Raw genomic sequence first — 115,343 nt, forward strand, 5'->3', positions numbered from 1 at the left:
AGGAACCAGGGTACCGGTTCGACCAGGACCAAAGTTTTGGGCATGGAGTTCGATGCCCCGTTCGGGATAGCCCCCGTAGGGCTCCAGGGACTGATGTGGCCCAATTCGCCCGAGATATTGGCCAGATCGGCGTTCAAGAACAACATACCCTTTATCCTGAGCACCGTTACCACGATGGATATCGAACGGGCCAGCGAACTGACAGAGGGCAATGCCTGGTTCCAGCTATACAATCCCGCAGAAGATGCCCTTCGCGACGATATCATAAACAGGGCCGAGGCCGCCGGCTGCCCCGTACTGGTACTGCTCTGCGACGTGCCCACCTTTGGCTACAGGCCGCGGGACATCCGCAACGGGCTGGCACTGCCCCCGAAAATGTCGTTGGCCAATATCCTGCAGATTCTGGGCAGGCCCACTTGGGCCATGAACACCCTGAAATACGGGCAGCCCACTTTTGAGACCTTGAAGCCCTATACGCCCGAAGGCCTCAACCTGAAACAGTTGGGGCAGTTCATGGACAGAACCTTTTCGGGACGGTTGAACGAGGAAAGGATAAGGCCCATCCGCGACAGATGGAAGGGGAAACTCGTGCTCAAGGGCGTAGCATCGGAACGGGACACCCAGGACGCCATTCGTATGGGGTTCGACGGCATCATCGTTTCCAACCATGGCGGAAGGCAGCTGGACGCCGCACAGTCCACCATAAGTTCCCTTGCCGAGATAGCAGGGAAATACGGTGACCGGATAGAGATCATGATGGACAGCGGGCTGCGTTCGGGTCCCGATATTGCAAGGACCATGGCCAGCGGGGCAAAATTCACCTTTATGGGAAGGTCCTTCCTCTATGGGTGCGGGGCACTGGGAAATAAAGGCGGCGACCACACCATTGCCATGTTAAAGACGCAGTTCAAACAGGTCATGGACCAGCTATGCTGCGAACACGTAGAGGACTTACCTAAACATCTTATTCAACTAAACAACCAATAGTATGAGCCAAAACCATCACGAGGAAGAAATAATTGAGGAAATAGCAGGGGGAGAATTTGAAAGAGAGCCTGTACCCACCTCCAAACTAAAGGGGTGGAAAAGCTTTTTGGGAATGTATGCGGGAGAACATGCCGCAGGAACCGAATTTATGATTGGCCCACTGTTCTTAACTGCAGGTGTCAGTGCCTTTGACCTGATTGTAGGGCTTCTTATAGGTAACCTGCTAGCCGTACTGAGCTGGAGGTTTCTTACTGCAAAAATTGCCGTGGCAAACAGGCTAACCCTCTACTATCAATTCGAAAAAATATGCGGCAAAAAACTGGTCATAGGTTATAACCTGGCCAACGGTATCTTATTTTGTTTTCTTGCCGGCGCCATGATAACCGTTTCGGCCACCGCCGTGGGAATCCCCTTTGATATGGAAATGCCAAAATTGACCGATACCACACCTAACGGCGCTACATGGGTCATTATCGTAATCCTTATTGGTGCCGTAATCTCGCTCATTGCCTCAAAAGGATACGATACCGTATCCAAGGCCGCCAATTATATGTCGCCCATAATTGTACTGGCCTTCTTGGCTTCAGGTATTGTAGCCTTAAATCAATTGGGCGTAAAGAGTTTTGCCGATTTCTGGAATATATGGGGAGAAGGTTCAGAGCCATTCCCCGGACAGCTTAAGTACACCTTCTGGCACGTGGTTATCTGGTCTTGGTTTGCCAATGCCGCCATGCATGTGGGCATGTCCGATCTATCTGTATTCAGGTTTGCAAAGAATGCTAATGCGGGATGGACCACTGCCGCAGGTATGTATGTGGGCCATTACATGGCATGGATTGCGGCCGCACTACTCTATGCAGTCTACCTAAAATCTCCAGAAGCACAAGCATTTCTCTCCAATGGTGAGGCTCCACCAGTGGCACCAGGTCCTTTAGCCAACAACGCTATAGGCATATTCGGTATCATAGCGGTGGTACTCGCCGGATGGACCACTGCCAACCCTACAATATATAGAGCAGGCTTAGCTTTCCAGGCCATCCTACCTAAACTGTCTACCTTCTGGGTAACCATCATTGCCGGGACCATTGCAACCATAGCCGGGCTATTCCCCGCTTTTGCTATGAAACTCCTAGGATTTGTAGCTCTGTACGGCTTTATACTCGCACCCTTTGGCGCCGTTATTGTTTTTGAGCACTTCTTCCACAAGCAGGCCGGAATAGTTAAAAACTATGCTGAGATTGCCAATATCAAGTTCAACAGATCCGTATTTCTAGCATGGGCCATCAGCTTTGGATTATTTTATTTTATTTCAATTCAATTTGATGTGTTCCTTTCATTCGTGACCCTTCCTGCATGGCTACTCTGTGGGCTACTCTTCTTACTATTTAGCAAGAAGTTTCAGAAGACAAATCTTTAGGCATACCCGGATAGAATTCTTCAATACAATTTTAAAAAATAGCAGCTACATTAGAATCATGTAGCTGCTATTTTTTTGCTTTGTCACTCGTTTTACATCTCCTATTCTAATACATAAAATAGCCCTCAATATACTTTAGCATAGCCCTATATTCCCACATTAATTTCCTCTCTATTCTGGCATACGTAAAATCAAAAATAACTCAATTAAATCCATAGAACAGTTTTTCCAATACATACTACCATTCAACTTTTCAGGCTTTCCATGTACTTGTACACAACTACGTATTTCTTAAATTCTACACCATTATTCCTCATCCTTTAATACGGCAAACGAAGGAGGTATACATCCGTTCAGAAAAGGAGTAAAAAAGTACAAAACACCTTATTTACAGCATAGTACAGGTAAGTTAACTCATCCCATTAACATAATATTGTCATGTTGTTAACAAAAGATTAAGAGTCATATTTTACCTCCAAATCAGCTCTAATATACGAGCCTTCTATTGCTTAAAAAACTTAACACCAATCGATTTAAACTCAAAAGGGAAAAGAAATGAAAGAACCTAATTTAAAGAAAATGAAATGGTTGTTGACACTGTTTCTATTGAACATTGCTAGCTTTTACGCTACTGCACAACAAACCAATGTAACCGGAACGGTAACCGATGTACAAGGCGTGCCTATTCCCGGAGTAAATATTGTGCAAAAAGGGACAACAAACGGTGTTGTATCCGATTTTGATGGTAACTATACGATTAACCTTAATGATGGGTCCGATATTTTAATATTCACCTACATAGGATACCGGAGCACGGAAGAAGAAGTTGGTAGCAAAACTATAGTAAACGTAACCTTGAGCGAAGATACCCAAGCCTTGGACGAAGTTGTGGTTATTGGATACGGTACACAGCGAAAATCGGATTTGACCGGTTCCGTTGCATCCGTAAGTTCCGAAGACATTACCCAAGTACCATCTTCACGTGTAGATCAAGTACTCCAAGGTAGAGCCGCCGGTGTACAAGTTACCCAAACTAGTGGTGCGCCAGGGGCAGGTACCGTAATTAGGGTTCGTGGAGGAAATTCAATCACAGGAAGCAACGAGCCTCTTTGGGTAATAGATGGTATTGTAGTAGGAACCAATTTTAACCTCAACAATATTAATGCAAATGACATTAAATCCATAGAAATTCTAAAAGATGCATCTTCTATTGCCATTTATGGCTCAAGAGGAGCAAATGGTGTGGTGTTGGTAACTACTAAAAATGGTGCTGGAGCCGGATCAGGAAAACCGCAGGTTAGTGTAGGCTTATATACCAGTATGCAAATGGTACCTGAACAACCTGATATGCTTACCCAAGCAGAACAAATAGCGTTTACAAATGAAAGTGCCCGATTCAGATCGGCCGCAGAGCCATTTCCTAACGCCCCATCTAGCTATCCGGATAATGACTGGTACGATTTGCTAATGGACCCATCTCCTATCTACAATGCGGATATTTCTATTGCCGGATCATCTGAAAATGGGAACGTAAACTATTACAACTCATTAAATTTTTTCGATCAAGATGGTATTATAAAGAGTTCTGGAATACAGAAATATATTTTCCGCTCAAATTTAGACATTAAGCTAAATGAAAAACTAAAAACAGGGTTTCGCATTAACTATTCTAGGATAAGTCAAGATAACGGAGTGGTAAGTTTTGGAAACGCCTTTGCCATATTACCCACTCAACCTATTTATAATGATGACGGAACTTTTAACGGTTTTGATGAAGTTATTGGTACCCCTTTCTCCAACCCAATAGCAAATATTGCTTTGAATACAAATGAAACCTTTACCAATAATCTATTGGCCACGGCCTATTTGGAATACAAACCATGGGAAAATTGGATGATCAGATCTACATTTAGTCCAGAATTCAATAACACCAAGCAAAATAGGTTTATCTCTAGCCAAAGTCCGGATTTACTTATAGTAGATGATTTGGGTAGAGCAAGTGTACGCACTGTTGCCAGTAACGGTTGGAACAATGAGAACACAATTCAATACCAATCAGATTTTAGTGAAAACCACAACTTAACCTTACTTGGTGGCGCTTCGTTTCAAAAAGTATCGACCGAAGTTACCGAAGCAGAAGCATTTGGTATTACTAGCGATGCCGTTGGATTCAACAATTTAGGTTTCTCCGATCCTACAAGATCTGTAATTAACAGTGACTATACTGGATTTCAGATTGCATCATTTTTTGGAAGAATCAACTATTCTTATAAGGATAAATACCTTTTCACCTTAGTGGGAAGAACAGATGGTAGCTCTGTATTTGCTTCAGGAAACAAGTATGAATTTTACCCTTCTGTGGCAGGAGCCTGGAAAATAAGCGAAGAAGGCTTCATGCAAAACCAAAGCTTTTTTAAAGATTTAAAGCTGAGAACAAGTTATGGCAAGTCTGGTAATCAAGCTATTGGTCCATATAGAACACTAGGGTTATTGACCGAAGCGAATACGACCCTGAACGGTTCCGAAATTCCTGGATTGACCCTAGGAAGACCTTCCAACCCCAGTTTAAAATGGGAAACTACCACTTCTTTTGATATTGCCTTGGAAGCGTCAATGTTCGGGGGTGCTCTATTTACGGAGTTTAACTATTATCAGAAAGAAACAAACGACTTACTGTTAGACGTTACCATTCCTAGACAGACCGGTTTTACCAGCCAATTGCAAAATGTTGGATCATTGGAAAATAAAGGATGGGAACTTCTTGTAAACTCCAAAAATATACAAAATGATAACTTCAGCTGGAACTCTACCTTAACATTGTCATCCAACAAAAACAAAATATTGGATCTTGGCGGCGTTGATTTTATAGATGTTACAGTCGATGAAATTTTGGGGTCAGGAAATACACGCCTTATAGTAGGCCAACCGGTTCCAGTCTTTACGGGAGTAAGGTATTTGGGAACATGGAAAAGTCAGGAAGAAATTGATGCTTCGGGCTTGACTTCTCCACAAGTGGTTGGTGGATCCAGATTTGAAGATTTAAATGGAGATGGTATAATTTCAACCGAAGATAATGTTGTCTTGGGAGACCCTACCCCAGACCTGATTTTTGGACTACAAAATACATTTACCTATAAGAATTTGGACTTTTCCTTTCATTTTCAAGGAACTAAAGGCAATGAAGTATTCAACTTAAGAACACGTAACCACTACTTTAACCGTGGAGAAACCACAAAATTTGGAGACTTACGTAATCGTTGGACAGAAAGCAATACTACCTCAGATATTCCAAGAGCTGGTGCGGACTCTGTAACCAATACCCCTAGTAACTCGGAATATGTAGAAGACGGATCGCATGTACGACTTAAAACGGCAAGATTGGCATATAATTTTCCAATGGATAAAATGGGATGGGGAGACACAGTCAAAAACATGAGTCTTTATGTTTCCGGAAGTAACCTATTACTGTTTTCCGATTTTAGATTAATAGACCCTGAGACCAGTAGTTTTGGGAGAAACGGTCTGGGTAATATAGCCCAAGGATACTCTAATGGAGAATATCCTAATCCGCGAGTTGTAACACTTGGTCTAAACGTAACTTTTTAACAACAACACAGATGAAAACAAAAACTATAATTTTATATGTCTTAGTAATCTTCTCAGGATTTAGCTGTGAGAAGTTTTTAGAAGAGGAGCCAAGAGCCCTTATTGCCCCCGAAACATTCTTTGCTTCGGAAAACGACGCAAGACAGGCTGTGAACGGTATATACGCAATTCTAAAGAACAACTCTATCTACGGGCAAGTAGGTCTAGATCATTTTTATGACAATGGTGCAGATATAATTGAGCCTAACCGTGCCGCTGATTTTGTAGAGCCTATTGGCAATTACTCCATGAATGAGGCATTGGCAGATGTTTCCGTTCAAAAAATGAGTGTTTCGGATACTTGGAAAGATTTGTACAGAGTTATTTTCAATACGAATATCATAATTGAAAGAGTAACGGGTAACGATGCAATATCCCAAGAAGCACAGACCAATATAATTGCCGAAACTACATTAATACGCGCTTTATGTTATTGGCATATTACCAATCTTTGGGGAGACGCACCATATTATACCGAAGCATTACCGTTGGACGAGGTTAGAGTTTTAGGAAGAACAGATGAGGCTACGATTATTAGTGGAGTCATGGCTGATTTAGAGTTTGCACAAGCAAACTTACCCAGTTCCTATAGCGGTGACGATAGCGGGAGAGCCTCTAAGTGGGTAGCAGCCATTATAGCTGCAAAAATCTACATGAAACAAAAAGACTGGAGACCTGCGTTGGATAAGTGTTTAGAGATCATTAACCAGTCCGGCCATTCATTATTGCCTACTTATGAAGAAGTTTTTGACCCCTCAAATGAGTACAATGCAGAGATTATTTGGTCCTTGGATTTTGCCAAAGATATTAGAGGCCAATTTGAAGAAGGTACGGTAAGGGCCGATGGTAGTTTACCTAGTGTTTTTGGTAACGGAAACTGGAGGCCAAGTATGTTTAGTCCACGTCTTAGAGACGAACCAAAGAACTCTAGTGAACGTGCTGCATTGGCGAGTGCTCTTTCTGCCAATGGCGAAGCTTTTAACGGAACTGGTTTACAAGTTGCATCAAAAGATTTTGCCGAAAAATTTCCTCTTAACGATTTAAGACGGCCTTTAAATGTGATGGACAATTATTTAGGGTTTGAACTTAACTTTCCTTACATGCCAAAAATCTGGAATTTAAACACATCTGATTCTCCTAGGTTTAATCACAAAGACAATAGGTTAATATTTAGGTTGGCCGATGTCTACCTTATGGCGGCCGAATGTGAAAATGAACTAAACGGCCCTGCAAATGCATATCAATACATTCATGCAGTTAGAGAGCGGGCTTATGCTACACAAGCTGAATGGGAGCTTGTAGGACTCAGCCAACAAGAATTTAGGGAGGCCATTTATGATGAGCGTAAGTGGGAGTTAGCGGGTGAGGCCCATAGACGGTACGATTTGATAAGATGGGGAATTTTAATGGATGTAGTCCAAAATTTGGAATACCGTTTCTGGCAACCTAATCTGAATATTAAACCTTACCATGTATTATTACCTATTCCATTACAAGAATTACAAATAAATCCTGCGTTATTGGAGTCAGATCCAACCAACAATGGGTACCGATAAAACATGAGCACTGTTTTACATTGTTGACAATTTTTTTTTGAGTTGTTTTGAGTTAGTTGGTAAGAGGGGCAAATTCATTTTGTCCCTCTTTTTTATGCGCCATTTTTACTGTATTTACACACTTTAAAACTCGAAAAGAACATTTTATATCTATTGGCAAGCGGAAATATAATCCGCAACATTTTGAGATTAATGTGTAGAAGAAATGCAACGGCTCCATACCCATTCCAAAAAGGAACTGCACAACTCTATTCATACGCTTTGGAGAACATTTTCATCAATCTTGGGATACCCAGCAATCAAACGTTATCACTCAGACCACAATCGGGAAAAGCACCAATTCCTCCTACAATACACTTAGCCTAAATTTGTATTAGACTGTATCCACCCCCAAATCAATAACTTAAATTTTACCTTAAACATAAATATTATTTTCTCGCTGTTATAGATGGTACACAATAATACTTCAAAGGGGTAAAAACGTACAGAACTGCTGAATTTCAGCATGGTACAGGTAAGTACTTTTAATCCAAATAAGTATCATTGGTCAAGCGAATTTAATGGGAAAAGGGATATAGTTCTCTCTTAATAGGCGCCTAAGACCTGGTTGTAAAACTAAGACTGCTTCCTCCCCTGTTCGATTCAAACAAATACTCAACAAAACTAAATTTAACGAGATGAAAAGAAACTTTCACGAACATTTTAAACGCTTTTTGGCTCTGTCCATAATGTTCTTGGCCAGTTACTATGCCAGTGCCCAGCAAAAGACGGTCACTGGAACGGTAATTGCTGCGGACGGCCTGCCCATACCAGGTGTGAACATTGTACAAAAAGGCACTAACAACGGATCGGTATCCGACTTTGATGGTAATTACAGTATTAAACTTTCCGACGGCAGTAAAACTCTAGTATTTTCCTACATAGGTTATAAAACCGTAGAACGATCTTCTAGTAAAAAAACGGTAATAGATGTTACTCTTGAAGAAGATTCACAAGCTTTAGATGAAGTAGTTGTAATTGGTTACGCTGCAGTTTCTCGCGAAAAAGTACTAGGTGCATTGTCTTCTGTAAAGTCTGAAGATATTGCCCAAGTCACCCCTACCAACGCTTTTGAAGGGGTACAAGGTCGTTTAGCGGGAGTTCAAATCGCATCAAACAGTGGCCCTGGTGGTTCTTTTGATATTAGAGTAAGGGGAACTTCTACCTTTAGCGCTGGCGGTACGGGTCCTCTTTATGTGGTAGATGGGCAGCAACTAGATAACATAGATAACATTGACCCAAATGATATTGCCTCCTTAGAAGTGCTAAAAGATGGAGCTACTACAGCTATTTACGGAACAAGAGGAGCAAATGGTGTAGTACTTATAACAACCAAGTCGGGAAAATCGGGGGAAGTAAACGTAGACGTAAATGTTGTAACAGGAATTAATACCTTAAACGGTGCAATTCCGGTATCCAATACAAGACAGCGCTTATTTTATGAAGATGTACGAAGAACACCCCAACAAAGGGAAACCCCTGCCGGTCGTGATAGGGATTCGCTAAGCCTATTGGTGAGAAATTCTGCTGATTTGCAAGATTTAATTACAAAAGCCGGCATCCGTAATCAAATAAATGTTTCACTAAGTTCTGGCAGCGATAAATTAAAAGCCTATTGGAATACAGGATATTTAGAAGAGGACGGTATTGTCCTTAACAGTGATTTTAAAAGAATCAACACTAGATTTAAATTAGACTTTACACCAAGTAAAAAACTGACGGTGAGTACTTCATTTAATGGGTCTTTTGAAGAGCTTAACGGTTTAAGCGAATTTCAGGTTTTTACACAACTGGTGCAGCGTATTCCATATTACCCACTCTTTCAGCCTGATGGCACTTACACACCTGATTTGTTCAGTAGACAAAACCCACTGGCAGAAGCTGAACTACGTACCCAGAAACTAAGAACTTGGCGAGGTCAAAGTTTTAATTCCATACAATATAAAATTACCCCTTCATTTTCCCTAAAATCTACACTGGGTCTAAACTTTAGGCTAAGAAGAGATAATATATTTTCTCCATTATTGGTATTGAGTAGAAGAGCAGTAAATGCAGAGGGAAGTTTTCGAGATCGAATAGATTACGACATCCAGCAAGAAAATTTCATGAACTACAACAACACTTTTGGAAAACATAGTGTATCAGGGTTCGCAGGTATGCAGATTCAGCGTCGTTTTGGAGAGAATTTTGGTCTTAACAGTACTGAATTTGTCTCTGAAGACATTAGGACATTTAATAATGCCATACCGGAAGACCTTGCAATCAATGCTGGGCAAACCTTCAACTCCCGAAGTAATCTGTTCTCTTTGTTCGGAGGGTTTAATTACGATTTTGACAACCGCTATCTCATAAGTGGTACTATAAGACGTGATGGTTCATCCCGTTTTGGTGACAATAAAGAATTTGGTTATTTCCCATCGGGTTCAGTAGGCTGGCGTGTTAGTAACGAGCCTTTCCTTAAGAATAGCGGTGTTGTTAATAATTTACTTATAAGAGCTAGTTATGGTGAGACCGGTAACGACAGGATTGGAGATTACGATTTTGTTTCGGCATTTTTACCAGGAGCCATTTATAACGACGTAAGTGGAGTTTCTCCTACTAGGCTCGGTAACCCGGAGTTAAGCTGGGAAAGCACCAACCAAACCAACCTTGGTTTTGATCTTGGTATGTTCAAGAACAGGTTAACGTTTACATTTGAAGCTTGGAGAAAAGATACCGAAGATTTGTTGGCAACCGTTCAATTACCGGAAGAATCTGGCTTTAACGGTATTCGCCAAAATGTTGGAGCCGTAAGGAACCAAGGGCTTGAGTTTAATCTTAGCGGTACCATATTAAGAACAAAAGACTTTAGTTGGAACAGTAACTTTAATATCACTATCCAAGAAAATGAAGTTACCAAATTAGCAGGAGGCACTCCTTTTAGAAGCGGTGATTACTTAATTGAGGAGGGACAGCCAATTGGTAACATTTCAGGATACAAAAACCTTGGTGTTTATCAATATGACGAGTCTAATGCGTATACCGATGCCGGCGTACAGCTTACACCTAATTTTAATGCATCCGGAGATTTTGAGAATTATACCCTAAACGGCCAGAACTATACGGGTAATGTTAACCAAATGAAAAATGGAGGAGCTACCCCACAAGGTGGAGACATCATATGGGAAGACCTAGACGGAGATTTTAATATTACTACCGAAGATCGCCAGACCATTGGAAATGGACTACCTACAACCTTTGGTGGTTTCTCCAATGATTTTAAGTACAAAGAACTGAGTTTAAGCTTCCTTTTGGATTACACCTTTGGTAATGACGTTTGGAAAAGATGGGACGAAGAACGTGATGATTTAAACAATAGTGTAGAAACTCCTGGTCCTTTTCGTATTGACGGTGCTTGGCAGAACCCAGGAGATGTTACCGTTTATCCTAGATTGACCCGAGTGGCACAGAACCGGGAAAGACCCAATAGCTTTTTTGTTGAAGATGGAAGTTTCATAAAACTAAGATTTGTTCGTCTTGGGTACGAGTTACCAAAATCAGTTTTGGACAAAATGAACATCTTTAAAAAGTGCGCATTCTACATATCTGCCAATAATCTGGTTACTTGGACAAATTACACAGGATTTAATCCAGAATTGGGAACACGCGGTAATCCACTTCAACCAGGTAATGATGGTTTAAGATTTCCAAACGACCGTGAAGTAATATTAGGCCTAAATCTTAAATTTTAAAATTAAGAAACAATGAAATCTATATACACACATAAACATATACTAAAAATAGCCTTGGCTACTTTGGTTGTTTCATTTGCACTATCGTGCGACGATTTGGTAGACGAATCACCAATAAGTGAAATTAACCCAAATGGTTTTTTCAGGACCAACAAAGACGCTTTAGGCTCGGTAATAGGTACATATGACGCCATGCAAGGTGCCGTGAGGCTCCAACATTTTTATTGGGGCGAGTTCAGGGCTGACAATTATGACCTTAATGAAGCTGCCAATCCAAATAACGCGGAACTTGCCAATAACAATGTAACCCAAGGAAATAATCAAGCTTTGGACTGGGGCAACTGGTACGATATGATCAATAGAGCAAATTTTGCCATTTCACAAATTCCAACTATACCAAATTTTGACGCCAACTTATTAGCGGAGGCACAAGCCCTTAGAGCTTTTGCCTATTTTCAAGCCATACGTGTTTGGGGCGATGTTCCTTTGTTTATGGAGCCCACAGCAAGTGCCGAAGACATAGAGGCATTGGCCAAACCTAGAACGGATGCCAACACTATACTAAATGAGGTTATTATACCGGACATGTTGGCCGCTGAAGAAAATTTCACAATAAACAGATTAACCGACCCCTATAGGTTTTCCTTAACGAGCCTGTGGTCTCTACAAGCTGAAGTTTATGGTTATCTGGGCAACGATGAAGCCGCTCGTGAAGCACTTTTAAAAGTAGTGAACAGCAATAGGTTCAGTTTGACCAACACCCCGGAAGATTGGCAAAACCTTTTCCTGAACGACAATGGTCTAGAAGGCGATCAAGCAGGGCCGTTAAAATTCCAAACCGGTCCGGAATTGATTATGTCAGTTAATTATAACATTACAGAACCTGCCGGTGGAGGCAATGTAAACAGATCAGGAATTTTCAGCCTCTTTTTTGCAGGTGTACCCTCTTATTTAATGTCCACAAATTTAGAGAACAAATGGCGTGAAAAATTCCCTGTAGATTCTTTAGAGTGGGTTACAAAATATCCGAACACAGAACCCGCATTAGCAGAAACTATCATTATTACAGATGAAAACGGTACAGAAAGAGATTCTCTTGTTCCAATATATGGAGACTATCGCTTCTATTTTTCTAGAGAGGGAGGAACAGATTTAAGTGTGAGAGAAATTGGAGAGGCCAGAATGGCCAAATACAATAAGTCCAATTATAATGTTCAGTTTGATGATACGGATATTGTTCTATATAGATATTCCGGAACACTTCTGTATTTAGCTGAGCTGGAAAACAGGTTGGGCAATGATGCCAGGGCCTTAGAGTTGGTAAACGAAATCAGGACCGCCCGACAGCTTCCTCTTGTAGATGCAATGGAATTTGGAGTTTCCGTTGAAGAAAGGGAGCTTTTCATTCTAGATGAGCGTCAATTGGAGTTGTTTGGAGAGGCCCACAGATGGTGGGACCTTATACGAACAGGAAGAGCTATCGAAATTATGAACCCTATTTTAAGTAGTTCCGAAGAAGGAGTGCCATTAACAGAGGAGCGTTTGTTTCTACCGGTTTTTGAAGAACACTTGCTAGAAAATGAAAATCTGGAGCAAACTACTGGTTATTAAACTGAAAACATAAAATTAAAAAAATGAAAAGTATACATATTCTTAAAACTTGGAGCATTCTAAGCATAGTTTGCCTGTTCATAGGTTGCGACCTTCCTGTTCAAGAACGCTTCGTTTTTGAACCCGAAGTGGATATAGTAGATCCGTTTGCAGAAATTACAGCTTGGGAATTCATAAATTCTGGCCGAGCATTGGAATTGGATGATGAAGGTGAGTTAATAGGTGATAACTTCAACTATCTAAAGGCGGCAATTGAAGCTGCCGATATGGTTGATGAATACAATTCAGCGGATAATGAACGAACCTACCTTCTTCTCAATAACAACTCCTTCTTAGGAAATGGAGACGTTATAGATCTTATAACCGGTTCCGAAGAAATTGAGGAAGGAGAGACTCCTGAAGAAATAATGGCAAGGGCAGACTTAGATGTCTTACGATCAATTCTAAAGTATCATATCGTTACTACCTACATTACCCAGACCAATGTCTTATTAGAAACGGATGTTAGCGTTAAATTCCAAACCCTTATACCCGGTGAAGACGGTGTGATCTATATGAGACGTAACGCCCTGTGGAGCATACAAATAAACCAAAACCCCGTTCCTTTACCCAACTCGGCATTTGGAGGAGGTAACAACGAAACGGTAAGGAACCATAATTACGTATTCAATAATGGAATAGGTCACAGCCTTAACGACCCAGTTAGGAATAGGCCCTACCCTACTCCAAACAACTAAACACTATCCATTAAGCACCCCACTATTCAAAAAATATCCTCTGGTCTATTTGTATGTATTCCGGAGGGTATTTATCCTAATAAAGTTCTTTAAGGAGTTTTATTGACAGACGGGTACAAACCATATTTACCCTTAAATCAACAGGACTTCTCTCTTTTACAAAAGGAAGCCAATAAAAAATTAAACAATTCTTTTCCTAGACTGGGGCTGATTTCTTAAAACCAAAAAATCCAAATGAAAATAGAAAAAAACAAAATAGGCCTGATTATTTTAGTTCTATCCATGGTGCATTCCATAAACTTTTGGGGACAAAAATCAGCAGACCAAAATCATGACAAACCTAATATTATTTTCATATTAACGGACGATCAGCGGTTTGATGCTTTGGGTTACGCAGGTAATGAACTCATTTCCACCCCGGAAATGGACAAATTGGCCAAAGAAGGCACCTATTTTAAGAACGCTATGGTCACCACGCCTATTTGTGCGGCAAGCCGGGCCAGTATCCTTACTGGGCTTTACGAACGTTCACACAACTACAATTTTAGTACAAAGAAAATTCGTGATGTATATATGCAAAATTCCTATCCTAAAATTTTAAAGGATAACGGATACTATACTGCCTTTTACGGAAAATATGGTGTACGCTATGATGGACTCAAAAAACAATTTAACGAGTTTGAATCTTATGACCGTAAAGATAAATACCCGGACAAACGTGGGTATTACTACAAAACAATAGGTAAGGACACAGTACACCTTACCAGATATACGGGTCAAAAAGCAATTGATTTTATAGATTCAAAAAATAGCTCTCAACCCTTTTGCCTGTCACTTAGTTTTAGTGCGCCCCATGCGCACGACTCAGCCAAAGACCAATATTTTTGGCAAGACGAATCGGATAAACTTCTTAAAAACACAATCATACCACCAGCAAAACTCTCTGATGACCTATACTTTAAATCACAGCCAGATTTTGTTAAATCCGGTTTTAACAGATTAAGATGGAGATGGCGTTATGACACACCTGAGAAATACCAGTATAGTGTTAAAGGATATTACCGCATGATTTCCGGCATTGACCGAGAAATAAAAAAAATTAGAAAAGAACTAAAAAAGAAAGGGCTTTATAAGAACACAGTCATCATTCTAATGGGTGATAACGGATACTTTTTAGGAGAGCGCCAAATGGCCGGTAAATGGTTGTTATATGATAATTCACTAAGAGTTCCACTGATTGTTTTTGACCCACGTGTAAAAAACCAGGAGGACAGTAAAGAAATGGCCCTTAACATAGACATTGCACCTACAATTTTGGATTTGGCAGGAATTCAAATTCCACAAAATTGGCACGGTAAAAGTCTTATGCCCGTTGCCACAAAAGAACAAACCAGTTTGAAAAGAGATACCGTTCTGTTTGAACATCTCTGGGAATTTGAACATATACCACCCAGTGAAGGGGTACGCACCAAAGAATGGAAATATTTCAGGTATGTAAATAATATGTCGCTCGAAGAACTGTATCATATAAAAAACGACCCACAAGAAACAAAGAACCTAGCTAAAGACCCAGAATTTAAATCCGTTTTAGAGAAGCTAAGGACCAAGTGCAATGCACTTATAAATGAAAAAAGTGATACTTATTTCAATGGTCCTACAGCATTAAAGGTCAACATTACAGAAGCACCACAATCTATACCCGAATTTCAATGGCAGGTACCCACTAAAAACTTTGAACAAACCTCCTATCAAATTTTATTGGCTACCTCAAAGAAAAAATTAGACCAAAATATAGGTGATTTATGGAACAGTGGCCAAGTAATCCAAAAGGTTGCCAAAGCTTATAAAGATGGAAGAATATATCTAAAAGATGGCCAAACGTACTTTTGGAAAGTGAGGGTTTGGGATCAAGAAAATAGGTTCTCCAAATATTCAGAATGTCAAACCATTCAGCTTAATGGCTCCAAATAAACACGTGGCTATTGGCATAAGAACATTTATTAAACAGGATAGTACAAGATAGATATCACTATCCAAGAACGTATTTTACCTCCGAAAATGAAAAATAAATTCCAAGCTATATCAAATAAAAAAAATGTTGGGTTACTAGCATTGCTCTTAACCTCTATGACCGCAATATCTCAAATTAAACACGGACTTAGAGATGATTCCGGCAGGCACGTTATTACACGGGGTTTTGTAATTAACACTAACGACCATAAAGGAGAAGTTTTTTTTGATTCTGACGATTATAAAAGAATGGTGCGTATGGGCGCCAACGCTCAGGTCATCCGTTTAGAGTTGGGCAAGTTAAGTTCCTTTCCTGGTGGAAGCCTAGACCAAACGTACTTAAAAAAACTAGACTCACTTGTTTCCCTAGGAAGAAACTCTGGCATGAAAACTGTCTTTAAGCTAACGGTCTACGGGGTTACCAGATTTTCATGGGAAGAGTTTTGGACAAACAAGAAAAATGAACACCAAACCTATATTAACGCTTGGAAAGTAATTTGGAAAAGATATGCGAACGATACCTCTGTTCTTGGCTATGACATTGTAAACGAGCCACGAAAATTGACCATGAATATTTCCTATGAGGATTTGACCAATACGTACTTAATACCATTATATCAAAAAATTATAGACGAAAGCCATAATATAAATCCTGATAAAAAGATATTGCTCCAATCCATTTTCATGAACAAAGGAGAAGGAATTGACAATAATCAATATGCAGAGATAACGGCACCCGTAAATCGGAAAAATATCATTTTCGCACCGCACATTTACCAAAACAAAATAGATTTCATCAAGCCTGTTATGGATAGGTTTGATAGGGAATCTGACATGCTTGAAGCGCCAATTTTAGTAGGCGAATGGGGCTTTCCCACCTTTGCTACTACAGACACTCTTACATCTGGTCACCTTGGCCAATTAGAGTACAGGGAGCTTTACATAAAAACAGCGGAGATTTTTGACCGCATGGGAATAGGTTCTATAAAAGCTTGGTTTTTAGGAAACCGAAGCATGCAAAACTTCCTTCCTGGCGGCCCATCTACATGGGCGATTTTTAGTGATGAAATGGATGCGGGAACAGTAGAACGAAAATATATTACTGACATTATTTCAAGACCTTTCCCTCAAATAATTGCCGGAGATATACAATCTTTCTTATACAATTTTGCGACGCGTACACTCAATTTAAAGATAAAATCCAATAATAGTAAAGGAGCCTCTAAAATTTTCATTGGAGCAGACCGGCATTACCCTGATGGTTTCTCAATTATTATCAACGATGATTTTATACTGTATCACAACCCATTAAAAAACATAGGTCTTGAAGTCTACAAATCTCCTGAAAACGGAAATCCATCCGATTTTATTTGGGACGACTATAGCCAACAATTGGTAGTGCTAAAATGGCCTGTGGATAATTCCATGCTGAACATTAAAATTGTACCGGGTCTTCGGAATTTTGGGACAGAGAAAAACTAAAATACTAATTAACTCAACAAGAACAACTCAAACTCGCTGAAAATGAAACACAAGACAAAGATCACCTCTTTACTCCTTATTATCCTAACCATGGTACTAACGGCCTTCAGCATAAAAAAGGCCCAGGTGTACCAGCTAGTTACAGAATACAAAACCAACCCTATTGGTATTGACGTCCTCAAACCCAGATTAAGTTGGCAATTGAACTCAGACGAGAGAAATGTGATCCAGACAGCTTATGAAATTCGCGTAGCGGACTCAAAGGTTAATCTGCAAGAAGGTAAAAATCTTATTTGGACTTCAGGAAAAGTTGAAAGTGACCAATCCGTAAACGTAATCTACGAAGGCCCTAAACTGCAATCTATGCAGCGAGTATATTGGCAAGTCCGGGTTTGGGACAACAAAAACAGAGCTTCGGCGTGGAGTACTCCCGCCTATTGGGAAATGGGTATTTTAGACAAAGCCCTATGGACTGCATCGTACATTGCTATGAACGACATTACTGCAGAAAAAAAATCACATCCGTCGCAGTACTTTAGAACGGAGTTCCAAACGAATAAAACCATTGTTTCGGCCAAGGTACAAGCCACTTCTTTGGGAGTCTATGAACTTTACCTGAACGGGAAAAAAGTAGGTAATGACCTTTTTACGCCTGGCTACACTACCTATAACAAAAGGTTGCAGTACCAGACCTACGATGTAACGAATATGCTGAGAGACAATAATGCCATAGGTGCTATTGTAGGCGATGGTTGGTATAGAGGAAACATAGGCTGGAAAGGCGATTATGCCTTTTACGGAAACCAACTTGCCCTTTTAGTACAATTACATATAAACTATGCCGATGGAAGTAGTGAAACTATAGTAAGTAATGGTGATTGGAAAGCATCTTACGGCCCTATACTTGAATCTGATATGTACAATGGTGAAAAATACGATGCCCGATTAGAAATGGACGGTTGGAATCAAAACGGATTTGATGATAGTAATTGGAAAAAAGTGGAAATCTTAGACCATTCCAAAGATATTCTGGTAGCGCCACAAGGACCTCCGGTAAGAGCAACTGAAGAAATAAAACCCAAAAAGCTCATTACCACCCCCAAAGGAGAGTTGGTATTGGATTTAGGACAAAACATAGTGGGCTGGGCCAGAATGAAGGTTAAAGGTCCTAAAGGCCATAAGGTGACCCTTAAATTTGCGGAAGTCCTTGATAAAGATGGTAATTTTTACACCAAAAACCTACGAGCAGCTGAGGCAACAGACAACTATATTTTAAAAGGTGAAGGAGAAGAAATTTTTGAACCACATTTTACCTCCCATGGTTTTAGATACATACAGGTTATAGATTACCCAGGTAACCTAAATCCTGACGCTATTACAGGAATTGTGATTCATTCGGATATCACGCCTACCGGAAGTTTTACAACTTCAGACCCAATGATCAATCAATTACAGAGTAATATTCAATGGGGACAACGAGACAACTTTTTAGATATTCCTACAGACTGTCCACAGCGCGATGAACGAGCGGGTTGGACAGGTGATGCTCAAGTTTTTAGCATGACTGCTGCTTTTAATTTTGACGTAGCTACATTTTATACAAAATGGTTAAAAGATTTAGCCTTGGACCAGCACGATAACGGATCCGTGACCAACGTAGTGCCTGACATTTTAACGGGAGGCAAGGGTGTTAGCGCTAAAGGTGGTGCCACTGGCTGGGCAGATGCCGCTGTAATAATACCTTGGACCGTATATCAATCATACGGCGATAAACGCATTTTGGAAGAGCAATACGACAGTATGAAAGGTTGGGTTGACTACATGGCCAAAAAATCTGGTGACGATTATTTATGGAACGACCCTAAACATTGGCATTGGGGAGACTGGTTAGCCTATAATGCGGACAAACCCGACTACAATGGTTCCGTAACCGAAAAAGATTTAATTGCTACCGCCTATGCTTATTATTCCACATCACTCTTTAGCAAAATAGCCGAAGTATTAGGAAAAACCGAAGACATTGAGAAATATGCTCAGCAAGCCAAAAACATAAAAAAAGCTTTTGTACAGGAGTATGTTACCCCAAACGGGCGTTTGGTCTCTCACACGCAAACAGCTTATGCAATGGCCCTTTCCTTTGATCTGATTCCTGAAAATTTAAAGAAAAAATCCGCTGAATACTTCGCTCAGGACGTGAAAAAATTCGGGCATTTGACTACAGGGTTTTTAGGGACTCCCCTACTCTGCACAACCCTTTCCAAAATAGGACGCGATGATTTGGCCTTTATGTTACTCAACAGAAAGGAATTTCCATCCTGGCTTTATCCAATAACCATGGGAGCCACTACTATTTGGGAACGATGGGACACGCAAAAACCTGACGGGACTATTATTGAAGGTATGAACAGTTTTAATCACTATTCGTACGGTGCCATTGGAGAATGGCTTTATACCCATGTAGGAGGATTGAGAATAGACCCTAAAAAACCAGGTTATAAACACATCATATTTGACCCTCACCCAGGTGGAGGGTTGACAGCTGCAAAGGCTGAATTCATATCCCTTTATGGAAAAATAAAATCTGACTGGGAGATAAAAGATGGCGAATTTCATTATGAAGTAACCATACCCGCTAATACTACCGCATCTGTAACGTTATCGGGAGCTACACTAGAAAACATTAAGCTAAACAGCGCTAAGTTAAAAGCCGAAATGCAAAAAAACTTAAAGCAAACACAGCAAGGTGTACAGCTTGAACTGGGTTCAGGAACTTACCGCTTTTCGTATCCTCAACCGGCTAAATAAAATTACCCATTACTATTTGGGAAGAACAACAAAGCCCAGCTTTTAAAGCTGGGCTTTGTTGTTCTCGGATAAATGTGGCAATAAGTTGGTACTAAAAATGTAATTGACCAAGATATGGAGCATAAAGAAAGTTACAAAGACCAAGCTCTGCCTCCCGATACTTCCTGTAAATCTACACATCCTTTTTGCGCGCCCGGAATAGGGTCATAGGCCAAGACCTCTTCCCCAATAATTTTACTGACTTTAAAAGCTTCTATTCCCCTGTTTCGTAATGAATTCAAAACAAAAAAATTAACCGCATCATCGGATAGTAGTTGAGCTCCCTCCTTTTCGGAGGCAGCTACCTCCATATTCCATTTCTTTTTATTCTCGGCATCAGCCTTAAAATAATGGGCCACCCTTTTTTCTATATCACCTTCCGTTAAATCAGTTGAAACGTTCTTTCCAGATTTTTCAAGGGTTGTAGACAAATACTGCTCTACACCTGCTTTAAATGCAGTTTTTTCTTTTTCCGTAGATATAACATCTAGATAGCCATCTATAAATTGGGCCAAGTTCAAATCTGTTGCTCCAGGCACATCTGGAGTCTTAGGTATCATTACCTCTAAGGTCTTTGAAACAATATCAGCTACATCGGGTGAAAAAAATACAGGGTTCCATGAAACCTTTTTTTCTTGGGTACAACTTTGAATAAGTGTGACTACGGCAGATGACATGGTTAAGGAACCTAGCGATAACCCAATGTTCTTTAGTGCTTTTCTTCTTTCCAAAACAGTTGTTTAAATATTCATTTTCTTTAATTCCTCTACAGCATGATTGGCTGCTCTTGCCGTTAGAGCCATGTATGTTAGTGAAGGATTTTGACATCCTGCAGAGGTCATACAAGCCCCATCGGTAACATATACATTAGGCACTTCATGCAGCTGGTTGTATTTATTCAAAACCGAAGTTTTTGGGTCCTTACCCATTCTAGCCGTACCCATTTCGTGAATACCGCCTCCCATGTACGATTCCCTTTTGTTGGCCCTGACATCTTTAAAGCCTGAATTTTCCAACATTTCTTGGGCCTGCTCTATCCAATCTTTTTTCATCCGTTTCTCGTTATCTTTGAACTCGGCATCAAAAACAATTGTAGGTAAACCGTAGTCATCAAGCTTATCATAATTTAATGACATATGGTTTTCATGATACGGCAATACTTCTCCAAAACCGCCTAAGTTAATTCGCCAACCTCCAGGTTCCAGCATGGCTGCTTTCAATTCTTCTCCGTAGGCATACTCAGGAATCAAAGTACTAAAGTCATTACGCCCGGCACTACCTTGGTATCCGTAACCCCGTATAAAATCTACTTTTTTAGAGGTGGAATCTACATTTCTAAACCTTGGTATATAAAACCCGTTAGGTCTTCGTCCTTTATAGTACTTATCATCATAGCCATCTATTTTTCCGCTTGCACCACCACCTAATTGGTGATCCATGATATTGTGTCCCAATTCACCACTGGCATTGCCCATACCGTTTGGAAAAACATCTGACTTTGATTGCATCAAAATTGCCGTAGAAGCCATGGACGAAGCACACAAGAAGACTATTTTAGATTTAAACTCTATTACTTCCTTAGTATTGGCGTCTACAATCTTGACTCCTGTAGCTTTTTTTGTTTCCTTGTCGTACAATACCTCGCAAACAATAGAATCTGGTCTTAGCGTCATATTTCCTGTAGCCTCTGCCATGGGAAGTGTTGATGAATTTGAGCTAAAATAACCACCGTACGGACACCCGCGTTTGCAACGGTTCCTGTATTGGCAGGTTCCTCTTCCTGCCCCCGGTTTTGACCCTTCCGTAATATGAGCAACCCTACCTATGGTTAGTACACGATCATCATATTTTTCAGAAATACCATTCTTTAAATGCTCTTCCACGCAATTGAGTTCCATAGGTTTTAAAAACACGCTGTCCGGTAAATGGGGCAACCCTAGGGCCTCTCCACTAATACCTACATGTTTTTCCACATGCTCATACCATGGCTTTAAATCTTTATATCGAATAGGCCAGTCTACACCAATACCATCTTTGACATTGGCTTCGAAATCCAAATCTGACCAACGATAGGTTTGCTTGCCCCATATGAGGGAACGGCCACCAACCTGTGTACCTCGAATCCAATCAAATCTTTTTGTTTCATCATAATCATATTTTGAATCGTCATTAAAAAAATGACGTGTGGTTTCATCAAAACCCCAACGCGATTGCTTTGGATATTTTTCCTTTATTTTAGCTGGGGTCTCACCTCCATTTGGTAAGTCCCACGGATCAAGGTTCATAGTTGGATAATCAACTACATGTTGTACCATTCTTCCACGTTCCAGAACTAAAGTTTTAAGCCCGTTCTCGCAAAGCTCTTTTGCTGCCCATCCTCCACTGACTCCGGTACCCACTACAATAGCATCAAAAGTTGTTGTTTCTGGTTTAATTGACATTTATCTTTTTATTAGATTATTTTAATTCTAACCACAAATAGTTTTGCTTGACTATTTTTATCGGTAATCAATCCAAAGCATTTTTTTTAAGTCATCAAAAAAATTGCTTAGAAAAGAATTTAAAATTAGGCTTTTGCATAAAAAAAGGTGTCCTGCACTGTACTGTAAAGCTCGTTTGAGATATGTTATACACGCCCTTTATAAAAACTCCTTATTAAAAAACCACGGCTGTGTAGAACAAAAATTATTGCCGTTAAAAAAGAAAATCCTACTATAAAAACAGACATCATATTTACATTACTCTTTCCCATAGCAAAGAGCCGTTACTAGGTATTGAACGTGATACATTAAACTATTTCCTTAATTACTCTATCACTTATAAAACGAATAATCAGTTCTAGGGAAACGTTCTCTCAGCAAGGTTTTCATTTTTGTCTCAACCCTTTTATGCGCTGTCTTGCCCGCAAGATTTTCCACAGCTATTGGATTGCCATCACTATGATTGTAAAGTTCTACTGATTTAACCTGTTGCGTTTGGCTATCTCGCCACTCCGTGTACCGCCATAAACCATCCGTAACGGTACAACCCATAATTTTCTCTCCTCTTGGATATAAACTATATGCACCATCATTCCACGTTACATCTGGATTTTTAAGTAACGGTAATAAACTCTTTCCGTCCAAATAAGGCATTTTTAGATTGCAGGCTTCCACAAGAGTGGGAAACAAATCAACATTTTCAACCAAGGCTTTTGACACCTGCATTTCTTGAGGGGCGCTACCATCGTAATTGTTGCTAATTATCAAAGGTACCCGTACATCCAATTCAAAATTGGTATGCTTACACCATGCTCCATACTCACCGATTTTATAGCCATGGTCACTCATAAAAACAACAAGGGTATTTTTTCTCAAATCTAAATCATTCAGCGTTGTCATTATCTTACCAACTTGAGCATCCATATAACTAATTGATGCATAATAGCCATGTATTAAATCTCTTGTAAGATTATCGTCTAAAGTACCTTCCTGGGGAATACCATAATAGGCACGTAGTTCGTTCCAATTCGTAAGGGCATTAGTGTACATATTTATAGGCTCATTCCGAGATGGTACTACGAACAAATCTTTATCATATAAATCCCAGTACTTTTTAGGTGCATTAAATGGTAAGTGAGGCTTTGTAAGTCCTACGAACATTACAAAATCATCATTCTTCAGTTCTTTTAAAGTTTGTATGGCATGTTGGGTTGCCCTGCCATCCTTATAACCTTCATCAGGTACATCTGCATTTTCAAAAGCAGGGCCTCTTGTGTTTTCTCGACCTTCCTTTTGAAATTTTTCGAAAAGCTCTAGATTGGATTGGCTTGCCCATGAGTTGGGTTCTTTTTGAGTAAAATTGGTCCAGCTTTCTATATCGTCCCTCCCATGATGGTAGACTTTACCAATACTTACGGTTTTATAACCATGCTCTTTAAAATATTTAGGCACCGTTAACATCTCCTTATGTACTGACCTAAGCGGGGTAAACAAATCATAAATACCAACGGTTTCGGGACGTAACCCAGTTAATATACTTATTCGTGATGGAGCGCAGATTCCTTGCTGGCTATAGGCACGGGTAAATAGTGTACCCTCACTGGCCAACTTATCAATATTAGGGCTTTTAACCATATCGTTTCCATAACAGCCCAATTCTGTTCTTAAATCGTCTATTAAAAATACTAGCACATTTTGCTTCTCCTGAGCCTTTATACTATGTAGGGTCATTATTAACAATAGAACACTCCAAATCGTGTTATTTTTCATTTTTGTAAACTTCAGTTAATTTGTCATTCGCTTAAAAAATCTTTGCCCCATTTTTCCCTTAAGTCTTTTGAAAGCGCCTTCACCTTTTCCCTATATTCGGGTTTCTCTGCCAAATTATCAAGTTCTAAAGAATCTGTTGAATGGTCAAATAACATTCTTGCGTAGGCAGTACCATCATCTTTGATCCATTCAGTATAAAATAAATCGCCTTTGATATATGTAACGGCATCTTTGAATTTACTTACTGCCCAATCTTTACTAGATTTTTCACCTTTTAAAAGAGGGACAAAACTTTTGCCTTGTACGGTTTTTGGAACATTTTCAATATCAACAAGTTCTGCAATACTTGGGTAAATATCTATATATTCTGTTATAGCATCTGTTGTTTGACCACTGGTTTTTCCTGGAACTTTTAGTAGTAAGGGTGTTCTTAAAGCCGTTTCAAATGTGACATGTTTACACCATAATTTATGATCTCCTAAATTCCAACCATGATCTCCCCAAAGAACAACTATTGTATCATCTTCTAAATCTAAGCGTTTTAACTCGTCTAATACCAAACCAATTTGCGCATCAACATAACTTACGCAAGCATAATAACCATGTATGAGTTCTTTTGCTAAATCATCAGGGATTTCCCCACTTTTAGGAATGTTGCCATAGTTACGCAATTCTCCAAAATTATGAAAGGCTTCTTTAGGGGTTGTTTCTGGTTGCTCATAATTTTGAGGTAATTCTATGTTGTTTCTATCATAAAGGTCCCAATATTTCTTTGGTGCAGTAAACGGTAGGTGTGGCTTCATAAAACCTAGAGCCAAGAAAAAAGGTTTTTTCTCGTTTTTCAGCAATTTTAGGTCGGCAATACCTTTTTGGGCAATTTTACCATCAAAATAAGCGGTGTCATTAACTTCTGCCATTTCAAATGCGGTAGCTCCTGCAACAGCTAGATTGGCATTTCCGTTTTCTTCAATATTTTTTTTAAGTTGATAATTACGAATATTACCGTCAGGAAACCAAATGGCATCCCAAGCTAAACTATCATCATCTATTTGATGATAAATTTTACCGTTTGATCGTGTTGTATAACCATTTTGTTTAAGAAACTTAGGTAATGAAGTAGCAAAGGGTACGTCTACATCTGCTCTAGTGCTATAATCAATGAAACGATTTCTTGTAGGTCTCATACCAGTAAGTATGCTTGCTCTTGATGCACCGCATACCGGTATATTACAATATGCTCGGTTAAAGACTAAACTTTCACTGGCCAATTTGTTCAAGTTTGGTGAAATTATGTGTTTGGCACCATAAAAATTTAATTCTGGGCGCAGATCATCAACTGCAATGAACAATATGTTTTTCGGTTTTTTATCTTGGGTTACAATAGGTTTATTATTTTCATTTTTACATGAAAATAATAAGGTTGCCAAAAATAATATGATATATAAAAATCTATTCATGTTAAATCTTTTATGTTTACCAATGTTCAATTATGGTATAGTCTTCTTTTTGCAATGTGTTTTTTAGTGAATCGGCAATTTGTCGTGTTGGCGTATCTTGATCCAACTTAAATCCTTTATTTCCACTAGGAGTTATAATGGGCATATTACCGGCGATTTTATTAAGAATATCGCCTTGAGAATTCATCCAAATGAACATTTTTTTTGAAAGGGTGTCTTTTACTGATTTTAATTCTTCAACATTTGCCAAGTTGTGCTGTTCAAATGGGTCGTTCTCAATATCATATAACTCTTCAAATGGTTCATTTTTAAATTTATTTGCCCCTCTTTTTATAAAGTAATCTACATATGTTTTTCCCGTGAGATTATTCTCTACTACCTCTAGAGAATTAAAGTTTCTAATGTATTTGTATTTCTTATTACGAATCATTCTTGAGGGGAAAATTTCTGAATTCAGTATATTTTGGTTGGTTCTAACACCGTATACATATTCATTTATTTCAACATCCTTACCCTGAAGTATTGGTAGAAAACTTTTGCCATCCATATCTGGCATAGCTTTTCCGCCTGCAATATCCAAAAAGGTGGGGAGTACATCTGTGTAATGAACAAGTTGGTCAGAGACTGTGCCGGCCTTTATTACCGTTGGCCAACGCATTACTAAGGGTACTTTAAGACCAATATCCTTAACAGTGAATTTGCCAGAAACACCATGATCTGCACTATAAATAAAAAGTGTATTGTTACTTAAATACGTGTCAACTAAATTTAAAACACGTTCTAGTTGCGTATTATCTTCTTTTATACTTCTATAGTAACCCGCTTTAGACTTTACATATTCGGGGTCTGTCTTTTTATCCTCATTAAATGGATAGAATTTAATATCCTCTGCTTTAGGGTTATCAACTTCAAAATATTTTCCGTGCGGATATTTTGAGGTTATGAACATACAAAATGGTTTAGTCTTATTTTTTAAATAATTTTCTATGCTATCTAACGGAATGTAATCTCTTGGTACGTTTTCCTTAGGTACTGGTTCCCATTCTCTATCCCATTGATAAACATTAGAGGGTTTTACATGACTTTTTCCGGCCAATACTACTTCATACCCCAATTTTTTCATGTGGTCGGTAACACTTTCAATGGTTGGTCTCGTAGCAGTATGATTGGCAAAACAACCATTCTTTAATGGATATTTTCCTGTAAAGAGTTGAGATCTACTTGGTGCACAAATTGCTTGACCGGTAAACGCATTTGTGAACAATAAACCTTCTTGGGCTAAACGGTCTACGGCAGTTGTATGTACTTTTTCATTACCATAGCAACCATAATCATATACATCTTGGTCATCTGCCAAATAGAAAATGATATTGGGTGCTTGTTCATTATTTGTTTCAGTTTTTTTTAAACGATTAGTCATATTCTTAGCGTTACTGCCACAAGAAACCAAACAGATAAATGCTAGGGACATAACAACTATTCGTTTTAGATTTTTCATTTTTTTATTCTATTGATATTTTAAAAGCTTTACTGTCTTTCTCAACATTGTTCCAATTGATGAATAAAGAAACCGAGCCTTTTTGGCTATGAATAATTTCTTGCGGTTGTGCATCTGGCCCAAACTCTGTTGGCTTTTTCCATTTCGAACCTATTGCAGGTATGGAATTAAAAAAGTAAAAGCCTTCTTTTTGTGGATACTTCCATGAAGCCATTTTTGAATTAAATCCGTTTACCGGATTCAATACACCAAGAATTAAGTCACTATTATTTTTAAAGCCTACGGAAACACTATCACTCATATAAAAAATGGCCCATTTCCAAGGAGCAAAACAACCTTCAAATTCAGGTTGATTATATACTTCACCAGGAATGTTAATTACTTTATCTCTTGCGTGAACATCATAAATACCACCTTCAATACGATTTTTCCAAATTCTAGCCGGCCCTTCTCCCAACCAGCGTTTACTTTTTACGGTCTTGGCGTTTACTTCCATACCTATGCCGGCATATTCGTAAAGACCATATTCTGGAGAGTATTCAAAATCTAGCTTTATTTCCCCTGAAGGCATTATGGTCCATTTTAATTCATCAAATCCATTCGTATTTTTGGTTTCGATAATGAAATGATTTCCTTCCTTTTTAACTGAAGCCTTTTTTTGCACTATTATTGTGTCTTTTTTGCTTATTGAATCTGTTCTTTTTGTGGCAACAAACGGAAAATTTTTGATGCTGGTTGATTTACCTTTTACCGCTATAGTTTTAAGCACACCATTATTATGGTCGAATAATAAAGTAGTACTACCTACATAAAACTGAAATGGATTATTTTGATCCTGAATAACTTTATTATTCTTAGAAGCTTGAAAATAAATGGTTTGTTGCTCTAGTATTAGTCGTTTTTCATAGACCATTACATTTTTGTTATCAAAAACTTGTATGGCCAAAGCATCAAATTTTGGTAGGTTCTTTGGTAGGTTTAATTTTAATGAACCTGTAGTATTCGGTAAAACATTGGGTGAGTTTGCCTTAGCTGTTGCAACAGTTCTATATCCTGAACTTGATGTATTGGGAGTTTCAAAAGCTATAAGTTGCCAATGAATCTGACATTCATTTAAATTGACAAAATCAAATTTATTTTGAACTGTTAGCTCTCCATTAAAATTCGATTTTATTTTTTCTTCTTTAATAATAACCGGTGACCATATTTCCCTGACGGCATAGTAACTACCTTCTTTTTCAGAATTAGGACCTACTATACCATCTGGTGCATTATTACCTTGATTAAACGGTTGGTTGTTCATATCTGTTCTTCTCAATCCTTCATCAAAAAGTGCCCATATCATTAATCCTCCACCAACCTTAGACTTTTCAATAGCGTTCCAATAGGTTTTTAAATTTGCGCCGCCGCCGCCATCATATAGGGCATGTAATGCTTCATTTGGTAGAACTATATGATTTTCATCAAACAAGCGTTTCTTTAATGTTTCGTAAGAGGGGTAGAAATTGGTTTTTACAATATCAAAACTGGGCGAATAGTTTTTAGAAATATCCCCTGTTTTGGTTTCGTTCTTTAAAGGTCTGCGTTTTTGAATATCCCATTTAGAAAAGTCCTCATCAAATTTTGGGTCATGCGCTAAGTGGTTTCCATTGCTCCAAAGAACAACAGATGGGTGGTTCACATCTCTTATTACTAATTCCTTTACAATTTTACTTCCTACTTCGTATGGGTACGGGTGTCTCCATCCAGGCAGTTCGTCCATTGCCATTAACCCTAAAGAATCGCATAAACTTAAAAATTCAGAATCTGGTGGGTAGTGACAAATGCGTACGGTATTAAAGTTCATTTCTTGCATAAGCCTAATGTTTTCCAACATATCTTGCTTTGATAACGATCGTCCTGTTTCTGGTCTAAAGCTATGCATGTTGGCACCTTTTAATAGAATCCTTTTTCCATTGAGGTAAAAGCCGTCATGGTCCCTAACTTCAAATGTTCTAAAACCAAATTTTTGCTTGTAAGTATGTATTATTTGATTTTTAGATTTAATTGAAACTTCAACACTATAAAGATTTGGGTATTCATGAGACCACAATTCAATATTTTTAAAATTGGCTCTTAATCGTGTTTTGTTTTTGAGTAATTCTTTAGAAAAAGGTCTCCCAATTTTTTGATGACTAGCATCAAACAGTTGAGCTTCGACCATTAATTTACTCATAGACTCGTCTGTAAAAACATCCATTTGAAAATCGCCGTTCATTTGTGCGTCTATGGCAACTCTTTCAATATAATTTTGGGGTACTTCTTCTATAAAAACTGGTCTAAAAATGCCACCAAAAAGCCAATAGTCCGCAATACGTTCAGCTTTTACAACTTGTGGGTGTTTTGCTGGTTTAAGTACTTCAACCTCTAACAGATTATCACCATTTTTGAGAACCTCGGTTATTTCATATTTAAACTCTGTAAAGCCGCCAACATGCGTGGCGCCTACTTTTTTACGGTTCAAGCTTACCGTAGTTTCTGTCATTGAGCCTTGAAAAACTATAAAATATCGTTTGTTAGCTTCAGTTGAAAACTTGAAATTATGACGGTAAAATCCCACTTCGGGATTTGTTTTAAAATCTTCAGGATCCTTTCCGTAAGTATAATAGCCAAAACCTTTTGTTTCCCAATTAGATGGCACAGGTATTGTGGTCCAATACCCACTATTTCTACCTACGGATATTTTAAAACCCCAGTCTATTGCTGTGTCGGCATATGTTCCGGACAAATAGGTTTTGGTTTGAGCATGAATATTATATAAAAAAAAAGCCTGAAACAGAATTATATTTATTATAGTTTTTTTCATGTTATTTATCTTAACTATTTAATCTCAAAATTGTAATCTTAAATCCTCGTAATCACTCCATCATATATATCCTTCCCAAATATTTTATAAAAAAAACGGAATTATATTCCCGAGGCAGTTTATGCTATTTATTAACAAATCGAGAAACTTATTTGTAATAATTTCTTGCATACTTAAACCTTTAGGCTAATGCTCTTTTCAATTAAACCATTGTTCACTCTATGTATGGTTCCTTACAGTATTCTTGGGTTTTCATACCAAATAACCCCTAATCCTTGGCTATTTTCTCCATAATTCTCTTCGCAAGTCAGTACATCTAAATCCCCATCGCCATCTAAATCTATCAATTCGACTCTATCATATTTGATGCCTTCTAACCCGCTTATGTTATGCCATTCCCATATAGATTCGATAGGCTTGTCCTTATAGGATAACCAATAAATTCCGGATTGACCGTCTTTTTCAAAAGTGTTCGATGTGTATACGACATCTAATTTTCCATCTTTATTAATATCTCCAACCTTTACAGCCTTTGCTCTACCGGTTGTTTCAGGAATATCAATATTAAAAGTATCCCAGTTTAAACCTGTATTGTCCAATCGTCTCATAAAAACAATTTTTTGGTTGGTATATTCTGCAGCAATAGCATCCTCTAATTGATCACCATCTATATCTGCTAAATCCATAAACATCACTCTTACGTTTTTAGCCCCAATAAAATGGCTTTTCCAGAACTTTTTTTGCTTCCTTCTTTTTCCTGGGTTTTCTAACCAACGTACTCCATTTGTTGCCCCTATATTTCTATCGGAAACTACAATATCTAAATCTCCGTCACCATCCATATCTCTTGATATAATAGACATCACCCAAGTAGCATTACTAATGGGATAATATTTCCAATCATCCATATTTCTTGGATTCTTGGGTGCTTGAAACCAACCTATTTGTGCATTATTGTTTTTAGATCCGACTACAATATCTAGCCCATTCTTAGCATCTATTTGCATGGGAACTGCAAACATCCACTGTGTAATGTTCTCTGAAACAGGAATAACTTCTGATTTCCATTTGGAAGCGTCTAAATAATTATCCTTATTAGCAGGTGCCCAATTGATGTATACTTTTTGATGCTTCCACTCTGTACTACTAATAACATCTATAGCGCCGTCATTATCAACATCTGCAAAAACCGCGTCTTCTATCGAGACTGTTTTGCCTACAACTACAAAAGGCCACTGTTGTTTTGCTTTTTTATACCCTGGGTGTAGATATACTTTCGTATATCCGCCTTCTTCCCAACCAGTAGTAATATCTTGTAGCCCATCATTATTTACATCTTTAAGCCTTACACCATCTGCTCCACTTAGAGAATTGTCTATTATATGTCGTTGCCAATTCTTATTTTTAGTTTTATCCGTATTAAATTTAGAGTTGCTCACTAGAGGCAATGGCATTTGTCCGATGACGCCATTTTCCAATACTGCAAGAAATAAAATAAAAAAGGCTTGAATTTTTATTTTCATTCTTTTTATCGAACTGATATCCAAAAGGTTGATTTAACTGGTTTTAATGTGAGTTTACTTTTTGTAAACTCTTGATTGTTGATTTTTAAGTGAATAAGGTTTTCTATTTGTTGAATGTCTCCATTATGAGGGTCTGCCATAAATAGGTTGTGTTTACCCTTTAGTGTAACCTCTGTAGTAATGGTTTCGTCACTAGAATTAGAAAAGAAATAAAAATCTTTTCCGTCTTTTATTTTATGTATATAATTAAATTTGCCCATATCTGTAGACAGTTTTGGATTTGGGTTGAATGCAACATCTGTGAATACACTTGTTTTTATAGCTTCATATAACCTATGTTCATTTGCTTTGGAAATATGAATAGCTTTCCCCCCTGCCAGATTATCGTTAATTTGAATTTCAGCCATATCTGTAGCATCACTATTCACATTGAATATTTCAAGTATCAACTGCTTAATTTTTTCATCTTGACCCATTTCTGAAGATTTAAAAGGCAACTGTCCGGCAGAGATTACCAAACCACCTTTGTCGTAAAATTTCTTTATTTTCTCCAATGTTTTCAATGAGATAATTTTGCAACCGGTAAGTATGAGTGCATCGTACTTTTGCTTATTTTCATGATTGTTCAAGAGCACAGAACCATTAGCTATTTCATATTTACTATCCAAAAAGTACTCAGGATGTATAAAGGTGAAATCTTGTCGCAGGTCGTTGGTCAACAAACCACTGATTTCTTGGTAATTTGTTTCTGGGGAAATGAAAAAACCCTGTCGTGGATTTTTAGGATCTTCAAAACGGTACCAACCGGCCAATTCTTCAAAGGGATACAATACACCAATATTCGCTACCCGTTTCCCGCCTTGTAATAACATGCAAGACCTGCCTACGAAATTGGAATAATCAGATAGGGCAGGAGCCAACTTTTCACTGTATGGGGAAACTAAAGGTGAAATGTAAACTTGATCGGGGTTATACCACATACCGTGAGGAATCACAAAATTCACGCCACGGGAGAAAAGGTCCATAGCAGATCTGTAAAGCATTAACGAATCAAATGTTTTTTCTTTATAAGCCCCGTATATTTCCGTGGCTACTACCGGTTTGTCATAATAATCTGCTGCCGAACTAATAAGTTTATGTCCGTTTTGTCCGAATTGATATCCAATGATGGCATCGGTCAAGGGAATAGCGGTATGCCTATAAAATTTAAAAATATCCGCATTCATATCAATTGGTGTTGGGTCATAATTTCCTGGTGGGTGCCCTGTATCTTTCAGTCCGTTTTTTTTTGTCCATTCCCCAACTAATTTGGGGAAACCTTCGGCCAGTAATTCTGCACGTGTATTGAAAAAGGCATGGCGTACAGCTTCTGTTTCCGGACCTATATTGTACCATAATGCGGGATACCATGGTTTTGGGTCATACCCGTTCAATTCCTCAAATTTATCATTGAAAAGACCTGTCCAGGTTCTTGGGTGTTTCCAAAAGCCTACATCATCGAAGAAGGTCATTTTAATGGTGTTGCCAAAATAGGATCCAAAGTTCTCTTTATATACATCGTAGGTCATACTTATCATTTCCCTGACCGCTGTAGTGTCCATATAATCTACTACAGGAAATGCTTTATGATAACTATCCTTGACCAAGGTAAAGTACATGATTTTCCATGATCCCTTGGGTACTTTCCATGCTAATATCCCATTCTTGATGTAATCGTTCAGTACAATTCGCTCCAAGGTCTTTGGGTTCATTGCAACTGTGGAAAGTAATTTGCCATTTGGTATCTTATCCTTGAAATTTGAAGGTCCATTTGCCAATTTTTCCACTTTATCTAAACGTTTCATGGTATGTTGGGGAAACAGTTCGCCCATTTTACCTCCTGCCATTCCACTAGGAAAATCGTTGTCATCGTATAAAATAACTTGCATATCCAATTCTTCAGCAGTATTTATAACATCCTGAAAACGGTTTATATATTGGGGAGTAAGAAACTTAGGCATGGTACCGGGTTTCCCGTTTTTTTTTGGGGCTAAAGGCAGAACACTTATTCCTGAAAAACCAGCCAGTTCCTTGGCATCTTTCATTTGCTTTTGAATACCTTGGGTGGTGAGCTCGCCATTCATATGCCAAAAAGGCATGGGTTTATAGGCCGATGGTGGATTCTCAAAATCTTGTACAAAATTTGCAGATAGGACAGTGTTGTCTGATTGGCAAGAATTAAATAATAGGCCAAGTGATATAACAAGGATTGATTTCCAAATACGATGTTCATATGACATAGCCATACAATAGTTTTATAGGTTTCTTAATATTCCTTTTTGTTCTTGGTTGGATTTCAGCTCCTGTGTATTGAACTTAAGTAGTTCACCTTGCCCTATGTAAAGGGTGACTTTGGAAGTGTTTTTAACGACGGTCTTACGTACAATCCCGAATCGCCCTTTGAAATACAGGTTCAATTCATCATTTTTATAAATGGCATTGTCCCTGTCCTGTACAATGATAATGTCGGTTATAAGCGAATCTTCAACTTTGGATGTTACTACAGCACCGATTACCTTATCCTGATCCCATAAAGGATCCACTTTTTGAACACTGGCATTGTTTTGGGTAGAAGGTTCAAATATTCCAATATAGGGTCTATCCCAAGCTTCACCCTGTTGCCTAACGGCCAATACTTGCGTCTTTTTATCTATATACCCGTTTTTTGCTTCGCGAGTTGGAGGTGCCAATGCTTTGGTGTATTCCCTAGAAACTCCTTCTGGAACAAATAGGTGCATGTAAGTATTGTCAAATTCAATATCAAACCTAACCTTTATTCCTTTTTTAGTAGCCTTAGTTGATTGTGTGTCCTCATAATAACGCCATCCGGGAGACTTCACTACGTCACCAATGTCATTTTGATAGCGGTCTGTTTTTTTTAGTGCCAATTCCTGATTTTCCAAAGTAAAAATTTGAGTTCTATCGCCTATATTATGATAGACATAATCATGGAATTTATTCTCATCATTGGATTTAGAGCGAAACATATCAAAATAATATCCCGTAGTTGCGCTAGTTCTTATAATACTTAAGGTACGTTCCTGTTTTGTATTGTTTACGGTATCATCCAAGAATTGAGTAGCAAAATTGAACTCTTTGGATATTCTTTCTTCCAAATGCTTGGGTTCCGCTGCGATATTTACCGTTTTATTCTGCCAAACATTAGCCTTGCCCTTCCATGAACCCTCGTCCCGCCCATGGGAAGAACCGTTCACAATTACTGTATTATTTCCCGCGTATAATCTGAAATAGTGTTCGTGCAAAGGAATTTTTCGCTCAGGAACAGAAGCCGGCAGACCTGCATTGGGCGCCATTATATAGCCCGCTCCATACAATTCCATACTTATTCCAGTAAGGTGACTATGTACGTAGTGAGCTCCGCCTATAATACCGCATAATCCATACGTTTCATTATTTTCTTCTACATAATTTCGTTGAAGAGCTATACCCGCATGGTCTACAATAACGGTGGCTTTATCCAAGTTAACCGAGTCTTTTATTTTTTTGGGTACGGACTGCCCCCAAAATAGCTCCAACAAATTAAAATTATCAAAGATACTACCTGTGGATAGGTTTGGTCTATGACCTCCATTGGCCTCATAAGAATTTTTAAGAGCTAATTCTGCTTTGTTTTGCAATGTCTTATATCCTTTTCTTGATGCAAGGTTCAATGTGTATCTATACAAATCCCCTGTAAAGTCATTATACCGTTTTGAATCTCCGTATCTAACAAAGGTCCTGTTGGGGTGCCGTAAATAATCGAATAGAAAGTTTCCTTCAAGAACATGTTTATAATCTGCCGTTACGTTCATTTCCGGTTTTACACGATCTACAATATTCAACACCATCGTAATAATGGGCATAAAACTGTAGCTAAGTGATTCCGGCCAAATTCCTTGCCCCGAGAACATAGGCAAAATGGTATTCTTGAACGAGTTTTGATGAGCTGTACCCTTCTCCCAAAAAGTTTTGAACAGACGCTCACGTTCCATGTCATCTTCAATACATAAAATTCCAAATAGTGCTCCAGGTGCGGTAAGTATAGGATGGTTGGAAACTCTCTTACCATGTACATCTGGCTTTCCATATTCTTGCAGAACATTGCCTACCATATTGGCAATTGCCTTTTGTGCTTTAGTATTATCAAAAGCAACTAAGTGACCCTTGTCTTTATCAAAGACCTTTACATTTTTTTGCTTTAAATAATTGTAGATAAAATCGTAGGCTACGGCAAATGGGGCATATGTAGTTCTTGGATCAAAAAAAGCATACCCGCATATAGTAGTGGTTTCGGGCGTTTTAATAGACAAAACATCTGTGTACACGGCTAAAATATCAGCTGCAAACTGTGCATATTTTTCATCTTGTGTTATGAAATATAGCGCTCCTGCATTAGCCGCTAGAGACAATACCTCGTTATGCGCAGCTGCTATTGGGCCGGCTTCTCTTTCTTTGTTCTCATGGTCATGAACCGCAAACGCGGGTATTCTATTTAAAATAATCAACGGATGGGTCTGATGAACTTCCAAAGCTCCATCTACATGTTCATGCAATTGAGAGACGACACTTTCTGCCCAATCATATTTTTTAATTTTCTCTAAAACAAAATCTCTTTCCTGTTGTGTTGTATAAATTATGGGATGTTGCAATGACTGCCCCTTAACCGTAATTGCCGTTAAAAAGAGAACTATAGAAATCCCTTTAAGAAATAGTTGATTTATCAAATAACATCCTGTAAGAGATTCTATACTAGATTTTCCCATGCTCCATATTAAGTTTAGTTCAAAAATTTTTGATTTTAATTCTTATCTATGAAATCCAACAAAAGTGCTTTTACGTCTTTTACAGTTCCCAACTCCAGTCCTCCGTTCGTTGCTCCTGTTATCCAGTACAAAATCATACCTGCATCCGAACAATCCCATTTTCCCTTTTGAAACTTAACAACATCATCAACTTCGGCAATTTTCCCCTGAAGCCAGATTTGTTGCAGTCTAGAATCCGGATGGTTTTTGGCCCAATCCCATTCTTGCAATGCTACTTTTAAATGGGTGTTTTGATCCGGAATACGAACTTCTTCCACTCCAAAATCCAATATTTGCTGCCATGTGTAAAAGTCTCCCGCATTATCATTAGCTGGATGATGCGTTACTACTTTTACATATTTATGTTTTGATTTTTCCGATGCATCTAGGGCCATTCCAATAATATCGGGCTCCCCTGCCTCGATAATCCAAAGCGGATCCTTTTCGGATGAAGCGTTAATTGCAGTTTTTAAATCGTTCACCGTTTTTTCTTTTTGCCAACTAGCATCTAAAAAAGTTAAGCCCGAAAAACCACCCCACCTTCTTGCCGTAACATCGCACGAACTCTGCATTAATGCATGTCTTTCATTTTCCGCTCGTTCAGAAATTCGGTCACCCCTAACCAAATCACAACTATGGGAATAATGCACAAGTCTATTATCTAGATTTGCAGCTCTTAATAGTGCCAAAGAAACAGCAGTACCCCCTAAATCATCAGGATCAGGGGAATTCCCATCTGCAACAATAGCAATGCGCCCCGCTGGTGGTTGAATCTCCGGAAACGTTTTTGTCTCCTTTATATTAGTTTGCCCCATTAAGGTTCCACACAAAACCATGCAAAAAAGGAACAGGTAAACAGCAATGCATTTTTTCATTTCCATTCTAGTTCAATAGATATCTCTCAAAATTAACTTTCAAATAAAATGATAGCATCCTGTACTGTCCCGATGTAGCCATTTCTAAAACAGAATTAGCACTTCACCAAAAAAATAATTTTGGTAATTCCTTCTTTTCATTAATTTTGAAAACCGACATTGCTCCATTGTTAAAATTGCCCACTCCGTTTTTTGCATCATTTTAGGTTCAAAGGGTTTCCATAAAACCATATGGTTATCAACAAAGATTAAATCATTTTTTTATAATACTTGCTTCATATCAAAACTGTGTCAAGAAACTAAAAATCACGAATGTCAACACTGAATCGTAACCGGTTTATGATTTTTTTTCTCCTCCTAGGAGAATGCCTTCTTGCGCAAGAAAATGATTTCCATTTTCGCCATTTATCAGTAGAGAATGGGCTTTCAAACAATTCGGTAATTGCTATTGAACAAGACCGTTTGGGGCAAATGTGGTTTGGCACCCGAAATGGCTTAAACAGATATAATGGCACCAACATTGACATTTTTAAATATGTTCCTGGAGATTCGACCAGTTTAAGCAATAGCGACATTCTATCTATAAATGAAGATAGTGATGGATACATTTGGGTAGGAACCTATAATGGGCTTAACCGGTACGATCCCGTTAAAAATACTTTTAAGAGCTTTTATAAAAGAAACGGTCCTGATGGTTTATGCAACGCTGTAGTTATTTGCAGTAAAGAAATAGGGAATGGAGAAATTTGGTTCGGTACGGCAAATGGAATATCAATCTTTAACAAATCTAAAAACAACTTTACCCATATACTGTACAAAGAAGGTGATGCCAATGGCCTGCCAGGCGAGAACATACAACGTATTTTTATTGATGAAAACAAACGGATCTGGATAGCGACTACCAAGGGCTTGGCCAGATTGGAGAGTAAAAACAATGATAGATTTACCTTTAAACAGTTTAAATACAATGACGGGACTGAAAACCTTTTCATTCAAGATATAAACCAAATAGATTCTACCACCTTAGGTATAGCAACCAAATACAACGGCTATATGCTGTTCAACACTGAGAATGAAAAATTTCTTTTACACAACGAACAGATTATTCCCCTCTCTGCAGATGTGCGCGTTGTTCAATCTTCCAATGATGGATCCGTTTGGCTAGGAACTTCACATGGGGTACGGGTCATAGGGCCCGAAAAAAAGATATGGGATTTAAAAAGTAACAATAGGGCAAAAAACTCATTAAGTCAAAATTTTATTAAATCTGCTTTTAAGGATAAAAATGGAACCATCTGGTTGGGCACATATAGTGGTGGTGTTAATATATGGACAGAGTCTAATGAAAACTTCGTGAATTTTGTCAATCATGATATTGATAATAATATAGTTAACTCAATTGTTTCAGATGATTCCTCTAATATATACTTTGGCACGGAAGGAGGAGATATTACCATCCTGAATCCAAAAAACAAAAAACTTGAGACCCTTAATTTATCGGATGCTGAAGAACTTAGGCCTAACAACATTCAAACCTTATACCTTTCTAAGAAAAACGTACTGTGGGCGGGGGTTTTAAATTATGGTATTCTGGTGTATGATGTCCATTCAAAAAAAATGTTGGAAGATGTTATATCCAATGAGCTTAAAGACTACCTCAAGAATACGGGTGTATACGTAATAAAAGAAGCAAAAGACCAAGTATACTGGATAGGTACGTTTGGCAAAGGACTGGTCAGGTATGATTTAAAAACCAAGACTTTTAGAATCTATGGAAAAAAGTCGAAAACAGGCCCGGTACTCTCGTCAAACGTTATAAAAACCTTATGTATAGATAGTATGGGTAGGATTTGGGCTGGCGGTTTGGGAGGCTTAAACCTAATAACATTTAAAGATGAGGAAGAAAACCAATATGAAGTATCTCAATTCTTTAGAAGTACACTTTACGGTAATGATATTAAGACGGTGATTGAAGACAGTAAGCAACAAATTTATGTTGGCACAAAAACCGAAGGTTTATTTAAGTTTAACGGTTTAGATTTTGAACAAATACCATTAAATAAAGAAAACTCCGTTTCTTCAGTATTCACTATTATTGAAAATGCCAAAGATGAATTTTGGCTGAGTACCGATAAAGGAATAGTTAAATACAATGCTAGCTCCAAAGAGTCTGTGGTTTACGACCAACGCTATTCATTAAATAGTAATGAGTTTAGCCCAAACGCAGGTTTGCGATTAAATGATGAAAAAATCTATTTTGGAGGTAACGAAGGGGTCACATTTTTTAATCCTAAAAAACTAATTACCAATACCTATGCTCCAAAAATTATCCTCTCGGATTTGCAAATAAAGAACAAATCCATACCCATAAATGATGAACGGAAAATATTAACGAGCACCATAACCTATTCCGATGAAATTACCCTGAATCATCAGAACTCTCATTTTTCCATTAATTATTCCATGCCAAGTTATATAAGCCCCAATAACAATAGTTATGCCTACAGGCTGGTTGGTTTAGATGACACATGGACATTCACAAAAAATACTGAAGCTTTTTATACACTTCAAAAACCAGGAGATTACCTATTTGAGGTAAAAGGTGCAAATAATGATGGTATTTGGAATGAAAGCGCAACACAGCTAAAAATCACCATTAAACCTGCCCAATGGAAAAGCAATTGGGCTTTTGCCCTATATGGTCTATTAATTGCTACTGGCTCTTTCTGTTTATACCTCATTGTAAAATCTCGGGCGCGGTTAAAACAGGATTTACGATGGGAGCAGTTGGAGAATAAGAGACAGGAAGAAAATCATTTAGCCAAACTGCAGTTTTTCACCAATATATCACATGACTTTAGAACGCCCCTAACCCTAATTTTAGGTCCCTTACAACAAATACTTGCAGATTATAAAGGTAGCAGCCTAATGTATAAAAAATTGTTGGTCATAGAAAGTAGTGCCAATCACCTACTTCAATTAATCAATAGATTAATGGATTTTAGAAAATTAGAAGACCACCAATCCAAACTGCAAGCCGCCGAAGGAAATATTATAAAATTTCTACGGGAAATATATTTATCCTTTACAGAATATGCCAAGGATAACGAATATACCTATACTTTTGAGAGTTCCCACGAAGAAATCTTAGTTTTCTACGATAGATCTAAACTAGAGCAAGTTTTTTACAACCTGATCTCCAATGCATTTAAGTATACGCCTAACGGTGGCAAAATTGGCATCTATGTTTACAATAACCATGAAAACATTTTTATAGATGTAAAAGATACAGGAATTGGTATCCCCCCCCCCTATCTTCAGCAGGTTTTTGATAGGTTTTTTGAAGTGCCCGAAGAAAAAAATATAGGCCCCAATTATACAAAAGGAACAGGTATAGGACTTGCCATCGCCAAGAACACCGTTGAGTTGCACCATGGATCTATAGAGGCTCTCAATAACGAAGGAAAGGGAGCGATTTTTAAAGTAAGTTTACCGCTAGGAAAAGAACATCTTTCAGAAGAGGAAATCATTCCTGACTTTAAGTTTAGTGATGATATTGCACAATACACCTCTCAATTAACACATGGGGATAAAGAGTTAATTTTTGATGACCCAATTGAAAACCTTCGCCCAAACAACGAATTGCCGTTAATTTTAATCGTTGAGGACAATGACCAATTACGTTCATTTTTTAAAAATTTCCTAGGCAAAGAATATGCAATTAAAGAGGCTAAAAATGGAAAAGAAGGCTTGAAAAAAGCACTTAAATTTAATCCTGATTTGGTTATAAGCGATGTAATGATGCCTAAAATGTTCGGAACAGAATTATGTGTGCACCTTAAGCAAAATATTAAAACAAGCCATATACCCGTAATTTTACTTACAGCTCGTACCTCCTTAATATACAAATTTGAAGGTCTGGAAAGTGGTGCAGATGACTACATTAGCAAGCCCTTTAATATTAAAGAATTTAAATTAAGAATACGAAACCTGTTGGAATCTTCAAGACGTTTGAGAGAAAAATTCTCAAGCGAAACCCATCTCTTGGCCAGTGAGCTAACCGTAACTTCCTTAGATGAAAAATTACTGGAAAAAGCCATGACAATTGTAGAAACCAACATTTCCAACGCCGAGTTTAATGTTGCGACATTTTGTAAAGAGTTAGGAGTAAGCCGTACAATGTTATTCTCTAAAATAAAAGCATGGACAAATTTTACTCCAAAAGAATTTATTAGTGAAATAAGGTTAAAACGGGCGGCTCTTTACTTTGAACAAAGTAAAATGAATATTTCCGAAGTAAGTTATGAAGTAGGCTTTCGAAACCCTAAGTATTTTAGCAAATGTTTTCGTAAAAAATATAGAAAAACCCCTTCTGAATATATTAAGAAGTTTTCTTGACATAAAAATAATGTGACCTCGTATTATTATATATGCTAAAAACTTGCCTTCTTGATTATTCGTTAATTCGTAGAATCAAAACAGAAAGAAACTGTAATTTTTATTATATATCCTAGTTACGCAATAACACATTATATTTCCTGTAACAAAAAATACTCTTTGTACCAGTACAAGATAGAATTACAATGTTCATTCTCTCTACTTCTTGCCCCAAGGATCTTTATATTCTGGTTCTTCATTACTCATCAGCGATTTATGAATATGCCTAGTTATAGGCATCCAGATTGGCCCTTCGTCCCAAAGAGGTTTCATTAATTCTGTTTCCCATTTTATATATTCCTGCTCAATTTGGCTTTTTTCGGTTGGTAAAACTCTTGTTAAATCAAAGGTTTCCCCTAAATCATTCTTTAAGTCATACATAACATTACCAAAACCTTTTAAAGCTATCAACTTTTTATTTCCCATTCTAACAGCACTCTCATCGAGCTTTCTCCAAAATAATTTCTCATGAGGAGATCCAGACTTAGCTTTTTTCAAATAAGGTAAAAGATTCACTCCATCCAAAATAAGCTCATCATCAACCTCTATATTAGCAGCCTTGACTGCTGTACTAAATATATCCAAAGAAGATGTTAAGCCGTCTAAAGAATTACCTGAAGGTAATTGACCCGGCCAACTTACTACAAACGGCACACGATGACCTCCTTCAAACTTATTTCCCTTCCAACCTTTTAAAGGACCGGTACTGCTTTGATTGTTATGCGCACCAATAAAATAAACTTTAAGTTAATTTTCATAGATATCCGTTGACTTAAAATTTTATTATTTTACCGACGTTTTAGTTTCTTTTATATCTTACTCCTATAAATTTCAATAGGCCGTTACTTATTTACTTGTTAAATTGACCGATTCTATATTTCACTAATTGATAAAGTGAGTCTTTAATTATCGAATTTTAATTAAAACACTGTTTATTCTATTGTGAAGACTTACCCGTTTTGTAGGTTACACCAAAGTTAAAGTCACCCTTAACCTATATGGTTTTTCGTTAACTTGTCCAACAGGCACAATGTCCATAATTAATGTAGGGTTTAGGTTTTACTCCAAGGTCTGTGTATAATTATAAGGTCGCAAGATCTTTAAGATTTTGCTTTAAATAATAAAAAATTAAACAAAAAGATTTGGCTACTAGTTATGGCGGAATGGTAACCATAAACACTAAATTAGTTTCTAACCTTGTAGATTCTTGTTTGTTTCTTAGTAAGCTAATCCTCTGTAATTAATTGAGCATAAAGTAAAGTAAATCGTTGGCATAAATAGTGCGAAAAAATTTGGAGTTGGTTCGTTTTTGGTGTAAATTAGCATCAAAATACATTTATTATGGCAAGACAGAGCATATCGTTTACACCTCCGAATGATGAATGGTTAAAGGCACAAGTTGATAACCAGGAGTACTCCAGTAAAAGCGAACTTGTTAATGACTTAATACGTCAGGCAAGAAACCAACAAATCGAAATTGACTGGATTAGAGCTAAACTAGATAAGTCTGAAAAGAGTGGGTTTACCACTGGTAGTAAAGAACAAATTTTAGCGCAATCCAAGTCTAAGCTTAATGGCTAAATATAGATTAAGCAACGAAGCCAAGAATGACCTAATACGAATTCATCGTTACGGAGTTGAAAAATTCGGAATGGAACAAGCGGACAAATATTTTGAAACCTTTTTCGAATATTTTGATATTATTGCTAAAAGTCCGTATTCATTTGAGTCTGTCGAACACATAAGAACAGGGTATCGAAGATGCGTATACGGTTCGGACAGTATTTACTACAAGATAAATAATGATATTGTTGATATTATGGCGATTGTTGGAAAACAGGATTTGAAAAATATTTTATAAATGGCATGTGAATAGTACTATTGCCAATTGAGTGGCTGGCTCTGCCACCAAATGACGGAAAGCCCCCTCACACCAACGCACATGCAGAATGCGTATACGGCGGTTGGCAATCTCTTTCTTCAATCGATATTTACACCAATCGAAACTACTGTGAACTTTTACAAAAAAATACAGATTTTCTTGGAAATCGATTATCCAAAGAGCGAAAATCTAAGCCTCAATCATAAATTCCGGAGGGAGTGCGTTTGGTCCTACCCTACATGTAAGACCTACTCAATTTCTGCATCACGTGTTCATCTCCTCCAGATAGTCGGGGCAATCCAAAAATAAAGAAAATGTAGCCTTCCCTAAAAATATAGCCTTACTCGTTTTAGGACATCGCTAAATTCATAAAACATAAAGTCTATAATTTAATAGGAGCTGCCTTAGGGGTAGCCCCTATTTTTTTAAGTATTGGGTACTATCTCTCTATAGCTCTTTTGATATTATACGAATTAGTGTAAGAGATACTCCATCTAATCGTTTGAGAACCGCCAACGGAAATGCCACGGCTTCATCAGTAGTTATAGATTTAATATAGAGTACTCTTTCATCATTCGTTAGAAATGATTTAACCGTTTCAATTTCTTTTAATCTACTGCCTCCCAACAATATTTCAGAAACAATTTCTATAGATTCATTTTCACTTCAGCGTTTTCAATATTCTTCAACCGTGTATATTCCAAAGGTTGGTTTTCTTAACTTTTCAGCGAGCCATAATTCCACCGTCGGAGCTAACTCCAACCATTGCTCAATATCTATTGCATTTATATATTTAACATCTTTCAAAAATCCCTCGTTTTTCTTTTCTTCTCCCATTTACTTTTATCCCGATACTTTTTAGCATTAATATTTATATAGGTGGTGTCAGCAGGATTTTTCCCCAAAGTGTCCTGTTTCCGTTTTTGGTAGTCATCATCCGCCTTTCCCTTTTTATTGTTTGTTGTACCAAACTCCCATACACTTTCTCCTAATGGCACAAACATATTTCCAGATTCCGTGGTAAGTTCTCCGTCAAAACCGCCAGTTTGAACGTCTTCTCCATAGGAAAATGAATATTTTGAATGCTGACATTATCAATAGAAGTTAATATCAATTTTCTGATTAAAATGGGGAAGATTGTATCTACAATCAATGGTATTTGCCCAATTATCAATGTCAATCGTACTATTGAATCTCAAAACAACATATATTTAAAAGATTAATCGAGCCTCATCGTGTTCTTTAAAAGCGTTACTTCTTTCCAGTTGGTTCTCCATAACATCTATAGAATTCGCTGATAGGGTACTACAAAAGAGCTGTGCTTTTTGCAGCATCCTAATATACGCTTCTGGGTCTGATTGTCTGGTCAATCGCCTCAAAGCCCCTAAGTAATCATCCCTGTAAACGGTGGGAATCATAATTCTGGTCTGTCCTGCCTTTGCAAGTTCGGCATTCATCATCACCCTTGCGATCCTACCATTGCCATCCAAAAACGGATGGATTTCACTGACCATAAACATAATATAGGCTGCTTTTGCAAAAGGATCATTTAAAACATTGTAATATTCAAACCCCTTTAATAAAGTCCCCCTAACCATTGTATAATCTACGAAATGTGTATTTCCTGCTCTATTATTCTTGTCCTTGAACTTTCCTGGTTTTTTGTCCAATCTAGCTCCTAAAAGGACTTGATGCCGGTATTCCAAAATCTTTAAAAGCTCTTCCGCTGATGTAGGGACGGTTTTCATTTCCTTCATATTGCTTACCAATTTATAGGTGCCCAATATATCGTGGGAATCCTCGTTTCTATTGGGTAATGGCTTTTCTGTACTTATAATACCTTTTGCCTCTTCAAGTTCAAATACCGTCCCTTCGATGTAATTAGAAAAATAGGCCTCAAAAAAAGCAAAGTTTTTAAATGCAGATGGTTCTAGGTTTGCATCGGGATAGCTTTTAAACTCACTTTTATGCAATGCTAAAAATAAGGTTTCGAACAACTTGATTCTTGCTGGATCAAATGGAGTTCCGAATGCTCTGGCGATTGCTACGGGAGAGGTCAATATTTTTGAAGTATGGGTGGTCAATAAAGCACTTATCAACCTATCCAGTTTTTCAAATTCCTTTTGCATCATCAATTTTTCGGCTATGACCTTAGCTTTATCCCTGACCGCATTTAAAGCATCTTCCCCGTTTACCCTAACAATCTGTTCCAGTTTTTCTTCTATTTCAGGTAGCGTCAGTGTTTTGGATTCTGGCCCTGGTCTTCTGGAAACTTGCAAATTTTCAAGAAAAACTCTTTCTCTTTGGGAAACATATAATTCCCCCGAAAAAATGGTATCTCCTTCAATGGGGCCTTCTCCTTGAAGAAATCGTATCGTTATTCCAGGTAAACTTACTTTTTTAGTATAGGTGTAGGTTATGAATATATGTCCTTTTGAAGTAGGTTTGAATTCAATAGCAGATCTATGGCTTAATAATGATCCGGGGTATAATTTCCCGAGAATGGTAAAAAGATTCCTTTTAACAATAGCTTCACTAGTATCCGTAAAGTTTGAAGTATATACGCGGGATGCAATTTTCCTGATTTTTCCTTCCTTTTCCAATGAGGAAATTTGCCTGCTTATATTAGAATCGCTCGAAGAGAAAATAATTTCTTGAAGGTGTATGGGTAAACTATTTTCCATTATAATTAAATTAAGGAGGTTAAAATACAAATATTTTCCATTATAACATAGAGTTTAACAAAATATTTCCAATATAAAACAAAATAGAGAATAAAATATTTTCCATTAAGAGGCTGCTTTATATTATTACAAGCAAATATTTTCCATTATCTACACAATAGAACTCAATATTTTCCAATATAAAGTATAATGAGCCCAAAAGGTGGTATTCATTTATGGAGTTCACTCAGCACATTCCCCTTCATTCCGCAAAAAGCTACACTCCAGGCAAAGAGCCTCCCTGAAAAAAGTCTTGGACACCATCCCCAATTTTAGCTTTTCTTTCCGCTTACCCTTCCCGCTACGTTTGCAAGGAACACTCTATTTCTGAGCCAAAATTGTGAATCAAGTCCGCTTGAAACAGGAAAGTCAAAACTTCGCTTTTCTTTACCGGATTCCCGGCAAGTTCTTCTTGAGCCCTTACTCGGTAATCCTCGAAAACCGAATTTTCACCTTGAACATTTTAAGGGGGTTATAATGGAGGGAGCCTTTGTTGTTTTTCGGGACGGCGAAAAACAGGCACGCCATAACCCATTCTAATAAGGCCCCATCCGCTCACTTCGCTTAACTATCGGTACGCTCAAGTCGCAAATGGCCCCAAAAGAATGGCTAATGCCCTTGTGGAACTTGTCAAGACTGTACAAGTTTCAAGCAAAAATAGGGTTTCTACTTCCTTGAAAACCGAACGGTTTTACTATGTCGCAGACACTCCCGATTTCTTCCCTGAAAGTCTGGACAAAACCCACTCCCTCCATTGTGCGGTGCACAGAAGAAAGCAAACAAGCACCCCTTAAAATTGAATTCAGTTCAAATGGAAAGGGAAATATGAACCATTTAAATCTTGTATTATGAGTACTATTAGAAATTACGTACAGTAGATCGGAAACGTTGGGCAGGAACCAACTATTACCAACCTTGAAAGCGGTAAAAAAGTGGCCCGCTTCTCCCTGGCCACCAATGTCCATTACAAAAACTCCAAGGGAGAAAAACAAACGGATACCGACTGGCACACCATCGTCGCTTGGGGCAAGACCGCCGAAATCATCGAGAAATATCTCGAGAAAGGCAAGGAAGTCGGTGTTGCGGGCAAACTAAAGACCCGTACCTACACTATGGACGACGGCAACCAACGCTATGTAACCGAAGTAGTGGCCGATGAAATCCTATTGCTAGGAAACAAATAAAGTAAGGATAGAGGGAGCCCCTTAATGGCATTCCCTCTTTCTTCCACCCTAAAACACTTTATAAATGAAAACACAGGTTAACGAAATACAGGTCAGCTATCATGAAAACACAGCTGTTTTTCAGGCATTGCCGATGAAAAGCTCGCAAGATGTAGCAAAATTGATCTATTCCAATTGGGATAGGGACACCATAGGACTCAGGGAGACATTTAAAGTGCTCCTGATGAACCATTCCAATAAGGTCAAAGGAATCTATCCGCTATCGGTCGGTGGTATTACGGGCACCATGGTCGATTTACGGATATTGTTCGCTTTGGTACTTAAAACTCTGAGTACGGCCATCATATTGACCCATAACCACCCCTCTGGAAAATTAAGACCTAGCGAGGCGGACAGTGCGGTGACCCAAAAAATCAAAAAAGCCGGGCTGCTTTTCGATATTACGGTTTTGGACCATTTGATTATTGCACCCAATGGAGCGTATTACAGTTTTAAGGACAACGGACTACTATAATTGAGTTGTCATACTCCAAATGCCAAAATTGCAAATGACTCCAAACAAGCCCTTCTATTATGAAGGGCTTTTTCTATGTTCAGTTACCTATTTTGCTTATCTTTAAAACTTTAGAAAACACCTAGTATACCAACGGTCATCACTTTAATTTGATTTGACTTTCCACGATGCCCCGGTCCATATATAATTAAAATAGAAGGCAACTGACATTTATCAGCTTGTTCGCTAATTCGGGTTCCTGCGGAACAAAAAGGAGAAGCAAGAGGGTAACACGCTACGCGTTGTTACGATTTACAAGTACTTGATAATCATTATTTTATTTTTAAAGAACTATTGTAAATGGGATGGTATTACAGTAAAAAGGGGCGTGACCCCCACAAACAGGCAGTGCTTTACAGTAAAAATGGAGAATTCTCACCAAAAATATCACTTTTCGGCCATTAGCATCAAAAAGAAAGTTGCTCGGCGATTTCGAGCCTTTTCCAAATTGGTGTCGGACTCCCATACCCACACCCTGGAAGCCGTAATGAACTTTTTTGAATGGAACGATCTTTCGCCCAACGATGACCTAGGTATAAAGAACAACAGGACCAACAAGCGCATCAATGCGCTTATAGCAATCCTCAAAAATATTGAGAAACACCAGACCTTGCCTACCAAAGCGAAGCTCGATACCCTCTTCCAAGAAATCGCTAAGCAGGAAGGCCGGGAAGAAAAGGAAGAAGAATTTGATTTTCCAACACCTGAACCGTTTTCCCGGGACACCGAACTGCAACATTACCGGAATCGGTATGAGGACATGCAACAACGTATGGGCAGCTATAAAAACCGCATACAGGATTTGCTGGAACAAATGACCTACATAAAGGGAACCTTCGCCAGAGGATATTATAAACTGGATATGGACAAAAATGAGTTTGAACAATTCAAAAAAGAACTGTAATGTACATCACCATCACCGCCCAGAAAATTAACGGGAATTATGCCCAAAGCGTAGCCGCCTTCGTAAATTATCTTGAAAAGGAGAACGAAGGGAAAAACACAGATGACCTAGAACATTTCTTTAACCAATTCGGCGAGGAAATAGCAGCGGAAGAGGTGATAAGCGCTATAGATGGGAACACCGCCAAGCTTAAAAAGAAAGAGCCCAAATTCTATTCCATTACCCTAAACCCAAGCGTGAGGGAACTCAAAAAAATACAAAATTCACAGCAAGCCCTAAAGCAATACACTAGAGAAGTAATGAAAGCCTATGCCGCAGCATTCCACAGGGAAATTAGCGGCAGGCCAGTGACCATCGATGATATTAAATATTTCGCTAAGCTTGAACACCAACGTACATTCAAGGGCAATGATAAAGAAATTATTGAAAACCAACCTTATGCTACCCAAATCCTTCAATTAAAACAAGAAGCAAGACGTATCGGGCTTGGGGCAGAGCTGGGGAACATCACCAATCTAAAAAGACAGATCCAATATTTGGAAAGGGAAGCACCACACCAAATTAACGGCGAGCGCATTGTGCGGGGAACACCCAAACCGGGCCCACAAAGCCACATCCACATCATCGTCAGCCGGAAGGATGCCTCTAATCGATATAGCCTTTCTCCAGGAAGCAAATACAAGGCTTCGGATGTTGTAATGAACGGTAAGAATGTAAAACGAGGTTTTGATAGGGATGCTTTCTATAAAAGTGCGGAAAAGACCTTCGATAAAATGTTCGGTTACAAACGAAACTATGTAGAAACCTACCAGGCAAGAAAAACCTTTCTGAAAAATCCAAAGCTGTATTTTTCAATGCTTACGAAACTTCCCACCAATGAGAGGGCCTTGGCGTTTCAACTGTTGCAAAAATCCGGGGTCAATACGGCCTTGTTAAGCATTCCGACGAGCAAGCTACAGCTTACCATTAAAGCGATAAACCTATTGAAAAAAGGGTTTGGCAAGGCCATTGAATCTGCCTCCATTGGCATATGAACTGGCAATGGGTACATATCATCATTTATATCGTTATACCTATACTCTTTGTGACTACGGTACTTTATGGTATATTCAGTAGGGAAACGAAGGGACGGACAGATAAAAAATATAGGGTACGTTTTACCTTAAGGTATGGCAGTTTCAAGGCGGCCAATATCCGAAGGGGAGCTTCCATCATCGGTTCCGCTGGAAGTGGAAAAACGGAAAGCGTCGTCTATAATTTTCTACAGCATTTCAGTACCTACGGGTTTTGTGGGGTTATCCATGACTACAAGAACTTTGATCTCTCTGAAATTGCCTACCCCCTGTTCAAAGACAAAAGCATTTCATTTTATACTATTTCCTTTGGCGATATCCATTATAGGGTTAATCCAATCGCCCCTGAATATTTACCCAATGAAGAAAGCGTCAACGAAGTGTCCAGAGTGCTGATGGAAAATCTATTGGAACAGGACCTATCACAGAACAAGGGGAGCAATAAATTTTTCTCGGATGCGGTAGAAGGACTTTTAAGCGGGATGATATGGAAAATGAAAACAACTTATCCAGAGAATTGCACACTCCCCCATATCATCGCATTTTTCCAATCGGCGTCGACTAAAAAATTGGTAGCTTTCCTTAAATCCGACCTGACTTCCCGAAGTATGGCCAGTGCCTTTCTCAACGGTATAGAATCGGAAAAGCAAACCGCCGGAGTAAAAAGCACGTTGGCCAACGCCTTTAAAAAAATCAGTTCCCAAAAAATGTTCTTTGTCCTTTCCAAGGATGAAGTGCCGTTGGATATCAATAACCCTGACCACCCCGCAGTAGTGTCGCTCGTCAATGACCCAAAGTATGATTCGGCCTACTCCCCCGTTATTGCCATGGTAATGCATACCATTATAAAGCAGATGAGTATCCGTGGCAGGAGACATTCCTTTCTCTTAATGGAAGAGGCACCTACCCTTAAACTCCCCAACATGCACCGAATCCCGGCTACATTAAGGAGTTATGATATCTGTACAATTTATGTCATGCAGGACAAGGTGCAGAACGATCTGTTATACGGGGACAAGACCAGCAAAGCGATCCTGAGCAACCTTTCCTATCAATTCTTCGGAAAGGTCAACGACCCGGATACCGCCAAATACTATGAACGTTTTTTCGAAATCATCAAAAAGCCGACCCACAGCGTCAGCAAGAGCAGTGGATTGAGTTTTGAAAGCAGGATTACCAAAGGTGAAAAAGAGGTGTCCAAACGTAGGGCGGATATGTTCTTTCGATTGAAGCAAGGCGAGTTCGTGGCCTTTGCGGATGGGAAAGATCGACAGTTGCGGTTCAAACTGCAGAAAATGCAAAAAGCAATTCCTCAAAAAATTACATCATATTCGAAGGAAGATTTCCAGTTGAATTATAAAGGTATCTATAGGGATGTTGAAATAATTTTCAGAAAATAAATCAAATAGTCCTTCTGTATGTCTTGTAGTAATTTACAAGTTTCAATGTCAATGACATTCTTGGCAGGTTCCAGTCAAAACGCAATTTACATTTTCAACGAAATATTTTTCTGGAATTGTAAAATTAACTTCAACTGGTAAACACTCTATCGTTTCGCATTTCATACATCTGAAATGAAAATGGTATAATGGTTTTTCATTTTCGTCACATTTTAAACATAATGCAAAATACTGCTTGCCATCCTCAGCGACGACCCTATGTAATACCCCATCCTCACAAAAGCGATTTAAAACACGATAAATAGTAGCCCTGTTTATATCAATGCCAATCTCCTGCTCTATCGCTTTTGCTTCGTCCAATAATGGCAACTTTACGGGAGTATTCGACTTTTGGCGCCTGACCATAATCCATTCTTCTTCATCAATACCGTGTACAATATCCTTCTTGTTCAGATTTTTCACCTCGATGTAGCAAAGCCCAGTATAGCAAGAAAAGACGAATACGTCTCTAACCAGGCACATACTTTTGTTGGGCAAATGGATTGTTGCCAATGCGACAAGCTCGAACTGCTCTAGATATGGACAGTCGAACTCTTCGAATTTAAGTTCGTACAGCGCAAATGGGTGCGCCTTGACCCAACCATGTTTAAAGGCCACGGTCATAAATTTTTGTAACCGTTCCATATGCTTCATTATACCATTGTTGTTCAAGGGCCGGGACTTTCGCAAAGGAGGGCAAGTGCGGAGATAGTGTTCAAATTGGACAATAAAGGAATAATCGATTTGGGCCAGATACACATCATGTGATCTAAATTGCTTTTTGATAAATTGGCAGATATACTTTTCAGTAGCGCTATAGTTTTTTATAGTGCCTGGAGCCAATTTTTTAAATTCGTTTTCTTTATGGTATCGTATAAGGTCCATGCATGTTAAAACCGCCTTATCCTTTCCTAGGTAACGTTGTTTTATCGCAAATGCTGTAATCATCACCCCTTCTTCCTTAAGCTCAATATAAGACCTTTTGATTCCGGTATTTAAATTATCCAGAATACCGTTGATGTACTTTGCATTGTGTGTCCGAATCTTGGCTCGACAAGCCTTGTCGCACCAATGCTTTTCTACAATAGATTCTTTCGTACTTAGGTCAATAGCTTTACTGTTTATCCAAATACGGGCATATATGGGAATGGTCCCATCCTTTTTGGGGAGGTCTTTTTCAACCAAAAATGTACATTCAATGTGTGTGAAGTTGTCATTACTTTCGTTTTAATTAATAAAATCAGTTAAACGAAAGCCAAATCGCCTCGAAAGTCAAATACGGGCTACGAGCATAAATTTAGGAAAATATTTCCTCAAAAAATAGGACACTAAATAGGACACTAATGAATATGCTACCAAACGGGCACAAAAAAAACCAGCAAAAATGTATTTTACTGGTTTTCATTTGTTTACGTATTAAAAAATTAATTTTAATACCCTATTTGTCGGGATGACAGGATTTGAACCTGCGACCACACGCCCCCCAGGCGTGTACGCTACCGGACTGCGCTACATCCCGAAATTGGATTGCAAAAATATAAAAGTTAAGCAGATATTCTCCTATCTTTTAAAAAAAATGCAATAACTACTCTAGATGCTCCATCCAACCGAACAAAAGCTCTGGCCAAGTTCTTAAATGCACATCTGCCAACCCCAAGGCAAAACCATGTCCGCCGCTAGGAAATATATGTAAAGCGACCGGCACATTATAATCAACTAATGCCTTGTAAAACGCTAGGCTGTTCTCTACCGGAACAGCTTTATCATCCGTGGCATGTAGTAGAAAGGTAGGTGGAGTATTGGAGGTTACATGTTTTTCATTACTAAAACGATCAACCGTTTCCGGTTTTGGATTATTACCCAACAAATTATTCTGAGAGCCTTTATGTGTAGATGATTGATTAAAAGTAATAACCGGATAGCACAAGGTTAAAAAATCCGGTCTCGCACTTAATTTATCGGCTTCATCAATTGCAGTGTATACTTTTTCATCAAAATGAGTTCCTAGAGTAGAAGCTAGATGTCCGCCGGCCGAAAATCCCATAGCACCAATTTTATTTGGATCTATATTGAACTCCTCTGCTTTGCTCCGCACCAGTCGTATTGCTCGCTGGGCATCTATCAAAGGAACATTTTCTTTATGGGTCTGCGATACAGATGATGGTAAACGATATTTGACAACGATACCTGCAATTCCTTTACTGTTCAAAAATTTTGCAATATCTATTCCCTCCCAGTCATATGCTAAAATACGATATCCTCCTCCTGGAAATATAACCACAGCCTGACCATTGGCATTTTTTTTTGAAGGCAGATACACTTCAATCGTAGGGTCTTGCACCTTGCTTATACGCAAAATATCCTCCCTAACATGCTCCTCTTTTTCATCCGAAGCTATATAATTGGGTATCTTATCTTTAGGCCACAACGGTATTATAGTGTCTTGGGAAAAGGCGTTTGTACTCATTATTAAAACGGTAAAGAATATTAGTCTTTTCATTTTGATTTTTATCATTAATTACAATCCCATTTAAAATTTGCAATAGGATATTTATGCGCCCCTTCTAAATTATAATGCCACCATTCCGTTCTAGTGGACCAAAACCCATGCTTCTCCATAGTTTCTTTTAGCAGTTTTCGGTTATCCAGTATCTCTTTTGGTAGATTAAAATTATCATGATATGCTCGCTTTCCAAAGAAATCAAAGTCGGTTCCCATATCCAGTTCTTCACCTTCCAAGGTTTCCAAGGTAATATCTACGGCTCCACCTTTGTTATGTATGGAGCCTTTTTTTGGATTGGCTACATATTGGGGATTGGGAACTATTTTCCACATTTTATATTGTACTGAATTTGGCCTGTAACAATCAAAGAACTTGATGCGAACCCCATTCTTTTTGAAATCTTCATTTGCCTTCAATAGCGCCTTAACCGTTATTACCCGGGTATAGCACTCTGCGCAATCATAGACCTTTTCCTTAAGAAAATTATTCTTGGTTGCATAACGTAAGTCATAGGCAAACCCATCACTAAAATCGGCTAAGCGAACAAAGGTGGTATCCGTCAAATCCTTAAATGTCCTGAAAACCTTTTGCGGAGCTGGTTTTTCCTTGACCACCGTATCAATCTGGTCTATACTTACTTCTGTATTTTGCTCTATGTTCTTTTTAGTTTTTGGGTTTTCCCCACATGAAATAAAAAAAAGTATTAGGGTAAGTACAGTATAAAAATTCCTCATAAAAATAAATTATCGGCCTAAACTATATTACATAGGTCTTAGTATAGATTGATGTAAACCGAGTTTCAGATTATATATGCAAGATATTACTTTCTAGCAATTACAATTACCCAATCTTTTTCTTTTTGTCCATTGTAGGCGGATAATTCTACACTGTTGGGTTTAGTAATTTTCCAACCTTCGTTCTGTTTATCATAAAGCATACCTCCTGCTTTTGGGTCATAAAAAGCAATGGTAAAGGCCCCATCACCAATGGCAAGGTCCGTAGTTTCATTTTTTGGAAGGTACACTAGATAAATCTCATCCTTTTTAGCAAAGCAGTACGCCTTGTTATTACTTACCAACTCATCATGATTTTGCATGGTATGGAACGGCAAGTGGTCTTCAAAGAACTTTTTGGCATTATTGGTAATATCCCACCAAGCATCACGGGCCCTAAAATCCTCGGCCGAAATATCATTATTGGGTGTATCCTTTCCCCCAAAGTACCAAGAAGTTCCTGCCGCCCCGGACATTAAACTTCCCCACAGACTACTGTGCATAACCATATCATGGTTATTATTTGCTGCAGTGTCCGTTGTTACACCAATATCCCAATGGCCAATTTCATCAAGATATACTACCCAAGGTTTCTTTTTCTTGGCTGATAAATCTAACCACTTCTTAATTTCTTTATGCACTTCTGTAGTGTCATACATCTGTAAAGAAGGGATTTCAAAATTGCGATGCCCCAACATAGGGGTAAACGTTTCCTTAATAGGATCCAAAGGCCTACCCTCTCTACGCTCTCCAGTAACCCGAACGTGATTATGAACAGCTATAGGGTGATTATAAGGGTCTATTTCACGAATATAATCCGCATAACTTTTTAGTTGTTCCGGACTCCGGTTGGTCTCTTCTCCCAAATTCCAAACAACGCCCAAATGATGACCAAAACGGGCTACGAGTTCTTTATAGAAGAGTTTTCGCTCTAACCCCAGCTCCCCTTTGTTCAATATGGTATCGTTCTCCGTTTCTTGGGTAAAAACGTTCATGGCCATTCCTAGCTGGTCCATGTGGGTAAAAACAACTTCCCACTGATCCAGCTTACTAACATCATAGCGTGTTTGTTCCTTGGGTGCAATCCAAGGCCAGACATCATTTCCATCTCCATTTTCATTCATCATCAAAAAATAAAGACTGTTCATTCCTTTTTCCGATAAATAATTAAGAGCCCCAATTATTCCTTTACCATTGTAGAAACCCCATACCGGATCAGAAGTCTTCCAATCATCAATATGTGCTGAATATTCATGAAGGCCATCATTTAATGTTGGTGTGGCAGGACCGCCATTGTCAAATGTTCCATCAAATTCCGAATAGGCCAAGAAGTTTTCCGGGCTACCTACTCCATTTTTCAAAAAAGGTTTTTGGTCTTCACTGCGTTTAAGAAAGTGTGTACCATCGTAAGTCAACTTTCCTGTACTATAAAATCCTTTTGCTGTAGAATCTACGGGCTGTATCTCAAAACTTCCCTTTACATCCCAAATACTTTTATTTTTCTTTGGTAAGGAGAACTGCTTTACGGCAATGTTTTCACCCTCCATCAAATACGCCTGAAACTTCCAATTTCCAACGGTATTGGGAGAAAACTTAACTCGCCATTTATTTCCGGAATCCGCACTTGTATCCGCCGCTTCACCATCTCCTGCAAAGTAACCATGTACCATATACGTGGTATCCTTATTTGAAAATTTTGCAAGTAGCGAGTAATCTAAAAAGGGATTTATAGAGTCTGTTTCCGATACTTCAGGGCCATTAAAAGTCAGTGTCACAGGTTGCCATTTACGCAAAGAACCCTCCAAAACATAATTTTTGGAAGATTCCATATCCGAACAGGAACAGAACAGGAACATAAGGGCGTAGAACCCTAGGGGAAAATGCTTTAAAAAGTGGGAACACATAAGTAGTACGTTGAATTTAAATCATCATAATATAAGTATTTTTTTTTCATGGAAAAATCTATTTCATCTTCAAATTTCTATTTGGTTTTATCACTATATTCATATGCTGTTAGGTTTTCTTGTATCGAAAAAAATAAGCTCCTAACCATATTCTTCTTTTAAACTATACGCATGGTACTACCCCAATTACTTAAAACATCCGTCTTGTGCATACTAAGTTTATCGTTTGTAACGTGTAAGGGCGATTTGAACAAAACTGAAAAAAACACCAAAACTGACCGTTCTACCAAACCTCCCAATATTATTTTGATTGTAGCGGATGACCAAGGTTGGGGCGATTTAAGTAGTAGTGGAAATACCAATCTAGAAACCCCGAATATAGATGCCATTGGCACATATGGAGCTTCTTTTGAGAATTTCTATGTACAACCGGTTTGCTCCCCTACCCGTGCAGAAATACTTACCGGAAGGTATTTTCCTAGAACGGGTGTCTACTCAACTTCATCGGGAGGTGAGCGGATGGATTTTGAAGAAACTACGTTGGCGGAAATCTTGAAAAAATCAGGTTATAAAACTGCTGCTTATGGCAAATGGCATAACGGCATGCAGCCGCCTTACCACCCCAACTCACAAGGTTTTGATGATTTCTACGGATTTGCCTCCGGTCATTGGGGAAATTATTTTAGCCCTATGCTGGAGCATAATGGTGAAATTGTAAAAGGAACAGGTTTTCTTGTAGATGACCTCACTGACCATGGCCTTAATTTTATTGAAACGAACAAGCAAGACCCTTTCTTTCTATATCTACCGTACAACACGCCCCACAGCCCAATGCAAGTACCGGATGAGTACTGGAATCGTTTTACCAAGAAAGAACTCAGTTTATATTCCGATGATAAAACCAATGAAGACATAGATTTTACAAAGGCGGCATTGGCCATGGTGGAAAATATAGATTACAACGTGGGCCGGATTACTGCAAAATTGCGCAAATTATATCTTGATGACGACACTATTGTAATCTACCTTACGGACAACGGCCCAAATAGTTTTAGGTGGAACGATGGCATGAGGGGTAAAAAAGGCTCAACGGACGAAGGTGGGGTACGGAGTCCGTTATATATACAATGGACAGATGCTATCCATCCCGGAAAAAAAGTACCGCAACTTGCCAGTGCCATAGACATCTTACCTACTATAACCAGCATGCTAAATATCTCTACTGATAAGACCAAACCCATTGACGGTAAGGACCTATCTCCTTTATTGTTTAAAGATGCCCCCAGTTGGGAAGACAGACCTATCTTTAACCATTGGAACGGCCATACCAGTGTACGGACTCAAGATTATCGGCTGGACGCCGAAAACCGTCTATATGATATAAGAAAAGACCGAGGACAAACCAATGATATTTCAAAACGATTTCCAAAGCTTGTTGATTCATTAATTAAAGCCAAGGAAAATTGGCTAACAAAAGTAAATCTGTCTACTTCAGAAACTGACGATAGGCCTTTTACTCTTGGCCATCCTGATTTTCAATTTACCCAACTACCCGCACGTGATGCTATTGCCCACGGAAATATTAAACGAAGTAATAAGTACCCTAACGACACATTTCTTACCAATTGGAAAAGCAAAAAAGACTCGATTACTTGGAACATTGAAGTTCTTGCCGATGGACAGTTTGAAGTTCAATTATTCTACACCTCTCCAGAAAAACATATTGGCTCCATTATAGAACTTGGTATGGGCAACAGTAAAATTGCCAATAAAATATCCGTAGCTCACGACCCTCCCTTAAGCGGCGCAGAAAACGACCGGATACCAAGAATGGAATCTTATACAAAAGATTTCAAGCCTATGAAATTAGGCACTATCATTCTAAAAAAGGGAAGAGGAACGTTAACTTTAAAAGCTCTAGAAGTTACCGGAGACGAAGTTGCCGATGTCAGGCTTTTATTGTTTAAGCGAACAAATTGATTGCATTTAACTCTTTCCGAATCTATAAAAGGGTACTGTTCCAAGAAATAAAAAACCCTGCTTAAAAGGCAGGGTTTTTAGTTTATAGCATACTCTTGGCCTTGTTTACTTATCCAAGCTTTTTAAATATTCCAAACTTTGAGGTACCTGTTCAACTACACTAGACGATTCATCCTCAATGAACATATATTCAATACCCAATTCTTTGGCTTCAGCAACGATTCCCGCAATATCTATTTGGCCTTGACCTAAAACCACATTAGTTTCATGGTCTTCCTGTCCCGTATTATTACCCTTTACACCTTTTTCCATATCCTTAAGGTGAAGAAGTGTAAACTTGGATTTATATTTTTTCATCAATGCTAAAGGGTCTGCACCACCGTGTTGCGCCCAAAACACATCCAGTTCAAAAGTATAATCCGTAGCGTTTTGAATCATATAGTCAAACAACGTTCCATCTTTATAAGGTCTAAATTCATACCCATGTGGGTGATAGGCCAAAGTAATACCGTTCTCTTTTAGTATTTTACCCGCTTTATTGAACACCTCCGAAGCATGTTGGGTCTCTTCTAAATCCCATTTATTGTCATCATGTGGAACCCAGGCACACATTACATACTTAGCTCCATATGCTTTAGCGTTCTCAACTACTTGTTCTACATTCTTTTCCAAATCTCCAAATTTGGCTCCTACGCTTACTACATCAAGACTATTCGTTTTCAACAACTTCTTGAATTCATCTAAAGACAGATCATACGTTTCACCACCTTCAATTTTGGTAATGCCCCACCCTTGGATGGTTTCCAAAGTACCGGGCACATCTGTTTTAAACTGATTACGTAAACTGTACAACTGCAGCCCCACTTCTTGCGCCGATAGCGATACCGTAAAAAGAGCAGTTGCAATAAAAACATTTAGTTTTTTCATTTTCTACATATTAGTTGAAAGCTGAAACTTTCTAAAGTTTCAGCTTTCCGTTAAAATTCTATTCTACCAACCCCTAGCTAGGTCAATAAATTTCCTTGTTCGTCCCATTCCGCAATATCGTTCCTTTTGCTTTGGTCCACGCATTTTGCAATCCATTCCGGGTCATATTCCACTCCGTGTTTTTTAAGCACCTCATCCGGCACGCCGTCCCATACATTGGGGGAGTTACCTTTATAACCCAAGTCGGCAATACCTACTTTTGAAGTATAATATCCGGTAACCACCAAGTTTCTCATTAACGCAAAAAACTGGATTTCTAACGGTTGGTCGTCCAGCGGCACCTCCAAATCGTGGTTACAAATGGTATCCAAAATTTGCTTTTGTTGCTCCAAACTTGCGCTTTTAAACTCTACGCCGTTATCCGTATTGGATTTATGATCCAACCACATTAACCCGCCCAATAGCGTATTCTGCATTTGAGGTATATCCTTACCAATAAACTCAATAAACTCAGGAACATCGGCTTCAATAGGCCCTCCGTGCGGTTCTTTTGGAGGAAGGATTACCGTACTCAAAACGGCAATGGTTTCCATTTCATGCTCATTGAACAATTGTTCTGCATTCAACTTCTCTACGCGCTCCAGCTCTTTGGGTGTCCTTCCATAATAATTGGTATCCGTAGTAACGGCAGTTTCCGGTATTGCTGGCTCCGCACCTTCGGTCTTACATCCGTGAAAGGCTATTGCAGAAGCCCCTGCACCCAAAATCATGGTCTGTATACTCTTTCTTCTGTCCATCATTAGAGATTTTGTTGTTTCAGTTGTTCAATAATATAATCCGATGCCCTCCACGATAGGGCCAAAATAGTCCAAGTACAATTTTTATCAGCCTGCGAAACGAACGGTCCGGCATCAACTATAAAAACATTGTCTACGTCATGTAATTGGTTGAACTTATTGGTTACCGATGTTTTAGGGTCGTTACCCATACGGGTAGTACCTACCTCGTGTATAATTTCTCCCGGAGCATGAAGGCCGTAATCTTTATCTTTACCTGGTTTGTTCAAATAGATTCCGCCCATATTGTGTGAAATCTCTTCAAAAGTATCCTGCATATGCTTGGCCTGACGCACTTCAATATCGGACCATTTATAATTGAACTTTAAAACGGGAATACCATAATCATCTACTGTGGTAGGGTCTATCTCACAATAATTCTCTTTTACCGCTAGACCTTCTCCTCTACCTCCAAATCCTACTATTGCACCATAATACCGCTTAACGTCTTCCCTAAGTTTATCTCCATATCCGCCGGTAGGTTTCCCCACCAGTTTATTGAAGCTATCCTGATCAAAACCAAAACCATAATTAGGTTGTCCCATTCCGCCCCAAACTTCAATATGGTACCCTCTTGGGAACCCTAACTTCTTATTATCTCCCCACCATGGACTGTATACGTGCATACCACCTACACCATCTTCGTTATAGGATACGTCCCTGTCCATTAGGTCCGGCACGAATGCCATACCACTACTACCTGTGGAATCATGCAAGTATTTACCAACAAGGTCACTGCTGTTTCCTAGTCCGTTAGGATGTTGTTTACTTTTACTGTTCAATAGAATTCGTGCAGAACTACAGGCCGAAGCCGCAAGTACCACTACCTTACCCCTTAACTTATATTCCTTTCTATCCTCTTTGTTGATATATGATACACCAGTAGCTCTTCCTTCTTCATTTGTGGTTACTTCGCGAACCATGGCATTTACATAGAGTTTTACTTGACCCCCATTTTTTTGCGCTGGAAAGATTAAACAGCTACCTGCCGAGAAATCTGCATAAACGGAGCATGATCTATTACATTGACCACAATAAAAACATACCCCACGTTCATTGTTAATACGCTTGGTAAGCATTGAAAGTCTTCCCGGAATTACCGGAATACCTGACTTCTTAGCTCCTTTTATGTAGAAAAGTTCATGTAGCCTTGGTTTAGGAGGAGGAAGAAAAAAACCATCGGGATCGTTCTCACGACCTTCATTGGTACCGAACACCCCAATTAATTTATCTACTTTATCATAATATGGTTTTACATCTTCGTACCCAATAGGCCAATCCTCTCCATAACCATCTCGCGTCTTGCCTTTAAAATCCAATGGTCCAAAACGTAGTGAAATCCTACCCCAGTGGTTGGTACGGCCACCGAGCATCCTGGAACGCCACCATTTAAAAGTGGTACCTTCCGCATGTGTATAAGGTTCTCCATCTACATGCCAATCGCCATAGGACATATCCCATTCCCCAAAGGCACGGGTGGTACCCGCTCCACGACGTGGTGAGTCATAGGGGTTTTTCAATTGGGTCATTGTTTTTGGGTCTGCGGGGTCGAAGAAAGGGCCGGCTTCTACTACAGCTACCTTTAGTCCAGCATCTGCTAGTTGTTTCGTGGCCATACCACCACCTGCCCCTGAGCCTACGATGATAACATCGTATTCTTCCGGGTTTTCCTTAATCTGCATAAATTGTTAATTTTTGTTAGTTTGTTGCCACAATTTATAAATAAAAAGTGTTTACACACCACTTTTTTAACAATCGGCTTGTAAATTCTGGTGATTTAAAAATTCCTTATTTGACCAAGTGCTTCATTTACAGTTTTTACCGGCAATTTACAGGTGGTATTTTGACATACATAAATAAAGGTGCCATCTGCAACATAGCGGTCTTTAAACAGTGGGGAACTACTCTCAGATTTACTTCCGACCACCAAAGCATTTGCTAAAGGAATTTCATTTAAGGCCTTTACCAGAACAGGTGCATCCTTGCCCACTACGGCAATCTCAAAATAAGGGTAGGTATTGTTAAGCAATAGTGCGTTCCATTTAGAATAACTAGGGGCGCTTTCTATAATAGCGGGTACCATTGCGGATAACATCTGTTTGGACTTGTTGGTGAAATCCACATTATATTCTATATGTCCCAACCTAAAAAGATTATATGCCATTACAGCATTAGGGGAAGGCAGCACTCCGTCATCCGTTTTAATTATTTCGGCGATAAGGTCGTTACCCTCATTATAATGGTACATTCCTGAATTTTCATCAGCAAATTCGGTTTCTGCAATGCGATTCAGTTCTTTGGCAAAGTCAAGATATTGTGTATCCAAGGTTACCCCATACATCTGTAGCGAAGCATCTATCATAAAAGCATAGTCTTCTATAAAGCCTTCTTTACGCTGACTTCCTTTTTTAAACGTATGAACCAGCTTTCCATTTTGATAAGAATTCGATTTTACAAAAGCGAAAACACTTTTTGCCTTATCTAAAAATTGCTCCTGACCAAAAGCTTTATAAGCATCTACAAAACCGTTTATAAGTAATGCATTCCAAGACGTTATGATTTTATCGTCACTTCTAGGGCGTACTCTTTTATTCCTTGCCTCCAACAACTTTTTGTTCCATTCAGACTTTATAAAATTCAGTTTACTCTGGTCTATATTATGCTCTTTCACGAACACAGCATCATCTGTTTTTCTATGTAAAACATAGTTTTCATGTTCCCAAACAGCCTCTTTTTTAATTGTATAATATGCTGAAAAAAGTTCAAAACCATCTCCTAAAACCGACTTTAACTCTTCTTCCTTCCACACATAGAATTTTCCTTCTTCCCCTTCGCTGTCCGCATCCAAAGCAGCATGGTATCCGCCATTTTCATCTTTCATTTCCCTATCCAAAAAATCTACGGTCTCCCAAACAATATTTTTATAACTATCGTCTTTAAAAACAGAATATGCTTTTGAATACAAACTTAAAACTTGTGCATTATCGTACAGCATTTTTTCAAAGTGAGGTACCTTCCAAAAAGCATCTGTACTGTATCTGTAAAAACCACCGCCGATCTGATCATATATTCCCCCCAGAGCCATTTTATCCAAGGTATTTCTAACATGAGTTTTCGCCTTATCGTCATTTGCCAAATCTGCATAATCCAATAAAAAATTTAGATTAGAAGGAATCATAAACTTCTGGACACCCTTTTCACCTCCTTCTTGGGCATCCCAATTCTCTTTCCAATTTGCAACGCTGGTCTTTAAAGCCTCTTTGGTAATGGCATCAAACCCTTTTGCTGGTTCAATGAGGTTGGCCTCTGCAATACCGGCAGCTACCATATCCGAATACTCTTCTGCTTTCTTGGGATCATTTTTATAAAGCTCACTGATTTTCGTTAATACTTTTTCCCATTGGTCCTTGGTATGGTATGTTCCGCCATAAAGAGGTTTACCATTTGGTAAAGTAATCACGTTTAAAGGCCAACCTCCATTACCGGAGATTAATTGCAATGCGGTCATATATACTTGGTCAACATCTGGGCGTTCTTCTCGATCCACTTTAATATTTATAAAATTGTCGTTCATGATTTTCGCGACTTCTTCATTTTCAAAAGTTTCTTCTTCCATGACATGGCACCAATGGCATGAAGAATAACCAATACTCACCAGGACCAGTTTATTCTCTTTTTTTGCATCATCTAAAGCCTCTTGGCTCCATGCCCTCCAATTTACTGGGTTATGAGCATGCTGTAACAAGTACGGACTCGTTTCATTTGCAAGGGCATTGGTATATTTATGTTCCGTTGCTTCTTGCTTCTCTTTTTCCTCTTTACAGGAAACAACAAAAAACATGGCCAAAGCCATAAAACCGGTCCAAATACTAGAATATCGTAAGGTCATAATATTATTCTTATTCCGTGAGAACTAAATCACAATGGGAGTTATAATTCAAAAAAAAGCGGGAGGTCAAAGTTACTCACTTATAAAAGCCGAGGCTGGTAAACCAGCTGCATTAAAGAGATTAGGTTCTGCAATATTGTCCCATGCAAACCTTACTTTTAAAGGTGCTTTCACCTCTTTGGAGGTCAAAATAACCTTATTCCCTTCAATTTTCGCTTTCGCGGGATGAAATATTCCGTCTGCTCCCGCAATTTCAAAATAGCTTTCCTTTTTATCGGTAAACATGAGTCCATCTGCATGGTCAAAAATCACTTCAATCTTTTTCCATTGCAGGTTTACCTCCTTAAAAAGGGGACCATACACCTCTCCATCATAACTATCATAGGTTTCTTTGAGCGCCAAATTTGCCAGACGAAGACCTACGTCCTTTTTGTTCGTAGGGTGAATATCATCAATTGTAGCAATATCGCTAACCACTACCATTCCAGAATTTGGTATGGTTTTCAAAACACGTCTCTGCACATCTCTTATCATAACACCTTGTTCGGGTTCGTTATAATTAAATGGTGCTATCTGCACATAGTAAAATGGAAATTCAGAGCCCCATGCGTTTCGCCAAGAACTTATCATTTCCGAAAAAAGTTTACCGTAAACATTGGCTCTACCTCTATTGGATTCTCCTTGATACCAAATTGTTCCCGCAATTTTGAACGGAGTAATGGCATGAACCATTCCATTGTATAATTGCGAGGGCGATACAGGGCTCCACGGCGTTTCTTCAAGACCCTCAGCAGAAATTTTTAAATCTTCATGCGTATCAAAAACGGATTTTGGAGTCCAGACCTCTGCTGGCGAACCGCCCCATGCATTATCTATTAATCCAATAGGCACATCTAGTTCGCCCTGTAACCTTCTTGCAAAAAAATAGGCTACAGCACTAAAATCCTTCATAGTATCCGGGGTACATACTTCCCAAGACCCTGGAATATTTTCTTGTGGAAAATCTGATGTACGCCTGGCTACTGTAAAAAATCGAATGTTAGGGTAATTAGCATTTTTTATTTCTTCTTCGGCATTATCAATACCCTTGTTTGTTGTTGCACTCCATTCCATATTGGACTGTCCAGAAGCCAACCAAACCTCACCAATCATGACGTTTTTTAACCTTATTTGATTTTCATCACCTTTAAACGTAATGTTATACGGGCCACCTGCCTCGGGAGTATCTATTTCTAATTTCCATTTGGCATTTATGGTGGCCTTTACCTTATATTCTTTATTATCCCAACTTGTAAAAACAGTTACTTCCTCACCCGTATTTCCCCATCCCCAGAACAAAACTTTTTCATTCCGTTGTATCACCATATTATCGGAAAACAGGTTGGGCAATTCAATTTTCGCCCAAATCGAGTGGCATGACAACATCAATAAAAAAGCAACAATAAAAAATCTAAATTTCATAAAAATCGGATATTAGTTTGATCAAGATTTAAATATACTATTTTCTTAAAGTACCCCAATACTATAGTGTTAATTGTAATCATTTAAATATCTTTAGAAAGCGAACCGAACCTAAAAGCTATGTACACGAGAAACAATTCTATAAGCCGGAGAAAATTCATTAAAAATACTTCTAGTCTAATGGCCCTATCCACCTTTGGAGCATACGGACTAGATTTTGCTCATAAGGAAAAAGCCTTTAGAGTGGGGCTTATAGGTACAGGTTGGTATGGAAAGAGTGATCTTTTCCGGCTTATGCAGGTTACGAATGTTGAAGTAATTTCCCTGTGCGATGTAGACCGGCATATGCTGGAGGAAGCGGGTAAATTGGTTGCGCTTCGCCAAAAATCAAAAAAGACTCCCCGTCTATACACCGATTATAGAAAGATGCTTGCCGAAAAGGATTTGGATATTGTTCTTGTGGGAAGTCCAGACCACTGGCATGCTCTGCAGGGTATAGATGTCTTAAAATCTGGAGCTCATCTCTATCTTCAGAAACCCATAAGTGTAGATGTAATGGAGGGGGAAGCCCTTGTTGCCGCAGCAAACAAATACGGAAAAGTTGTGCAAGTGGGTACGCAAAGAAAGAGTACACCCCATTTGGTAGAAGCCAAGAAGAATATTGTAGATGCTGGATTACTGGGTAAAATCTCTCATGTAGAAATTTGTTGTTACTACCATATGCGAGCCAATGGCAATCCGCCTGTTGTGCCGGTACCTGATTTTTTTGATTATGATATGTGGACAGGCCCAGCCCCCTTGAGACCATTTGACGGTTTACCTCACAGACGCTGGTGGCGTACTTTCATGGAATATGGTAATGGTATAACGGGTGATATGTGTGTACATATGTTAGATACCGTACGGTGGATGCTAGATTTAGGTTGGCCAAAGAAAATAAGTGCTACAGGGGGCATTTATGTTCAAAAAGAAGGGAAGTCCAACATTGCAGATACACAAACCGCCGTTTTTGAATTTGATGAGCTTGATTGCATTTGGAACCATAGGTCCTGGGGAACACCTGCCGACCCTGAATATCCCTGGTCTTTTAAACTTTATGGAGAGAACGGAACACTCTCCGGAGATGTAAAAAAGTATGATTTTGTACCTCATGGTGACGGTAAGAAAATACATGGCGATGTTATCTACGAAAGAGAAAAGTACCCGGAGGACTTAACGGAAAAGGATATTGAACTACATGCAGCACCGGCCACAAGGGCCCACATGCTAGATTTCTTACAAGCCATAGAGCATAATACACAGCCTGTAGCCAATATTCAAGAAGCCCATATTTCTACTGCTAGCTGTATCTTGGCCAATATGGCAATGGAACTAAACAGGCCATTGGTTTATGACCAAAAACAGTTATCCGTGGTAAATGATCCTGAAGCAACAAAACTTCTTCAGCGTGGTTATAGGGAAGGTTGGGAACATCCGCTTCCAGAGATGTTCAAGGGGTAAACATTTTCCTGATTCCTATGGAAAACCTATGTCGGTTACAATTTTTATTATAAAACCGATATCAAAATATGGGTTTCTCAAAGTATACACCTTGCTACCTTAATATCCTTATTTTTAGATAATTTTGAAGCAAATCTTACTTGTCTAAAGATATAATTCTACATCTTTGCCACTATAAATAAAAACCATTAGAACTCAGCATTATGAAAAAATGTTTGATTACAGGAATTACAGGTCAAGATGGAGCATACTTGGCTGAATTTTTATTAAAAAAAGGATATCAAGTTCACGGACTAAAAAGAAGATCTTCTCTTTTTAATACTGACAGAATTGACCATTTATACCAAGACCCACATGTTGAGGGAAGAAACCTTCATTTGCACTATGGCGATATGACCGATAGTACAAACCTTATACGTCTAATTCAAGAGATTCAACCAGATGAAATATACAACTTGGCCGCAATGAGCCACGTTGCCGTTTCTTTCGAAACTCCAGAATATACTGCAAATGCAGATGGTATAGGTACATTACGTATCCTAGATGCCGTACGTCTTTTGGGTCTGGAGAAAAAAACAAGAATATACCAAGCTTCGACTTCTGAGCTATACGGAAAGGTACAAGAAGTACCACAATCGGAAACCACTCCGTTCTACCCTCGTAGCCCATATGCTGTTGCAAAAATGTATGCATATTGGATTACCGTAAACTACCGTGAAGCATACGGAATGTACGCATGTAACGGTATTCTTTTTAACCATGAATCCCCTATTCGTGGAGAAACTTTTGTTACTCGTAAGATTACAAGAGCCGCTTCCAGAATTGCATTAGGTCTACAAGACAAAGTTTACTTGGGTAACCTTGATGCCAAAAGAGACTGGGGCCATGCCAAAGATTACGTTAGAATGATGTGGATGATCCTTCAAGCTGACGAAGCTGAGGATTGGGTAATTGCCACGGGTAAAACTACCACTGTTCGTGATTTTGTAAAAATGAGTTTTGCTCAGGCAGGTATAGAAGTTGCTTTCTCAGGTGAAGGTGTTGATGAAATAGGAACTGTAGTTTCTTGCAGTAACCCGGATTACCAAGTAGAAATAGGAAAAGAAATCGTTGCTGTAGATCCAAGATACTTTAGACCTACCGAAGTTGATTTGCTTATTGGAGACCCAAGCAAAGCAAACAACAAACTAGGATGGACTCCTAAGTACGATTTGAAGGACTTGGTTGAAGATATGATGCAAAGCGATTTAAAATTGATGAAGAAAGACACCTATCTTAAAGATGGTGGCTATCGTATCATGAACTATTTTGAATAGCATGAACAAAGACGCAAAAATTTATATTGCAGGACATAGAGGTCTTGTTGGTAGTGCCATTCTCAAAAAGCTGAAAGCAGATGGTTTTTCAAATTTTGTTTTGAAAACACATGCTGAACTTGATTTGACGGATGCTAACGCCGTTGCCACATTTTTTGCCGAAGAAAAACCGGAATATGTTTTTCTTGCTGCGGCTAAAGTGGGCGGTATTGTTGCCAACAACACCTATAGGGCAGATTTCATTTACGCTAATCTTATGATTCAGAATAACGTGGTTCACCACAGTTATTTAAACAACGTAAAAAAACTGTTGTTCCTGGGAAGCACCTGTATTTATCCTAAGGAGTGTCCTCAACCAATGAAAGAAGATTACCTTCTCACGGATACTTTGGAGTACACCAACGAACCATACGCCATTGCTAAGATTGCAGGTATTAAATTGTGCGAGAGCTACAATTTACAATACGGAACAAACTTTATTTCCGTTATGCCCACAAACCTCTACGGCCCCAATGATAATTTCGATTTAGAGAAATCGCACGTGCTACCCGCACTTATTCGAAAAATGCACTTGGGCAATGCTTTAGAGACGCAAGATTGGGACAACGTTAGAAAAGATTTGAACGAACGTCCAATCGAAGGTGTAGACGGCAATGCTAGCGAATCCGATATCTATGCTATTCTTGAGAAATACGGTGTTAAAAAGACCGGTAACGAGATTAGTGTGGAAATTTGGGGAAGCGGCAAGCCTATGCGCGAATTTCTTTGGTCCGAAGATATGGCCGATGCATGTATATTTATCATGAAAAGCAGAAATTTTGAAGATACCTATGCCACTGGTGAAAAAGAGATTCGCAATACCCATATCAATATAGGTACAGGTAAAGATCTTTCAATTCGCGAGTTGGCAGAATCAATCAAGGAAATGGTAGGGTTTAAAGGTTCTTTAAATTTTAATGCCGATAAGCCAGACGGCACCATGAAGAAATTAACCGATGTCTCCAAACTACATGGTTTAGGTTGGAAACATAACATTGACCTTAAAGAAGGTATTGAGAAAATGTACAGCTGGTATCGTTCAGCATAACTGCTCAAAATCTATTGATATAAAAATCCCGCTAACCAATTGGTTAGCGGGATTTTATTTTTTGATAAAGTATATAAAATTACTTTTCTAAACTAAACCGGTATCTTTCCAACTTTTAGAATTGGCCGAGTTGATTACAGCTTCACAAACTTTTTGTGTCATTAGAGCATTCTCAAAACTAGGTTCACAAGGCTCCCCTGTTTCCAAGCTCTTTAAGAAATCGGCTACTTGGTGTACAAATGAGTGCTCGTACCCGATAGACGTACCAGGAATCCACCATTTATCCATATAAGGCTGATCACTGTCCGTAATCAAGATTCTTTTCCATCCTCTTACTATGGCATCATCTGCATGGTCATACATTTCAAGATAGTTCATATCGTGCAGATCCCACCGTAACGAAGCATGCTCGCCATTTATCTCTAAGGTATTTAGGGCCTTATGCCCACGAGCATAACGTGTTGCCTCAAACAAGCCTAGGGCACCATTCTCAAAATGACAATGAAAAATACATGCATCGTCTATAGTTACTTTTTTTACCTCGCCCGTTCCTTGATGTACACGCTCCTTAATAAATGTCTCGGTTACCGCGGATACATCCTTTATTGGCCCGTTCAACCACATGGCACTGTCTATACAATGCGCCAATAAATCTCCCGTTACCCCGGAACCTGCTGCTTCGGCATCTAAACGCCATAAAGCCTCGCCGCCTTGGGGCAGTTCCGGATTAATGGTCCAATCTTGCAAAAAGTTAGCCCTGTAATGGAATATCTTGCCCAACTTACCGGAATCCACAATTTGTTTGATCAAGGTTACTGCCGGAACACGACGGTAATTATAAAAAACCGTGTTAGCTACACCTGCCTTTTTAATAGCATCTACCATTGGCTGGGCTTCAGCAATGGTACGGGCCAAAGGTTTTTCACAAAGGACCATTTTACCGGCCTCGGCTGCAGCAATAGCAATATCGGCATGCATATCATTGGGAGTACAGATATCGACAGCGTCAATATCCTCTCTGGCAATAACCGCTTTCCAATCGGTTTCATAAGATTCAAATCCCCATTGCTCAGCAAAAGCTTTTACCTTTTCCTCAGTTCTGGCACACACCGTTTTTAAAACTGGGCGGTATTCAAGTTCAGGAAAAAAATCACCACTACGTTTGTAGCCATTTGTGTGCGTCCTTGCCATTAAACCAGTTCCTATCAATCCTATACGGAGTTCTTTTTTGTGTGCCATTTGCTGTAATTTTAAGTTTAAAAAATGTTCATATTCATTTATATCAAAGGCCTTAAAACCTCTTCTATGTAAATACCATCTTTTAAAGTAACCCCGTCTGGATCGGTTATTGCAGCATCACATTCATCCTCTACAATAATCCACCCCTCAAAATCGGTTTCCTTTAAATACGATGTTATTCCCTTAAAGTCAATTATACCATCGCCCATTGCTGCCCATTTTCCATTATCATACATATCCTTGTAATGAACACAGTTTACCAATTCGCGATACTGTTTTATAATAGGTAAGGGATCCATACCTCCTTTGGCCATATGCCCCACATCCGGTGTGTATTTGATCACATTACTATCCAGACCATTCAATAGAATTTTATAATCCTCCTCTGTTCTATATATAGAGCCCATTGGAGAATTTGGATGATACGAACACACCACACCTTCCCCTGCCGCTCTAGTGGCTATTTCATTTACACAGGTCAATAGATTCTGTTGCCGTTCTTGCAGGTGCTCACGGTCTTGCCCTGGCATTTGCACCAGTAACAATATCGCTTCCGGAAAATGTTTCATGAACTCGATCCATTGATCGGCATTTCTCTTTTCCTCATCAGTTTCCTTTGGATTTCTCCAGTCTTCTACATGACATAGGACAGACAATTCAATATTGTTTTTATCTAAGGTCTCCTTGAAAACTTTAGGATCTGTAAACCCGTTCATGAAGCCCGTATCAGGCTCAATACCTTTAAACCCCGCTTTAGAGGTTACCTCAATTATATGGTTTAATTTATTTTTATATGTTTCACCGGACATTGCCCAAGTATAGGTTTCGCAACCAATTTTTATTTTTGACATTGCTATATTATTTTTTGTTAGGATTGGATGGGTCATTTATAAAACGATAGGTATTACCTGTAAACGTTCCATACATAACCTGACTTAATAGTTGGCTTTTAACCAGTTTAATACTCTTGGATTAAAATCGTCCAATTTCTCCCAGTGGAAAGCGTGACCTGCATTATCATACAAGTGAAGTTCGCTATTTGGAATCCCATCTGACACTTCACGTACCATCCATTCCGGCACGAACATATCCTGCTTACCTCCTATTACAAGTGTAGGTGATTTAATCTGAGGTAATTGTGCCACCACGTTGTGACTAATACAGGCTTCTGCCTGAGCTTCCAATCCATGTAAGGGTTGTTGAATAGCTTCTAAAGCAGCACCTTTTTGGCCACTTAGCAATCCTTCAAATTCGGCATCATCATCAAAAGTGGGCTTGTCAAAAATGAGCAACTGCATAAAATTAGCAAACTGCTCCGGCCTTAGATGCGCCTTTATATGTGTAATGTGCCTAAATATAGCTTCACCCTTTCTATCGCAACTGGCCCAAGGACACATAGCTACCATAGCCGAAACCTTTTCAGGGTGCCTAATAGACATCTGCAAGGCTATAGCTCCTCCCATGGAAACCCCAACAACAGCTGCACTAGTTATGTTCAATGCATCTAGAAGCGCTGCACTGTCATCGGCCATTTGAGCCGTGGTATAAGGACCTTCCGGTTTATCGGACAATCCTACCCCGCGATTATCAAAAAGTATACATTGGTATTCCTTTTCCCAATGCGAAACATGCTTTTCCCAAACTGCCGATGCAGCCGTAATACCCATTATTAAAAGTAAGGGCTTACCCTCTCCTCTTATTTCGTAATTTAACTGAACTCCGTTAACTGTAACAAATGACATAGTTTTTCTCTTTTTTGTTGTTAGTTAACTCCATCCATGTAATTCGCGAACCTTAATAAGGGTTGCCAAAATATCGTTCCAAGTCTGCTGTTTTAGCATCACATCATTATCAAACATGCAACCATCCCAACAAATATGTTTAACCGCTTTTGTCAATTCGCCATTTCCGTCTCTTAACCAGAAGCCGGCATCCTTAGCAACATCTAATTTACCGTTTGGATCCGTAGCCAAACAATGACGCCCTGTTTTATCATGTGAACCGGTACCATGTACCGTTCCATCATTCTGAGCCACATGAAAATCTATGGTCCATGGTCTTAAAGCATCCGTAACGGTTTTAAGACCCGCTTCTAACGTTTTTCTGTCCGACCAATCAAAATCCTGGGGCAGAATCCTATCTTCTGGCGCGTTATAGCCCAATAGATACAATAAGGTATGAGACATATCTGCTTGAAAACCAATATTGGGTCTATCTACAGCTTCTAAAGTTTCTACCATAGCCTTCCAGCTATGCATTCCCGCCCAGCAAATCTCACCTTCTGCAGCTAATTTCTCATCATAATCCGCAGCAACATCACATGCCTCACGAAAAGTTTTAGCAATCAATTTGGTATTGTTTACTGGATCCTTGGCCCAGTCTTCCGAACTAGAGGCAGAATCTATTCTAATAACACCATATTGTCTTACACCGTGCTCCCTGAAAATTTTTCCAAAATGACACGCACGTTGCACCATAGCTACAAATGTCTTACGGTCCTCATCCGAACCCAAGGTAGGTCCGCCCCAAATAGGTGCGACCAATGTGCCAATATTCAGATTGCGACCAGCAACCTTATCCGCAAGTCTTTTAATGTTATCATCAGAACTATGAATATCAACATGTGGATCAAATAACCCAATATCTATTCCATCAAACTTAATACCGTTAACTTCTGCATTTGCAGTCATATCAAGCATTTGATCAAACGAAATAGGCGGTTCCGAATCTGGTCCTTTACCAACAATACCGGGCCATGAGGCATTGTGGAGTTTTGGAAAAGTGTTGTCTTTCATACTTCTGTTCTTTTAAATTATACGTATTTACTTCTTTAATTTAGCGCAATTTTAAACGTAAAAAATACACTTGCTCTAAAATACGGTTTATTTATAATTTAAGGTCAGGATTTTTTGGTCCAAAATGTTTTAACATTACAATAGGATCGGTTTTACTATGGTTTACGATGGTAACACCTTCTTTTGCTGCTTTTTCAGTTACAAAATATTCATCATGTGTTAATTGTCCGTATCTAATAAGTGATGGGGTCTCTATATCCCAAACACCCATCTTACCATGGCCTTGCATCATAATCATTCCATAGCAGGCACTATCCTTAATGGTGACTGTTTGCCCTGGCAGAACCGTCAATTCTTTGGCGCTAAAAGCATCGGAACGGTAACAGATCCATTTATCAACATAACCCTCTGCCTCCATTTCCTCCAAAGGCTTCACAGGAATAGGCCTCATAAAACGCGTTTCCAACATATTGGGGTCCGTATTCAATTCCCAATCTATTACTTCCAGAAGCTGGTCAAAATCGCCTTTTCTATCCTCTGGAGTTCCGTTCCACAACAGTTCTTCTGGAATAATAGCTTCATTTACCAAAGATTGGTACATAGCAAACACATCGGATGCTTTTTGCGGTTCGTAGGTACACAAACTACCTGGAGCGTGAAGCATTCCCGGTGGCACATCCCAACCCGTTCCTGGTTCCAATCTAAAGGCCGATGAAAAGTTTGTTATCTTGTTATCTCCTTTGGTAAAATTCTTTAGACATTCTTTTATCTCCTCTTTCGTCGTACCGGGAGTTATCCCGAAAAAAGTGTACGGAAAATCGCCTCCATGGTTATTTACCTGAGGTGGAAAATAATATGCTTCCGGTTTTCCCTTTTGACCAATTTTGGCCGCATGCTCATCATTATGGTGAATGTGATGTGGCAACGGCCCCATATTATCAAAAAACTTGGAATACATAGGCCAACTTTGGTACTCGTTCCACAGACGGTCTCCAATAATCTCACCTTTTAATTCATCAATAACATCTTTTAAAAGAATCTGTACTTCTTTGCCATCTTCTTCAAAAACAACCGGACTTAAACCTTCGTTCTCTCCGGTTAACGGTCCATTTTCCGCAGGTGTCGTTGAAGAAAACCAACGTTCATCTATACCTCCACGCTCTCCTCCCAAAACGTAATAATCATCTGGATGCAATTTTATCCTTCTACCCGGAACACAAAAAGAACGCGGTACCCAAGTTGGTGCCAAACGTAAAATTCCCTGTCCCTGCTCCAAAGCCTTTCTAGCCGATGAATTTGCCATAGTATTCAATATTTATTTTATAAAAAAGATGTTATAAATGTTTCTATTTTTTCCGGTGATAACACTTCCAATTCCAGTGAATAGCTTCTGCTTTCATTGGGTTTCAACAAAATAAGTGTGCCATCTTCCCGTGCTTTTTTTTGTCCTACCGGTGGATTTGTTGCCGGCTCTAAGGCCGTAACATATTCATTTTTGCCCCAATGTTGCCAATTGATCAACCAGGGTAATTGTTTTTTAGGAAAGCGAAGTGACACGGCCAAATTGAGCTTTTTATTATAAATTCCGCAGTGGCAATTTCCTTCAGTATCCGCTTCTGCATCAATAAAAGCAACATCCTCTCCTGTTCCGGAATGCGCCTCTAAAGGCTCTGGACATTTTCTAAAGTTCACTTCGTCCTTAAATATTTTACGCTCAGAGTCCGGTGTTGGGGATTCCCAGTTGCCTTTCCAAAGCAAATCCGTGCCTTCATCCACCAAAGGCCAACCAAAATTTACGTGATACAAGAGCATATGTGGTGCCATTTGATTCCCGCGATTAAGCACCTCATCATGAACGTGAATTTTAGCTTCACCCAATTTCCCTGAAATAGTTCTTTTCAATTCCAACATGGGTCCAAAAACCTGAGCTTCCCGAACAATACCGGTGATACTCATTTCCATTTTTCCCGCAGTTGGATCCGGCTGAACAATAGAAATAATTTCTGCAGGCGTATTGCTTATAAGGCCATGAAGCCCTCTTACCCCATATTCATCTTCCTCTGGACCTCCCACATGCGATAGTCCGCAAGTGGTTAAAAGTCCGCCGCCAAAATTCCGTATCCAGCCCATTCCCTTGTCTGAAAATCGTTCAGGAGGAACTACTCCAGTTTTGCTCAACCAAGCCAAACTATATTCTTTATAAAAGGCATCCGAAATATCCATCCCACGATCAATAATAACCTTGTACCTTAGTCCCGTTCCTGTATTGACCCATGCAATGCGTGTTCCTCTCCCTAAACCATTATCAAGGACAGAAGTCTCAATACCACCAACCTGAGCGGTATTCCCAATCTTGTCTTTACCTTTATATATAATTTTTTCCGTGAGCATTGCGAATATAATTCTGACTTACCAAATCTCTTATTCCTTAGTAAAAATTTCGTTTTCGGCATCACCACCAGAAATGAGGTACGCCAATAAGTCTTTGACCTCATCATCACTCAAACGATTGATCGTACCTGGCGGCATCAATGAAACCGATGACATTTTAGTACCCAATACCTCCTCTTTGGGAATAGTCCTAAGAACATCAGGCGCATACGGATTCTGAGATACCGTATAGTTTTTCCCTTCCTCACCAATTAATCTACCCACAATTGAGTTTCCATCCTTAAGCATAAAAACCGTGGTGTTGTACTGATCTGAAATTACATCACTGGGGTCAATAATAGCTTTAAGAATATCTTCGGCAGAAAACCGAGTACCGATTTGAGATAACTCCGGGCCTATATTCTCTCCTTCGCCACGCATACTATGACACGTAACACAATTGGTTGCCAAAAACATGTTCCTACCGGTTTCAAAATTTCTGTTCTGCAAACCATCGGCCAATAAGGGTGTTATATCCTTTTCTTCCCATCTCTTACCAGGCCCTTTGGGCTGCACCGCACTGGAAACCAACTCGTTTCCGGATTTACTCAGCAATGAATCTCCTGACATTTGATTGTAGAATTCCTTTTTATTCGCAGCCACGTGGGTCAATGCTTTCTTCCTTGCCTTATCTATAAAACCAATATAGCTACGCCCTGCTTTAAATGAAAAAGCTTTATAAAACCATTTGAAATATTTCTCCCTTAACTCCGGCGTCCAACCTACTGTGGCATCCTGTAATACCAGACCATAATATGTATGCTGTGCCAAAGGCATATTTTTTAGGGTTTCGGCGATGTCCATTCCATACTGCGGATTTCGTAAAATCAAATCTGCCGCATCCGTGGCCGTATTAGCCATTACCGAAGCATTTTCTCCTTCTTCGGATTCTAATAAGGCAAGTGTTTTTGAAATCACCGAAGCGTCATCTACAAATACCAATGTTTTGCTTAACAATTGATTTAACACATCCGTATCTGCTGGATAATGGGTTGAAAGATATCCGCTGATTTTTCTTTTAATATCTGCATTAGGTTTCCCAAAACGCGCTAAAGTAAGCTCTATGGCACGAACCAAATCTACTTGGTTTTGCTCAGAAAGACTTGCATAATCAATATGTACCAAAGAATTCAATAGTTGATCACGCTGACTTTTATCTCCCTGTCTAGCCAAAGCAACGGCTGCATGAATCTTTCTAACCGCATTAGTTTCCGCATAAACTTTTTCCTGCCAAGTGCTTACAGGTTGATGTTCTACAGCAATACGGGCAGCATATTGAATAAAACGGTCTTTACTATTTAAATATGGCCAAGCAAAATCTAAAGCCCCATCCTTAGGAGCTCCGTGATAAGTCTCCAATTTTTTACGGATTTCGTTTTCCTTAGTAGGCTCCAAATTCGCAGCGGCCCCTGTTAGTTCATCTGGATTGTTATAATAAACACGATACAGGTCTGATTCTAACCTACGTCCTCCGGTCATAAAGTACATGGCTCCGTCCGGGCCAATAACCCCATCCGTTAACGGAAGTGGAATTCCAGATAAAAATTCCTCTTTTTCACCAATATAAGATGCACCATTAGCTTTCATTTCAATGGCATAAATAATCCCGAAACTCCAATCAAAAGCAAATACGCTATGTTGATATTTTTCAGGAAACTTAGCTCCATTTCCATGCATTACATTAGTAGGTGACCCTTGACCTATATTAAGTACAGGAGGTACATTGTCAGGATACGCAGCAGACCATTTGCCATTTCCCGTTCGCCATCCAAATTCCGCTCCGCTTGTAACATGGCAAATTCGGGTGGGGCGATACCATGGCATTCCTAAATCCCATTCCATATCCGAGTCATAAACGAACATATCTCCCAATTCATTGAACGCCAAATCAAACGGATTTCTGAAACCTGAAGCCACAAGCTCCCATCGTTTTCCCTCAGGGTCAAGATTTGCCACCCAACCTCCGGGAGCCCCACGGTCATTGGCATGCCCACGAGGGTCTTTAATTTGAGGAAACAAATTGTCATCCTGCCAGTTGTTAGGAAGACGATATCCTTCCATCTCCGGTAGATCTGTATGGTTACCAGCTATAACGTATAGCGACTCCCCATCTGGAGAAAGAACTATACTGTGAGGGCCATGCTCTCCTGCCCCGTCCAAAGCCTTTAAAAGTGTAATTTTATCGTATTGATCATCATTATCCGTATCCTGTAAACGATAAAGGCCACTAGTCTTTTCAAAATCATCACTACCCCTATGGTTTACCATTACATAAAGGCTATTGAAAGCGTACAATAACCCTTGGGCATAACCCATTTGTATTATGGAATCTGCTACTTTCGCTTCCGTTTGAATTTTAAGCTTTTCTATTTTTGGTGTAAGATTGTCCGCTCCTATTGGTGCAACTTCCATTCTGTACAAAGCACCGTATTGATCTGAAGTAATTAATCTTCCCTTATTATCAAAAGTCATGGCCACCCAAGACCCCATATTATTATCTCCAGGACTATATAAATGTTCTGCATCAAAACCTGGCTGTAATTTTAGCTTTGCTATTTTAGGGTTATCGGACTGAACCGTTTCATTTTCATTTTTTTTGTCGGACGTACAGGAAGTTGCTAAAATCAAAACACTACAAAGGAGAAGATTAAGCTTATTAATCCTTAAAAAATTTATAATCATTTTAAGTTTTGTTTAAATAGAATATAGGTTCATTAAAGAACCGATAACTCTATTGAGTTGGGTTGGTGTTTTAAAAACATGGCTATAACTTTACGGTTATTTTTATGTTTCTAAGTCCCTAAAACTAATGAAGCATTTTTTCTTTACTATCCTGTAGTGTACTGCCCAATTTTGCGCTACAAATGTAAAATTGAATTTATAAAACTGAGTGTCATTGAAATAGGTGGGGAAATTCCAAACCAGAGGATAAATATGATTTTATTTTTTCAAGTCTTTCCAATCTACAAGAGTAATATTCCTCTCATCCAAAATTGACCTACACTCTTGGCTTGTAAAATAGTCAAAATCGATTTGCCTCCATTCAGAACCAAAATTTGGATGGTTAATAGTTACAGCTTTCATTTCTGCATCATCAAAGGCAGGGTGAATTAATATAAGATTAACGCCATCAACCAGATTATCAAAAATACTTCTGTAATATTCCTTTAATTTTCCTTCTTTAAAATATCCAAAATTTCCATAATGTGTTTTGTCAATTACCAAGTCTTCTTCTCCTAGGTTCTGGCTGTAATCCAACCCAACCATTTCCATAAGTTCCCTATTCAACAGAACAGGTATATTATATACCCTCCCTAGGTCTTTATAAACTTCAAATAAGTCTGCTCTAGCCCCAAGACTATACATATGTGAATCAATATGACTTGGATTAATACCAAACTTCAACCCTCTCTCTATTTGAGCTATAAGTTCCTTTTTGACTTCGGACACCACAGCATGTTCCCTTAGTAAATCTCGATTTCTAAAAAAATAACCGTTCTCATCTACCAAACTTGAAACTTCCGAGACTGGCAAAACGGGCCCAAATTTATATTTTTCCCATTCACAAGTTAGAGTAAGATGAATTCCATAATCGTAAAATGGATTTTCTCTAGCAAATTCCGTCATCTCATAAAACCAAGGACAATTGACCATAATGCTACATGAGTTAACCATGCCCTTTTTGAGAGCCTCCATTGTTGCTCTATTTTCGGACTGACATAGACCAGCATCATCGGCATGAATAATAAGTTTTTTGCTCTTTTTCATAATTAACAATAATAAAGAATAGGGAATTAAATTGAATTGGGAGTTTCCAGTAACTAAGCAGGAATTTAAGAAAAGAATATCAGCTAACATTTATCATATCGAATTGATAAAATTAACCTAACACACCTACACTATTCTACCGTTAAAATTAATATTTTATAATATTTGAGGTAATTTTGTATATTTATGAAAATTTATACTCATTAAAAAAATGAATTCTTGAAAATTACGCCTCAAAATTCGTTTTATTATGGGTATCCCTGACGAAAGAAATAGACTATGAAGCTGACGTACAAACAAACCGAAAAACGACCCGAAAATTCCTTTTTAGCTCGGCAAGACCGCTTACCATGTATAGAACAGAACTGGCATTTTCATAAGGAACTAGAACTTATATACTTTATAAAAAGTAGCGGCACACGTTATGTAGGTAATTCTATTGGAAGCTTCTCTCCGGGAGAACTGTATCTCATTGGCAGCAATATTCCCCACCTGTTCCGCAACCATAAGGAGTATTATAACGACCAACAGGAAACCGAAGCGGTTAACCTGATCGTAATAAAATTTGAACCTAACTTTTTGGGAAGCGACTTTTTAGACCTTACCGAATCCAAGCGGTTAAAAAATCTTTTTCAACAAGCGGAAAGAGGTATAAAATTTTCCGAATCCGCTACCTATATGGTTCACAACCTTATCCTAGGCTTGGTCGGGGACCAAGGTCTTTCCAGCATTGTGGGGCTTCTAAAAGTTCTTGATACACTATCTATAAGTGAAAATTATGATTTGCTCTGCTCAGAAGTAATAGCCAACACTTACAACAGCAATGAAAAGGACAGAATGCGTAAAATCATAAATTTCTTGACCGAAAATTTTGAAAAGAAAATAGAATTGGAACAAATTGCCTCTATAGCACACATGACGCCAAATGCATTCTGTAGATACTTCAAAAAGAAAACTAGAAAATCCTTTACACAATACCTAAACGAAATACGCCTTAGAAATGCTTGTAAGTTGTTGATTGAGGGAGAAATGCAAATCTCAACCGTTTGTTATCAGTCAGGTTTTAATACGCTCACCAATTTTAATAGACAATTTAAAGCTTTAATGAACATTACCCCAACCGAGTATATGCAAAAGTATAACGAGAAAAAAGAAGTTGTATAAACTCTTATATGTCTCAAAAAGCACAAGTGGGGTTACAATAGTGCCTATAATGGTTAATGTACGCATTTTCACGATGGTATATTTCTGCTATTTTTGTTTGGATAGCCTGCCTACCTAACTTAAAAATGACCCTGTGACCAGCCTAATATTTTTACTCCTTTGCATTGTTCTGCTCATTGTTGCGGTAACTGTATTTAAAGTGCACCCTATTCCCGCCTTACTTATTTCAGGGTTGATTCTAGGGCTAACAACAGGGAGCTCTGTAGAATTAGTAACAGAGAGTTTATTAAGCGGTTTTGGAAATACTCTAAAATGGATAGGACTCATTATTCTATTTGGTACGTTACTGGGGGAAATTCTAGCGCAAACCGGTGGTGCAGATGTCATAGCCAATACCATTATTAATTTATTCGGCACCAAGTACCTTCCTTTAAGTATGGCCGTAATTGGCTTTTTGATAGGAATTCCGGTTTTTATGGATGTGGCCTACCTGACCTTGCTCCCCACCATATTCGTCCTCTCAAAAAAATCAGGCCATTCAGTACTTACCTTAGGACTTTCATTGGCCATTAGTCTTACTGTAGCCCATGCCTTGATTCCACCTACCCCAGGACCTCTTGCGGTAGCTGCCATTCTTGAAATTAATATTGGGGATATGATTCCCATTAATATTGTTGTAGCTCTAGCTGCGATAGCCGGTGGGTTATTATGGATAAAATTGAACAAGAAAAATCTTGCCCTGAAATTACCGGACACGAATACGGGCGAAGCATCACAAACCAAAGAACTAACGGGGTTTAAAAAAGTGTTGCCTTTTGCAGCCTTATTAGTACCATTGTTCCTTATGTCCATAGGCACTATTTTCCCTTCGGAAAACGGATTCATTGCATTTATAAAAAACCCTGTATGGGCACTTCTCATAGGCCTACTTTTTGCATTACCTTTGCTTCCTAAAGAGAATTTTTCTACCCGTTTAAATTCATTTTTTACAACTTCGGGAGAAAAATCAGCTATCGTTATTCTTATCACCGGTACTGGGGGTGCTTTTGGACAGGTAATCAAAGACACAGAAATAGTAGGTTCTATGTTTTCCAATGCGGGAGATATTGCTGCAATGGGCATAGTTATACCTTTTCTATTAAGTTTCCTTTTTACGACTGTTACGGGATCAATTACTGTTTCGCTTATCACTACGGCATCTATTGTTGCACCACTGGTTTCCAATGGCACATTGCACCCTACCTTTACCGCCGCGGCTATTGGAGCCGGTTCTCTTGGTATTATTCACGTAAACAGTAGTTTCTTTTGGCTATTTAAAGAAGTACACGAAGTGTCTGTTTCTCGACTGCTAAAATCATTTAGTCTACTATCCGGTGTAGTCGCATTAAGTGGCGGACTTTTAGTATTGGCATTATATTACTTTACGCAACTTTAATGCAATCACCACTAGGATAAAATAATGTTACACTAGGGTAAAATCCGGGAATCCATCTCCTTTATATTGAATTTTCTTTGTGTCTCATGAAGGTTTAGAACACGATCGCCCCTTCTCATATATTCATCTATAAAATAAAAGCAACTCATATGGATACCTATCTACTGGCTATCATTTTAATACTATTTGCAAGCTTTTTTCAAGGAACTTTTGGTCTTGGCATGAAGCATATTGCACCATTAAAATGGGAGGCTTGGTGGTTAGTTCACGCATTTACGGCCATGATTGCATTCCCTATTATCTGGGCTTTGATTGTTATGCCCAACCTATTTGAAATCATTTCCCAGGCAGACAGTCAAACACTGTTCGTAGCTGCGTTCTATGGTTTTCTGTGGGGCATTGGGGGTATTCTCTTTGGGGTTAGTGTGGAAAAAACCGGTATTTCCATTACCTATGGCATTGTTATGGGTCTTGCGGCATCGGTAGGTTCCATTATTCCTCTTTTTCAGATTGATGGGGCCTTTGACCAACCTTCCTTTCCTATCATAATGTTAGGGGTAGCCTTGTTACTGTTAGGAGTTGCTATTACTGCAGTGGCCGGTGTACAAAGAGATAAATTGCACAATAACTCAACCACAAGTACTAAATCCATAAAAATTGGGGTACTGATTGCCGTTGCATCTGGTGTATTATCCGCTTTTTTAAACGTTGGCTTTTCCAATGCAGCACCAGTTGCAGCTATAGCCGTAAACGATTACGGTGTAGGAACACAAAATGCAAGTTTGGCTTCTTGGGTGGTTGTTTTGCTGGGAGCGTTCGTTATGAACGGAGGGTACGCCATATATCTTTTTATCAAAAATAAATCATGGGGTGCTTATAAAGTCCCCAATAAAGGGAAAGCCTTAAAATGGGCTATTGCAGCCGGTATTTTCTGGTTTGCAGCCTTGGGTGTTTATGGTCAAGGAGCAGCGCTAATGGGAAATCTAGGCCCCGTTGTGGGATGGCCTATACTTTTAGGGCTCGCTTTGATTATTAGTAATATTTGGGGCTTTAGAGAAGGGGAATGGAAGAATGCGAACAAGCCTTTTAAAATTTTACTAAAGGGACTTGCCGTTCTTATCCTTGCCATTTGTATTTTAGGATACGCCAATTATTAAGCCAACCATTTTTTTTTAAAACTATAAGCAATTTTATTATGAAAATCCAAAAGATTGAGCCTTTTGTAATTACATACAAACTAGATACCCCCTTCTATTTTTCGCAATGGCAGTATGATACTAGAAAAATATGTATCGTAAAAATAACTTTGGATGATGGTACTTACGGATGGGGAGAAGGATACGGGCCTGCGGAGGTTATTAAATCCGGAATTGACTTTTTTACACCCTTTCTTCTAGGAAAAGGTGCATTGGAACATGAAGTCCTATGGCAAGAAATGTATAGGCGCTCTATGGACTATGCAAGAAGTGGTGCTTTCCAAGCTGCCATTAGTGCTATTGACGTTGCGTTATGGGATATAAAGGGAAAGTTGCTCAACCAACCTGTATCCGTTTTATTGGGAGGCATCAAAAACCCTATTATTGAGCCTTACGCCACCGGACTTTACTTTACACGTTGCGAAAACCTTGAAGAACTTTTAGTAGAAGAGGCTCTATTTTACAAAGCCCAAGGGTTTAAAGCTACCAAGATGAAGGTTGGACTGGGTATTCAACAAGACCTAAAATACATTGCGGCCATACGCAAGGCCATAGGGCCAAGTATGCGACTAATGATAGATTCCAACCACGCATATTCCTATAAAGAAGCCATTGAATTGGCCAGAAAGGCCGAAAAGTATGACATCTCTTGGTTTGAAGAACCGGTATCTCCGGAAGATTATGACGGTTACCGCAGATTAAGAGAAAACACAACTATACCTATTTCAGGGGGTGAATGTGAATATTTGAAATTTGGTTTTAAACGACTTTTTGAAAATGACTGTGTAGATATAGCCCAACCGGATATTTGCGCTACAGGTGGGTTAACCGAAGCCAAGCGAATAACAACGTTAGCACAAGCCTATAATAAAGATGTAGTTCCGCATACTTGGGGAACATGGATCGCTATAAGCGCCGCTATTCATTTAGTAGCCAACCTAGACAAGAATCCAGGTAGAATGTACAATGACCTTCCTACTATGGAATTGGATAGAACGGAAAATGCACTCCGCGACGAGGTTACCCTTCATAACGTAAAACTAGAAAACGGACATTTAGAAGTACCCAGAGCACCAGGTTTGGGCGTAGATGTTGACATGGACAAATTAGAATACTATTTAGATAAAGAAATACATAAAGATGGAGCAGTTAAAATTCGGTCATAAGAAATTATATATTGATGGTGAACTTGTTGAAGCCTCAAACCATAAGACTTTTGAGGTAATCTGTCCTGCGGATGAAAAGCCTACTGCTACTATTGCATGGGCCAGTCTGGAAGACACCAAAAGAGCATTGGAATCTGCACAATCAGGTTTTGAGAGTTGGTCAAAACTACCCATACAAGAACGCTTAAATTGGATCGATAAGCTTAGGAACAAAATAATTGAAAATAGCGACTTGCTACGCGAAAGCATTATGCATGAAATGGGAAAAACATGGGAAGGTTCGGAAGAAGATCTTACCAGTATTACCAATTCGTTACAGTACTATTCCCAAGAAATACTGAAGCGTAATGACCTTCCTATTGAAGATAAAGAAGGTACGCACGAACATCATTTTGTATCACAACCTTTGGGAGTTGCAGTTGCCTTTCTTGCCTATAACTTCCCACTTTTGAATTTAGGTTTTAAACTAGGTCCTGCACTAGCTGCTGGTTCAAGTATAATTCTAAAGCCCTCGGAATTTTCTCCTTTATCAGCTTATATTATTGGAGAGCTATGCGCGGAAATTAATTTTCCAAAAGGTGTTATAAACGTTATTTGTGGTGATTTGCAGGATGTTGGTATTCCGCTTTGCGAAAGTAAAATACCTAGATTGATAACTATGATCGGTTCTACGGAAACTGCTCAGAAGCTTATCGCACAAAGTGCAAAAACTTCTATAAAAAGATACAGCATGGAATGTGGCGGAAACGCTCCTTTTATTGTGTGTAAAGATGCTGATCTAGAATTGGCCGTTAATATTGGAACCGCTCTTAAAGTTGGCAACTCCGGCCAAATCTGTGTAGCTCCCAACCGCTTTTTTGTTCATGAATCTCTTATAGAGGAGTTTACCGCTGGTATGGTTGCAAAGTTTAAAACTACTAAACTTGGTTTTGGGCGAGAAAACAAACCGGACATGGGTCCTTTGGCCAATAAACAATCCGTTATAAATGTAAAGGGAATTGTAGAAACAGCCATTGCCCAAGGTGGTAAATTGGTATATGGCGGCAATGCGCTTGAGGGTCCCGGTTATTATTTTGAACCAACGGCAATCACCTTTGATTCTAATGATGTAGAAATCCTTCAACATGAAGTTTTTGGTCCTGTAGCTCTAATTGTTCCATTTAAAACAAAAGAAGAAGTTATTGTACTATCCAATAATACAGATGCAGGTCTAGCTTCTTATGTGTTTTCCAAGGACAATGAAACCCTTCAATTCTTTGCCAACGCCCTAGAATTTGGAGAAGTACAGCTTAACGGGGTAAAATATGACATATACCTACCGCATGGTGGTGTAAAAAACAGTGGTATTGGAGTGGATTGCTCTACTTTTGCGCTAGATGATTATCTTGCCAAAAAAAGAGTAACCAAAGCTTTACAACACTAATGAAATTACCCGAAAAGTTTATTAGCTGCGATTGGGGAACAACCAATTTTCGGCTACGTTTAATTGAAACCACAACGCTCAAAATCCTGTCGGAACACACGACGGATATGGGCATAAAAAAATGTTTTAGTGAATTCAAGAATCAGCCTCATTTGTCTCAAAATCAGTTCTTTGAAGCATACCTAAAAGAACAGATTAAAAATTTAGATAGTACAATCAGTAATGATTATGTCATAGTAGCTTCCGGAATGCTCTCGTCCTCTATTGGCATGTATGAATTGGATTATGCCAATATGCCCTTAGCTTTTAATGGTAAGGACTTGATCAGCAAATACATTCCTTTTGATGATATGCCGGACCTATTATTAGTTTCTGGAGCTAAAACCAACGCAGATGTTATGCGGGGCGAAGAAGTCCAGGCAATTGGACTGTCTGCAGAGCTCTCTAAGTATGACAAAGGTGTTCTGTTATTGCCGGGCACGCATTGCAAGCATATAGCTTTTGAAGCAAATGTTTTTAAAGATTTTACCACGTTTATGACGGGTGAACTTTTTGACACCATTAGCAAGCACACTATTTTATCTGCCTCTTTAAGTTCAGCCCCTTGGAATGAATCTTTTAAAGATATGTTCTTAAAAGGAGTGGAAAAAGGATTGGCAAATCAGCAAATGCAATCTTTGTTCTCGATTAGGGCAAATACCCTGATCAACCAAGTTTCTGGTGAGCAAAATTTTTATTTTTTATCCGGCCTAATGATCGGTGGCGAACTAGCCGGTTTAAAGAATAAAAAAGGAACAATTTTTCTAGCAGCAAGCGGTATCTACAATATACTGTATAAACTGGCATTAGAATCGTTTTTACCAGCAGAACGGATTGTTTGCTTTGAAGAGCAAACATTGGAACAAGCATTATTAACAGGACAACAACAAATATTACAGACGTATGCAGAATAAAATATTTTCATGGGATAAATACAATCAAAACCCTATAGTAGGTATCCTTAGAGGTCTTAACACAGAAGAAGTACTTAAACTTATTCCCTCTTATATAAAAAGTGGTTTCTACACTATTGAAATTACCATGAACTCTCCTGAAGTTGCCCGGACCATTGCAACTTTGGCAAAAGAATATCCAGAACTTAATGTAGGTGCCGGTACGGTATGTACCATGCAAGATTTGACCAAAGCTTTGGAGGCCGGTTCTCAATTTATTGTAACTCCTATCATTGATGAAGAGGTAATAAAGCATTGTGTAGCCAATAAAATTCCAATTTTCCCAGGTGCGTATACCCCAAGTGAAATTTACAAAGCATGGTCATTAGGTGCATCTGCGGTAAAAGTTTTTCCGGCAACGCAACTGGGTATTCAATACATTAAAGATGTTTTGGCCCCATTAAACGAGATAAAATTGTTGCCCACGGGAGGCGTTTCCGTAGATAACATTAAATCATTTTTTCAAGCAGGAGCCGTTGGTGCCGGTATGGCAAGTTCTCTTTTTGACAAAAAAATGCTTCGCGAAGGAAATTACGAAGGTCTTGAAGAGCATTTCGCTAAGATGAAAAACGAAATCAAAGAATTTGTAAAACAATAATTTTTAAGCAAGTGGTAACAAGCTACCCATGCACATATTCGACTAAATCAATTCTTCTAAAAATGAAAAACAATAAAAAAAGAATACAACAAACTATTCTACTTTTAGCAATTACCTGTTTACCTGTATTTAGCACTTTTGCAATGAATACACAGGGTTCAGACCCCATTGTTTTGGAAAATGAAAAGTTGAACGTTACGGTAGACTCAAAGACCGGCTGTTTTTCGGTTACCGAAAAGACTTCGGGCCACATTTGGAAATCGGACCCGTGGGAAAATGCTGCGGGTCTGTTAACCTTAACCGACTCTAAAGGAAAAAAACATACGATCAACATTTCCAAGAGCAAGAAAATTGATGTTTCACAAACTTCAAATAATACGGTATCTCTCAAATTTATTGACCCTGTTCTCAAAGACGGCTCCGTCGCTACAGGGGTTTCCATTGTCACAGAATTAAAGCTAGATGCAAAAACAGCTCTGTTAGATGTTGAAGTTAAAGAACATAACGCCGGTAATTTCAAACTATCGGATTTACGTTATCCAGCTAGGACTTTCAGCTTAAAGACAGATGAAGATAAGGGTGCTGCTGTAATTCCTCAAAAGCAAGGGATCATCTGTCCGTCCTATATTTTTCCTATGAACGGAGGTCGTTTTTGTAAATGGGATGATGCCACTTACAACAATAAATCACAAGGTTTTTTAGAATTGTTCAACAATGGTACCGGACTTACCATGCCTTGGTGGGGTACTTATAATGAAAAATCTGCCGTAATGGGTATTGTAGATGAATCCGCTAGACCCCAAATGCAATACAATATCAATAACAATGGTCAATACCTTTTTAAAGGTGAAATGTCTACTTACCAACGTATTGTTTTTCTTGACCCTATTTGGAAATTGAACGAAGAGAAAGGTAAAATGCGCATGAGCTACCATTTTATTCCCGGTGGTGATTATGTAGATATGGCTAAAGAATATCAAAAAGAGGCTAAAGCCCGTGGGCATTTTGTTTCCTTAAAGGAAAAACTAAAAAGAAATCCAAATGTAGGTAAACTTCCAGGAGCTATTTATTTCGGAATCTACGGCGGCTATCCTCATTATGTGAATATGCCCGGAATGGCTTTCACTTTTGATGAATTAAAAAATACTATCCAGACCATTCATGATGATTTAAAAGTGGATAAAGCATTTGTTCATGCGTGGGGAACCTTTTCTAATTTTGTTCCGCACAACTCCCCTATCAGCGAAGCTTTAGGTGGACCTAAAAAATTAAAGGCCGCGGTAGATTTAGCCAAATCTTATGGGTACTTGTATTCTTCATATCACGCTTATTCTCCTATGTTAGAGAATGACCCTAATTTTACAACGGACCTTATGCAACGTGATGCAGAAGGAAAGCTAATGAATACCGGTAGTCGTTGGGCGCGTGTTGACCCAAAATTTCAGAAAGCATTAGCTCAAGAAAATATTGAAAATGAAATTTCTTATTTAGGCCTAGAGGCCGATATTACAGATATTACTTTTGCCGCATACCGTGAAAACGGAAAAGAAGGCCGTATTGAGCTGGCCAAATACATTGACAGCTTTAACTTGGTAAACGGAACCGAACATGGCCAAGAACAATGGATACCCTATTTTGATATGTTCGAAGGGATGACCTATTTGGAGGACCGTCCACTTTCTGTAATCTCCCACCCTGCTCCACTTTTCAATTTGGTGTACCATGAAGCTATAGCCAATTTTGGAAAAATTCAAGATCCGGATAACGAGGTTACTGCCAACGGCGATTTCAGAATAAAAGCCTTAAGAAGTATGTTGTTTGGAAGAGGCACTACCATATTCTTTGCTCCTTACGAATTTGAAGGCATGCGCCCTATGATAGAAATGGCAAGAGATTTGGTAAGCCCTGTTCATAAAGAAACATTCTATTCAGAATTAAAAAGCCACGAATATCTAAGTGCCGATTACAAAGTACAGAGAAGTCAGTTCTCTAGTGGTACCGAAGTAATTGCCAACTTAGGCCCGGTAGCACAAAAGGTAGAAGACGGTGTTTCCATTCCCGGATACGGCTATAGAATTAAGATGAAGGATGGCAGTGTAAAAACCGGTCATTTCCAAGTGAGTCTTCACATGGATTAACAGAAGATTTTCATCAAACAAATACAAAAGACAGGTCATTATGAAATATGTTGCAACAAAATTAAAATCAAATCAGACTAGATTTAGTTCAATTATATTCTCGTTTTGTCTTTGTACGATTTTTTGCCACAACACGCTTCTTATAGCCCAAGACCGTCCTAATGTATTGATTATGCTTACCGATGACCAAGGCTATGGTGACCTAGGTTCTCACGGCAATCCCTATTTAAAAACACCAAATATTGAAAAAATAGGCAAGCAAGGTCTTGAAATGACCCATTTCTTCTCCTATCCAAATTGTTCTGCTACTCGTGCTGCCATTTTAACAGGCAGATATCCGTATCGCACAGGAGTCACAGGGGTTACACAAGTTGATCACTTTATGAATACTTCAGAAGAAACGCTAGCCGAGATTCTGAGTAAAAACGGCTATCGTACGGGAATTTTCGGAAAATGGCATTTGGGAGACAATGCGCCCATGCGCCCAACAGATCAAGGATTTCAAGAAGCTTTGGTTCATAAAGGTGGAGGAATCGGGCAAGCTGCGGGACCTGCTGGCAACACCTATTTTGACCCAATTCTTGAGCACAATAATCAATCTAAAAAGTACGAAGGGTATTGCGATGATATTTTTACGGATGCTGCTCTAGATTTTATGAGCGAGAAAAGTGAGAAGCCTTTTTTTACATATCTAGCAACCAATCTGCCACACTTTCCACTTGAAGTACCCTATGAAAAAGCCGACCCCTATAGAAAAATAGGACTTCACGAAGACAATGCCAAAACCTACGGCATGATCGATAATATTGATGCCAATGTAGGTCGTGTTTTAAAACGCTTAAAACAACTGGGCATTGAAGACAATACAATAGTTATTTTCCTTTCGGATAATGGGCCTAGGAACAGACGTACTAAAAATGACGTCTACCCAGGAAGATGGGTCTCAAATTTACGAGGAACAAAAACAAGTGTTTATGAATGTGGTACTCGTGTACCCTTTTTTGTAAGATGGCCAAAACATATTGAAAAAGCACAACAAAACAGTACTATGGGTGCAGTAATTGATGTACTGCCCACCATTCTAGATGTCTGTAAAATTGAAGCTCCTGAGCATATTAAATTGGACGGTAAATCATTGCTGTCCCTATGGAAAGGTGAAAAATCGGACTTTAAAGACAGGGAGTTCATTGTCCAAATGCATTACGGTCCAACCGTGTTCAAGTACATGCATTTTGCCGTACGTACCCAAAAATATAAACTGGTAAGTCCACATGATGACCCACACCACATCCTGTATCAACCTAAAGATGAAGAATTAAAAGAAGTACTCGCTAACCTAGAATTATACGATGTAGAAAATGACCCAAGCGAGCGTATTAACTTAGCCAGTAATCATCCTGAAATAGTAGAAGACCTTCTGGCCCGTTATGAAAATTGGTTTGACGAGGTTACTGAAGAAAGAGATTCAAAAGGTATTCAGCGTATTTATCTTGGTAGCAGCATGCAACTCTCTACTAATCTATCTCAGTTTGATTGGGGCGGCCCTAGAGTTCTTTCTAAAAATGACCTTGGCCACTGGCGCGTAAAAACGGAAGCTGGTAGATACAACGTAAGTTTGGACCTTCCAAAACTGGACCATGATGGAGTTGCTCATTTGAAATACAATGACCTGCACTTAAAACTTCCGGTAAACAAAGAGCAGAAGAAAATCACCTTTACAGATGTTATACTTCCTGAAGGAACAGGAAACTTCCATGCCTTCTTAAAAACAGAAAGATTAGCAAAAGGACCTTTATTTGTTGATGTTGAACGTATTGATTAATGCTTAAAGATTTCGATTTTACTGGTTTTCGCATTTTTTAAATCACACTCAAGTACCACATTTCATAACATTAACCAATAAACAAGGTTAAAATAGTGCCGTAACAGGATAAAATCTACAAATCACTGCTCCCTCTATTACCCTTTATTTGTATGCTACACTGCATCAAAGTATTCGTTGAACGCCAAGTTCTATTTTCAACGAATTCTAGACCATAACGCAACGGTGTATTATATAAATATTGGATTATGAAAAGAATAACCCTCTCCATTTGCCTCTTATTAACCGTGCTTTCTTGTAAACAAAGCGAGCCAGACCAGAACCTCAGCGCAGATACAACAAAACCACGTGATTATGCTGCCAATCTAGACACAGGAAAAGGTGTCATCAATAACACGAACAGTCCACATGTTAAGTTGAAAAGTATTGACATAGGAGACTGTAGATGGACCGAAGGTTTCTGGGCCGATAAATGGAAGGTTGCCGAAGAAACTATGATTCCCCACATGGGTGAAATCCTAAAAGGAGATATCGGTCACGGTTATAACAACTTTAAAATAGCTGCAGGACTCAAAGAAGGCGAACACAAAGGTTTTTGGTGGCATGATGGCGATTTCTATAAATGGATGGAAGCCAAAATGTACATTTACGGCGTAAATAAAGATGAAAAAATTGTTGAGGAAATAGATGAGATTATAGACGTCATAGCCCAAGCACAACAAGCAGATGGTTACCTCTCCACGCCAGCAATCATTAGAGATGATATAGACCCTTTTACCAACAGAAGATACCACGAATTATATAATAGCGGTCATTTATTAACTAGTGCTTGTATTCATTACCGCCTGACCGGAAAGACCAACTTCTTGGACATTGCCGTAAAGCATGCCGATTATCTGTATAAATTGTTCTCTCCAAAACCTGACCACCTAAAACGTTTTGGTTTTAATCAAACACAGATTATGGGCTTGGTAGAATTGTACCGTACTACCAAAGACAAGCGCTATTTAGAGCTGGCCGAGCAATTCATAAATATGCGCGGCACTTATAAAATTGAAGATGATGAGACCACAAAAGGATATCCTATTGGTGATATGGTTCAGGAACGCGTTCCGCTTCGTAAGGAAACCGAAGCTGTAGGTCATGCGGTACTGGCACTTTATTTCTATGCCGGCGCTGCCGATGTTTATGCGGAAACTGGTGAGAAAGAATTAATTGATGCGCTAGAAAGGTTGTGGGACAACGTGACCAACAAAAAAATGTACATCACGGGAGCCATTGGCCAAACGCATTATGGGCGTTCTTCCCGTCTAGATAAAATTGAAGAAGGTTTTATTGATGAGTATATGATGCCTAACATGACTGCCTATAACGAAACTTGTGCCAACATTTGTAACTCTATGTTCAATTACCGTATGCTTACCCTTACCGGTGATGCTAAGCACGGCGATATTATGGAACTTGTGTTGCATAATAGCGGACTATCAGGCATTAGTTTGGACGGAAAGAACTATTACTACTCCAATCCTCTTCGGAAAATTGAAGGTGCGCTAGACTATGAAAAAATGAACGTTGAGTTTCCCGAAAGACAACCTTATCTTAAATGTTTTTGTTGTCCTCCAAACTTAGTACGTACCATTGCAAAATCTCCGGGATGGGCCTATAGCAAATCCCAAAACGGAATTGCGGTTAACTTATACGGAGGAAACGAATTGAACACGACCCTATTGGACGGTTCAACTATAAAACTTACGCAAAAGACAGATTACCCATGGGATGGCGCCGTTAAGATTACAGTGGATGAATCCAAAGCCGATGCTTTTGATATTCTTCTTCGTATTCCCAGTTGGGCTAAGGGTACTCAAATTTATGTAAACGGAACAAAAACAGCAGAGGCTGTACCCGGTACGTTTGCTAAAATTGAAAGAAAATGGGCCGCTGGTGATGAAATTACTATTGACATGCCCATGGAGACCAAGTTCATAGAAGGTCACCCTCGCATTGAAGAAGTTCGAAACCAAGTAGCTCTAAAAAGAGGCCCGGTTGTGTACTGTATAGAATCAGCAGATTTACCCGAAAAAACAGATATCACCAATGTTTATCTTTCGTCCGATAAAAAACTGAATCCTACTTCCAGACCGGATTTGTTAGGAGGTGTTACCACTTTGGAAGGTGAAATTTTAATTAGAAAAGACAAACCTGGTGAAATGTACCAAGAAGTGAGCTCTCCTAAATTTCAATCCTTTAAAACCAATTTTATACCTTACTATGCTTGGAGCAATAGAGGTCAAGGAGAGATGACGGTTTTCCTTCCTGTAATCTGGAATTAGCATCTATAATGGCTCATAACATCTTAACTTAAACTTTTCTTATGGGTTCTTATAAAAAGAATGCTTTTACGTACGCAACTATAGTAGCTATGGGCGGTTTTGTCTTTGGGTTGGACGCCGCTTTAATATCAGGAACTATAAAATTTATTACACAGGAATTCTCGCTTACCGATCTAGAATTGGGATCGGTAGTGGGAGCCCCCGCAATGGGAGTGCTCCTGGCGCTCGTTTTTGTGGGTTATGCCTGTAACAAATATGGCCGGAGAACCACTTTAATGATTGCCGCTGCCCTCTACCTTGGTTCGGCAGTAGCTTCTGCATTGGCACCCACATACGTATCACTATTAGTAGCCCGTTTTATGGGCGGTTTGGCTTTTAGTTCTATTTCTTTGGCATCTATGTACATTGGTGAAATAGCCCCTCCAAAATGGCGTGGAAAATTGGTATCTATGACGCAAATAAATATTGTTGTAGGTCTTTCCGCTGCTTACTTTATCAATTACCTCATCTTGGGTTGGGCAAACTCGGAAGCTCCATGGGTACGAGAATGGGGATTGGATACAAATACATGGCGTTGGATGCTGGGCTCAGAGGTTATTTTTGCCCTGTTATGGTTCATACTTTTGTTTTTTGTTCCTAAAAGTCCAGCTTGGTTATTGTACAAAGGACGTGAACCGGAAGCCATAAGAACACTACAAAAAGTAACCCCGGAAAATGAAATTCAAGCCAAAATAACACAGATGCACTCCAGTCTTGAGAGTAGTAACCAAGACCGCTCCGTAGGCACTCAGATTAAAGAAATTTTTGGCAAACCAATGCGGGTTACCATGATTATTGCAATGACCATTGCCATTGCCCAGCAAGCCACCGGAATAAATGCCATTCTTTTTTATGCCCCTACCGTATTTGAACAATTGGGAATAGGAACGGATGCAGCTTTTGCCCAAGCCATCTATATTGGACTTACCAGTATCGTATTTACAGTTTTAGGGCTGCTCTTGGTAGATAGAATAGGCCGTAGACCAATGATTATTTGGGGTATGCTTTGGATTGTATTAAGTCTTGGGGTTTGTTTCTACGGATTCAAAACCGCCAACTATACCATTACGGAAAGTGCTATTTCAGATATGTCTTCCATACCTAATGCAGATAGGTTAAACCCATTAATAGACATACCTTATGATAGTGACATAAGCTTTAAAGCGGCACTCATAGAAACATTGGGAGAAACGGATGCCAGAGACTACTCGGGCCTATTGTTGCAAAAAGCAGCAGATATAAATGCCCTTCTTATTTTATTGGGTATTCTAAGTTTTATAGGAGCCTTCCATTTTTCAGTAGGTCCGGTGATGTGGGTGTTATTTTCTGAAATTTTCCCTATTTCCTTAAGAGGTATAGCCATCCCATTTTTCACCTTGATCACCAGTTTTGTAAGTTATTTGGTGCAGAAATTTTTCCCATGGCAATTAGCTACCATGGGCATAAGCTCTACCCTATTATTCTATGCCATTGTAGTAAGCATTGGCTTGGTCATTCTTTATATCTATTTAAAGGAGACCAAAAACATGACTATAGAAGAAGTACAATTGGCACTGGCCACCAGACGAAAAAAATAAACAGAAATGAAACAAGCCACACCCTCAAATATAAATAGCCCGTATACCCAACTAAAAAGTCTGAATATTGGAGATTGCCAATGGACAGATGGTTTTTGGGCCGATAAATTTAAGCTTTGTGCCAATGCCATGGTACCTTATATGGGCGATGTATTATGTGGAGATGTAGGCCATGCGCTTAACAATTTTAAAATAGCGGCCGGCGAAAAACAAGGGGAACACCAAGGCATGTTTTGGCATGATGGGGATTTCTACAAATTCATGGAGGCCAAGACCTATGTATACGCCCAAACCCAAAATAATGAACTTTTAAAGGAGTTGGATGAATACATAGAAATCATTTCCAAGGCACAAGAAACAGATGGGTACCTACAGACCCAAATTCAATTGAGAGAAGGCGTAGACCGCTACGAAAACCGCAAGTACCATGAAATGTACAATACCGGTCATTTGCTCATTAGCGCCTGCATTCACTACAGGGTTACCGGTCAACGTAATTTTTTGGATATCGCTATAAAACATGCAGATTTACTGTACACCATTTTTATGCCGGACACCAAACATTATGGTCGTTTTGGCTTCAACCAAACGCAGATAATGGGCTTGGTAGAACTGTATCGTACAGTAGGTGATAAAAAGTATTTGGCTCTTGCCGAAAAGTTTATCGATAACCGTGGGAAATATGAAGTAAAACATCACCCAACTACTGAGGGCTACCCTATTGGCGATATGGTACAGGAACGTACACCTTTACGGGAATCTAATGAAGCGGTAGGCCACGCTGTGCTTGCCCTATATTACTACGCAGGAGCTGCAGATGTTTATGCCGAGACAGGAGAAAAAGCCCTTATTGACGCCTTAGATCGCCTTTGGGAAAACGTTACGACCAAAAAAATGTATGTAACGGGTGCCGTGGGTCAAGCTCATTATGGCGCTTCGGTAAATCGTGATATGATAGAAGAGGGTTTCATAGATGCATACATGATGCCCAATATGACCGCCTATAATGAAACCTGTGCCAATTTATGTAACGCCATGTTCAGTTACCGCATGCTAAATTTAAAAGGCGAAGCAAAATATGCAGATATTGTTGAGCTGGTCCTTTACAATAGTGCCCTATCCGGAATTAGCGTAACAGGAAAGGAATATTTTTATGCAAATCCCTTACGGATGCTTAACAACACCAGAGATTACCATGCGCATGAAAACGTAACGGAAACCCCAAACAGGGAACCCTATCTAAGCTGTTTCTGCTGCCCGCCAAACCTGGTACGTACCATTGCCACGGTTTCGGAATGGGCCTATAGTCTTTCTGAAAACGGGGTAACCGTAAATCTTTATGGTGCCAATAATTTAGTATCGCAGCTACAGGACGGCTCTCTCATTAAAATTTCGCAAGAAACGGAATATCCGTGGCAAGGAACGGTAAAATTGAATATCGAAGAATGTAAAGCAGATGCTTTTACCATTGGTCTACGAATTCCAAAATGGGCCAAAAACACAACACTCACACTCAACGGAGAAAAACTAACAAACTCATTAACTCCCGGAAGCTTCGCCCAAATTGAACGAAATTGGAAAAACGGGGACGTACTTGTTCTTGATATGCCAATGGAAGTTGAATTTGTAGAAGGTCACCCAAGAATTGAAGAAGTACGCAACCAAATAGCCATAAAACGCGGACCAATAGTGTACTGCATTGAATCGCCAGATTTACCTGAGAATACAGATATTCTGGATATTTACTTTAACGGAAATAAAAAGCTGGAACCTACTTATCAACCCAATTTTTTAGGTGGAATTACCACTCTTGAAGGAGAAATCTTAATCCGAAAAGATAAAGGCGAAGGCATCTACAGAACCGTTCAAAAGCCCGAATGGACACCTTACAAAACCCAACTTGTACCCTATTTTGCGTGGAGTAATCGCGGGCAGGCCGAAATGACCGTATTCATGCCTGTGGTATGGGAAGATTAATTAGACAAATCAAAAAAAAACACATAAAAACAGACTAGACCGGACCAAATAGATAAAATAATGCTAATGGCAGTTAACCCATGTAAATAGAAACATTTGTTTTAGTGGTTCATTTGTAATTCATGGAACCCTATAAAAATTCTGTTAAAAGAATGAACTTTTCTCCCAGAACTCCATGGCCTATATCATATCTCTTTAGCAATTCAGAAAAAGGCAAGTCGACACTCAATAGATTAAAAAATATCATTTTACAAAAACATAGATTAAATTTATAGCTATGATAACTCACTTAAATCATTTCAAACTATTTCTATTCGCTACAATCCTGTCTATGACGACCATCGGATTAGCCCAAGAAACTCGCCCCAACATCCTTGTTGTTCTCTGTGATGACCTTGGCTATGCCGATGTTGGCTTTAACGGTTCTACCGATATTGTAACACCAGAAATGGACAAACTGGCCAGGGCAGGAGTAATTTTTTCATCGGCCTATGTGGCACACCCGTTTTGTGGTCCTAGCCGTTCCGCACTACTAACTGGTCGTTACCCACATCTTACCGGCACACCTTATAACCTGTTCCACAATAGTAGTGACAAAGACGAAGACAATATGGGGGTTCCGTTAGAGGAAACCTATATGTCCAAAGTACTTCAACAGGCAGGTTATTATACCAGTGCCATAGGTAAATGGCATTTAGGTTCCGCTCCAAAATTTCACCCTAACAAAAGAGGTTTTGATAATTTCTATGGCTTTTTAGGTGGAGGGCATGATTACTTTCCCAAAACATACATGAAAACCTATACTGAACAGGTAAAAGCCGGTAACAAGAATATTCGTGATTATGTTTTCCCCATGGAACACAACGGAAAACCAGCAAACGAAACCGAGTATATTACCGACGGTTTTTCTAGGGAAGCAAATAACAGTATCAAAACAGCAGCAAAGAAAAAACAGCCGTTTTTCATTTATCTTGCCTACAACGCCCCACATGTTCCGTTACAGGCCAAGACCGAGGATATGGCAAAGTTTGCCCATATAGAGGATAAGGACAGACAAACCTACGCCGCAATGGTCTATGCAGTGGACAGAGGCATTGGTTCCATTGTCAAAACCCTAAAAGAAACGAATCAACTGGACAATACCCTTATTGTATTTTTAAGTGATAACGGTGGTAATTTTGATCATGGTGCCAACAACTACCCGCTTAAAGGAACAAAAGGAGATACTTGGGAAGGCGGATATCGTGTACCCATGTTTTTCCATTGGCCAAAAAAACTGGCAGAAAACCAAACATTTGACCATCCTGTTTCTGCTTTGGACTTCTACCCTACTTTTGCTCACTTGGCCAATGCAAAAATTCCACAGGATAAAAAATTAGACGGTAAAAACATTATAGACCATGTTATAAACAAAACGGAGCCGTACAAAGATGAGATGATCTACTCGTTACGCTATCGTGAAGGTTATAACGATGTAGGTGCGCGCCAAGGAGATTGGAAGATTACGAGAATGGGCAACGAACCATGGAGACTCCATAATATTACCGAAGACATAGGCGAAGAAAAGAACCTATCCGGTAGATATCCTGAACGCTTAAAGGAAATGATAGCCAAGACTAAAGCATGGACAGATACCTTTGTAAAACCATTGTGGGTGTATTCCAAAAAAGACCTAGAACTATGGGAAAGTGGCCATATGCCTCAATACGATGAAACGTTTGAAGTAGATAAGCTAGTAGAATCTCCATACGAGAAATAAGACTTACCATTTAGAAAAACAAAAAGAGCCGCATAATGCGGCTCTTATTTTATATACTTATCAGTGGTTATTTTGCTACGTTCACGGAACGTGTTTCCCTGATTACAGTTACTTTCACTTGTCCTGGATACGTCATATCCGTTTGAATTTTCTGTGAAATCTCAAAAGACAACTGTGCTGCCTTTTCATCATTCACTTTTTCACTTTCAACAATAACCCTAAGTTCTCTACCCGCTTGAATGGCGTACGCTTTTTGAACACCACCAAAACCAAAGGCAATCTCTTCTAGGTCCTTTAAACGCTGTATGTACGAATCCAATACTTGTCTACGTGCTCCTGGCCTTGCGCCGCTAATAGCATCACAAACCTGAACTATTGGCGATATAAGGGTCTTCATCTCAATTTCATCATGGTGAGCCCCAATAGCGTTACAAACGTCCGGTTTTTCACCATATTTCTCCGCCCATTGCATACCCAAAATAGCATGTGGGGTTTCTACCTCCGCCTCGGTATTAGGAACTTTACCTATATCATGTAAAAGTCCGGCACGTTTTGCCAATTTTGGATTTAGCCCTAGTTCGGCGGCCATCACGCCACATAACTTGGCAACCTCTCTGGAGTGCTGCAACAGGTTCTGTCCGTAAGAAGAACGGTACTTCATTCTACCAACTGCACGAACCAATTCCGGGTGCAATCCATGAATACCCAAATCTATTACGGTACGTTTACCTACCTCAACAATTTCTTGCTCTATCTGCTTCTCCGTTTTCTTAACGATTTCCTCAATACGTGCAGGGTGAATTCTACCATCCGTTACCAACTTGTGCAAAGACAACCTAGCTACCTCACGACGTACCGAATCAAAGCAAGAAAGAATAATTGCTTCCGGAGTATCATCAACAATTATTTCTACTCCTGTAGCAGATTCCAAAGCACGTATGTTTCTACCTTCCCTACCAATAATCCTACCTTTAACATCATCGGATTCCAAGTTAAAAACAGATACACAGTTCTCTACTGCCTCTTCCGTTCCTATACGCTGTATGGTGTTGATAACAATTTTCTTTGCCTCCTGTTGGGCCGTAAGTTTTGCCTCTTCTACAGTAGTTTGAATGAAGGCCATGGCATCTGTTTTTGCCGTTTCCTTTAAGGACTCCATCAACTGCCCTTTTGCATCATCTGCGGAAAGTCCGGAAATAACTTCCAATTGCTGTACTTGGTTCTTATGAAGCTTTTCCAGTTCGCTCTGCTTCTTTTCAAGGAATTCCTCTTTATGCGAAACCTCCTTTAACTTAGCATCTAGCTGACTGTTAAGCTTTTTGCTTTTAGCCAATTCGTTACTTACCTGAGACTCCTTATCACGGGTACGCTTTTCGGCCTCACCAATTTTCTTATCCTTGTTAATGATTACTTTTTCATGCTCGGCCTTTAACTCTAAAAACTTTTCTTTAGCCTGAAAAATTTTGTCTTTCTTAATGTTTTCACCTTCCGTCTTAGCGGCATTAATTATGGTCTTTGCCTCGTTTTTGGCATTGGAAAGGGTTTTAGAGGCTTTACCCTTTTCCAAAAATTTTGCGATGGCAAATCCAATCGCAAGGCCGACAATCGCGGCTATTATAAGTGTTGCACTATCCATATAACTATAAATTTAGGTTTGAACGTGCTTGAGAGACCAGAGCCGTACATAAGAAAGTTGTACCGCCGCAGTTACTCAAACAAATCCATAAAAAAAGCCCACATCAGAGAAGTTTTGTACAAACTCCAATAAACAGGTTTAGGGCTACAAGACTGATCAAGGATCCCTATACGAGTAGGGCCTGCTTTTACAATCTAAACTCACCCTTTTTAAACAAAATTAATGTTGAGTTTGTCAAAAGGTATTACCAATGTGGGCAGTAACTTATGTATTTTAAAGAACGTATTTATTTTAATCCAAGCTTTGAGGTCACCAGCTCATCTAGCGCTTTTAGACGCTCGGTTGCGTTAAGGGTTCCCTCAGACTGATCAATACCGCGTTGCTCTATTTTAGAGGCAAATTGTAAGGCACACATGGCCAAAACATCTTGCTTGTCCCGCACCGCGTAACTCTGTTCAAACTTTTTTGCCAACTGCTCAATGTTCTTCGCCGCCTTTCGCAAGCCTTCTTCTTGGCTTGGATCAATGGTCAAAGGATACACCCTATCTGCTATGGAAAGCTTAATTTTTAGCTTTTCTGACATGTTATTGTTTGAACATTATTCCGAAAGTTGCGCTATGCAATAGTCCAACTCCCTGATCAATGTATTTATTTTAAGCTTAGCTTCTGTTTTATTCGTATTACTGCCAAGCATTGAGTTTGCGAGCTTCAACGAGTTGTATTTCTCTTCCCACATAGAAACGGAATCCAACACTTTGTCTTTGTCTTCTTTTAGAGCGTTAAGCTCCTCTTGCAATTTAGTGTTGGATTGGTGAAGCACCTCCAACTTATGCAAAAGCTTGCTTATTTTATTTTCTAAAGAGTCTACGACTTTGACTAATTCACTCATAAATCAAACGCAATGCATTTTACACAAAGTTAACATACCTGCCCCTACTTAGCAATACTTTTTTGAATTATTCTTCAAGTAATACTTTAACCCTTTAAATAACGTTGGTTACATAAGAGATATCATTTTTGATGCTCTATATTTTCAAGAATTGAAACCGTTTGGCTAATTTCGTATCTCTGTCCAAAGAATTATGAGAAAACTTTTTATAGGCCTTTTTGCATTTATCAGCGCTGTTGGCATCTCCCAAGAAAAATACCCACAAGATGCCTTTAGATCACCTGTTGATATCCCCTTGATCCTGGCGGGAACGTTTGGTGAGTTACGCTCCAACCATTTTCATTCGGGTATAGATATTAAAACCGAGCAACGTGAAGGTTTGCCCATTTATGCCATTGCCGATGGAAGCGTAACCCGCATTAAAGTCTCTCATTGGGGTTATGGAAAAGTGCTCTACATAGCACATCCCAACGGTTATACATCCGTTTACGGACACCTTCAAAAATTTTCTCCCAAGATCCAAAAATTCATAAAGAAGCTGCAGTACAAGAAAAAATCATACGAAGTGGAAGATTTTCCCGGGTACTCCGAGATAAAGGTTGAAAAGGGAGAAGTTATCGCCTACGGCGGAAATACCGGAGGATCATCCGGTCCCCACCTTCATTTTGAAATTAGAAGCAGTATTTCCGAAAAGCCCACTAACCCTTTGCTTTACGGCTTTGATGTTCGGGATGCTACCAATCCAATTTTACAGAAGTTATATGGCTTCCCATTGTCCGATGATGCTCAAATCAATCAAAACAAAAACACAACACCCCTTAATTTTAAAAGGCAAAAAGACGGTACTTTCCTGGCAGACCCTATTTATGCCGTTGGCACCATAGGACTTGGATTTGTAGGTTACGACCGTCAAGACCTTGCGGCCAACCACAACGGCGTATATTCCGTTCAGCAAGTGGTAAACGGAAAAGTCTACACAGATTACGACCTGGAGTCCTTCTCCTTTGGCGAAACCAGATACATAAATACTCTTATTGATTATTACCACTACAGCAAATACCGCCAACGTATTCAACTATTGTACAAGGCCCCCGGAAACAAACTTAGCATTTACAACACATTAGAAAATGATGGTAAAATTGATGTTCGTGAAGGACTAAGCTACAAAGTAGAGCTGTTGATAAAAGATTTTGAAGGCAACTTAACAAAGGCTATTATACCTGTTGAAGGCAAAAAAGAACCTGTAAAAGTTGATAAAAAAGAAGAGAAGACAGAAAATTATGTCATTGCTAAAAAGCCTAATAACTATGATTTAGGTGCGGCCAAAGTATATTTCCCGGCAAACACATTTTACGACAATTTCTACATTGATTTAAAGAAAGACGATGACACGGTTAAGATACACAACGCCAGTGTTCCTGCACACCGTAACTTTACCATTACTTTTGATGTTTCTAAATATCCTGAAGCAGAGCGAAAGCAAATGTTCATTGCAAGACTTGACAGTAAATTGAGACCGTCTCACGCTTCTACCTATAAACGAGGGAATACTTTTACAACGCGCACTAGGAACTTGGGCACCTACACTTTGGCAAAAGATACCGTAGCCCCAAAAATTAGGCCCAAGAATTTTAAGGAAAAACAATGGCTGAACAATTACCACTATCTTAGTGTTCGTATTACCGATGACCTTAGTGGTATAGACACCTATTCCGCTACCATTAACGGAGAATGGATCCTAATGGAGTATGAGCCTAAAACGGCTACGCTTACCTATAATTTTGATGATGTTATCTTAGACAAGAAAGAATGTAAACTTGAAGTTACGGTAACGGACAATGTTGGTAATACTAACACCATGACCAGTACTTTTTACAGAAAATAACACCTTTTTGAAGTGCTCTAAACTTGTTATTCTTTTTTTGATATTCGGTTTTACACTTTACACGAGTGCACAGACCGCTACACTTACCGGCCTTGTTATGAACAGTGCCAACGAGCCTTTAAAAGAAGTGAACATTACCTCTGGCACAATTGGCACCTCTTCCGATACAAATGGATTTTACACCCTTCAGGTTCCCGCAGATAGGGTCATTACCATTACCTTTTCTCATTTAGGCCATAAAAACGCCGTGCTAAAAAACTTGGTTCTGAACACAAACGAAATTTTTGAGTTCAATCCGGTTTTAAGTACAGATGCCATTCAAATTACTGGAGTTACCGTTAGCCCTACGGGAAAAAAAACAGTGGAAGGCATTACTACCGTCAGCCCTGAAATCGTTAGGAATATACCAGGTGCCAATGCAGGTGTAGAGAATATTTTAAAATTGCTACCAGGTGTCTCCTCTAGCAACGAGCTCAGTACACAATATAATGTTAGAGGCGGCAATTATGATGAAAACTTGGTATATGTAAACGAAATTGAAGTCTATCGTCCTTTTTTGGTTCGATCTGCACAACAAGAAGGAATGAGCTTTGTAAATAGTGATATGGTACAGAATGTGCGTTTTTCTTCGGGAGGGTTCCAAGCCAAATATGGAGATAAACTTTCCTCTGTTTTGGACATCACCTATAAAAAGCCTTCGGAAACCGGTGTACAGTTAGACCTTAGTTTTTTAGGAGCAAGTGCATCTATAGAAACTGTTTCCAAAACCAAAAAGCTAAGCACTATTAGCGGTATTCGTTATAGAAACAATAGCTTATTGGTCAATAGCCAAGAAACCAACACCAATTTCAACCCAACCTTTGCAGATGCCCAAACCTATACAAGCTACAAGTTCTCCAAAAAGTTTCATTTGGACTTTTTGGGAACTATTTCCATAAACGATTACCAGAACGAACCTCTAAACAGGCAAACTAATTTTGGGACTATAAACGAACCAAAAACTTTGATAGTCTATTATCAAGGTGAAGAAAACAATCGCTACAATACCGTCTTAGGAGCGCTAAAAGGTAATTATTACCTGAATGACAATACGGTCTTGAAGCTCATTGCATCCCTTTACCACACTACCGAAGAAGAATATTCAGATGTAATTGCCCAATACACCCTTGGGAATATAGACAATGACCTTTCCGGAAATTCATTAGGTAATGCCACTAACTTACGCGGAATAGGTACCCAATTTAACCGCGCCAGAAATGAATTGGATGCCCTAATTTTCAATCTCTCCCATAAGGGAAGACATACCAAAGAAAACAAAGTATTGGAATGGGGCGCAAAATATACACACGAAGACATTCGCGACCAATTACGCGAGTCGGAATTTATTGATTCTGTTGGTTTTTTTGTTCGGCCACCCTTAACTGAATTCAGCAATAATCAGCCCGAAGAACCTTTTGATTCACCGCTTGTTGCCTATGACGAAGTAAACGCAAGAAATTTTGTAAAGACCGATAGATTTTCAGGTTACATACAATTCAGCAACCGCATGAACGTGGGAGTACATGATTTTTATTACAATCTTGGGCTACGTGCCCATTATTGGTCCATTAACGACAAAAACAGCAAATCCGTATCGCAGGCGGTTATAAGCCCTCGCGGACAACTTTCCTTTAAACCCAATTGGAAAAGCGATATGGTTTTTCGTCTTTCCGGCGGCCTCTACCATCAACCTCCGTTTTATAGGGAACTAAGAGACCAAAACGGAACGGTAAACCCCAATATAAAGGCTCAAGAATCCATTCATTTTGTTTTTGGAAACGAATATTCATTTAACCTCTGGGAACGCCCATTTACCTTAATGAGCGAAGTCTACTATAAAAGATTGAACCATGTAAACACCTACACTTTAGAGGATGTACGTATACGCTACGTAGCCAATAACAATGCCAAAGCTTATGCACAGGGGCTTGATTTAAGGCTGAACGGAGCTTTTGTACCAGGAACGGAATCTTGGGTAAGTGTTGGATATCTAAAGACCAAAGAAAATAGCAACAACCGTGGGTACATTGCCAGACCTTCTGACCAAAGGTTAAAATTTGGTGTTCTTTTTCAAGATTACATACCTGAATTCCCCAATTTTAAAATGTATCTGAACCTAGTTTATAATACGGGAGTACCCGGCGGTTCCCCAAATTATGCCGACCCATATAATTACAATAACAGATTACCTGATTATAAACGGGCGGATTTAGGAATTTCACATATTTTTGTTGGTGGAAACAGAACCTATCCCAAAAACCACTGGCTTCACAGATTTAAAGAGCTAAGTGCAGGATTTGAGATATTTAATCTGTTCAACAATCAAAATTCAATAACAAATACGTGGGTGAGGGATGTTGATAGCAAGCAACAATTTGCCGTTCCCAATTTCATGACAAGCCGTGTGTTTAACCTTAGGCTACGCATGCGCTTTTAGAAAACTAACTAATGAAGAAGATTTTTTTTGCCGCACTCTTACTGACATCCGTTTTAGCTAACGCACAAAAGAATATTTACGAAAGTGATAAATTTGATGCCCTGAGCGACTCGCACGAAGTGTTGGCAATTATTCCTTTTTTAGCTAATCTTGAACTTAAGGACGATATTTCAAAAGAAGAATTGAACGATCTTGAACAAAAAGAAGGTTATGCGGTGCAAAACGCCCTTGAAACCTATTTTTCAAAAAGGAAAAAGAAGAAGAAATTTTCGGTAGATTTTCAAGATGTGAAAAACACCAACGCCATATTGGCCCAGAATAAAATTGACTACAATAATATTGATGTCTACACGACCAAACAGTTAAGTGAAATTCTGGGAGTAGATGGTATTATAAGTGGAAACATGGATTTAAACGTCCTTCTGTCCAAAGGGATACCTACCGAGTTCAGCTTTATGGATTACTTTTCCGGCGATGCCAATTACGGGAGAATAGGTGTAAAAATAAGTGATGGCACCAGTGGAAAACTTCTTTGGAAATACGAAAAGAAAATCAATAAAAAGTCGGGAAAGAACACAACGGACCTTATTGACCGCATGATGAAACTGGCGGCACGTAAGTTTCCTTACGACCGCGAAAAACGGAAAGACAGGAAACAAAAGTAAAACTAAAAACTCCCTTTAAAGGGAGTTTTATTTTTCTACAAACTCCTTTAATGCCTGAATGGTGTATTCCAACTCCTCTTTGGTGTTATACTTTGAAAAAGAAAACCGCACCGAAGGTTTTTTAAGATCTTCCTCCGATAAAATTTCCGTTAGAACATGGGACCCCAAATCGCTACCGGATTGGCATGCGCTTCCTTTGGAACAAGCTATTCCTTTTATATCCAAATGAAACAAGAGCATTAACGCTTTTTGCGGATCAATGGGCAAACAAACGTTCACCAATGTAAACGTGCTTTTATCCATAGTGCCAGAATGCCCGTTGAACTTGGCTCCGGGAATTTCCTTTTTCATCCTATCAATAAAATAAGACTTTAGCTCGCTAACATAAGCTGTCTCTTCTTCTAAATTATCATAGGCTTCCGTAAAGGCCATTTCCAATCCAACAATATTATGGAAAGATTCCGTTCCGGCTCTAAAACCACGTTCCTGAGACCCACCGGATATGAATGGTTTTAATCCTGAATTTCTTTTTATATAAGCAAAACCTATTCCCTTTGGACCATGAAATTTATGCGCTGCCGCAGTTAGAAAATTAGCAGGTACTTCTTTAACGTCCCAAGCATAATGCCCAATAGACTGTACTGTATCCGAGTGAAAAAGGGCCCCATGGGCATGACATAACGTACAGACCTTTGCAATATCGATCTTATTACCTATTTCGTTATTAACATGCATTAAACTCACCAACTTTTTGGAATTCTCCTGTGTTAACAACTTTTCCAAATGAGAAAGTTCAGGGTTCCCGTAAGCGTCCAAATCAACATACGCCACATTTACACCCTTTTCATTTGCCAAATCCTCAACTGTATGGAGAACGGCATGATGTTCAATTTTAGAAGTAATGATAGTCTCCACCCCTAGATCGCGTACGGCACAACGCAAAATCATATTATCCGCCTCAGTACCACCGGAAGTAAAAATAATCTCTGCCGGATGGGCGTTCATATATTTAGCTATGGTTTTTCTAGCACTCTCTACAGCAGTTTTTGCAGAACGTCCAAAACTATGCGTAGATGATGGGTTACCGTAAAAATTAGCGAGCGCATCCTGCATCTTTACAATAACATTATCACGTACTTGCGTAGTGGCCGCATTATCTAAATAAACATTTTCCATTACCAAAAAATTCAATTAAGAACCTCCAAAATTAGCGGAATTAAAGTTAATTTCTCCCTAATTCAGAATAAACTTGTCCTTTATTTCCTTTAAATTTGACACATGAAAAAAATGCTACTTTTAGGTCTATTGGCCATTTTATCTGCTTGCGACGATGGTGACCTACAAATTGAACGTGTGGATTTTGACTCCGTTGCTCTTTCCTCTTGCGGCGATGAAGACGACCCTCTGGACACTACTTTTTTCTTTAAGATTGATGGAGACGAAGCATTTTTGTTAGAATTGGAAAGCGGACTATTGCTTAACGAAAGCTCTACGGAAGGTACGCTAACCAGTACCATAGGAGGTTCTTCTAGTTTGGTTTACCGACTTTTTTCCGATGACGTTTCGTCCGATTATTTTTGCTCTACCATTCCTGTATTGGAACCTACGGTAATTAGTGAAAATACGGCAACCGCAGGAAAAATAGCCGTAAACACTAAAGTAACCGCCGTTTCTAAAGATGTAAAAACCTATTCGCACACTATTCTCATAAATGGCTTGGCCTTGACCAATGACCAAAATGAAAGTATTACGGATGCCTCTACATTAACCTATGGTACTTTTAAGACCTCCACACCTACCAGTTTTAAACTTGAGGTTCCTTTTTCCAACTATGAGTCTATAACTGATTTTTCAGAATGTGAAAGTGCTATTGTAGACGGTAGTCTTAGATTGTACAAAATCATAAATGATGAATTTGTTTCTCTTGATATTCCTTTATCGGCTTTAGCAAATGAAGTCACTATGGTAGACGAACCTAGGACCTCTACATTGGAAAATGGTGAATTTAACTATACGGTACTGGATACTATCGTAGCCGATGAAATGGTCTGTACTTCCTCTCCCCTTTCGGAAGAAATCATTAGTCATAATTTTGTTTCCTCTGGAGGAGCCATAAATGTTGAAACAGTAGCCGGGGAACCTGATGGTGCGGGAGCAATTACTTATACGCACACAATTTCCTTAGATGCCACCGTACTTGTATTAAAAGGGAATGGTGATGATGTTGCCGATGTAACACTTACCGCTCTTGACAACTTTGTTCTAGGAACCTATACTACCGTGGGGAACTAGCTATTTTGGTATATGTAGATTTCAGTGGCGCCAAGGCCGTATTTCTGATAGTCCGCATCATAATATTTTACATTATCATAGCGTCTAAAAAGGTAATAAAGCTCTTCTTTGAGCACGCCTTCGCCAACCCCATGAATAAACACTACTTTTTGAATGCGCTTGCGCATGGCAAATTCCAGTTGACGTCTTGCCGTGTCTAATTGTAAATTGAGCATTTCATGATTGCTCATACCCTTGCTAGACCTTGTTAATTGATGAATATGAAGGTCCACTTCCATTTTTGGCGCGTTGCGCTCCTTTGGCTTTAAACCTTGGGGCTTTCTTTTCTTTGGAAGTTCCTTTTGCGCCTTTACTTGGTTGATTTCGAAATTGCTAACACGTATATCTCCAGTATCTACCTTAACTAGTTCATTGGCCTCAAAATCAAGCTCAAATCCGTCATTGGTCTCTATAGTTATACTTCCGCCGGAAACCTTTGTAACCTTGCCCGAGATAACATCATCTATGGTCTCTACCTTGTCCCCTATTTGAAAAACGGCCATAATTTATTTTGTATCCACAAAAATAATGGTAATTTTCCTGATAGAATTGCTAAACGGTAAAAATGCAGTTAGCCACGTTTCTTTTGGTTCTTGAAGACTTTATGCTACCATGCTTAAACAAAAAGCTTTTTGGTATTGATTGTCCAGGTTGTGGGCTTCAGCGTTCTATTGTTCTTTTCTTTAAAGGAGATTTTGGTGCTGCCTTTGATATGTATCCGGCAATTTTCACTCTTATACCACTTGTATTGTTTTCAATTGCAAGTCAATTTACCACGTTTCGTTATGACACGTATATAAAAATGGCCCTCGGAATACTGAGCGGTACTATTATATTAGTTAACTATATTCTAAAAATGACTCACCTAACCCACTAAAAAATGGAACAACACAAACTACCCAACGCCACGCTAATTCTTGTATTTGGAATCCTTTCAATAGTTACTTGCTGTTGTTACGGTATTCTTGGTCTTATATTTGGTATAGTAGCATTGGTCTTGGCCAAAAAAGCAACTGCCGTATATTTAGAAAACCCTGAAAACTACACGGATTACGGAAATGTAAAAACCGGAAAAATACTTGCTATTATAGGTATAGTGCTAAGTGTTCTTTATTTATTGATGACTATTGGTATGATTGCTTTCTTTGGATTTGATGAAATGCAAGACCCAGAAATGATGCGTGAAAAAATGGAAGAACTTTTAGGATAAAACTATGCAACAACCCTTACCGGGAGCGAGTAACGCCCTGACCTTTGGAATTCTTTCAATTGTATTGACCCTGCTTTGTTGTGGCCCCTTTGGTGCTATTTTCAGCTTCATTGGTTTATCGCACGCTAAAACTGCGCAACGCACTTTTGACCAAAGTAATGGCGAATATACAGGTATTGAAAATGTTAAAACGGGAAAAACGCTATCCTATGTAGGCTTGGCCCTAGCAGCCGTTTACTTGTTGATCAGCATCATTTATTTTGGAGCTATAGCCGCTATACTTATTTCCGCAGCTTCTGGAGGTGATTTTTAAAACTGAAATACTATTCTAAACAAAAAAGCCTGAAACTAAGTTTCAGGCTTTTTTTTATTGTTATCTCAAGATTATCTTTCAAACTGTTTCAATGTAGTTTTAATAATCTGAACACAATCTAGTAACTGCTCTTTGTTCATTACCAATGGGGGTGCAAAACGAATAATATTACCATGAGTAGGTTTTGCCAAAAGTCCGTTTTCCTTGAGGGCCATACAAATGTCCCAAGCGGTAGAACTTTCTTCCGTATCATTAATAAGTATAGCGTTCAGGAGACCTTTACCCCTAACCCCGTTAACTATGTTGCACCCTTTAATGAACTCACTAAGTTCTGCTCTGAACAAAACACCCAATTCTTCGGCGTTTTTAGCCAATTCCTCATCTTTCACTACTTCCAAGGCAGCCATAGCTACGGCGGCAGCAATAGGATTACCTCCAAAAGTACTTCCGTGATTCCCCGGTTTAATAACGTTCATGATATTGTCATTGGCCAAAACTGCGGATACAGGGTATGCCCCACCAGAAAGTGCCTTTCCTAAAATAAGGATGTCCGGTTTTACATTTTCGTGATCTACAGCCAGCATCTTACCTGTTCTGGCAATACCGGTCTGTACCTCATCTGCAATAAACAGAACATTATGCTTCTCACAAAGCGCCTTTGCTTCACGTAAATATCCTTCGGAAGGAACATAAACCCCGGCCTCACCTTGAATTGGTTCAACAAGGAAACCTGCAACATTGTTATTTTGCTCTAAAGCATCTGCCAACGCTTTAAGGTTATTGTATTCAATCTTAATGAAACCTGCCGTGTACGGTCCAAAATTCTTACGGGCCACAGGGTCGTTAGAAAAAGAAATAATAGTAGTGGTCCTACCATGAAAATTATTTTCACAAACAATAATCTGTGCTTCGTTTTCATTCAGGCCTTTTTTCTCATATGCCCATTTACGACAAAGTTTTAAAGCGGTTTCAACTGCTTCGGCCCCAGTGTTCATAGGCAACAACTTGTCAAACTGAAATGTATCGGTCGCATATTTTTCATACTTACCTAACATATCATTATAAAATGCCCTTGAGGTAAGCGTTAAGGTCTGTGCCTGATCGGTCATGGCCTTAACAATTTTGGGGTGACAATGCCCCTGGTTTACTGCGGAGTAGGCCGAAAGAAAATCGTAATACTTTTTTCCTTCAACATCCCAAACATGTACACCTTCACCTCTGTTAAGTACAACAGGCAATGGGTGATAGTTGTGTGCTCCGTGCTTTTCTTCCAATGCAATAGCATTTTCAGATGTGATTTTTTCTAAAACTGACATGATAAAATTACTTTAAAATAAAACTTCAGTAATTCCTTCTATACCTTTATCCTTTCGAAGATTCGAAAATTCAGCGTGGGAGAGAAATCATCCTTGTAGAATTGCAAATCTATAAAATTTAGTTGTCAGTTCTAAAAGAACCTGCCAAAAAGCGACCAAATGTTTATTTAACAAGACTTTAGGCGGACCATAAATTTTTCTATTTCAGAATTAAAACAACCTCTAATATTGTGTTTCTGCACAGGTCTACAAGTATAAAATTCATATTTAACTATTTTTAATAAGCCCTATCGTAAAGAGAGTTATAATAAATGCCATGGGATGCTTACTTTTGCCGCATGCGAAGAAAGAACAGGCGACAGGTATTCGAGAACATAGAGGTTGTAGATGCCGGTGCAAAAGGAAAAACAATTGGTAAAGCTCCTGATGGGAGGGTCATATTTTTGACAAATACCGTACCTGGTGATGTAGTTGATGTACAGACTACTAAAAAAAGAAAGGCTTATTTTGAAGGTGTTGCAACGGCTTTTCACAGCTATTCAGATAAGCGTACAGAACCACAATGCCAACACTTTGGTGTTTGTGGAGGTTGCAAGTGGCAAGATATGGGGTATGAGCACCAACTCTATTACAAGCAAAAAGAAGTTGAGAATAACCTGAAGCGAATTGGACATCTTGAACTGCCGGAAACCACTCCTATTCTAGGTTCTGAGGAACAATATTTTTACCGTAACAAAATGGAGTTCTCTTTTTCGGATAGCCGCTGGCTTACCTTGGAAGAAATTCAATCTAACGAAGATATTGCGGATAAAAACGCCTTGGGTTTTCATATTCCGGGAATGTGGGACAAAATATTGGACATTAAAAAATGTCATCTTCAGCAAGATCCATCCAATGCCATTAGGTTAGAAACCCGTGATTTTGCAATTAAAAACGGACTCACATTTTTTAATCCGCGAAATCAGCATGGCCAATTGCGCACCCTTATGATACGAACAGCATCTACGGGCGAACTTATGGTTATGATACAGTTTTATGAAGATGACAAGGCTAAACGAGAGCTGCTTTTAAATCACCTAAAAGAGACATTTCCTGAGATTACTTCGCTTTTATACGTAATTAATCAAAAGCAGAACGATACTATTTACGATCAAGAAATTGTTTGCTTCTCCGGTCGCGACCATATTTTTGAAGAAATGGAAGGGTTGAAATTTAAAATCAACGCAAAATCATTTTACCAGACCAATTCGGCACAAGCGTACGAATTGTACAAACTTACCCGTGAGTTTGCAGATTTACGAGGAAACGAACTCGTATACGACCTCTATACCGGTACTGGGACCATTGCTCAGTTTGTTTCCAAAAAAGCAAAGAAAGTAGTAGGTATAGAATCCGTTCCGGAAGCAATTGCAGATGCCAAGGCCAATGCCCTGCGAAACGAAATTAGCAATGTAGACTTTTTTGTGGGCGATATGAAAAACGTCTTCAACCAAGAGTTCATAGAGGCCAATGGTACTCCGGATGTTATTATTACGGACCCTCCAAGAGATGGTATGCACAAAGATGTGGTACAACAAATCTTGAACATTGCACCTGAAAAAGTGGTTTATGTGAGTTGTAACAGCGCCACACAGGCCCGAGATTTGGCCCTGATGAAAGAGATGTACCAAGTTGTAAAAGTTCAACCGGTGGATATGTTCCCCCAAACCCATCATGTTGAAAATATTGTACTTTTGAAAAAGCTATAGCTTTATGAACAAACTCAAAATACTTTTTATAATCGCCTTGGGAATTCTCTCCTTCTCTGCCTGCGAAAAAGATGATATTTGTACGGATGCGGATACACCCCAATTGGTCATTCGCTTTTATGATGCGCTCAACCCAACAGAGTTTAAAGATGTTCAAAACCTAATTGTTTGGGGCATTTTAGATAACCAAGGTAAAGACACCATAGACAATATAGCACTAGATAGTATTGTTCTGCCCTTGCGTGTGGATGCCAGCAGCACTACGTTCGCCATGTCCAGACAGTTGAGTATTGATGATGTAAATGTGGATACATTAACCTTTAGCTATGACGTAAAAGAAATCTACGAGTCCAGAGCTTGTGGTTACATTGCCAATTTTGAGAACTTAGAGGTAACCGTACAACAAGACGATTCCGTTTGGGTCCAAACCATAGATGTTGATAATGCACTTATTGAAAACACAGCTTCCGCCCATGTTAAGATATTTCACTAGTCTCTTTTTTCTTTTGATTATTGCTACGGGATTTTCCCAAAGCGAACCTATAGACCTGAACAAAAAAGATACCACCGTTTATAAGCAACGTTATGGCCTTAGAGTTGGTGTTGATTTAAGCAGACTTGTGGTCTCCTTTTTTGAGGACAATTACACAGGGTTGGAACTAGTGGGAGATTATAGGCTTACCCAAAACCTATATCTGGCCGCCGAACTGGGCAACGAGAAAAAAATTATTGGCACACCCTTAGGTCCTGATGTTGACATAGAAAGTGGGGATTTATATACCTTTACAACGTCTGGCAGTTATATTAAAGCCGGTATAGATTATAATACGTACGGCAACTGGTACGGTGAACAAAACATGATATATATTGGTGGCCGTTTTGCGTTTAGCACGTTTAGCCAAGAACTGGACGCTTATAAGATTTTTGATACCAACCGCTATTGGCACCCTGAGGATTTTGCTGCAGCAACCGATGCCCTTGGTAAATACGAAGGCCGAAATAAATCCTGGTTGGAATTTGTTGCAGGGGTTAAGGCCGAAGTTTTAAGAAATCTCTATTTTGGTGCTAGTGCCCGCTTAGGCATCTTAATAACCAATAAACGCCCTGAAAACGAACTTGACGACCTATTTATTCCTGGCTTTAACAAAGTTACCGATGGCAGTCGATTTGGTGTAGGCTACAATTTTTCCCTCAGTTATCTCATTCCGCTTTACAAAAAGAAAAACGAGCCTAAAAAAGCAGAAACCCAACCCCAGCCCGAACCAAAACCTAACGGAAAAGACAGGCCTAAAAAGCAATAAGCAAAT

General features: G+C 39.1%; 81 protein-coding genes, 1 tRNA gene and 1 other RNA gene. 45 read left to right on the top strand and 38 right to left on the bottom strand.

Going from position 1 to position 115,343, the window contains the following annotated elements; all coding sequences use genetic code 11:
• From H9565_RS17380 to H9565_RS17425, 10 genes are all read left to right on the top strand, one after another.
• A partial coding sequence (locus tag H9565_RS17380) for an alpha-hydroxy acid oxidase (RefSeq protein WP_215441576.1) occupies positions 1 to 987 on the top strand: 987 nt, incomplete at its 5' end.
• Between the two features lies 1 nt (position 988).
• Complete coding sequence (locus H9565_RS17385) at positions 989 to 2,404, top strand: purine-cytosine permease family protein (protein WP_215441578.1); 1,416 nt, start codon at positions 989 to 991, stop codon at positions 2,402 to 2,404.
• Between the two features lie 555 nt (positions 2,405 to 2,959).
• Positions 2,960 to 6,010 (top strand): SusC/RagA family TonB-linked outer membrane protein, encoded by a 3,051-nt coding sequence (locus H9565_RS17390; protein WP_246560765.1) that lies wholly within the window; start codon positions 2,960 to 2,962, stop codon positions 6,008 to 6,010.
• A gap of 11 nt (positions 6,011 to 6,021) precedes the next feature.
• Entirely contained in the window at positions 6,022 to 7,605 is a 1,584-nt protein-coding gene (locus H9565_RS17395) for a RagB/SusD family nutrient uptake outer membrane protein (protein WP_215441580.1), read from the top strand.
• Positions 7,606 to 8,282: 677 nt separating this feature from the next.
• Positions 8,283 to 11,375 carry a SusC/RagA family TonB-linked outer membrane protein gene (locus H9565_RS17400; protein WP_155600692.1) on the top strand — a complete coding sequence of 1,031 codons (3,093 nt, stop codon included), beginning with the start codon at positions 8,283 to 8,285 and terminating at the stop codon, positions 11,373 to 11,375.
• A gap of 12 nt (positions 11,376 to 11,387) precedes the next feature.
• Positions 11,388 to 12,986 carry a RagB/SusD family nutrient uptake outer membrane protein gene (locus H9565_RS17405; protein WP_215441582.1) on the top strand — a complete coding sequence of 533 codons (1,599 nt, stop codon included), beginning with the start codon at positions 11,388 to 11,390 and terminating at the stop codon, positions 12,984 to 12,986.
• A gap of 23 nt (positions 12,987 to 13,009) precedes the next feature.
• The gene (locus tag H9565_RS17410) at positions 13,010 to 13,723 is read left to right on the top strand and encodes a hypothetical protein (protein ID WP_215441584.1); all 714 of its coding nucleotides are present in this window, start codon (positions 13,010 to 13,012) and stop codon (positions 13,721 to 13,723) included.
• Between the two features lie 234 nt (positions 13,724 to 13,957).
• Positions 13,958 to 15,694, top strand: coding sequence for a sulfatase family protein (locus H9565_RS17415; RefSeq protein ID WP_246560768.1), 1,737 nt, complete (start codon positions 13,958 to 13,960; stop codon positions 15,692 to 15,694).
• Between the two features lie 87 nt (positions 15,695 to 15,781).
• Positions 15,782 to 17,215, top strand: a complete 1,434-nt coding sequence (locus H9565_RS17420) for a cellulase family glycosylhydrolase (RefSeq protein ID WP_215441586.1) — start codon at positions 15,782 to 15,784, stop codon at positions 17,213 to 17,215.
• A gap of 42 nt (positions 17,216 to 17,257) precedes the next feature.
• Complete coding sequence (locus H9565_RS17425) at positions 17,258 to 20,020, top strand: glycoside hydrolase family 78 protein (protein ID WP_215441588.1); 2,763 nt, start codon at positions 17,258 to 17,260, stop codon at positions 20,018 to 20,020.
• 131 nt (positions 20,021 to 20,151) lie between these two features.
• Here H9565_RS17425 and H9565_RS17430 read toward each other — a convergent pair whose 3' ends face one another.
• The 10 genes from H9565_RS17430 to H9565_RS17475 all read right to left on the bottom strand — a co-directional run bounded on the left by H9565_RS17430 (position 20,152) and on the right by H9565_RS17475 (position 37,348).
• Positions 20,152 to 20,790 (bottom strand): gluconate 2-dehydrogenase subunit 3 family protein, encoded by a 639-nt coding sequence (locus tag H9565_RS17430; protein WP_215441590.1) that lies wholly within the window; start codon positions 20,788 to 20,790, stop codon positions 20,152 to 20,154.
• Between the two features lie 9 nt (positions 20,791 to 20,799).
• On the bottom strand, positions 20,800 to 22,500 hold the full coding sequence (locus H9565_RS17435) for a GMC oxidoreductase (RefSeq protein WP_215441592.1): 1,701 nt from the start codon (positions 22,498 to 22,500) through the stop codon (positions 20,800 to 20,802).
• A gap of 372 nt (positions 22,501 to 22,872) precedes the next feature.
• Positions 22,873 to 24,309: a sulfatase gene (locus H9565_RS17440; RefSeq protein ID WP_215441594.1), complete on the bottom strand. Its 1,437-nt coding sequence runs from the start codon at positions 24,307 to 24,309 to the stop codon at positions 22,873 to 22,875.
• Positions 24,310 to 24,332: 23 nt separating this feature from the next.
• The gene (locus tag H9565_RS17445; protein ID WP_215441596.1) at positions 24,333 to 25,766 is read right to left on the bottom strand and encodes a sulfatase; all 1,434 of its coding nucleotides are present in this window, start codon (positions 25,764 to 25,766) and stop codon (positions 24,333 to 24,335) included.
• Positions 25,767 to 25,782: 16 nt separating this feature from the next.
• Positions 25,783 to 27,264, bottom strand: a complete 1,482-nt coding sequence (locus H9565_RS17450) for a sulfatase family protein (RefSeq protein WP_215441599.1) — start codon at positions 27,262 to 27,264, stop codon at positions 25,783 to 25,785.
• Positions 27,265 to 27,268: 4 nt separating this feature from the next.
• Positions 27,269 to 30,109, bottom strand: coding sequence for a glycoside hydrolase family 2 protein (locus H9565_RS17455; protein WP_215441600.1), 2,841 nt, complete (start codon positions 30,107 to 30,109; stop codon positions 27,269 to 27,271).
• Positions 30,110 to 30,342: 233 nt separating this feature from the next.
• The gene (locus tag H9565_RS17460) at positions 30,343 to 31,632 is read right to left on the bottom strand and encodes an FG-GAP repeat domain-containing protein (protein ID WP_215441602.1); all 1,290 of its coding nucleotides are present in this window, start codon (positions 31,630 to 31,632) and stop codon (positions 30,343 to 30,345) included.
• A gap of 5 nt (positions 31,633 to 31,637) precedes the next feature.
• Complete coding sequence (locus H9565_RS17465; RefSeq protein ID WP_215441604.1) at positions 31,638 to 33,917, bottom strand: glycosyl hydrolase; 2,280 nt, start codon at positions 33,915 to 33,917, stop codon at positions 31,638 to 31,640.
• 9 nt (positions 33,918 to 33,926) lie between these two features.
• Positions 33,927 to 36,434 (bottom strand): hypothetical protein, encoded by a 2,508-nt coding sequence (locus H9565_RS17470; protein ID WP_215441606.1) that lies wholly within the window; start codon positions 36,432 to 36,434, stop codon positions 33,927 to 33,929.
• A 35-nt stretch (positions 36,435 to 36,469) separates the two neighbouring features.
• Positions 36,470 to 37,348, bottom strand: a complete 879-nt coding sequence (locus tag H9565_RS17475; RefSeq protein WP_215441608.1) for a hypothetical protein — start codon at positions 37,346 to 37,348, stop codon at positions 36,470 to 36,472.
• Positions 37,349 to 37,660: 312 nt separating this feature from the next.
• Between H9565_RS17475 and H9565_RS17480 the strand changes: the two genes are divergently transcribed.
• Positions 37,661 to 41,746: a hybrid sensor histidine kinase/response regulator transcription factor gene (locus tag H9565_RS17480; RefSeq protein WP_246560770.1), complete on the top strand. Its 4,086-nt coding sequence runs from the start codon at positions 37,661 to 37,663 to the stop codon at positions 41,744 to 41,746.
• 198 nt (positions 41,747 to 41,944) lie between these two features.
• On the opposite strand, the gene H9565_RS17485 is transcribed toward H9565_RS17480, so the two are convergent.
• Positions 41,945 to 42,517 carry a sulfatase-like hydrolase/transferase gene (locus tag H9565_RS17485; protein WP_215441751.1) on the bottom strand — a complete coding sequence of 191 codons (573 nt, stop codon included), beginning with the start codon at positions 42,515 to 42,517 and terminating at the stop codon, positions 41,945 to 41,947.
• Positions 42,518 to 43,126: 609 nt separating this feature from the next.
• Between H9565_RS17485 and H9565_RS17490 the strand changes: the two genes are divergently transcribed.
• Together H9565_RS17490 and H9565_RS17495 are read left to right on the top strand one after the other, a co-directional pair.
• Positions 43,127 to 43,366 carry a ribbon-helix-helix domain-containing protein gene (locus H9565_RS17490; RefSeq protein ID WP_215441610.1) on the top strand — a complete coding sequence of 80 codons (240 nt, stop codon included), beginning with the start codon at positions 43,127 to 43,129 and terminating at the stop codon, positions 43,364 to 43,366.
• Entirely contained in the window at positions 43,359 to 43,646 is a 288-nt protein-coding gene (locus tag H9565_RS17495) for a type II toxin-antitoxin system RelE/ParE family toxin (protein ID WP_215441612.1), read from the top strand. Before H9565_RS17490 ends, H9565_RS17495 begins: the two co-directional genes overlap by 8 nt.
• Positions 43,647 to 44,342: 696 nt before the next feature.
• On the opposite strand, the gene H9565_RS17500 is transcribed toward H9565_RS17495, so the two are convergent.
• Positions 44,343 to 44,504, bottom strand: a complete 162-nt coding sequence (locus H9565_RS17500) for a hypothetical protein (RefSeq protein ID WP_215441614.1) — start codon at positions 44,502 to 44,504, stop codon at positions 44,343 to 44,345.
• A gap of 374 nt (positions 44,505 to 44,878) precedes the next feature.
• Complete coding sequence (locus H9565_RS17505; RefSeq protein WP_215441616.1) at positions 44,879 to 46,351, bottom strand: Fic family protein; 1,473 nt, start codon at positions 46,349 to 46,351, stop codon at positions 44,879 to 44,881.
• Between the two features lie 917 nt (positions 46,352 to 47,268).
• Between H9565_RS17505 and H9565_RS17510 the strand changes: the two genes are divergently transcribed.
• The 5 genes from H9565_RS17510 to H9565_RS17530 all read left to right on the top strand — a co-directional run bounded on the left by H9565_RS17510 (position 47,269) and on the right by H9565_RS17530 (position 51,504).
• On the top strand, positions 47,269 to 47,574 hold the full coding sequence (locus H9565_RS17510; protein ID WP_317195446.1) for a single-stranded DNA-binding protein: 306 nt from the start codon (positions 47,269 to 47,271) through the stop codon (positions 47,572 to 47,574).
• Positions 47,575 to 47,638: 64 nt separating this feature from the next.
• Complete coding sequence (locus H9565_RS17515; RefSeq protein ID WP_215441618.1) at positions 47,639 to 48,088, top strand: JAB domain-containing protein; 450 nt, start codon at positions 47,639 to 47,641, stop codon at positions 48,086 to 48,088.
• A gap of 403 nt (positions 48,089 to 48,491) precedes the next feature.
• Positions 48,492 to 49,031 (top strand): BfmA/BtgA family mobilization protein, encoded by a 540-nt coding sequence (locus H9565_RS17520; RefSeq protein WP_246560773.1) that lies wholly within the window; start codon positions 48,492 to 48,494, stop codon positions 49,029 to 49,031.
• Complete coding sequence (gene mobB, locus H9565_RS17525) at positions 49,031 to 50,065, top strand: MobB family relaxase (RefSeq protein ID WP_215441620.1); 1,035 nt, start codon at positions 49,031 to 49,033, stop codon at positions 50,063 to 50,065. The genes H9565_RS17520 and mobB overlap by 1 nt, the downstream gene beginning before the upstream one ends.
• Positions 50,062 to 51,504, top strand: coding sequence for a type IV secretory system conjugative DNA transfer family protein (locus H9565_RS17530; RefSeq protein WP_215441622.1), 1,443 nt, complete (start codon positions 50,062 to 50,064; stop codon positions 51,502 to 51,504). The genes mobB and H9565_RS17530 overlap by 4 nt, the downstream gene beginning before the upstream one ends.
• Before the next feature lie 48 nt (positions 51,505 to 51,552).
• Here H9565_RS17530 and H9565_RS17535 read toward each other — a convergent pair whose 3' ends face one another.
• From H9565_RS17535 to H9565_RS17555, 5 genes are all read right to left on the bottom strand, one after another.
• Positions 51,553 to 52,728: a phage integrase SAM-like domain-containing protein gene (locus H9565_RS17535; protein WP_215441624.1), complete on the bottom strand. Its 1,176-nt coding sequence runs from the start codon at positions 52,726 to 52,728 to the stop codon at positions 51,553 to 51,555.
• 260 nt (positions 52,729 to 52,988) lie between these two features.
• A tRNA-Pro gene (locus H9565_RS17540) sits at positions 52,989 to 53,062 on the bottom strand.
• 66 nt (positions 53,063 to 53,128) lie between these two features.
• Positions 53,129 to 54,043 (bottom strand): alpha/beta hydrolase, encoded by a 915-nt coding sequence (locus H9565_RS17545; RefSeq protein WP_215441625.1) that lies wholly within the window; start codon positions 54,041 to 54,043, stop codon positions 53,129 to 53,131.
• Positions 54,044 to 54,057: 14 nt separating this feature from the next.
• Positions 54,058 to 54,780 (bottom strand): M15 family metallopeptidase, encoded by a 723-nt coding sequence (locus H9565_RS17550; protein ID WP_215441627.1) that lies wholly within the window; start codon positions 54,778 to 54,780, stop codon positions 54,058 to 54,060.
• Between the two features lie 86 nt (positions 54,781 to 54,866).
• Complete coding sequence (locus H9565_RS17555) at positions 54,867 to 56,723, bottom strand: DUF5060 domain-containing protein (RefSeq protein ID WP_215441629.1); 1,857 nt, start codon at positions 56,721 to 56,723, stop codon at positions 54,867 to 54,869.
• Between the two features lie 171 nt (positions 56,724 to 56,894).
• On the opposite strand from H9565_RS17555, the gene H9565_RS17560 reads away from it, so the two are divergent.
• Positions 56,895 to 58,703 carry an arylsulfatase gene (locus tag H9565_RS17560; protein ID WP_215441631.1) on the top strand — a complete coding sequence of 603 codons (1,809 nt, stop codon included), beginning with the start codon at positions 56,895 to 56,897 and terminating at the stop codon, positions 58,701 to 58,703.
• Between the two features lie 105 nt (positions 58,704 to 58,808).
• Here the strand turns inward: H9565_RS17560 and H9565_RS17565 are convergent, their stop codons facing one another.
• The 5 genes from H9565_RS17565 to H9565_RS17585 form a co-directional block, all read right to left on the bottom strand.
• Positions 58,809 to 59,630, bottom strand: a complete 822-nt coding sequence (locus tag H9565_RS17565; protein ID WP_215441633.1) for a sugar phosphate isomerase/epimerase family protein — start codon at positions 59,628 to 59,630, stop codon at positions 58,809 to 58,811.
• A 77-nt stretch (positions 59,631 to 59,707) separates the two neighbouring features.
• Positions 59,708 to 60,427 (bottom strand): gluconate 2-dehydrogenase subunit 3 family protein, encoded by a 720-nt coding sequence (locus H9565_RS17570; RefSeq protein WP_215441752.1) that lies wholly within the window; start codon positions 60,425 to 60,427, stop codon positions 59,708 to 59,710.
• 2 nt (positions 60,428 to 60,429) lie between these two features.
• Positions 60,430 to 62,148 (bottom strand): GMC family oxidoreductase, encoded by a 1,719-nt coding sequence (locus H9565_RS17575; protein WP_215441635.1) that lies wholly within the window; start codon positions 62,146 to 62,148, stop codon positions 60,430 to 60,432.
• 95 nt (positions 62,149 to 62,243) lie between these two features.
• Positions 62,244 to 64,355 carry a thioredoxin domain-containing protein gene (locus H9565_RS17580; RefSeq protein WP_246560776.1) on the bottom strand — a complete coding sequence of 704 codons (2,112 nt, stop codon included), beginning with the start codon at positions 64,353 to 64,355 and terminating at the stop codon, positions 62,244 to 62,246.
• A 72-nt stretch (positions 64,356 to 64,427) separates the two neighbouring features.
• Entirely contained in the window at positions 64,428 to 65,816 is a 1,389-nt protein-coding gene (locus tag H9565_RS17585) for a sialate O-acetylesterase (protein WP_215441637.1), read from the bottom strand.
• Positions 65,817 to 65,936: 120 nt separating this feature from the next.
• Between H9565_RS17585 and H9565_RS17590 the strand changes: the two genes are divergently transcribed.
• The 3 genes from H9565_RS17590 (at position 65,937) to H9565_RS17600 (ending at position 69,719) form a co-directional block, all read left to right on the top strand.
• Positions 65,937 to 67,316 carry a Gfo/Idh/MocA family protein gene (locus H9565_RS17590; RefSeq protein ID WP_215441639.1) on the top strand — a complete coding sequence of 460 codons (1,380 nt, stop codon included), beginning with the start codon at positions 65,937 to 65,939 and terminating at the stop codon, positions 67,314 to 67,316.
• A 203-nt stretch (positions 67,317 to 67,519) separates the two neighbouring features.
• The gene (gene gmd, locus H9565_RS17595; protein ID WP_215441641.1) at positions 67,520 to 68,632 is read left to right on the top strand and encodes a GDP-mannose 4,6-dehydratase; all 1,113 of its coding nucleotides are present in this window, start codon (positions 67,520 to 67,522) and stop codon (positions 68,630 to 68,632) included.
• Between the two features lies 1 nt (position 68,633).
• Complete coding sequence (locus H9565_RS17600) at positions 68,634 to 69,719, top strand: GDP-L-fucose synthase family protein (protein ID WP_215441643.1); 1,086 nt, start codon at positions 68,634 to 68,636, stop codon at positions 69,717 to 69,719.
• An 87-nt stretch (positions 69,720 to 69,806) separates the two neighbouring features.
• Here H9565_RS17600 and H9565_RS17605 read toward each other — a convergent pair whose 3' ends face one another.
• The 8 genes from H9565_RS17605 to H9565_RS17640 all read right to left on the bottom strand — a co-directional run bounded on the left by H9565_RS17605 (position 69,807) and on the right by H9565_RS17640 (position 79,951).
• On the bottom strand, positions 69,807 to 70,958 hold the full coding sequence (locus H9565_RS17605) for a Gfo/Idh/MocA family protein (protein WP_215441645.1): 1,152 nt from the start codon (positions 70,956 to 70,958) through the stop codon (positions 69,807 to 69,809).
• A gap of 38 nt (positions 70,959 to 70,996) precedes the next feature.
• Positions 70,997 to 71,809, bottom strand: a complete 813-nt coding sequence (locus tag H9565_RS17610) for a sugar phosphate isomerase/epimerase family protein (RefSeq protein ID WP_215441647.1) — start codon at positions 71,807 to 71,809, stop codon at positions 70,997 to 70,999.
• 84 nt (positions 71,810 to 71,893) lie between these two features.
• Positions 71,894 to 72,700 carry an alpha/beta fold hydrolase gene (locus tag H9565_RS17615; RefSeq protein WP_215441649.1) on the bottom strand — a complete coding sequence of 269 codons (807 nt, stop codon included), beginning with the start codon at positions 72,698 to 72,700 and terminating at the stop codon, positions 71,894 to 71,896.
• Positions 72,701 to 72,724: 24 nt separating this feature from the next.
• Positions 72,725 to 73,753, bottom strand: a complete 1,029-nt coding sequence (locus H9565_RS17620; RefSeq protein ID WP_215441651.1) for a sugar phosphate isomerase/epimerase family protein — start codon at positions 73,751 to 73,753, stop codon at positions 72,725 to 72,727.
• A gap of 91 nt (positions 73,754 to 73,844) precedes the next feature.
• A complete protein-coding gene (locus H9565_RS17625; RefSeq protein WP_215441652.1) occupies positions 73,845 to 75,056 on the bottom strand; it encodes a class I mannose-6-phosphate isomerase in 1,212 nt (403 codons plus the stop codon).
• 17 nt (positions 75,057 to 75,073) lie between these two features.
• On the bottom strand, positions 75,074 to 76,144 hold the full coding sequence (locus H9565_RS17630; RefSeq protein ID WP_215441654.1) for an aldose 1-epimerase family protein: 1,071 nt from the start codon (positions 76,142 to 76,144) through the stop codon (positions 75,074 to 75,076).
• A gap of 30 nt (positions 76,145 to 76,174) precedes the next feature.
• Positions 76,175 to 78,865 (bottom strand): c-type cytochrome, encoded by a 2,691-nt coding sequence (locus H9565_RS17635; RefSeq protein ID WP_215441656.1) that lies wholly within the window; start codon positions 78,863 to 78,865, stop codon positions 76,175 to 76,177.
• Between the two features lie 258 nt (positions 78,866 to 79,123).
• On the bottom strand, positions 79,124 to 79,951 hold the full coding sequence (locus tag H9565_RS17640; RefSeq protein WP_215441658.1) for a polysaccharide deacetylase family protein: 828 nt from the start codon (positions 79,949 to 79,951) through the stop codon (positions 79,124 to 79,126).
• Between the two features lie 279 nt (positions 79,952 to 80,230).
• Here H9565_RS17640 and H9565_RS17645 point away from each other — a divergent pair, with 279 nt between their 5' ends.
• The 13 genes from H9565_RS17645 (at position 80,231) to H9565_RS17705 (ending at position 99,567) form a co-directional block, all read left to right on the top strand.
• Positions 80,231 to 81,115 (top strand): AraC family transcriptional regulator, encoded by an 885-nt coding sequence (locus H9565_RS17645; RefSeq protein ID WP_215441660.1) that lies wholly within the window; start codon positions 80,231 to 80,233, stop codon positions 81,113 to 81,115.
• A 133-nt stretch (positions 81,116 to 81,248) separates the two neighbouring features.
• Complete coding sequence (locus H9565_RS17650) at positions 81,249 to 82,550, top strand: GntP family permease (protein ID WP_215441662.1); 1,302 nt, start codon at positions 81,249 to 81,251, stop codon at positions 82,548 to 82,550.
• Positions 82,551 to 82,699: 149 nt separating this feature from the next.
• Positions 82,700 to 83,707, top strand: a complete 1,008-nt coding sequence (locus H9565_RS17655; protein ID WP_215441664.1) for an L-rhamnose/proton symporter RhaT — start codon at positions 82,700 to 82,702, stop codon at positions 83,705 to 83,707.
• Positions 83,708 to 83,745: 38 nt separating this feature from the next.
• On the top strand, positions 83,746 to 84,912 hold the full coding sequence (locus H9565_RS17660) for a mandelate racemase/muconate lactonizing enzyme family protein (RefSeq protein ID WP_215441666.1): 1,167 nt from the start codon (positions 83,746 to 83,748) through the stop codon (positions 84,910 to 84,912).
• A complete protein-coding gene (locus H9565_RS17665) occupies positions 84,887 to 86,335 on the top strand; it encodes an aldehyde dehydrogenase family protein (protein WP_215441668.1) in 1,449 nt (482 codons plus the stop codon). Before H9565_RS17660 ends, H9565_RS17665 begins: the two co-directional genes overlap by 26 nt.
• Positions 86,335 to 87,288 carry a 2-dehydro-3-deoxygalactonokinase gene (locus H9565_RS17670; RefSeq protein ID WP_215441670.1) on the top strand — a complete coding sequence of 318 codons (954 nt, stop codon included), beginning with the start codon at positions 86,335 to 86,337 and terminating at the stop codon, positions 87,286 to 87,288. The genes H9565_RS17665 and H9565_RS17670 overlap by 1 nt, the downstream gene beginning before the upstream one ends.
• Positions 87,278 to 87,925, top strand: coding sequence for a bifunctional 4-hydroxy-2-oxoglutarate aldolase/2-dehydro-3-deoxy-phosphogluconate aldolase (locus tag H9565_RS17675; protein WP_215441672.1), 648 nt, complete (start codon positions 87,278 to 87,280; stop codon positions 87,923 to 87,925). The genes H9565_RS17670 and H9565_RS17675 overlap by 11 nt, the downstream gene beginning before the upstream one ends.
• A 62-nt stretch (positions 87,926 to 87,987) precedes the next feature.
• Positions 87,988 to 90,063: a DUF5696 domain-containing protein gene (locus H9565_RS17680; RefSeq protein ID WP_215441674.1), complete on the top strand. Its 2,076-nt coding sequence runs from the start codon at positions 87,988 to 87,990 to the stop codon at positions 90,061 to 90,063.
• A gap of 40 nt (positions 90,064 to 90,103) precedes the next feature.
• Positions 90,104 to 91,885 (top strand): arylsulfatase, encoded by a 1,782-nt coding sequence (locus H9565_RS17685; RefSeq protein ID WP_215441676.1) that lies wholly within the window; start codon positions 90,104 to 90,106, stop codon positions 91,883 to 91,885.
• A 248-nt stretch (positions 91,886 to 92,133) separates the two neighbouring features.
• Positions 92,134 to 94,215 (top strand): glycoside hydrolase family 127 protein, encoded by a 2,082-nt coding sequence (locus H9565_RS17690; protein WP_215441678.1) that lies wholly within the window; start codon positions 92,134 to 92,136, stop codon positions 94,213 to 94,215.
• A 41-nt stretch (positions 94,216 to 94,256) separates the two neighbouring features.
• A complete protein-coding gene (locus H9565_RS17695) occupies positions 94,257 to 95,831 on the top strand; it encodes an MFS transporter (protein ID WP_215441680.1) in 1,575 nt (524 codons plus the stop codon).
• Between the two features lie 6 nt (positions 95,832 to 95,837).
• Positions 95,838 to 97,808: a glycoside hydrolase family 127 protein gene (locus H9565_RS17700; protein WP_215441682.1), complete on the top strand. Its 1,971-nt coding sequence runs from the start codon at positions 95,838 to 95,840 to the stop codon at positions 97,806 to 97,808.
• Positions 97,809 to 98,085: 277 nt separating this feature from the next.
• The gene (locus H9565_RS17705; protein ID WP_215441684.1) at positions 98,086 to 99,567 is read left to right on the top strand and encodes a sulfatase family protein; all 1,482 of its coding nucleotides are present in this window, start codon (positions 98,086 to 98,088) and stop codon (positions 99,565 to 99,567) included.
• A 67-nt stretch (positions 99,568 to 99,634) separates the two neighbouring features.
• Here H9565_RS17705 and rny read toward each other — a convergent pair whose 3' ends face one another.
• From rny to H9565_RS17725, 4 genes are all read right to left on the bottom strand, one after another.
• Complete coding sequence (rny, locus tag H9565_RS17710; RefSeq protein ID WP_215441686.1) at positions 99,635 to 101,203, bottom strand: ribonuclease Y; 1,569 nt, start codon at positions 101,201 to 101,203, stop codon at positions 99,635 to 99,637.
• A gap of 120 nt (positions 101,204 to 101,323) precedes the next feature.
• Positions 101,324 to 101,434: non-coding RNA, 6S RNA (gene ssrS, locus H9565_RS17715), on the bottom strand.
• 55 nt (positions 101,435 to 101,489) lie between these two features.
• Positions 101,490 to 101,786 carry a cell division protein ZapA gene (locus H9565_RS17720; protein WP_215441688.1) on the bottom strand — a complete coding sequence of 99 codons (297 nt, stop codon included), beginning with the start codon at positions 101,784 to 101,786 and terminating at the stop codon, positions 101,490 to 101,492.
• 15 nt (positions 101,787 to 101,801) lie between these two features.
• Positions 101,802 to 102,092 carry a hypothetical protein gene (locus H9565_RS17725; protein WP_215441690.1) on the bottom strand — a complete coding sequence of 97 codons (291 nt, stop codon included), beginning with the start codon at positions 102,090 to 102,092 and terminating at the stop codon, positions 101,802 to 101,804.
• Between the two features lie 193 nt (positions 102,093 to 102,285).
• Between H9565_RS17725 and H9565_RS17730 the strand changes: the two genes are divergently transcribed.
• The 3 genes from H9565_RS17730 to H9565_RS17740 are packed head-to-tail and all read left to right on the top strand — an operon-like array spanning position 102,286 to position 107,118.
• Positions 102,286 to 103,977 (top strand): M23 family metallopeptidase, encoded by a 1,692-nt coding sequence (locus tag H9565_RS17730; RefSeq protein WP_215441692.1) that lies wholly within the window; start codon positions 102,286 to 102,288, stop codon positions 103,975 to 103,977.
• A gap of 7 nt (positions 103,978 to 103,984) precedes the next feature.
• Positions 103,985 to 106,453 carry a TonB-dependent receptor plug domain-containing protein gene (locus tag H9565_RS17735; protein WP_394370259.1) on the top strand — a complete coding sequence of 823 codons (2,469 nt, stop codon included), beginning with the start codon at positions 103,985 to 103,987 and terminating at the stop codon, positions 106,451 to 106,453.
• A gap of 11 nt (positions 106,454 to 106,464) precedes the next feature.
• Positions 106,465 to 107,118 carry a hypothetical protein gene (locus tag H9565_RS17740; protein ID WP_215441694.1) on the top strand — a complete coding sequence of 218 codons (654 nt, stop codon included), beginning with the start codon at positions 106,465 to 106,467 and terminating at the stop codon, positions 107,116 to 107,118.
• 27 nt (positions 107,119 to 107,145) lie between these two features.
• On the opposite strand, the gene H9565_RS17745 is transcribed toward H9565_RS17740, so the two are convergent.
• Positions 107,146 to 108,294: a cysteine desulfurase family protein gene (locus H9565_RS17745; RefSeq protein ID WP_215441696.1), complete on the bottom strand. Its 1,149-nt coding sequence runs from the start codon at positions 108,292 to 108,294 to the stop codon at positions 107,146 to 107,148.
• A gap of 102 nt (positions 108,295 to 108,396) precedes the next feature.
• Here H9565_RS17745 and H9565_RS17750 point away from each other — a divergent pair, with 102 nt between their 5' ends.
• A complete protein-coding gene (locus H9565_RS17750; RefSeq protein WP_215441698.1) occupies positions 108,397 to 109,410 on the top strand; it encodes a hypothetical protein in 1,014 nt (337 codons plus the stop codon).
• Here the strand turns inward: H9565_RS17750 and H9565_RS17755 are convergent.
• Positions 109,407 to 109,952, bottom strand: a complete 546-nt coding sequence (locus tag H9565_RS17755; protein WP_215441700.1) for a Smr/MutS family protein — start codon at positions 109,950 to 109,952, stop codon at positions 109,407 to 109,409. The genes H9565_RS17750 and H9565_RS17755 overlap by 4 nt on opposite strands.
• A gap of 62 nt (positions 109,953 to 110,014) precedes the next feature.
• On the opposite strand from H9565_RS17755, the gene H9565_RS17760 reads away from it, so the two are divergent.
• The 3 genes from H9565_RS17760 to H9565_RS17770 are packed head-to-tail and all read left to right on the top strand — an operon-like array spanning position 110,015 to position 110,972.
• Entirely contained in the window at positions 110,015 to 110,326 is a 312-nt protein-coding gene (locus H9565_RS17760) for a DUF2752 domain-containing protein (protein WP_215441702.1), read from the top strand.
• 3 nt (positions 110,327 to 110,329) lie between these two features.
• Entirely contained in the window at positions 110,330 to 110,659 is a 330-nt protein-coding gene (locus H9565_RS17765; protein WP_215441704.1) for a CCC motif membrane protein, read from the top strand.
• A 4-nt stretch (positions 110,660 to 110,663) separates the two neighbouring features.
• Complete coding sequence (locus tag H9565_RS17770; RefSeq protein WP_215441706.1) at positions 110,664 to 110,972, top strand: CCC motif membrane protein; 309 nt, start codon at positions 110,664 to 110,666, stop codon at positions 110,970 to 110,972.
• Between the two features lie 71 nt (positions 110,973 to 111,043).
• Here the strand turns inward: H9565_RS17770 and rocD are convergent, their stop codons facing one another.
• Positions 111,044 to 112,288: an ornithine--oxo-acid transaminase gene (gene rocD / locus H9565_RS17775; protein WP_215441708.1), complete on the bottom strand. Its 1,245-nt coding sequence runs from the start codon at positions 112,286 to 112,288 to the stop codon at positions 111,044 to 111,046.
• Positions 112,289 to 112,626: 338 nt separating this feature from the next.
• Here rocD and rlmD point away from each other — a divergent pair, with 338 nt between their 5' ends.
• From rlmD to H9565_RS17790, 3 genes are read left to right on the top strand one after another with little or no spacing between them, the layout of a single operon-like run.
• Positions 112,627 to 114,036: a 23S rRNA (uracil(1939)-C(5))-methyltransferase RlmD gene (gene rlmD / locus H9565_RS17780; protein ID WP_215441710.1), complete on the top strand. Its 1,410-nt coding sequence runs from the start codon at positions 112,627 to 112,629 to the stop codon at positions 114,034 to 114,036.
• A 4-nt stretch (positions 114,037 to 114,040) separates the two neighbouring features.
• Positions 114,041 to 114,529: a DUF6452 family protein gene (locus H9565_RS17785; protein WP_215441712.1), complete on the top strand. Its 489-nt coding sequence runs from the start codon at positions 114,041 to 114,043 to the stop codon at positions 114,527 to 114,529.
• Complete coding sequence (locus tag H9565_RS17790; protein WP_215441714.1) at positions 114,510 to 115,337, top strand: DUF6048 family protein; 828 nt, start codon at positions 114,510 to 114,512, stop codon at positions 115,335 to 115,337. Before H9565_RS17785 ends, H9565_RS17790 begins: the two co-directional genes overlap by 20 nt.
• Positions 115,338 to 115,343 lie beyond the last annotated feature (6 nt).

This window comes from Zobellia russellii (assembly GCF_018728565.1).
GTDB classification, from domain to species: domain Bacteria; phylum Bacteroidota; class Bacteroidia; order Flavobacteriales; family Flavobacteriaceae; genus Zobellia; species Zobellia russellii.

Excerpts from the sequence above, each read along its gene's own strand:
- H9565_RS17705 (WP_215441684.1), top strand. The coding sequence starts at position 98,086 with ATGATAACTCACTTAAATCATTTCAAACTATTTCTATTCGCTACAATC.
- H9565_RS17465 (WP_215441604.1), bottom strand. The coding sequence starts at position 33,917 with ATGGCTATGTCATATGAACATCGTATTTGGAAATCAATCCTTGTTATA.
- H9565_RS17680 (WP_215441674.1), top strand. The coding sequence starts at position 87,988 with ATGAAAAACAATAAAAAAAGAATACAACAAACTATTCTACTTTTAGCA.
- H9565_RS17700 (WP_215441682.1), top strand. The coding sequence starts at position 95,838 with ATGAAACAAGCCACACCCTCAAATATAAATAGCCCGTATACCCAACTA.
- H9565_RS17580 (WP_246560776.1), bottom strand. The coding sequence starts at position 64,355 with ATGACCTTACGATATTCTAGTATTTGGACCGGTTTTATGGCTTTGGCC.
- mobB (WP_215441620.1), top strand. The coding sequence starts at position 49,031 with ATGTACATCACCATCACCGCCCAGAAAATTAACGGGAATTATGCCCAA.
- H9565_RS17585 (WP_215441637.1), bottom strand. The coding sequence starts at position 65,816 with ATGAAATTTAGATTTTTTATTGTTGCTTTTTTATTGATGTTGTCATGC.
- H9565_RS17620 (WP_215441651.1), bottom strand. The coding sequence starts at position 73,753 with ATGAAAGACAACACTTTTCCAAAACTCCACAATGCCTCATGGCCCGGT.
- H9565_RS17745 (WP_215441696.1), bottom strand. The coding sequence starts at position 108,294 with ATGGAAAATGTTTATTTAGATAATGCGGCCACTACGCAAGTACGTGAT.
- H9565_RS17765 (WP_215441704.1), top strand. The coding sequence starts at position 110,330 with ATGGAACAACACAAACTACCCAACGCCACGCTAATTCTTGTATTTGGA.
- H9565_RS17560 (WP_215441631.1), top strand. The coding sequence starts at position 56,895 with ATGGTACTACCCCAATTACTTAAAACATCCGTCTTGTGCATACTAAGT.
- H9565_RS17505 (WP_215441616.1), bottom strand. The coding sequence starts at position 46,351 with ATGGAAAATAGTTTACCCATACACCTTCAAGAAATTATTTTCTCTTCG.
- rocD (WP_215441708.1), bottom strand. The coding sequence starts at position 112,288 with ATGTCAGTTTTAGAAAAAATCACATCTGAAAATGCTATTGCATTGGAA.
- H9565_RS17770 (WP_215441706.1), top strand. The coding sequence starts at position 110,664 with ATGCAACAACCCTTACCGGGAGCGAGTAACGCCCTGACCTTTGGAATT.
- H9565_RS17385 (WP_215441578.1), top strand. The coding sequence starts at position 989 with ATGAGCCAAAACCATCACGAGGAAGAAATAATTGAGGAAATAGCAGGG.
- H9565_RS17420 (WP_215441586.1), top strand. The coding sequence starts at position 15,782 with ATGAAAAATAAATTCCAAGCTATATCAAATAAAAAAAATGTTGGGTTA.
- H9565_RS17675 (WP_215441672.1), top strand. The coding sequence starts at position 87,278 with ATGCAGAATAAAATATTTTCATGGGATAAATACAATCAAAACCCTATA.
- H9565_RS17435 (WP_215441592.1), bottom strand. The coding sequence starts at position 22,500 with ATGTCAATTAAACCAGAAACAACAACTTTTGATGCTATTGTAGTGGGT.
- H9565_RS17405 (WP_215441582.1), top strand. The coding sequence starts at position 11,388 with ATGAAATCTATATACACACATAAACATATACTAAAAATAGCCTTGGCT.
- H9565_RS17515 (WP_215441618.1), top strand. The coding sequence starts at position 47,639 with ATGAAAACACAGGTTAACGAAATACAGGTCAGCTATCATGAAAACACA.
- H9565_RS17790 (WP_215441714.1), top strand. The coding sequence starts at position 114,510 with ATGTTAAGATATTTCACTAGTCTCTTTTTTCTTTTGATTATTGCTACG.
- H9565_RS17460 (WP_215441602.1), bottom strand. The coding sequence starts at position 31,632 with ATGAAAATAAAAATTCAAGCCTTTTTTATTTTATTTCTTGCAGTATTG.
- H9565_RS17480 (WP_246560770.1), top strand. The coding sequence starts at position 37,661 with ATGTCAACACTGAATCGTAACCGGTTTATGATTTTTTTTCTCCTCCTA.
- H9565_RS17520 (WP_246560773.1), top strand. The coding sequence starts at position 48,492 with ATGGAGAATTCTCACCAAAAATATCACTTTTCGGCCATTAGCATCAAA.
- H9565_RS17450 (WP_215441599.1), bottom strand. The coding sequence starts at position 27,264 with ATGAAAAATCTAAAACGAATAGTTGTTATGTCCCTAGCATTTATCTGT.
- H9565_RS17760 (WP_215441702.1), top strand. The coding sequence starts at position 110,015 with ATGCAGTTAGCCACGTTTCTTTTGGTTCTTGAAGACTTTATGCTACCA.
- H9565_RS17605 (WP_215441645.1), bottom strand. The coding sequence starts at position 70,958 with ATGGCACACAAAAAAGAACTCCGTATAGGATTGATAGGAACTGGTTTA.
- H9565_RS17570 (WP_215441752.1), bottom strand. The coding sequence starts at position 60,427 with ATGGACAGAAGAAAGAGTATACAGACCATGATTTTGGGTGCAGGGGCT.
- rlmD (WP_215441710.1), top strand. The coding sequence starts at position 112,627 with ATGCGAAGAAAGAACAGGCGACAGGTATTCGAGAACATAGAGGTTGTA.
- H9565_RS17555 (WP_215441629.1), bottom strand. The coding sequence starts at position 56,723 with ATGTGTTCCCACTTTTTAAAGCATTTTCCCCTAGGGTTCTACGCCCTT.
- H9565_RS17495 (WP_215441612.1), top strand. The coding sequence starts at position 43,359 with ATGGCTAAATATAGATTAAGCAACGAAGCCAAGAATGACCTAATACGA.
- H9565_RS17785 (WP_215441712.1), top strand. The coding sequence starts at position 114,041 with ATGAACAAACTCAAAATACTTTTTATAATCGCCTTGGGAATTCTCTCC.
- H9565_RS17415 (WP_246560768.1), top strand. The coding sequence starts at position 13,958 with ATGAAAATAGAAAAAAACAAAATAGGCCTGATTATTTTAGTTCTATCC.
- H9565_RS17455 (WP_215441600.1), bottom strand. The coding sequence starts at position 30,109 with ATGAAAAAAACTATAATAAATATAATTCTGTTTCAGGCTTTTTTTTTA.
- H9565_RS17500 (WP_215441614.1), bottom strand. The coding sequence starts at position 44,504 with ATGGGAGAAGAAAAGAAAAACGAGGGATTTTTGAAAGATGTTAAATAT.
- H9565_RS17565 (WP_215441633.1), bottom strand. The coding sequence starts at position 59,630 with ATGAAAAAACTAAATGTTTTTATTGCAACTGCTCTTTTTACGGTATCG.
- H9565_RS17695 (WP_215441680.1), top strand. The coding sequence starts at position 94,257 with ATGGGTTCTTATAAAAAGAATGCTTTTACGTACGCAACTATAGTAGCT.
- H9565_RS17670 (WP_215441670.1), top strand. The coding sequence starts at position 86,335 with ATGAAATTACCCGAAAAGTTTATTAGCTGCGATTGGGGAACAACCAAT.
- H9565_RS17530 (WP_215441622.1), top strand. The coding sequence starts at position 50,062 with ATGAACTGGCAATGGGTACATATCATCATTTATATCGTTATACCTATA.
- H9565_RS17690 (WP_215441678.1), top strand. The coding sequence starts at position 92,134 with ATGAAAAGAATAACCCTCTCCATTTGCCTCTTATTAACCGTGCTTTCT.
- H9565_RS17550 (WP_215441627.1), bottom strand. The coding sequence starts at position 54,780 with ATGAGGAATTTTTATACTGTACTTACCCTAATACTTTTTTTTATTTCA.
- H9565_RS17445 (WP_215441596.1), bottom strand. The coding sequence starts at position 25,766 with ATGAATAGATTTTTATATATCATATTATTTTTGGCAACCTTATTATTT.
- H9565_RS17625 (WP_215441652.1), bottom strand. The coding sequence starts at position 75,056 with ATGGCAAATTCATCGGCTAGAAAGGCTTTGGAGCAGGGACAGGGAATT.
- H9565_RS17425 (WP_215441588.1), top strand. The coding sequence starts at position 17,258 with ATGAAACACAAGACAAAGATCACCTCTTTACTCCTTATTATCCTAACC.
- H9565_RS17610 (WP_215441647.1), bottom strand. The coding sequence starts at position 71,809 with ATGTCAAAAATAAAAATTGGTTGCGAAACCTATACTTGGGCAATGTCC.
- H9565_RS17400 (WP_155600692.1), top strand. The coding sequence starts at position 8,283 with ATGAAAAGAAACTTTCACGAACATTTTAAACGCTTTTTGGCTCTGTCC.
- H9565_RS17395 (WP_215441580.1), top strand. The coding sequence starts at position 6,022 with ATGAAAACAAAAACTATAATTTTATATGTCTTAGTAATCTTCTCAGGA.
- H9565_RS17575 (WP_215441635.1), bottom strand. The coding sequence starts at position 62,148 with ATGCAGATTAAGGAAAACCCGGAAGAATACGATGTTATCATCGTAGGC.
- H9565_RS17665 (WP_215441668.1), top strand. The coding sequence starts at position 84,887 with ATGGAGCAGTTAAAATTCGGTCATAAGAAATTATATATTGATGGTGAA.
- H9565_RS17685 (WP_215441676.1), top strand. The coding sequence starts at position 90,104 with ATGAAATATGTTGCAACAAAATTAAAATCAAATCAGACTAGATTTAGT.
- H9565_RS17660 (WP_215441666.1), top strand. The coding sequence starts at position 83,746 with ATGAAAATCCAAAAGATTGAGCCTTTTGTAATTACATACAAACTAGAT.
- H9565_RS17390 (WP_246560765.1), top strand. The coding sequence starts at position 2,960 with ATGAAAGAACCTAATTTAAAGAAAATGAAATGGTTGTTGACACTGTTT.
- H9565_RS17740 (WP_215441694.1), top strand. The coding sequence starts at position 106,465 with ATGAAGAAGATTTTTTTTGCCGCACTCTTACTGACATCCGTTTTAGCT.
- H9565_RS17470 (WP_215441606.1), bottom strand. The coding sequence starts at position 36,434 with ATGGGAAAATCTAGTATAGAATCTCTTACAGGATGTTATTTGATAAAT.
- H9565_RS17615 (WP_215441649.1), bottom strand. The coding sequence starts at position 72,700 with ATGTCATTTGTTACAGTTAACGGAGTTCAGTTAAATTACGAAATAAGA.
- H9565_RS17600 (WP_215441643.1), top strand. The coding sequence starts at position 68,634 with ATGAACAAAGACGCAAAAATTTATATTGCAGGACATAGAGGTCTTGTT.
- H9565_RS17640 (WP_215441658.1), bottom strand. The coding sequence starts at position 79,951 with ATGAAAAAGAGCAAAAAACTTATTATTCATGCCGATGATGCTGGTCTA.
- H9565_RS17410 (WP_215441584.1), top strand. The coding sequence starts at position 13,010 with ATGAAAAGTATACATATTCTTAAAACTTGGAGCATTCTAAGCATAGTT.
- H9565_RS17590 (WP_215441639.1), top strand. The coding sequence starts at position 65,937 with ATGTACACGAGAAACAATTCTATAAGCCGGAGAAAATTCATTAAAAAT.
- H9565_RS17750 (WP_215441698.1), top strand. The coding sequence starts at position 108,397 with ATGAAAAAAATGCTACTTTTAGGTCTATTGGCCATTTTATCTGCTTGC.
- H9565_RS17720 (WP_215441688.1), bottom strand. The coding sequence starts at position 101,786 with ATGTCAGAAAAGCTAAAAATTAAGCTTTCCATAGCAGATAGGGTGTAT.
- H9565_RS17655 (WP_215441664.1), top strand. The coding sequence starts at position 82,700 with ATGGATACCTATCTACTGGCTATCATTTTAATACTATTTGCAAGCTTT.
- H9565_RS17730 (WP_215441692.1), top strand. The coding sequence starts at position 102,286 with ATGAGAAAACTTTTTATAGGCCTTTTTGCATTTATCAGCGCTGTTGGC.
- H9565_RS17635 (WP_215441656.1), bottom strand. The coding sequence starts at position 78,865 with ATGATTATAAATTTTTTAAGGATTAATAAGCTTAATCTTCTCCTTTGT.
- H9565_RS17630 (WP_215441654.1), bottom strand. The coding sequence starts at position 76,144 with ATGCTCACGGAAAAAATTATATATAAAGGTAAAGACAAGATTGGGAAT.
- H9565_RS17755 (WP_215441700.1), bottom strand. The coding sequence starts at position 109,952 with ATGGCCGTTTTTCAAATAGGGGACAAGGTAGAGACCATAGATGATGTT.
- H9565_RS17645 (WP_215441660.1), top strand. The coding sequence starts at position 80,231 with ATGAAGCTGACGTACAAACAAACCGAAAAACGACCCGAAAATTCCTTT.
- gmd (WP_215441641.1), top strand. The coding sequence starts at position 67,520 with ATGAAAAAATGTTTGATTACAGGAATTACAGGTCAAGATGGAGCATAC.
- H9565_RS17725 (WP_215441690.1), bottom strand. The coding sequence starts at position 102,092 with ATGAGTGAATTAGTCAAAGTCGTAGACTCTTTAGAAAATAAAATAAGC.
- H9565_RS17475 (WP_215441608.1), bottom strand. The coding sequence starts at position 37,348 with ATGAAAAAATGCATTGCTGTTTACCTGTTCCTTTTTTGCATGGTTTTG.
- H9565_RS17490 (WP_215441610.1), top strand. The coding sequence starts at position 43,127 with ATGGCAAGACAGAGCATATCGTTTACACCTCCGAATGATGAATGGTTA.
- H9565_RS17440 (WP_215441594.1), bottom strand. The coding sequence starts at position 24,309 with ATGAAAAATAACACGATTTGGAGTGTTCTATTGTTAATAATGACCCTA.
- H9565_RS17545 (WP_215441625.1), bottom strand. The coding sequence starts at position 54,043 with ATGAAAAGACTAATATTCTTTACCGTTTTAATAATGAGTACAAACGCC.
- rny (WP_215441686.1), bottom strand. The coding sequence starts at position 101,203 with ATGGATAGTGCAACACTTATAATAGCCGCGATTGTCGGCCTTGCGATT.